Origin of the sequence: Comamonas sp. Z1, assembly GCF_008121555.1 — a bacterium.
Taxonomy (GTDB): domain Bacteria; phylum Pseudomonadota; class Gammaproteobacteria; order Burkholderiales; family Burkholderiaceae_C; genus Comamonas; species Comamonas thiooxydans.
The window spans coordinates 1-113,136 of record NZ_VOQT01000015.1 but is presented as its reverse complement, the minus strand read 5'-3'; the positions used below and the strand labels follow the sequence as shown (position 1 = coordinate 113,136).

The window sequence follows — 113,136 nt, the reverse complement described above, 5'->3', positions numbered from 1 at the left end:
TATTCACGTTCAGCAGCCAGGGAGCTGTACCGATCAGCTGCTGGGCCTGCATCTCCTGAACCATCTGACGGGCTGTTGCAGCCGCCGCTTCCAGCTCGGCCCAGCCCTTGTCCACCTGCGAGAAGGCAATCGAGGGAATGCCGAATAGATAGCCTTCCATGGCCGCGCCCACGGTGCCCGAGTAAATCGTGTCGTCGCCCATGTTGGCGCCGTTGTTGATGCCCGAGACCACCAGATCGGGCCGGTAGCCAAGCAGGCCGGTCAACGCGATATGCACACAGTCTGCAGGCGTGCCGTTCACATAGCGAAAGCCGTTATAGGCCTGGTGCACATACAGCGGTGCATTCAGCGTCAAGGCATTGGACTTGGCGCTGTTGTTGTGCTCGGGCGCCACCACTTCGACGTCTGCCACGGTGCGCAGCGCATCGTGCAGGGCCACGATGCCTGGGGCCTGGAAGCCATCGTCATTGCAAATAAGAATCTTCATGGATGAGGCGGATTGTAGGCGGCTCCAAGGTCACGACAGAGACACGCGGCATTCGCACCACACTTCTATCATCTGCGAGCCGATTCCCCCAATCTCACCTCAAGAAGATCAGGAGACAAGATATGCACGCATGGCTTTGCACCACACCCACCGGCGTCGAGACCCTGAAGTGGACCGAGCAGCCCACGCCACAGCCCGGCCCCGGCCAGGTGCTGCTGGAAGTCAAGGCCGCCAGCCTGAACTTTCCCGATCTGCTGATCGTGCAGAACAAATACCAGATCAAGCCTCCCCTGCCCTTTGTGCCGGGCTCGGAATATGCCGGCGTGGTGCAGGCCGTGGGCGAAGGGGTCAAACATCTCAAGCCAGGCCAGCATGTGGCCTGTCTTTCGGGTACGGGCGGGTTCGCCACGCATACGCTGGCACCCGCTGCCATGTGCATGCCGCTGCCGGCCGACTTCCCCTTTGTCGATGCCGCCGCCTTCATCATGACCTATGCCACCTCCCACCATGCGCTGATCGACCGAGGTCAGCTCAAGGCCGGCGAGACCGTACTCGTGCTGGGCGCGGCGGGCGGCGTGGGCACTGCAGCCATACAGATTGCCAAGGCGGCCGGCGCCCGGGTGATTGCCGCTGCCTCCACCGACGAGAAATGTGCGCTGTGCAAGGCCCAGGGCGCAGACCTCACCATCAACTACAGCCAGGGCGATCTGCGTGAAGCCGTCAAGGCAGCGACAGACGGCAAGGGCCCCGACGTGATCTACGATCCCGTGGGCGGCGATTTTGCCGAACCTGCCTTCCGCTCCATTGCCTGGCGCGGCCGCTATCTGATCATCGGATTTGCCTCCGGACCCATCCCCTCGCTGCCGCTGAACCTTCCTCTGCTCAAGGGCGCTTCCCTGGTCGGCGTGTTCTGGGGCGATTTCGCCAAGCGCGAGCCTCAAAACAATGCCGCCATGATGCAGGAGCTGTCTCAGTGGTGGGCCCAAGGCAGGATCAAGCCCGTAATCGACCGCACCATGCCCATGAGCGAGCTCTTCACCGCCTATGAGCGCATGGGCTCGCGCCAGGTACAGGGCAAGCTGGTGCTGGTCAACGCGTAAAGCTGCGGTAAACCGCGGCGATGCCTGTGGGGTCGGGGAGATACTTCCAGCCACGGGCTACAAAACCCCAACACCGCAGCATCGCCATGTTTTCTCCTCTTCACGCGCCTGCGCCGGATCGCCGGCGCTTTCTGATTGCCTCCAGCCTTGCCACGGCCGTAGGCGCCCTGCCCGCCTGGGTCCGTGCCACGGAATCACTGGCCCACAACCCGTTCACCCTGGGAGTGGCCAGCGGCGACCCGGAGCCCGACAACATCCTGATCTGGACGCGGCTGACAGCACCTCTGGCCTATCTGGGCACAGCGGTCGCGCCAGACCTGGCAGCACAGACCGTGCATTGGGAAGTGGCGCACGATGCCCAGTTCCGCCAGGCCGTGGCCCATGGGCAGACCCAGGCCAGGGCTGAATGGGGCCATGCCGTCCATGTGCAGGTCAACGGCCTGAGTCCGGACCGCTGGTATTTCTACCGCTTCCGCTGTGGCGACGCCTTCAGCACCACGGCACGCTGCCGTACCGCCCCGGCGCCCGGAGCCGATGTGCGCAAGCTGCGCCTGGCCGTAGCCTCCTGCCAGCGCTGGGAACACGGCTTCTACAGTGCCTGGGCCGACGCCGCGCAGGCCTCGCCCGATCTGGTGCTGTTTCTCGGCGACTACATCTATGAATATGCGCAGCCGGCCAAGCCCGATGGACTGGCGCGTGCGCAGCCGCTGCGTACCGCCCAGACCTTGCAGGACTACCGCGACCGCTATGCGCTGCACAAAAGCGATGCTCATCTGCAGGCCGCCCATGCCGCGTGCAACTGGTCCGTCATCTGGGACGATCATGAGGTTGAAAACGACTATGTAGCCCAGTACGGGCGAGGGGACAGTGCTCACTTTCTGGCAAGACGCATGGCGGCCTGGCAGGCTTTCTACGAAAACATGCCGCTGCGTGACAGTGCATTGCAGCGCAACTTTCAAGGCCTGGCGCTGTACCGCTGCCTGCAGTGGGGCAAGCTCGCCAGACTGCATCTGCTGGACGGCCGCCAGTACCGCGATCTGCAGGCCTGCCGCCCGGAGGGCAAGGCCAGCACCGGCACCGTGGACCCGGCCGAATGTCCCGCCCTGCAAGATCCGGCGCGCAGCTTTCTGGGCTGGGATCAGGAGCGCTGGCTGGCCCGGCAGTTGCAGGACGATGCACGCGAGAGGGTCGACGCCACCCGCTGGAGCACCGTGGTGCAGACCACCTTGTTCTCGGCCCGCAAGCATCCCAATGGCAGGCAGTCGACCGACAGCTGGGACGGCTACCCTCAGGCCCGCCAGCGCCTGGTACGCCAGATTGCAGAAAGCCAGCCGCGCAACAGCGTGCTGCTCGGCGGGGACATTCACCAGAACTATGTCTGCGCCATTGCGGCCCAGGCCGATCAGGCTCCGGACAGAGTCAATCCGGTGATTGCCAGCGAGTTCTGCGGCACCTCCATCAGCTCGCACAGCGGCACCACACAAGCCAGGGTCGATGCCATCGTGGCCCACAACCCTCAGGTGCTTTTCGCGCGCTGCGAGGAGCGCGGCTACAGCCTCGTGGATATCACGCCGCAGTCCATGACCACGGAGCTGCGCGCCGTGAGCAACCCGCTCCACGCCGACAGCAGCCTCTATACGCTGGCACGCTTTGTGGTCGAGGACCGCCGCCCCGGTCCTGTGAAGATCGCCTGATGCGCTGCGGCATACTCGGGTCATGCAAAACACACAGGCCTCGAGACCCGAACTTCCCCTGTGGCGCGGTACGGCGGCCGCCCTTCTGATCGCGGGGCTGCTCACAGGCTGCGGCCTGCCTCCCCTGCCGGATCGCATGGCCAGCGAGGCCCTGAGCGCCGAGCAGGCCCTGCAAACCCGGCTCGGCCAGGCGCTGGCGCCGCTGCAGCAGGCACATCCTGGGCAGAGCGGCATCCATATGCTGGCCGATGCCCATGACGCCTATGCCGCCCGCGCCCTGCTGGCCCGAGCCGCGCAGCGCACGCTCGATGTGCAGTACTACATCTGGCGCAACGACACCACCGGCCATTTGCTGCTCGATGAGCTGCTGCTTGCGGCAGACCGCGGCGTGCGCGTGCGCCTGCTCTTGGACGATGGCGGCACCGGCGGCATGGACGCCACCCTGGCCGCCCTGGACCAGCACCCTCTAATCGAGGTGCGGCTATTCAACCCCTTCGCCCTGCGCACGCCCAAGGCGATTGGCTATGTGACGGACTTCGCACGCACCCAGCGGCGCATGCACAACAAGAGCTACACGGCCGACTCCTCCGCCACCATCGTGGGCGGGCGCAATATCGGCGACGAGTACTTTGCCGCATCCGACGGCGTGCTGTTCGCCGACCTCGATGTGGTGGCCACAGGCTCGGTGGTGGGCGAGGTGGCAGCGGAATTCGACCGTTACTGGAACAGTCCCTCCGCCTACCCTGCAGCCAGCCTGCTGCCCGCCATGCCACAGCAGGCCGTGGACAAGGTCTATGCAGGCCTGCACGCCGATGTGAATCGCCCCGAATCACAGGCCTATGCGCAGGCCGTCAGCCGCAGCCGCTTCAGCACCGATTTGCTGGCAGGTCAACTGCCGCTGCAATGGGCCGAGACCACCCTGGTCAGCGACGACCCGGCCAAGGTCCTGCGCGAAGCCGCGCCCGAGGACTTGCTGCTGTCCCAGCTCCAGCCTGTGATTGGCCAGCCACAGCAGTTGCTGGAAGTGGTGTCGCCCTATTTCGTGCCCACCCAGGCTGGAGTCGACGCCTTTGGCCATCTGCGCCAGCAAGGTGTGCGGGTGCGCATTCTGACCAATAGCCTGGAAGCGACCGATGTGGCCGTGGTGCATGCCGGCTACGAGAAATACCGCAAGCCGCTGCTGAAAATGGGCGTGGAACTCTACGAGATGCGCCGCCAGATCGATCTGCGCAACCAGCCCGCAGCCAACGAGCCGGACAAGACACCAAGGAGCGAGCCTGCCGAAAAGACTCCCAAGCGCGAAGCCCCCTCACCTGCAGCGCTGAGCGGCAGCTCCGCCACCACGGGCAGTTCGGGCGCCAGCCTGCATGCCAAGACCTTCGCGGTCGACGGCAAGCAGCTCTTTGTCGGCTCCTTCAACTTCGATCCGCGCTCGGCCATGCTCAACACCGAAATGGGCGTGGTCATCAAAGACCCGGCCTTGAGCCAGCAGGTCAGCACCTCGCTGGATCAACATCTGCCGTACATGGCCTACAAGGTGCAACTGGACGCGCAGGGCGGGCTGAGCTGGACGGGCCAGAGTCCGCAGCCGCCCCATGAAGCCCAGACCTTCAGTGCCGACCCCGGCACCAGTTGGTGGCAGCGCTTCATGGTGCGGGTGCTGAGCTGGCTGCCCATCGAAGGATTTTTGTAACTCAGTCCAGGCGGATGGAGGGCCTCAGCCGCGCGTTCATCAGGTCAATCAGCCACAGCAGGCCGCCGCGCCAGAAGCCGTAAAGCCGCGCCTGGTGCGAGCGGTACAGCATGATGTGGCTGAGCATGGCCATGCGGCCGCGGATCACGCCGCCGTTAAACAGGCCGAACTTGCCCAGCGAGCCATAGGCGTCGTAATGCGCAAGCGACACCAGGGCTCCAAAGTCACGATAGGCAAAGCCTACGGGTTTGGCACCGGGACGCTCCAGCACATGAGGCAGAGTCTCGATCAGATAGCGGGCTTGCTGGTGGGCAACCTGGGCCGTGGGAGGCAAAGCCTCCTGCTTGCCCGGCAAGGTATAGCTGGCGCAGTCGCCCAGGGCATAGATATCGGGGTCGCTGGTCTGCATCTCGTCATTGACCAGCAGTTGATTGCTGCGCGTGGTCTGCAAACCCAGCTGCATCAAGAATTCCGGGGCCTTTACCCCCGCAGCCCAGACACGCAGGCTGGCAGGAATCAGCTCGCCATTGGCCAGCTCGAAGCCTTGCTCGGTCGCACGGCTGACGCGGCCGCCGACGATCACGGAAACGCCCAGGGCCTGCAGCCGCACACGCGTAGCTTCGGAGATCTCCTCGGGAAAACTGGGCAGCAGGCGCGAGCCGGCCTCGATCAGCACGATGCGGAACTTGGCGGCCTCGCCCAAGGCGCCGTAGGCCGTGGCACTCTCTGCAAGCTGAACCAGCTCCGCCGCAAGCTCTACCCCGGTGGCGCCGCCGCCCACGATGGCGACCTGCAACTGCTCGCCACTGGTCATGCAGCGCACCATGCGCAGCCGGATTTCCTGGTTGAAGGCATCGGCCTTGCGGCGCGAATCGATCATGAAGCAATGCTCATGCACGCCGGGCGTGCCGAAGTCGTTGGCACCGCTGCCCACCGCAATCACCAGCTTGTCATAGGCAAGACGCCGCCCCGCCACCAGCTCGCGACCATCGGGGGCATAAATAGGGGCCAGCAGAATCTCGCGTGCCTCACGGTCCAGGCCGCACATCTCGCCGGGCTGGTAGGCAAAGTCGGCATCGGTAGCCTGGGCGAGATAAGTGGTCTGCTGCTGGGCCAGGTCACGGGTGCCGGCAGCAATCGTGTGCAGCATGGGCTTCCAGACATGGGCGGAGTCGCTGTCCACCAGCGTCACCGTGTCAATGCTCTCGCTCTTGAGCTTGCCCAGGGCTGTGGCCACCTCCAGCCCCGCCACGCCACCGCCCACGACCACGATGCGGGCCGCATGCCCATCACGTGGATGCGGTGGCTTGCGGGCTTGCTGCCCCTGAGACTCGATGATGGGCTGCTCGCCCTGCTCTGCTTGACTGACTGCGTTTTCCATGAACGACCCTGACTCTGCGTCTGTTGTGACCGAACGCCAGAACATCCCAAGATGTCTGGCACGCATTAATTGTTCTTCAATTTTTATAGCAGGAAACTCAATATGGACAAGGCAAATACTGATGATATATATCTTTTATAAGACTTGAACGGCACGAATACCAGGCTTGCCTCAAAAGCTTTCAGTTTTCTGAATGACCCTGGCTGCAAGCAATGCCAATCAAGCGTAGCGCGCTATCAACTTCTTGAGCGCCATGTCGTACGACATGGCCTTAAAACCCCATTCGACGAACAGCGCTTGTCAAGCAGCGGCAAAACCGCGGCTTCAACCATGCAATTTTCTTTTGTCAATATACGAAACGTATACAGACCTTATGATGCTCGGCCATGGGAATCGTCAAAGTTTCAGACCAGTTGCACGACCAGATTCGTGTCTCCAGCGCGGCCCTCGGCCGCTCCATCAATGCCCAGGCCGAGCACTGGCTGCGTGTAGGCCAGCTGGCCGAGCATCACCCCCAGCTCAATTACGAAGGCATCTGCGCCCTGCTGCTGCAACAAGCCGAGCGTGAGCTGCAGCCTGCCAGCGCCCATGAAGCCGACACAGTCGTGCGCCGCCCCCGTCCTGTGCGCCTGGTAGGAGGCATGCAATGAAGCGCGGCAAACAGAAAGTCGTACCCATTCATGACGCCACCGACATCTACCTCTCGCGCAAGGCCGGCGGCCTGGCCGCCAAGGTGCTGGCCATGCTCACCCCTCATGTGCAGCCCGGCGTAAGCACAGAGGAACTGGACAAGATCTGTCACGACTACATCGTCAACGAGCTGAAATGCACTCCCACCAATGTGGGCTACTATGGTTTTCCCAAAACCGTGTGCACCTCCGTCAACCATGTGGTCTGCCACGGCATCCCCGATACCAAGCAGGTCCTCAAGGATGGCGACATCATCAATGTCGACGTCGCAGTAACCACGCCCGAGGGCTGGATCGGCGACACCAGCCGCATGTACTACGTGGGCCAGCCCAGCAATCTGGCCAAGCGCCTGGTCAACACCACCTATGAAGCGCTGGTGGCCGGCATCCGCGCCGTCAAGCCCGGGGCCACGCTGGGCGATGTAGGCCATGCCATCCAGACCGTGGCCCAGCGCGAACGCTTTTCCATCGTGCGCGAGTACTGCGGCCATGGCATCGGCAAGGTCTATCACGACGAGCCCCAGGTGCTGCACTACGGCACGCCCGGTCAGGGCCTGACGCTGCAGCCCGGCATGATCTTCACCATCGAGCCCATGCTCAACGCCGGCAAGGCCGCCACGCGCGAACTGGCGGACGGTTGGACCGTGATCACCAATGACAAATCGCTCTCCGCCCAGTGGGAGCATATGGTGCTGGTGACGGAGACCGGATTTGAGGTGCTGACCCCCTGGCCCGAAGGCACAGGCGACTACCCTGCCATCTGATCAAGCGCGGCGAACCGCGCGTATTGCCCTGGGCGAGGTGCGCACAGCCGCTGGATTTTGGCAATAACGGCCAGAAGCGGTCCGGGGTCTTGAAACCAGCCTGGAAACAGCCAGGCCCCAGCCGCACTACAGTGCCCGGCATGACAAATTACCTGTATCTGGGTCTAGCCATCATCTGCGAGGTGATTGCCACCTCCTTCCTCGCCAGGTCGGAGGGCTTCTCCAGGCTCGGCCCCACCGCTGTTGCCCTGGTCGGCTATGCGATTTCGTTCTATCTGCTGTCGCTGACGCTGCGCACCGTTCCCACGGGCGTGGCTTATGCGATCTGGTCCGGCGTGGGCATCGTGCTGGTCTCGGCCGTCGCCTATTTCTGGCAGGGCCAGAAGCTCGATGCCCCCGCTCTGGCCGGCATGGCCATGATTGTCGGCGGCGTGCTGGTAATCAATCTGTTTTCAAAGACCGCCGGTCACTGATCGCCATCGCTGCTGAAGTCATCTGCTGACTGCGTCAGATCCTGCAGCCACTGCATGCTGGCGCGCAGTTCCTCGGGCCGGATCTCATGGGCGCCCGGATATTCGTGATAGCTCAGTTGCAAGGGCAAGGAGGCCAGACGGTCACGCACGGCATGGGCGCTGGTCAGCGGAATCACATTGTCATAAGTCCCGTGGCTGACCCAGGCCGACTTGCCCTCGAATGCGGCAGCGGGCGCGTGCAGCGACGCGATCTCGGGCAATAGACGGCTGTGCCAGACCAGTGCGGCACGCAAGGTCTGGGGCTGGGTCAGCAACTGGCTCAGGCTCATGATGCCGCCCTGGCTGAAGCCTCCCAGCACCACCCGCTCGGGCGGAATGTCCAGCTGCTGCGCGGCCTGCTCCACGGTCTGCTGCAGCAAGATGCGCGCCTGCTGCTCCTGCGGCACATTGATATGGCGCGTACCATCGGCATCCACAGTGAACTGAAACCAGGCATAAGCCCCCATGCCCATGGCAAAGGGCGCACGCAGACTGAGCACATGAAATTGCGGCGGCACATAGGGCACCAGGCCGAACAGGTCCTGCTCATTGCTGCCCACGCCATGCATGAGCACCAGCAGCCAGGCAGGCCGGCCGGCGTCAAGCTGCGCGGGCCGCTCCAGATAAGTCAAAGGCAATGTGCTCATGGACAACTCCCGAAGGCAGCACGGAATTTGATGGGAAACAGGCTGTAGCGCTTTTGCATTCTGCGACTGCAGCTATCAAAACAATATAGCGCAGACCCGCAGCCGGCTGACCGATCCGCACCCGGCCCGACAGGGTACGCGCATGCCTTTTGATACAGTTGACTGGCCTAAGCGTGGCGTTGCCGCTACACAAGCTCAGTCATGCACCCGCCCGCGCAATGCCTTGATGCCGGAGCGCAGGCTTTTGCCCTGCAGGCGTCTTTGCTGTGAGCCCCAGGTCGGCTTGGTGGGCTTGCGCGGGCGTGGCGGCCTGGCAACCGTGGCCACCAACGCATTGAGGCGCTGCAGCCCATCCCACAGGTTGTGCTCCTGAGTACGGTATTTTTGCGCCTTGATGACCACCACTCCATCGGTGGTGATGCGCGAGTCGCCCAAAGCCAGCAAGCGCTGCTGCACATCGACCGGCAGACGCGAGGCTCGAACGTCAAAGCGCAGATGCACGGCGCTGGCCACCTTGTTCACATTCTGGCCGCCCGGGCCTTGAGCGCGCACGGCGCTCCATTGCACATCGGCTTCGGTCAGCTCGAAGGCGGCCGCATTGCTCACGATAGAGCCTCCTGCAGCGTAGCGCAGAAGGTGGCCGGATCCTCGTGCTGTACCCAATGGCCGACGTTCCGCATCACCTGCCAGTCCAGCGCCCCCCGGCACTGACGCTGCATCAGCAGTTGCAGCTCGGCCAGGCAGCCCGCATACAGAGGGTCATGCTCGCCATAGATCGCCGCCACCGGCACTTTGATACGGGTCAGAGCCCGGGCCAGCACATCGGTGCGCGACAGCCGTCTGCGCGGCAGCCGGTCACGCGCCACATTGAGTGCATGCAGAGCCAGCGTCTCTTCATCAATCAGCGCCGCGTCATGCAGCATGAGGGCCGCGATATTGTGGCGATGGGCCTGCATCTGGGCCTCCAGCCCCTGCAGGTGGCGCCAGCCCAGCAGGCGCACGCTGCGTCCTTCGGTCATTCCCATGCCGGGAGCGCCGACCACCACCAGCCTCCGTGCCAGTTCCGGATGCTCGGCGGCCAGCAGACCGGCAGTCATGCCGCCAAAGGAAAAACCGACCAGATCGCAGACCGGACCCGAATCGGCATTGCCCAGCAGTTGCCGGATGCCATAGGCCAGGGGCTCCAGCATGGTGTCCACATCCATGCCCCCGGGCACGCCATCGGATTCGCCAAAACCCGGCAGATCGGCCAGCCACAGGCTGTAGCCCGCCTCGGTCAGCGGCTGAATCACGCGCAACCAATGCGTCCAGCTACCGCTGCCGCCATGCAGCAGCACCAGCGGCAGGCCGCGCTGCGCCACCCCGGCCGGGGGCTGCCAGCCATGCCAGATCATCGCGCCGCTGTCGGCAGCTTCTCCAAGCCGGGTCTGCACGCGCTGCGCCGTGGCCTGCAACCGGGCAATCGCTGGTGGCACGTCGACACCCTGCTCCTGCGAGACCTGCTCCAGCGAACAGGCTGCTTCAACCGCCGATGTCACCACTGCGCCACCGCATCGATGGCCAGACCGTAGCCTGCCACGCCGAAGCCGCACATCACGGCGCGCGCCGTGGCCGACAGATAGGAATGGTGGCGAAAGCTCTCACGCGCATGGACATTGCTGATGTGCAACTCCACCAGCGGCACGGCCGTGCCCTTGACGGCATCGAGAATTGCCACACTGGTATGGGTGTAGGCCGCCGCATTCATGATCAGCGCCTGCAACTCCCCCTTGGCGTGCAACCGGCCTGCCTCGTGAATCCAGTCCACCAGCTCGCCCTCATGGTTGCTCTGGCGGAATTCCAGCTTCAGGCCATGGCACAGGCAAGCTTCCTCGCAGAGCTTCTGGACATCGGCCAACGTGGCCGATCCATAGATGCCGGGTTCGCGCATGCCCAGCAGATTGAGATTGGGGCCATTGAGGACATAGACGGTTTTCACGGAAGCACTCTCCTGATTTTTGAGGACTGCCCGGATTATGCGAGCGCTGCAACCGACCCGCAGGCATAAAAAAAAACGGCTGCCTGGGCAGCCGTCCGCGGTGCAGAGTCTTTCAGGGCTCTGTCATCGATGCCATCAACGATAGTGATGATGATGGCGATGACCACGCCAGCGCGGGCCGCCACCGTAATAGACCGGGCCGGGCACGACCATCACGGGTGCGGGACGATACACGGGCGGCGGCGGCGCGTAGTAGACCGGTGCCGGAGGCGCATAGTAGACAGGGCGCGGCGGCATATAGACCGGGGCCGGCGCCATATAGGGTGTGGCGTAAACGGGAGCGCCGACGCCCACGGCCACGCCGGGCACGCCGATGCCGACCGACAGGCTGACGCCGCCATGCGCCTGGGCGCCTGCGGCAGCCATCAGGCCAGCAATAGCGATAGAGCCAGCGGCAAGCAGCTTGGCCATGCGGGGGGAAGTTGTTCTGGACATCACAATCTCTCCTCTGTTTATGTGTCACCGAGGGCAAGCCTGCAGATCTGTGCAGCGCCTTCGGCCCTTGGGGATATAACGTTTCAGAGTCCCGTCAGGATGGCACGGTTCCTCCAAAACATTGTGTCCAAATGCACACGAGGCAAAGCTGCAGTGTCCGCTGATCAACATGAGGTCATGACAGCCGGCCTAAAATGGTGCAATGAGCTCTGCTGACGCCTCCAAATCCAACAACTCCGCCCCTGAAGCGGTCAAGCCAACCAATTTCCTGCGCCAGATTATCGAATCGGATCTGGACAAGGGCACTTATGCCACCCGTCACTGGGGCGGCGCGCCCGGCGATGCCCAGCATCACCAAAGCGGCCAGGTCGACGAAGCCAAGATCCGCACCCGCTTTCCGCCAGAGCCCAACGGCTATCTGCACGTAGGTCATGCCAAGTCCATCTGCCTGAACTTCGGTCTGGCCCGCGACTTCGGCGGCGTCTGCCATCTGCGCTTCGACGACACCAATCCCGAAAAGGAAGACCAGGAATATGTGGACGGCATCATCGATGCCGTGCGCTGGCTGGGCTTTGACTGGAAGGATGTCGACGGACACGAGAACCTCTACTTCGCCAGCAATTACTTCGACTTCATGTACCGCTGTGCGGTCTACCTGATCGAGCAAGGCCTGGCCTACGTGGACGAGCAGTCGGCCGACGAGATGAAGGCCAACCGCGGCGACTTCACCCGTCCCGGCGTGAACAGCCCTTTCCGCGACCGCTCCGCGGCCGAAAACCTGCAGCGCTTTGCCGACATGAAGGACGGCAAGCTGGCCGATGGCGCCGCCGTGCTGCGCGCCAAGATCGACATGGCCGCGCCCAATATCAATCTGCGCGACCCGGCCATCTATCGCGTGCGCCATGCCGAACACCACAACACCGGCAACCAGTGGTGCATCTACCCGATGTATACCTTTGCGCACCCCATCGAGGATGCCTACGAGCACATCACCCACTCCATATGCACACTGGAGTTCGAGGATCAGCGCCCCTTCTATGACTGGCTGCTGAACCATCTGCGCGAAGGCGGTCTGATCGACGCCCCCCAGCCCCGCCAGTACGAGTTCTCGCGCCTGAACCTGACCTATGTGATCACCAGCAAGCGCAAGCTCAAGCATCTGGTGGACAACCAGTTCGTCACCGGCTGGGACGACCCGCGCATGCCCACCGTGGTCGGCCTGCGCCGCCGCGGCTACACGCCTGAGTCCATCCGTAACTTCTGCGAACGCATCGGCGTGACCAAGGACTACGCCTGGATCGACTACGGCACGCTGGACGGCTGCCTGCGCGAAGACCTGGAAAACAAGGCCCACCGCGCCATGGTCGTGCTGGACCCTGTCAAGCTCGAACTCAGCAACTGGGCCGAGGTGTTTGGCAATGCCGAACATCTGGAGGACTGCCACCTGCCCGCCCTGCCCCACGCTGCAGAAGGTGAAACCGTGCCCGAGCGCCGTTTTACCCTTGGCCGTGAAGTGTGGATCGAGCGCGAAGACTTTGCCGAAGTGCCGCCCAAGGGCTACAAGCGCCTGTTCCCCGGTAACAAGGTCCGCCTCAAGGGCGGCTATGTGATCGAATGTACGGGCGCCGAAAAGGATGCCGACGGTAATGTGACCAAGGTGCTGGCCACCGTGGTACCCGACACCAAGAGCGGCACACCGGGCGCCGACAGTGTCAAGGTCAAGGCTGCCATCACCTGGGTGGGCGTGATCGACGGCCTGCAGGCCGAAGTGCGCATGTACGACCGTCTGTTCACCGACCCGCAACCCGATGCCGGCGGCAAGGATTTCCTGAGCCTGCTGAACCCCGACAGCCTGAAGGTGGTCACCGCTTATGTGGAGCCTTCGCTCAAGGCTGCACAGGCTGATGACAAGTTCCAGTTCGAGCGTTTTGGCTATTTTGTGGCCGACCGCAAGGATCACCGGAGCGACAAGCCCGTGTTCAACAAGATAACCGGACTCAAGGACAGCTGGGGCAAGTAAACGCTCCAGCCAGTTTCAGCAAGGCTGCCAGGATTCACTGGCGGCCTTTTTTTATTGCGCAAGCCACTGCGGCATTTATCCCGAGAACAGCCATTCGGTTCTCCGATCGAGAAATGGATGGCGCCCCTAAATCATGGTTACATATTGAAATAAATACCGCCGGTATTGATTTTCAATACTTGATAAGCATTTACACAAAATGTTCTGAAATTCAGAGCATTCCATTATTTTCTTTCTAGAATCCTGCTCACCACAACATTACCCAATCCGCAATTCATTCGCGGATTTTTTATTTTCATCAAAGGTCAAGAATGAACAAAAAAGCAGGGGCAGGCATTGCAGCGGCCATCGCCGTGATCGTGGCGGGAACACTGGGCACCAGCTATTACATGGGCGGCAAGTTGCAGCAGAGCTTTACCGAAGGCCTGGACAAGTGGAACGAGCATGGCGTGAAGATTCAGGTCACCAGCTATGACCGCGGCGCTTTTTCTTCCATCGCCAAAACGGTATGGACCCTGGACAGCGGCGACGAGCCTGTCCAGTTCACCGCCGAGCACAAGATCAGCCACGGACCGCTCCCCCTGGGCCATGCCGCAGAGATTCATACCAGCTTCAATCTGCCAGAGAATGCAGACCCGGAGCTGAAGACCGCGCTCAATGGACGCTCTCCACTGGAAGTTGACACCAAGGTCGGCTGGGGCCGCAGCAGCTCCAACGTCATGACATCGCCGGCCGTGAGCAGCAAGATCAAGGACAGCGAAATGAACTGGGGCGGCATGAAGCTCGTCTGGGACATGCCAGCCGACATGAAGGCCGCCAAGGGCACGGGCAGCTTCGCCGGCCTGCAGTTCAAGGACGAGGAAGGCAGCGTGACGCTGGACAAGGCCGATATGCGCTTCGACATGAAGCAGCCCGCGGGCCAGCAGTTCTGGACCGGCCCGTTTGCCATGACGATTGCCAAGATTGCCGCCACCAAGCAGGAAGAGGAAGGCAAGAGCTCTGCCAGCCACTTTGAAGGCATCACCATGGATTCGGACACCATCCTCAAGGGCGAGGTCGTGGAAATGACGCTCAAGACAGGCATCAAGACCGCCAAACTCGAAGACAAACAGGCTGATGACCTGGTCCTGGACATGGCGTTCAACAATGTCGATGCCAACTGGATCAACCAGGTCGTGGAAATGAGCAAGCGCAAGAACCCGCTGCTCGGTGCTTCTGGCGAAGCCGGGGACGATGAAGACGCTGACGATCAGCAAAGCGGCGATCTGCGCGAGAAAATGCTCAAGTCGCTGACACAGGCGCTGGCACGCCAGCCCGTGATCGAACTCAAACGCCTGTCCATGCGCACCCCCGACGGCGTAAGCGAGTTCGCGGCTGCCATTCAGTACCTGGGCGATGGCGAGAAGATGGGCAATCTGCTGCAGGATCTGAAGGTCAGCCTCAAGGCCGATATGCCCAAGCCCTTCATGGAAAACATGATGCTCTCGCGCAGACGCTCCAGCCTGCTGGCCGTGTTTGAAGGCGAGAGCGAGTACAAGCCCGAAGATATCGAGGAGGCAGCCAAAGCCCAGACTCAAGCCAGCCTGGACATGCTCAAGGAGCAAGGCATCTTCGAAGACAAGGACGGCAAGATGCGCACCGAGATCGTCTATGCCAAGGGTGAATTCCAGGTCAACGGCAAGCCGCTGGACGCCATGGGCACGAGCACACTCATGGGCACCATGACCGAATGACGTGACCGGCGTGCTGCGTCGCGGATCGCTCCAGGGCCTGCCTCGTGCAGGCCTTTTTCATGGAAAAAATCGCCCCGAGCGTGGAGATACAGGCGAGAAACCTCCCTCTACATGCCTTGCCCAAAATTTTTGTTATTTTCGGCCCTTAAGCCTTACCCATAATAGGAAGGAAGCTATCAAAATTTATATGCTTTCGTGGAGCATGACTGCAGCCACACGCTTTATTTGCTTACAACACTCTGTCAACAACGGCTCAACACTGGCGTTAAAACAGCATCCGCCATAGCACCGTGACTTGCACTGTGCGGCGCAAGGAGCGTTAGATGTCGCATTTCCCTCAGACCCGGCCTGAGCAGCCGGAACAGCAGCCAAGCACGGTCGCCCGCCTCTGGCACCCAGGCATGATTGCTCTGGCCGCCGCCATGGCACTGAGCGCCTGCAACGACAAGGATTCGCCGATCAAGGCGGACAGTGCGCCGTCGGCCTCGGCACCGGCCGCCATGTCGGATGCCCCACAGCCTCAGCCCGCAGCCTATGTGCCACCCGGTGCAGACGCGCTCTACCGGATGGTGGCGCCGATTGCGCTGTACCCGGACAAGCTGGTGGCCCAGATCCTGGCCGGTGCCACCTATCCAGACCAGATCAGCGCTGCCGAAACCTGGCTGGGGCAGAACCCTGGACTGCAGAAGACAGCGCTGAGCAATGCCGTCAATGCCCAGAACTGGGACCCGTCCGTCAAGTCATTGACCCAGTTTCCCAACGTGCTGGAACAACTGGCCTCCAACCTGCCCTGGACCACGGCGCTCGGCAAAGCCTATTACAACGATCCCTCGGATGTGATGAACGCCATACAGGTCATGCGCAACCGGGCCTACAAGGCCGGCACGCTCAAGACCTCCAGCCAGCTCAAGGTCAACCTGGCGTCCGCGCCTGCCGCCGTGGCCTATACGCCTGGAGCCGTGGTCACACCCCTGCCCGACCCAGTCATAGAGCCACCGGAGCAGTTCATTGAAATCAGCCCCTCCCAGCTGGATACGGTCTACGTTCCTCAGTACGACCCGGCTGCGGTCTATGGTCAGCCGCTGCCCGTATATGGCGGCTACCGCTATGTGGAAGTGCCGCCTCCGACTCCCGTGGCCGGCGTGCCAGTGATGGCCGGCCTGCTGGGCTTTGGCACCGCCATCGTGCTAGCCGGGTCCATGGACAGGCATCCGTCCTGGGGCTGGAATGCCTGGAATATGCACTGGGGCGACCCCGAAAGGCCCTGGCGCCACGGCGAGCGCCCCCCGCCCCCGCAGGCCCGCCCGGCCGTGGTTTATAACAACACCACCTATATATCGCAGTCGCGAACCGTGGTGCAGAACATCCATCGCACGGACAACACCTACATCAACAACATCCATGCAAATGCCGCAGGCGAGCGCCAGGTACAAGCCGGACAGCCTCAGACTGCAGGCGTCTTCGCTGCACAGCATGGACTGCAGTCGGACGCGATTGCTGGCGGCGCAACAGCAGCAGCCGTCGGTGCCGCGGCACTGGCAGCCGGTGGCCATGCCCTGAGCCAGCGCCAGCCAGCACAGAGTCCTCTGGCTACACAGCTACAGGGCAGGCCGGGCTTTGCCCAGGGACCCAACCAGGTTCCAGGCGGGCCACGCGCGTCCAATGGCAATACTTTGATGCCGCCGCAAGACCCGCATGATCGCCATCCACCGCAGGCGCCGCAGATGCAGGCTGCCACGGCGGAGAAAGCCATGCAGCAACGCCCACAGGAGCCAACCCAGCGCCAGCAAGCAATGCAGCAGCAGACTCCTGTGCAGGTGCAACAGCAGCACGCCCAGGAGCAGGCCCAGCGTCAGCAGCCAATGCAGCAAGTCCGCGAGCAGCAGGAGCTCCAGCGACAAGCCCAGATGCAGCAGCAACAGCAACAGCAGCGTGCCCAGGAGAAGGCTCAACGCCAACAGCAAATGCAGCAAGCCCGTGATCAGCAAGAGCATCGGCAACAGGCACAGCTGCAGCAGATGCAACAGCAGCGCGCCCAGGAGCAGGCTCAGCGCCAGCAACAAATGCAGCAACAAGCCCTTGAACAGCAAGAGCGTCGGCAACAGGCACAGATGCAGCAGATGCAACAGCAGCGCGCCCAGGAACAGGCTCAGCGCCAGCAACAAATGCAGCAGCAACAAGCCCGTGAACAACAGCAGCGCCAGCAGCAGGCCCAGATGCAGCAGATGCAGCAGCAGCACGCCCAGGAGCAAGCTCAGCGCCAGCAGCAAATGCAGCAGCAACAGGCTCGTGAACAACAGCAGCGCCAGCAGCAGGCCCAGATGCAGCAACAACGGGCACAGGAACAGGCCCAACGCCAGCAGCACCAGGCCGAGCAACAGGCTCGCATGCAAGCGGCGCGCTCAGAGGGCCGCTCGCGCGGGGATCGCGAGCACCGTTGAAACGCCACTCGCCTTCATACCAAGCCGCCTGCCATGCAGGCGGCTTGTCAGCGCGCAACCTGCATGACGGTATAAACAAGCTCATAAAAGCTCATTCGTTTTGCTCCACTCATTGCCGCAGCCTTCATGTACAACCCCAGCCATTTCAAGATCGATGATTCGGCCTCCCTGCATGCCCTGATCCAGGCTCACCCGCTGGGTTGTCTGGTCACCCAGTCCGACGCGGGACTGGACGCCAATCACCTGCCGTTCGAGTTGCTGCAGGACGAGGATGGCATGCTGCGACTGATCGCCCATGTGGCGCGCGCCAATCCTGTGTGGCAGCAGATCCGGGACGACAGCCCCGTGCTGGTGATCTTCCGTGCCGAGCAGGCCTATATCTCTCCCAACTGGTATCCCAGCAAGCACGAGACCCACGAGCAGGTGCCGACCTGGAACTACCGTGTGGTCCACGCGCACGGCCGCATCAGCGTGCGCGACGATGAAAAGTTCGTGCGCGGCGTGGTGGGCCGGCTCACCCGCCGCCACGAGGCCAGCAACAATGCCGAGGCCCCATGGAAGATGAGCGACGCTCCGCCCGACTACCTGCAACGCATGCTCGGCGCCATCGTGGGCCTGGAAATTACCGTCGACCGCCTTGAAGCCAAGTTCAAGCTGAGCCAGAACAAGCAGCAGCGCGACCGGCTCGGTGCAGTGCAGGCTCTGGAGCAGTTGGGACAGCTGGACCTGGCCCAGAGCATGCGCCAGCCCTGATCGCGCGGCCGGCCTTCAAGGCATAGCCAGCGTAAAGCTCACATGCCTGTATCGCCTTTAGCTCCGCTATCGATAGCAATACAGCACAATGCCTGCACAATCCGATAAGCACCATGCCGACCGAAAAACTTACCAGCCCCTCTTTCCCGCCCGCACGCCGTCACCTGCTGCAATGGATGGCGCAAACAGCGCTGTTTGCCGCAGCACCGGCCTGGGCGGCACGCAGCGCCAACTCGGACAGCGCGCTCTGGCCGCAGGACAGCAGGGTTCCCGGCGGCGTCGCACGCCTGTCGCTGGGCCCGGCTTCCGCACGCCCCCTGGTCACGGCAGCGGAGGCCGAGGTTCTGGTGGTGGGCGACATGATCGAATGGACCGCACTCGTGGGCATACCGCTTGCCAGCACACCGGGTGAGCAAAGCATTGGCGTGAAGGCCGACGGCCGTTTGCGCACCATGAGCTATACGGTGCACGACAAACAGTATGTGGAGCAGCGCCTCAAGGTCTCGCCCAAGACGGTGGACCTGTCTGCCGAAGACAATGCCCGCTACGAACGCGAGGCCGCCCACCTGAAGACCGTGATGGCCACCTTCACCGAGCCGCAGCCTTCCGGCAGCCTGCACATGCGCGTGCCGGTGCCGGGCCGTCGCTCCAGCAGCTTCGGCCTGCGCCGTGTCTTCAACGGCCAGTCGCGCAATCCGCACAGCGGCATGGACATTGCCGCCCCCACGGGCACGCCGGTGCCCGCACCGCTGCCCGGCAAGGTGATCGACGTGGGTGACTATTTCTTCAACGGCGGCACGGTCTGGCTGGACCATGGCGGCGGCCTGCTCACCATGTACTGCCACCTGAGCCAGGTGGACTGCAAGCCGGGCGACCAGTTGCAGACGGGCGATGCCTTTTGCAAGGTCGGAGCCACAGGCCGCGTGACCGGTCCCCACCTGCACTGGAGCGTGATGCTGAACCGCGCCATGGTGGACCCGGCGCTGTTCATCTGAACGGATCTCGCAGACTAAAAAGCGGCTCCGCGAGCCGCTTTTTAGTTCTTGCTACCAGATCAGAATCACAAGCTCCCGACCTACCAAGCGCTGCAGACCGGTTTGCTCGAAACTATGGCGCATCCTGATCCTGCTTCAGATAGTTCTCCACCAGTTCGAAAAAACTGTCGTAGAAGCTGCGTTTGGAAATGGTCTCGCTGCCCACCTTGACCAGCGAATCGTTGCTGGAAGAAAACGGCAGAGACAGCGAACCCAGAGCGCTCACGCCCACGCTGGCCGAGGTTGCGCTTTTCTTGAGCGAATAGCGATCCTGCAACGCTGTCGCAAAACCCAGACTGACCAGGCCGTCGCTGGTCTGCGGCACGCAGACCACACGGAAATTGATTTCCAGATTGGTCTCCGTATTGGGCTGGAAGTTCTTGCGCCCTTCTATCAGCTCCTGCGTCCTGGCCGTGGCGATATAACCCTGGCTCAACAAGGCACGGCGCGCGGCCTCGCAAGTCTGTGCCGGTGTCGCATCAAAGCCGCGGGAAAACGTGGAACTGGAGTCGAAAGTCTCCTGTACCGGCATATGCTGAGGTGCGGTTGCCGAGCATGCCCCCAGCAAACCTGCCAATATGCCCACAGAACCCAGCCGCCCCCAATTCAGCCCAAACAAAGCAACACCACCTAAGCGCACAGAAACTCCTTGATGCCTGGGCCGTAGTTTCTTCATAGCCCGAACCTTTGAAGCGTAGCAGCTTGGCAAAGACTAATTTGACGAAGCGCTGTCTAGACGTACGGATTTTTTCGCTCTTTACAGGGGCTTCACGCCCGAGCGGCACATCTGATTTCTCCGCCCGTCAGCGTGCAGCATTTGTTGACACTCTGAGGTTGTCGAAGCGCAAAACAACAGCAACGTTGGGTTAAGGTCAGATAAAACCCGCAGGGAACTGATATGGTCAACAGAGACTCTGTTTCTGCTGACACGGTTTGCCGTATTCCTCTATTCGACCTTAAGGAAACCCTATGAAATTTCGCTGGACCTGGTGCCTTCCCCTTGTTGCTTCCATGACGCTTGCCGCCTGCGGTACGACAGGCGGCGGCGGTGCAAGCAAGCCCGGCCCTACAGGCCCCGCAGGCGATGCCACGTCGCTGACTGCCTACCACTGGAAATTGCAAGAGGCCTTCACGCCGGCGGGCAATGAGGACCAGAGCTGGTTCCTGGGCTCCAGCCAGGCACCTATCGAGCTGGACTTCGTGGACCAGCGCGTCGTCGTCAAGAATCTGTGCAACGTCATCTCGTCGGCTTACACCGTTGAAGGCCAGCGCATCAATCTGCAGCGAGGCATGAGCACCCTGCGTGCCTGCAATGACAACCAGCTGATGATGCTGGAGCAGAAGGTTGCGCGCATTCTGCCTACGGCCAAGCAGTGGAACGTGCAGCTCGGCGGCGCCACTACTGAACAGCCTCGCCTGACGCTGCAGTTCATTGATGGCACGCGCTGGCAGCTCAACGGCAAGCCCACCGCCCAGACCCAATACGGCAGCGCGCCCGAGCGCATATTTCTCGAGGTCGGTCCCGAGCGTAAGGCCTGCAGTGCAGGCGCAGGCCGCCATCAGTGTCTGCAGGTGCGCGAGATCCGCTACGGCGACAACGGCGTCAAGACCTATACCGGCCAGTGGGAAAACTTCTACAGCGAGATTGAAGGCTACAAGCACGAAGCCGGTGTGAGCAACGTGCTGCGCATCAACCGCTTCAAGCGCCAAAATGTTCCCGCCGATGCTTCAAGCTATGTCTATGTGCTGGACATGGTGGTGTCCTCGGCCATCGCCGACAAGCGCAAGTAAGCCACGTTCAGGCATTGAAAAAGCCGGCCCAGGTGCCGGCTTTTCTATTTTCATGCGTACATTCAACGCCGATGTTTCACGCACCACACTCCATCAATCGAAGCCGGTGTCAGAGGACGATTTTCTTTTGGCAATAACTACTTAGGGAATGTTTTCTGAACGTAGCAGTTCGGAAAACAGGATTGCAGGTTATGCCCAGCGTCTGTGGAGCTGCCTGTGGACAAGCCTCGGAAAAACAGGGCGAGGCCGCACAGGCATTGACTTCGGGCACTGCGATCAAAAAATACGCAGGGATGGTTGGGCCTGCGATGTTTCACGGAGAAAAAAGCCGACACCTTTCGGATGTCGGCAAGAGAGGAAAGTCACTGACCTCACACACACAAATCATTGAACTGGCTTCTGCCTCGGCTCCATGCCCCGGACAAGAGCTGACAGATTCAACGCAGACGGAAACGGCCTTCCACAAACATGGAGGAACGATGGCCGCTTTCGCACTGGTTGTCAGCGTAGGACCAGAAAGCCTGCACCGTGCCCTTGGCCGAGTCTATGACCTGGCTGACCGTGAAGCCGGTCTTCTCGATCCAGTTCAAAAAATGCAGGTGGTCGCTCAGTTGCAGATAGCTGAGGTTCTCGCAGCCCTCGGAAATATGCCCTTGCGAGTCCACCACGCGCCAGCGCATCTGACCGCTGGCGGTGTAGCGGACTTGGGCCTGGCTGTCCGGGAATTCAATGACTGCTTCGCGGCCCAGAAGAGTTCCTGCGTATTGCATCGAAAGCATGGACATGATGTGACTCCTTGAGAGAAAGCTTCGCTATTCATAACGCCAAACCATTTGTGTGAAGCTATGATGAATCGCCGCCGTTTCCTTGCGTGTGGGAAAGTGACTCATGCCTTCGTCGGTAAACATTTTTTGACAAACAAGGCTTCTCTCCTGCATGGCATGAAGGTCAATCCGCAGCCTGCTTGCCGGATATGAACCGCAGGAGAAGTGAATGCTCATAACGGCCACAGGCACTGCAGAGAACAAGGCGATCGCGCATACTCGGCCCTCTGACATTTCAGGTCGCCAAGGCAGGAAGTCGGCCCAGGCCCACTCCCGCCTCCCCAGCCGCACTCACGGATCTCACCTTGTCCACCCCCGTCACCTCTACAGCGCCTCAGGCCCCCTCCATCCCGCCATTGCGCGATCCCGCTTTTGTCAATTTCGTGCTGGCACGCATGCTTGCCATGTTTGCCCAGCAGATGCAGGCCGTGGTGGTGGCCTGGCAGGTATACGACATCACGCGCGAGCCTCTGTCTCTGGCCTATGTCGGGCTGGCGCAGTTCCTGCCCATGGCGGGTCTGCTGATTCCCGCTGGCGATCTCAGCGACCGCATGAGCCGCAAGCGCCTGCTTGGCATCAGCTGGCTGGTGGCCGCGGTCTGCTCGGGCCTGCTCTGGCTGCTGGCCGAGAGCGGTGCTCACAATGTGCACTGGATTTATGCAGTGCTGGTGCTGTTTGGCTGCAGTCGCGCCTTCAGCGGTCCGGCGCTGCAAAGCCTGTTGCCGCAGATCGTTGCCCGCGAGCAGCTGGCCCAGGCACTGGCCACCAACAGCATGCTGATGCGTATCTCAGCGATTGCTGCTCCCGTGCTGGGCGGCCTGCTGTACGCGCTCGGCGGCGGCGTGCTGACCTATGCAGTCTGTGGCGTCGCTCTGCTTCTGGGCGCAGGCCTGCTGAGCCAGGTCCCCGTGCACTTTGCCAGCCCCAGGATCGTCACTGACGTTCAAACCACCATGTGGCAACGCTTTGCCGAAGGCCTGCATTTCATGCGCACCCGCCCCATCATCCTTGGCACCATCTCGCTCGATCTGTTTGCTGTGCTGCTGGGCGGCGTTGTGGCCCTGCTGCCCGTCTATGCGCATGAGGTGCTGCAGGTCGGTCCGCAAGGCCTGGGCCTGCTGCGCTCCTCCATGGCCGCAGGCGAGGTCTGCATGGGCCTGTGGCTGGCCTCGCGCCCCATCAACCGCCGCGTGGGCAAGGTGATGTTTGCCGCCGTAGCAGTGTTCGGACTGGCCAATCTGGTGTTTGCGCTCTCGCACTGGTTTGTACTGTCCATGCTGGCACTGGCCGTGGCCGGTGCGGCCGATATGGTTAGCGTCTATATTCGCGGCGCATTGGTGCAGTTTTCCACGCCCGACCATATGCGCGGCCGCGTGAATGCGGTGAACATGCTGTTCATCGGCTCCTCCAACGAGCTGGGCGAGTTCCGCGCAGGCAGCAGCGCGTCCTGGTTTGGCGCAGTTCCCGCCGCCATTCTGGGCAGCCTATGCACGCTGGGCGTGGTGGGTGGCTGGATGACACTGTTCAAGCCGCTGCGCGATGTGGACAGGCTCGAAGATGCGGCGCGCGTAAGCGGCCTCGAGCCCCCCGCAAGCACTTGAAAATCAATAGCTGCCAACCATCGGGCAATTGGCGCTGCAACCCGTTTCGACACAAAAAAGCCTCGCAGACCCTGCGAGGCTTTTTGCTGATCGCGGCGGCTGATTTACAGCAGCTCGGCACGCAGTTGTGCGGCGCTCTTGGGCGACAGCAGGCCAGGGGCCACGTCAAATACGGTCTTGCAGCCATGTTGGCCAGCCTGGGCCAGGCGATGCACGGCGCGGGCATAGGCCACAAGCACACTGGAGGTGAACTCGGGGTTGCTATCCAATTGCAGGCGGTATTCGATGACCTGCTTGTTTTCGGCACTGGTGTTGCCGCTGCGGATCACAAAGCCGCCATGGGGCATGGAAGAGTGATCGCGAGCCAGCTCTTCGGCACTGATGAAGTGGACCGTGGTGTCGTACTGGTCGAAGTAGTGAGGCATTTCCACAATGGTCTTGCGCACGGCTTCGGCGTCGGCGCCATCCTTGAGCACCACATGGCATTCACGCTGGTGCTTCTCGCGGGTGGACAGCTCGGGGCGCACGCCGGAACGCACCTTGTTGACGGCCTCTTCCACAGGAATGGTGTACTGCACGCCGCCGGCCACGCCTTCCACGCGGCGGATGGCGTCGGAATGGCCCTGGCTCAGGCCCTTGCCCCAGAAGGTGTAGGTAGCGCCGTCAGGCAGCAGGGCTTCACCCAGCACGCGGTTGATGGAGAACATGCCGGGGTCCCAGCCGGCCGAGATCAGGGCCGTGCACTGCCCCCCCTGAGCGGCCTTGTCCACATTGGCAAAGTGTTCGGGGATGCGGGCATGGGTGTCAAAGCTGTCGACCAGATTGAAATGGGCCGCCAGCTCGGGCGCCTGCCTGGGCAAATCGTCCTTGGAGCCGCCGCAGAGAATCAGCACATCGACCTGACCTTTGTGCGACAGCAAAACATCCATGGAATGCACAGGCGTACCTGCATTCAGGGGCTGGAGCTGGGAAGGGTCGCGACGGGTGTAAATCCCCTTGAGCTGCATATCGGGGTTCTTGGCGACAGCAGCTTCCACGCCGCGGCCCAGATTGCCGTAACCGACGATAGCAACGCGGATAGGGGATGGGGTCGATGCCATGACGAGCTATTCCTTCAAACAAAACAAAACTTCAATTATTGCCCTGTGATGCACCAACTTGGGGCTGGAACTGCTGCAATCTCAGTCCGATGTGTGTGAACGCCCACGCCATGAATGCCGCAAGCCATCGCCGATCAGCAGGCCCACGGCGGCGAAGATCAGCGCATAGCTCAGTTGCTGCTGCGGCTCCATGCTCTCGCCCAGCAGCCAGGCCACCACGACCAGCAGGGCCGGCTCCACGTAGGACAGCAGACCGAACAGACCCAGCGGCAGCCAGCGACTGGCAATCATGTACAGCGCCAGCGCCACTGCGCTGACGATGCCCAGCAAGGGCAGCAGGCCCCATAACGTCGGATGACCCGCGACCAGCGGCCAACTGTCGGGCGTGCGCAGCGTGAAGGCAATGGCCACCGGAACCAGCAGCGCCATGTCTATCCAGTGACCGGCCAGGGTATCGGTCTGCAGCCAGCGGCGCAGCGAGAAATACACCGTGTAGCCCAGCGCCACCACCCAGGTCTCCCAGGACATGCCGCCGGCCTGCCAGAACTCATGTGCCACGCCCGCAGCCGCCAGGAGCGTAGCCAGGCTCTGGCCCAGAGTCAGACGCTCGGCAAACAGCACACGCCCAGCCACGACCATCACCAGCGGCAGCAGAAAATAGCCCAGCGACACTGGCAACGCACGCCCGTTCATGGGTGCCCACATGAAAATCCATAGCTGCACGCCCAGCAGCGCCGCGCTCAGCACCAGCAGCATTCCAAACCGGGGCTGGGCCAGAGCTCGCGCCAGCAAGTCGCGTACCGCCGCCACCTCCTTGAGAGCGAACAGCAGGGCAGTGGTAAAGGGCAACGTCACCAGCACGCGCCAGCCAAAGATCTGCTCGCCATCGAGCGGGGCAAGAAAAGGCGAGAGGTAATACAGCGAGGCGAACAGCACGGACGCCAGGACCGAAACCACCACCCCCTTGAACATCACAGACACAAGATCAAGCCTCCAAATGGCGGCCAGCATTGATCCGTCAAGCGCTGGCAGCTACTTCAAAAAATGAGCCGACGTCGAGCCCGCACCGATTCTCGGCCACGAAGCGGCCTGTCGGCAGGCAGACCCTGGTCAGCAAAGCTTTGCACTGTGCGCTAGAGTGCGGCTCGCCCTCTTCTGTCTGCCTTCCACATGCCCGATACCGCCCTGCCCGACGGCTCTGCCAATCCGCCTTTGCACATACTCTGGCAGGACGAGCATATGGTCGTGGTCTACAAACCCGCCGGCTGGCTGGTACATCGCACGGGCCTGGATGCTCACGAGACCCGCTTTGTCATGCAGACGCTGCGCGACCAGCTGGGCCACCATGTCTGGCCCGTGCACCGGCTGGACAAGGGCACTTGCGGCGTGCTGCTCATGGCACTGCACAAGCAAGCGGCCCAGGCTCTGGCTGCCAGCTTTGCAGCCCATGAAACCCGCAAGGAATATCGGGCCCTGGTGCGCGGCTGGCTGCCCGAAACGTTGGAAGTCGATCATCCCCTCAAGCCCGACGATGCACCCGAGGATGCCCCGGTGCAGGACGCGCACACGCACTTGCGCTGTCTGGCGCGCCTGTCCTGGCCCGAAAGCTATGACGGCCGACACCCCGAAACCCGCATCAGCCTGGTCGAAGCCCTGCCGACCACGGGCCGCAGACACCAGATACGCCGCCATCTCAAGCATGTGGCCCACCCCATCATCGGCGACGCCACCCATGGCAAGGGGCCGCTGAATCGCTGGTGGGCCGAACGCCTGGGTCAACAGCGGCTATGGCTGCATGCCAGGGCACTGGAGATTGCCCACCCCGTGAGCGGGCAGCTCATGCGCTTCGAGGCCGACTGGTCCAGCCTGACTCAGCTGCAGGAAGCGCGGGACTGGCAAAAGCTGCTGGCACTGCCGGGCTGGCAATCCATAGCATAAGAAACAGCTGTCAGCGCTTGTATCTCAAGCGTTGGCAGCTATGCTTTTCTGCAACTACGCAGACTTGGGCGTTGCGCGAATCCACTTGCCCTCTTCGTCGAACTGCAGGCCTGGTGCGGCCGCAAACTCGTATTGTGCTTCGGGTTCGGCCTTGAGCTCACCCTGCAGCAACTCCACCAGACGCTCGTTGCCCATCTTGAAGCCACAGGCCTGGGCATGGCCGCCGCCGCCAAAGCTCTCCGCCAGAGGAATGCAGTTGAACTCCGAGCGCGAGCGCAGGCCCACCTTGGTGCCCTTGTGATTGGCATGCCACATCAGGGCAAAGCTGCCGCTCTGGCGCGCCAGCAAATCGCCCACCTGGCTGTGGAACATGCCCGGGCAGTTGACCATCAGGCCCTGCCTGCCGTTGAAGACCAGCACCTGGGCGCCGTCGGCAATATCGGCACAAAGCTTCTGGAATTTCTCGTCCATGGCGCCGCCACGCGCCATGTAGACGGTTTCCTGCTCGGGCGTGAAGGCCGCAATCTCGGCCCAGCGCTCAAAGCTGCGCACGGGCTCCATGTCCAGAGCCGCGAGAAACGCCGCACTTTCGGGGAATTCCCATTTCCAGATATCGCGGTCCTCAATGTAGCGAATCAGACCAGGCACTGGCTTGTCGGCCTGGAAAAACTCCCAGGCCAGACGCGCGCCGGACTTGCTCATATCGAAATGCACCACGCCGCATTGGCATTGGTAGCCGCTGAGTTTCTCGGCCGCACTCTTGTGATGGTCCAGCACCACGAGCTTGGCCACGCGCGACTCGATCTCGGCCATCAACGTGGGCTCGAAGGCAAAGTCCAGCACATAGACGGCGCGACCGGCCAGATCGCCCAAGTCGTCGGCCGTCTGAATCTCGCCGTGATCCAGACCGCGAAACTCGGCCTGGCCTTCATAGAACAGCCAGGCCGCCAGCGCCGCGCCAAAGCCGTCGGGGCAGCGACGGCCATGATAGAGGATGAGGGGCTTGGGATCGTTGCGATCGGGGCGTACCAGCAACTGCTGGAACAGGGAAATTTTGGCGTTCTGTGCGGTCATAACCGGGCATTTTCGCCGTTTGCGCCGGAACGAGGCGACGCACGGGCATTGCGGGTTCACGGCTGACGGCTTCGTCGGGTGCTTCGCCCTGCCAGACACGACCGGCAGGGCTCATCCGGCTACCCACAAGAGGCTTCACGCCTGGTAAGTCACCGCTTGCTTTTTCCTCGGTTAGCACAAGCGCTGAAATCCCTGATTTCGGTATCTACCTAAGCCCCCACTCTTCGCATACGCCTATGATGGGGGTCTTGCTATTGAAATGCTGCGGTCACCGGCAGGCCCGCAACGCTTGCCTGCCACGACAGTTACAGCGCTGGGTGCTCCGCGGCCCCTGTATGCGATCTACACCCGATATCACTCCTCACCTCGGTACGCTGCTCAGTTTTCGCCGCGACCTGCACGCCAATCCTGAGCTCAAATACGAAGAGCACCGCACCGGCGACAAGGTCGCCGCATACCTCACGGCCCTGGGCCTGACCGTGCATCGTGGCCTGGGCCAGACTGGCATCGTCGCCAGCATCTACGGCAAGGGCCGCAGCAAGGACAACCCCGGCCGCAGCATCGGCATCCGCGCCGACATGGATGCCCTGCCCGTCACGGAAATCAACACCTTCGGGCACATCAGCCAGAACAAGGGCCGCATGCATGCCTGCGGCCACGACGGCCACACCACCATGCTGCTGGGCGCTGCCACCACCCTGGCTCAGCAACCCGACTTTGACGGCACGGTGCACCTGATCTTCCAGCCAGCCGAAGAAGGAGGCGCTGGCGCCAAGGCCATGATGGATGACGGCCTGTTCGACAAATTCCCCTGCGAAGCCGTGTTTGCGCTGCACAACTGGCCATCACTGCCGGCGGGTCAAATGGCAGTGCGCGTTGGCCCCATCATGGCCTCCACCCTGCGCTTTCAGATCAGGGTCCACGGCAAGGGCGGCCATGCGGCCATGCCCCACACCACGCTGGACCCGATTCCCGTGGCCTGCGCCATCGTCAGCCAGTTGCAGACCCTGGTCTCGCGCAGCACCGATCCGCTGGACTCGGCCGTGCTCACCGTGGGCAAGATCACCAGCGGCACCGTGGAAAACATCATTCCCGATGACGCCATCATCGCCGGCACCGTGCGCACCCTGAAGAAGGAAACGCGCGAGATGTTTGTCGAAGGCCTCAAACGCATCAGCAGCCACGTGGCAGCCGCCCATCTGTGCACGGCCGAGTTCACGCTGCGCCCCGGCGCCTACCCCAACACCACCAACCACGCCCGCGAAGCCAAGTTCATGGCCGCAGTGATGCGTGAAGTGGTCGGTGACGACAACGCCTTTGACGATGTGCTGCCCGCCATGACCTCCGAAGACTTCGGCTTCATGCTGGAGGCCGTCCCCGGAGCCTATGGCTGGATTGGCAATGCCAAGGGCGACCAGCCCGGCGTGAGCCTGCACAATCCGGCCTACGACTTCAACGATGACAACATCGGTCGCGGCTCCAGATTCTGGGATCTGCTGGCACGTCGCTATTTTGAGCAGCCGGCCGCCTGACGACAGCCAAGAACTACGCTATTCATAGCTGACAGCCCTCAACCAGCAACGGTTGTGGGCTTTTTTATATCTTGGCAGCGGCATCGGGCTCGCCCAACACCTCGACCAGCCAACGCTGCTGCGGCATGGGCATGCCGAGCAGCATGCCCTGAAGCACGATGTCCGGGTTCCACTGCGTCAACTGCAGCGCCTGCTCGGACAGTTCCACGCCTTCGGCCACCACGCGCAGTTGCAAGCGGCGCGCCACCAGCAACATCGCCTCCACCAGAGCCGCATCTTTTTCGGAGCGATGGCTGCCGCTGACAAAGCTTCTGTCGATCTTGAGCTCCTGAATCGGCAGGTGCTGCAGGCTGTACATACTGGAATAGCCGGTCCCGAAGTCATCGAGAGAAATCTCTATGCCCAGGCCACGCAGTGCCAGCATGCGCCGACGTGCCTGATCCAGATCCCGCAGCAAGGTGCCTTCAGTGATCTCCAGTGTCAGCTGGCGAGCATTGGCACCGGTTTCCCTCAAGACCTTGTCCAGCGTCGCCATGAAGTCGTCATGCGCAAATTGCTGAGCGCTGACGTTGACCGACAGACGCAGTCCACGCTCTGCCATTACCGGCCTGGCCAGCAGCATGCAAGCCTGACGCAGCACCCAGTCGCCCAGACGCACGATGAGCTCGGACTCCTCGGCCACCGGAATGAACTCTCCCGGGCTTACCAGCCCCCATTCGGGATGCTGCCAGCGTACCAGCGCCTCGGCACCCACGCAGCGACCGCGCGCATCGGTCTGGCTCTGCAGATACAGACGCAACTCCCCGTCGGAGATGCCGTGGTACAAATCCCGGGCAATGCGCACGCGCCGATATACATCCTGGGCCATGCGCGGCTCGAACAGCACCACGCTGCCCGGGCCGCCCAGCTTGGCCTCATGCAAGGCCACGCTGGCAAAGCGCAGCACGTCATGGCTGTTGCCGCCTTTGATGGCCGGCTCCAGCACGGCACCGCCAATGCAGCAGCTGACAAACTCGGTTTCGACCCAGCTGTTGAGAGAAAACGGCTTTTGCAAGGCCTTCTTCAAGGTCTGCGCATACAGCAGCAGTTGCTCCTCCACACCTTCGGCATGCTTGTGCAGGCCATCAAAAACAATAGCAAACTCCGCAGCCGCAACACGCGCAATCCAGGCATCGTCAGGCAGCACCTCGACCAGCCTGGCCCCCATGGCCTGCACCAGCTCGTCGCTGTGCTGCATGCCATGCACATCGTTGAAGACGGAAAAGCGATCTACGTCCAGCAGCAGCAAGCCATGGCTGGCATCCTGCCGAACCAGGGCCAGCTCGCGCAGATGCAAGGTCAGCGAATGGCGGTTGGGCAGCCCTGTGAGCGAGTCCAGGTAGACCAGGTCGTGGATACGGCGCTCGGCCAGAACGCGCTCGGAGAGATCGCGCTTGAGCTCCACATAATTGACGACCTCTCCCTGAGGCGTGCGAATCGGCGTCACCAGCACCGACTCCCGCAAGGCCTCACCCTTGCTCGTGCGATTGGTCATCTCGCCACGCCATAGCGTGCCCTTGGCCAGTTGCTTGAGCGCGCGCTGGCGGTGACTGCGATCCATGCCCATGGTGGATACCAGCTCGGTAGACTGGCCGATCACCTGCTCGCGCGCATAGCCCGAGCGCAGCAGAAAGGCCTCGTTGACATAGATGACCTTCAGCTCGGGATCGGTGATGACGATGCTCTCGGGGTTCTGTTCGACCGCCCGATAGAACTTGCGCAGCTCGTTCTGGCTAGCCTCCAGTGCGGCCAGCATTTCCTGGCTTTTCTGCACGCGCCGCCCCAGGCTGGCTCTTGCTTGCAAGCAAATGATGAGCACCAGCATCATCATGCCCAGCAAATGAACCATCGCCAGCAGATGCTCGGCTGCCGATAGAGCTGCAAATGGCGTGCCGATATGCGGCGCCAGCCACCATAGAGCGGCAACGACGATGGAGGACAGCCCCAGCATCGTCAGGGCGGCACGCGTGCCCTGCACCCAGAGCGCAACAGCCAGCCAGGCAGGAAATGCCATCACGGCCGGCCCATAAAGCCCTCCCATGTGCCAAACCCAGAGCAAGCTCAACAGCCAGTTGCCCCAGACAAAGCAGGACACGGCCCAGACCCACTGCCTGGCCTTGGCCAGGCCCATGCACAACAGCGACAGCAGCATGACGCCGCCGGACAGCGCCAGATCCATGTCGTCCATCGCCGGCATCAGCAACCAGACCAGACTCATTGCAGCGCCCAGGACCCACATCCAGAGACAGCCCAGCCACACCATGCGGCGCATGGGCAACCGGTATCTGGCCTCAACGAAGTGACGCTGCATGCAAGCCCTTTGGCATTCAGACTGAATGATGAATGCTAGGGGCAGTTGCCAATTAGTTCAATCGTCCGGCGAGCCAGGTCTTGAAAGCCCAGACGCGCGGCCTGCCCGGCTTGAGTGCATGCAAGCCCTGGCCGCATCGGGCTTGTCGCCTGCAGCCTAACGCTGCTGCTGCCGCCGCGCGCTTCGGCGTGCCTTGGTCTGCGCATCTTTCCTGGCCTGGCGCTCCGCATCTTTTTGCTGGCCCTCGGCAAGCCAGACCTCGAATTCGGCCGGAGTCTCCAGCGTGATGCGGCCAATGCTCACATCACGGAAGTCGGTCAGCACCAGCTCGGCCGCCTTTTGCAGGTTCACGCGGCCGCCGCTCATCACGGCGCCACGCTTTTTGCCGATCATTGTCAGCAACTCGTCGTCGTGCAACGCTGCAATTTCATCGGCCGAAATGCCCAGCTTGTAGCGCGCCTCCAGCATGGAGGCATAGTGCTTTTGCAGATACAAAAGCAACTCCAGCGCCACCAGGTCTTCGTCGTAGGCATTGCGTCCCACGGCGCCGCTGGCCGCCAGGTTGTAGCCGCTTTTCTCCACGATGATGCGCGGCCACAGCATGCCGGGCGTGTCCCAGAGGTAGAAGTCATCGGCCAGCACGATGCGCTGCTCCAGCTTGGTCACACCGGCCTCATTACCGGTCTTGGCCTGGGTCTTGCCGCTCATGGAGTTGATCAGCGTGGACTTGCCCACATTGGGCACGCCGCAGATCAGCACGCGCATGGGCTTGGCCAGACCGCCGCGCGAGGGCGCCAGCAGCTTGCACTGCTCGATCAGACGCTTGGTGGGAGCAGGTTCCGAGGCGTCCAGCGCAATGGCGCGCGTCTCGCTCTGGGCGTTGTACCAGTCCATCCATGCCTTGGTCTGGACCGGATCGGCCATATCCTGCTTGTTGAGTATCTTCAGGCGCGGCTTGTGGCCCGTCATCTCCTGCAGCAAGGGGTTGGCGCTGGAGCCGGGCAAGCGCGCATCCAGAACCTCGATGACCACATCGATTTCCTTGACGCGCTCCGTGATGGCCTGACGCGTCAGATGCATGTGACCGGGAAACCATTGGATGGCCATAAGCGGAGATCTTTCTTTTTTGCAGGGTGCGAGCACGCAATGGGCGCAAACACCCTTTTATGTCAGTGAATTCAGGCGCGCAAGGATAATCTCCCTCTGCTTTTCTGACCTGCCAGCTCGCTTATGCCCTTGCCCTCCGCCCCCCAAAAGTCCAAAGCCCGCAACGAAATTCTGATCAAGGGCCTGACGATTGCACTGATCGGCATCATCATCTTGCTGGCCCCTGTGTTCAAGCCTGAAAGCGGTATTGCCCAGCTGTTTGCCCAGTCCCATATCGTGGGCTGGTTTGCTCTGGTGCTGGGTCTGGCCTTCATCGCCCAGTTTCTCTGGGTTCGCTTCAAGAAATGAGCGACACAGCCCTGCTGCAGCCGCTGACACAGGCGCGCAGCCAGATTGCGCTATGGCAGCAGCGCGCCGCAGCAGCGGCGGTGACGCTGCGCCAGCCGCCGCCCGAGCCCACGAGTTGTTGCGGGCGCGGCTGCAACGGCTGCGTCTGGGAAGGTTATTACGATGCGCTGGCTTTCTGGCTGGAGGATGCAGCCCAAGCCATGACCGAGGCCTGACCGAGACCCGAAACCCGCTACTCGGGACTCATGCCATTTCGGCTTCCAGCGCAGCCAGGCGGGGCACATGGACTTCTCTTTCCATGACGTCCACCTCGATATCGGCGATCTCGTTATCCAGCGCTTGATAGTCGATACGGAAGCGCCCCGCCCCTGCCTCCAGCCTTTGCGCCTGATGAAATAGCTCGCGCGCTGCTGCACTGGATTCGGCCACCAGACCAGCGTTCTGGCTGGTCATGTGGTCAAGCGCCTGCACCGCCTCGCTGATCTGGGCGATACCCTGGTTCTGCGCCTGGGCAGCCTCGGTGATCGAGGCGATCAGACCGCTGACCGTACGCACATCGCGCACGATATGTTCCATGCGCTGGCCGGCCTGCAGCGCCAATGTCTGTCCCGACTTCATCTGTTTGGTGGAGTGCTCCATGAGCTGGCGGATCTGCTTGGCCGCTTCGGCACTGCGCTGGGCCAGCTCGCGTACCTCGGCCGCCACCACGGCAAAGCCACGGCCCTGAGTGCCTGCCCGCGCCGCTTCCACGGCGGCATTCAGCGCCAGGATATTGGTCTGGAAGGCAATGCCGTCAATCACCCCCACAATGGCAGCCACCTGCTGGCTGCTTTGCGCCATGTGCTCCATATTGCGAACCACCTCCTGCACCACGCTGCCTCCGCTGGCCGCCGCCTCGGCGGCGCTGCGCGCGCTCTGGTCGGCATGGCGCGCACTGTCGGCCGAATGGGTGACCAGGGTGACCATGTTTTCTATGCTGCTGACCGTGGCCTTGAGTTGCTCTGCAGCATGGGCCGTGCGATCGGAGAGATCGCTGTTGTCCTGCGCCATCTGGCTGGATGCGGCAGCCACGGCCTCCACACCACCCTGCACCTCGCCTACCAGGCCGCGCAACTGCCTAGTCATCAGCGCCAGCGACTGCATAAGCCGACCCAGCTCGTCGCCGCGCTCAGCCGCCGGCGGTGCATAGCTGAGATCGCCCGCCGCAATGGTCTGCGCCAGCTGCACCGCCTCGCTCAAGGGCGTGGTGATGGAGCGAATCGTCGTCAACGACAGCAACGCCCCCACCAGGCCCATGAACAGGCCCACACCCATGGCCATGCGCTTGGCGATGGCGGTTTGCTCGCGCCCATGCTGCTCGGCGTCCAGACGCTGCTGCTGCTGAGCCTCGATAAAGGCATCCTGCGCCTGGACATAGCGCCTCGAGGCGGGAATCAGTTGTTCGTCCACCAGCTTCTGCGCCTCCCAGGCCTTGCCCAGATCACGCGCCTGATAGGCCTGCTCGTAGATATCGAGCACTGCCTTGCGTTCCTGCTCCACCCTGGCCAGGCCGCTTCGATCGACTTCGCTCTGAGCATCGGCCTGCACCTGTTGCTGCAGACCACCGGCCTGTTGCATCAGCCCGCGAGCTTTCTGCGAGAGCTGAGCAATCAGATGCTCTTCCGAAGAGAGCACGCTGGCCAGCGCAGCCTCCACGCTCTGCAGCGTCAGCGCCTGCCAGCGCAGCGCAAGATTGATGCGCTTGTCCGTGGCCTGAACAGCGGCGCTGACCCGCTGCTCCACATTCTGCAGATAGCTGAACAGGCCGCCTGCCACCAGCACATTGCACAGCAACAGCCCCAGGAACAAGGCCCACATCTTGCGAGCCACCGAAAGGTTCTGGAATTTCTTCAACAACATGAGCACACCGCCGATCAAGCGCGGAGCGCAGTGCTCCGCTGATCGTTACGATATGAAACACAGATGACAATGACGTGACAGCCGCAGCACCGAATGCAATAAAAAAGCGCCTGCAACCCAGAGATTGCAAGCGCTCCCAGCTATCAAATTCCAAGAATTACAGCAGGCTGGCCGGATCCATATAACGCTGGCGCCACTCTTCGAACGTCATGGTGTCGGCAGCCTCGATGGCTTGCTGTGCGGTCACCGACTCCTGGCTCATCCGCTCGTAGCGCGTCTGCTGCTCGGCCGTCCAGGGCATGGCCAGCAAGGCATCGCGCGCCTTGGCGGACTGCATGGTCATGAAGTCGATGAAACGGTTGTCATAGGCGCCGGTGAGTTCCTGCAGCACATGGGCCGAGGGCGTGGACTGCGCGTCCTGCACGCGGGCCAGGGCCTGATCCAGCGCAGCGCTGTAGTCGCTTGTGCCATGAGCAGCATCCAGCGCCTGGGCATAGGGACGACATTGCTCGAGCACTTCCTGTGCCCAGTCGGTCAGCAGCACCTGCTGGCCGTTGCGCACCAGCTTCAGGCCCGGCTCGCGGCCCTGTTCCGCAGCCAGATGCTGGTTGTGCTTGAGGTCGGCAATTTCCTGGGGCGTGTCGTCGGGGCTGTCGCTGTGCAGGCAGTGCAGCAGGAAGACGTCGATCATGCGCATGGTGGCCGGCGCAATGCCCACGGTTTCATAGGGATCGATATCCATGAGCCGCACTTCCACATATTCCACACCGCGCTCGCGCAGCGCGTGCAGCGGGCGCTCGCCGCTCTTGACGGTGCGCTTGGGGCGGATGGTGCCGTAGAACTCGTTCTCAATCTGCAGCAGGCCCGTGCCCAGCTGGTTGTAGTCGCCACCGGGGTTGCGCACGCCCAGTTGCTCGTAGGCCGGATAGGGACGGGTCAGCGCCTCGTGCAGCGAGTCCGCATAGCCGTCGAGTCCGTTGTAGCTGACATTGATGCTGGACTGCGCGTCGCTCTGATACCCCAGGCGCCCCATGCGCAGCGATGTGGCATAAGGCAGGTACAGCGCATGCCTGCCGTCGCCCAGCGGCTGCAGGCGATGCTCGCGCCCTTCCACAAAGCAGGGGCACAGCGCGGGAGAGGCGCCATACAGATACAGCAGCACAAAGGCGTTGCGGCGAAAGTTGCGGATCAGCGCAAAGTACTGGTCGCTGCTCACTCCGGGCAGCGACCAGTTGTAATGAATCCCCGAGATGGTCTGCATGCGGCGGCCATAGCGGTGGCCCAGACCCATGCGGTACACACTCTTGGAACGGCCCGAGTGCGAGCTGCCATAGCGGCCCAGCGGAATCGTCTCGTCGGTGGGTAGGCGGCAGGGCATGCTGGAATTCCACATCAGCTCGCCGCTTTCGCTGAGGTTGCGCAGCACGAACTGATGGACTTCGGTCAGCTCGTCCAGGCATTCCTCGACACCCAGGCGTGCGCCGGTGATGAGTTCCAGCTGGGACTCGCTGTAATCGGTGGTGATGTGCGGGTGCGTGAGAGCCGAGCCCAGTTCCGCCGGGTGCGGCGTCAGGGCCAGCGAGCCCGTGGCCAATGCCCGCAGTCCCTCTTTCTCGATGCCGCGACGAATGCCCAGCAGCCTTTCGGCGGTGGGCATGTTCACGGCGGCCTGCGATGTCTTCATTGTTCTTACCTTCTTAGTGAAGACGCTGACGACAAACTTCGTCTGCCCAATCGCGCCCAGACGGCGAATGATAGAGAAACAAGACGCAACGCGATGGCGGCTGGCCGCTTAACCACGTTTTTCGGCCTGTTGAGCCGCCAAGAGCCAGGGCCTCTGCCAGAAATTTGTCAGATTAACAGCAACCAAAACATGAGCACATGCTCACTCCAAAATAGAAAAAACCCTCGCGAGAGGGCTTTTTTCAGCTGTGCTAATCGCAATCGCCTGCCGCTCTTGCCACTCTCACAGGGCAGAAAATTCAGCGACTTTGGCCTTGATCAATGTCCATGCGCTTTCATGGCCTTGCCCACTTCCACCTGTCCCTGGACGGCGCCACTGGCCGGCACCTGCTGGCCTTCGCTGGCCGTGACTTCAGCCAGACGCGCGGCCAACTCTTCGGGAACGGTCTCACCCATGCCCAGATAAACGCCTTCGGTCATGGTGATATGAGCGGCCTCGAAACCGCCGGCGCCGGCGCAGACAATGGTGCGCGTGGGCGCGCTCTCGTGCGCCAGCACCAGCATGGCAGGCACCACGGCCTCCGGCTTCAAGGCTTCCAGCACCGGCTCGGGCAGCAGACCCGCCGTCATGCGTGTGGCCGCCGTGGGGGCCAGCGCGTTGACCCGGATATTGTGTTTGGCCCCTTCGATGGCCAGCGTCTGCATCAGACCCACCTGGGCCAGCTTGGCCGCGCCATAGTTGGCCTGGCCGAAATTGCCGTAGAGGCCCGTGGACGAAGTCGTCATCACGATGCGGCCATAGTTCTGCTCCTGCATATAGGGCCAGACCGCCTTGCAGCAATTGGCCGCGCCCATCAGGTGCACGTCGACGACCAGGCGGAAGTCCGCCATATCCATCTTGGCAAAGCTCTTGTCGCGCAGAATGCCTGCGTTATTGACCAGAATGTCCACGCGCCCCCAGGCCGTGATGGCCTGCTTGACCATGGCCTGCACGGCGTCGAAGTCGGTCACGGAGGCCGCGTTGGCAATCGCCTCGCCGCCCGCCGCGCGGATTTCATCCACTACCTGCTGCGCCGCCGTGGCCGAACCGCCCGAGCCGTCCACCGCGCCGCCCAGATCGTTGACAACCACCTTGGCACCGCGCCTGGCCAGGGCCAGCGCATGCAGACGCCCCAGACCGCCGCCCGCTCCCGTCACGATGGCCACACGACCTTGAAAATCCATTGCCATGATGTGCTGCTCCTTGCTTGTGCATTGATGCAGCCACTTTAAGCGCCCATGCTGCAGCGCAGCGTAGCGTTTGCGACTGCCTGCGGGTAAGTCTGGAGAATGCTATCAATCCGGGAGCATTTACCGTAAAAAATCACTTGGTTTCAATATTAAAATTATTCAAATTTCAATATCTGTATTCGCTACAAGCTCTTCTTTCAATAGCAAAAATCAGTCATCCACAAGCGACGGGCTTTTCCCCAATTTTTCTCAACAAGCCTGTGGACAAGCCTGAATAGCTTTTGCAGCAATGGCTCAAGCACTTGATTTATATTGAATTTTTCAAACTGCCTGTTTTTTAATCAGATCCTATCCGACAACCAGCCACTTATCCCGTCCTACGCTGGACATCCTTGTGAACAACTGCACTCGCCCCATGAATAAGTCAGGCAAGTCATTGATTTCAAAAGGTTAATTTTTCAACGCTGAAAAAACAGGCAATCCGCACCGGGCCCACGGCCTTGGCAAACCGGCTAAAACAACGGGTTTTGCAAAGAATCACTACAGCGCCTCATGTCCAACGACTCTGCTTTTGCCCCTCCCTTCTTCATCGCCAAGTGCGAGCCCAGCGGCCAGCAGGTCGACGCCTGGGCCGACCAGTCCCTGCTGGACTCGCTGGAGAGCGGCGGCGTGAACTGGCCCAGCTCCTGCCGCAACGGCACCTGCCGCACCTGCATGGGGCAGCTGGTGTCGGGCAGCGTGCACTACAACATCGAGTGGCCGGGTGTGACTACCGAAGAGCAGGCCGAAGGCTATGTGCTGCCCTGCTGTGCCTATCCCGACAGCGATGTGGTGCTCAAGGATCATGAGTATTTGTAAGCCCCCTGAGCGGCGGGGCGGCTCTTGCCGGATGCCACGCCTTGGAACAGCATCCGGTTCTTGCACTGCATCATGGTTTCAGGGTCGGCTTGCGCGCTCAAAGCCCGCTCTGCAATAGAATGAGCGCTTTCCGCAAGGCCTTGTCCTGCAGAAAGCGGCTCCGCCCAGGCGGCCTCCCGCCTCACACGTTCTTTGGAAGTCCTGCCTGCGCCCATGGCGGCGTCGGCAATGCCTCACTGGTGCGTGTCATGCGCCAGCCGCCGACTGCAGTGCATCGCATCCAGTTCACGTCCAAGAAGGCATTCCATGAACAGCTCCCTCCAACCTGTGCCCATCTCGCCCGTCGAAGAAATCGTGGCGGAAATGCGTGCCGGCCGCATGGTCGTTCTCGTTGACGAAGAAGACCGTGAGAACGAAGGCGATCTGGTTCTGGCATCCGACCATGTCACAGCGGAGGCCATCAACTTCATGGCCCGCTTCGGCCGTGGCCTGATCTGCCTGACGCTGACCCGCGAGCGCTGCGAATTCCTCAAGCTGCCGCCCATGGCCGCGCGCAACGGTACCGTGTACAGCACGGCCTTCACCATTTCCATCGAAGCCGCCGAAGGCGTGACCACCGGCATCTCGGCCGCCGACCGTGCACGCACCATCCAGGTGGCCGTGAACAAGAACAGCCAGCCCAGCGATCTGGTACAGCCCGGCCATATCTTCCCGCTGCAGGCCGTGGACGGCGGCGTGCTCATGCGCGCCGGCCATACCGAGGCTGGTTGCGATCTGGCCGCGCTGGCAGGCTGCACGCCCTCGGCCGTGATCTGCGAGATCATGAAGGACGACGGCACCATGGCCCGCCTGCCCGATCTGCAGCTGTTCTGCGCCGAGCATGGCATCAAGATCGGCACGATTGCCGACCTCATCGAATACCGCAGCCGCAACGAATCCCTGCTGCAGAAAGTGGGCAGCCGCCCCATGCAGACGGCCCATGGCGAATTCATCGCCCATGCCTTCCGCGACGTGCCCAGCGGCTCCGTGCATCTGGCACTGGTCAAGGGCGAATGGCAGCCCGACACCACCGTGCCCGTGCGCGTGCACGAGCCGCTATCGGTGCTCGATGCGCTCGAAACCGGCCGCAACCAGCATTCCTGGTGCCTGGACGAAAGCCTCAAGTACATCAACGGCAATGGCCAGGGCGTGGCCGTGCTGCTCAACTGCAGCGAGTCCGGCGAGCAGTTGCTGACCCAGTTCGAAGGCAAGGCCCGTTCGGCCCAGGCGCCGGAGCGTGGCCGCATGGACCTGCGCACCTATGGCGTGGGCGCGCAAATCCTGCGCGAGTTGGGCGTGAGCAAGATGCACCTCATGGGCCAGCCCCGCCGCATGCCCAGCATGGCAGGCTACGGCCTGGAAATCACGGGTTACATCCCCAAAGAATAAGAGACGGAACACCAGATGCAAAACGCAGAAAAAGGCCAAGGCCAGAACCTCAACGGCGCCGAACTGAAGATCGGCATCGTGCAAGCACGCTTCAACGAAAGCATTACCAACACCCTGTTTGCCTCCTGCCGCGACGAGCTGCTGGCACTGGGTGTGAAGAGCGAGAACATCGACCATGTCACCGTCCCCGGCGCACTCGAAGTGCCCGTGGCGCTGCAGACACTGGCCGACACCGATCAGTACGACGCCCTGGTGGCGCTGGGCTGCATCATCCGTGGGGAGACATACCACTTCGAGCTGGTAGCCAACGAATCGGGCGCAGGCGTGACACGCCTGTCCCTGGACTACCGCCTGCCGATCGCCAACGCGATCATCACCACTGAAAACATGGAGCAAGCCATTGCCCGCCAGGTAGACAAGGGCCGCGACGCCGCCCAGGTCGCCGTGGAAATGGCCAATCTGCTCAACTCCTACGACGATCATGAGTGAAGAACAATCCAGCGAGTCCGGCTCGCGCCGCCCTCCCCAGAAGCGCACCGGCCTGACCAGCACCGGCGCACGCAAGGCGGGCTCCAAATCCAATCGCAGCCGCGCACGCGAGTTCGCACTGCAAGGCCTGTATCAGCACATCGTGGGCCGCAATGCGGTGCTCGACATCGACCGCTTCACGCGTGATCTGGCCGGCTTTCACAAGGCCGACGTGGTGCACTACGATGCACTGCTGCGCGGCTGCGTGGAAAACGAAGCTGCACTGGACGCACTGATCACGCCCAAGCTCGATCGCGGCCTGACCGAGATCTCGCCCATCGAACATGCCTGCATGTGGATTGGTGTGTACGAGTTCCAGAACTGCCCCGACGTGCCCTGGCGCGTGGTGCTCAACGAGTGCATCGAGCTGGCCAAGGAATTCGGCGGCACCGACGGTCACAAGTATGTCAACGCCGTGCTCAACGGACTGGCTCCCGAGCTGCGCGCCACCGAAGTGGCGCATGACCGCGCCAACAAGTCCGCCAGCTGAACCGCTTGAGCTGCAGCGCCGTGCCTGCGCGGCCCTGCTGGCGCCACATGCATAGTCAATGCAAATACTGCAACAGGGCCGCAGGTGCTATCGTGCACCGGCTGGCTGGTTGCAGTTTTTTTATGGGCGCAAGGCTGATGCACCGGCTGCATACTCCGGCACCAGACTGCACCCAAACGCTGATTGATTGAAAGAATAACGTCGTCCATGTCCGTCATCGAGCTTTCCCGCCGCGCCCAACGCATCGAGCCTTTCTACGTCATGGAAATGGCCAAGCACGCGCAGGAAGTGGCCCGCCAGTCCAGCGCCAGCGGCACGCCCATGATCTATCTGAACATCGGCGAGCCGGACTTCAGCGCCCCGCCTCTGGTGCAGCAAGCGGCAGAGCGCGCCATCCGCGACGGCCGCACGCAATATACCCAGGCACCGGGCCTGCCCGAGCTGCGCGAGCGCATCAGCGCCTGGTATGCCAGCCGCTTCGGCGTGGACGTGCCGGCGCGCCGCATCATCATCACGGCCGGCGCCTCGGCCGCGCTGCAGCTGGCCTGTCTGGCTCTGATCGACGAGGGCGACGAGGTGCTGATGCCCGATCCCAGCTACCCCTGCAACCGCCACTTTGTCTCGGCGGCCGAGGGCAAGCCGGTGCTCATCCCCTCCTCGGCGGCGGAGCGCTTCCAGCTCAGCGCCGCCAAGGTCGAAGCAGCCTGGGGCGAGCGCACGCGCGGCGTGATGCTGGCCTCGCCGTCCAACCCCACGGGCACTTCGATTGCTCCCCATGAGCTGCGCCGCATCCACGACGTCGTGCGCGCCAAAGGCGGGTTGACCATCGTCGACGAAATCTACCTGGGCCTGTCCTACGACGAAGCCTTTGGCCAATCGGCCCTGAAGCTGGGCGATGACATCATCTCCATCAACAGCTTCAGCAAATATTTCAATATGACGGGCTGGCGCCTGGGCTGGATGGTCGTGCCCGAGTCGCTGGTCGCGCCCATCGAGATGCTGGCCCAGCATCTGTTCATCTGTGCCAGCACCGTATCGCAGTATGCGGCCCTCGCCTGCTTCGAGCCCGAGAGCATTGCCGAATACGAACGCCGCCGCGCCGAGTTCAAGGCCCGCCGCGACTACTTCATCCCGGCTCTCGAAGCGATAGGCCTGCCCGTGCCCGTCAAGCCCGACGGCGCTTTCTACGCCTGGGCCGACTGCCGCGCTGCCGCCGAGAAGCTCGGCGTCAAGGGCAGCTGGGATTTTGCCTATGCGCTGATGAACCAGGCTCACCTGGCCATCACCCCCGGCCGCGACTTCGGTCAGGCCGAGACGGCGAACTATGTGCGCTTTTCCACCGCCAACTCCATGGAGCAGCTGCAGGAAGCCATTGCTCGCATGAAAAAGCTCTTCTGCTGAATCCGTGATGATGCAGAGCCAACCAGCGCCTTTGCCTGACAGGGCCGATGCCTTGCAAGCCGCCGCAGCCGGGGTGTTCACATTCCCGATACGCGTTTACTGGGAAGACACCGATGCCGGCGGCGCCGTGTTCTATGCCAACTACCTCAAGTTCTTCGAGCGTGCCCGTACCGAGTGGTTGCGCTCGCTGGGCATCGCCCAGCAAAAGCTGCGGGAACAAACCGGCGGCATCTTTGTCGTAACGTCTGCGCAGCTTGAATATCTGCACCCGGCGCGACTCGATGACCAACTCTTTGTTACCGCTAGCTTGAAAAGTGCCGGCCGCGCTTCGCTCACAATCGAGCAGCAGGCGCTGCTGGTCCATTCCGACAGTCACGCCCAAGAGCCCACGCCGCTGTGCACGGGCTCCATCCGAATTGGGTGGGTGGATGGCAAGACCATGCGCCCCGCGAGAATTCCGAACCATATCCTGGAGCAACTTTCATGAACTCCCAAGACATGTCCATCCTCAGCCTCATCATGCAGGCCAGTTGGGTGGTACAACTGGTCATGCTGATCCTGGTGATCGCATCCATAGCGAGCTGGGCCACCATTTTTCGCAAGGCCCAGACCTTGAAGCGAGTGCGCTCGCTCAACGACAACTTCGAGCAGGACTTCTGGTCGGGCACCAGCCTCAACGACCTCTATGCCTCTGCCGCGCAGAACGCCAAGACCGGCGGCCCCATGGAGCGCATCTTTGCCAGCGGCATGCGTGAGTACCAGAAGCTGCGCGAGCGCCGCATCGGCGATGTCGCCACGCTGATGGACGGCACGCGCCGTGCCATGCGCGCAAGCTTTCAGCGCGAACTCGACGAGATCGAATCCGGCCTGTCCTTCCTGGGCACCGTGGCCTCGGTCTCGCCCTATGTCGGCCTGTTCGGTACCGTGTGGGGCGTGATGCACGCCTTCACCGGCTTTGCCAATATGGAGCAGATCACGCTGGCCACCGTGGCCCCCGGCATTGCCGAGGCCCTGGTCGCCACCGCCATGGGCCTGTTTGCAGCCATCCCCGCCGTGACGGCCTACAACCGTTACGCCCACCATATCGACCGTATCGCCAGCCAGGAAGAGACCTTCATCGAGGAGTTCTCCAATATCCTGCAGCGCAATGTCGGTGCCACTGCCAGCGGCTCCGCCTCCGGCCATTGAGATGAAACGGTTCCCGAGTCGCTTCAGGCATCTGGCCTTGACAGGACACAAGGCCCGCGGGCCTTTGCACTGCGCCTCTGGATTGAGCCTCGCGCGAGCAGGACGGCTGCGCGCCAAGCAGCCTATTTGTAAGGAGTGTGATCCATGCCAGCCATGAGTTCACGCGGTCGCAATCGCCGCACCGTCAACGAAATCAATATGGTGCCCTTCATCGACGTGATGCTGGTGCTGCTCATCATCTTCATGGTGACGGCGCCCATGCTCACGCCGGGCTCCATCAACGTCCCCAGCGCGGGCAAGTCCTCGCGCCCGCCGACCAAGAACATTGCCTATGTGCTGCTCGACAAGGATGGCAGCATCCAGTTCAAGAACGGCAGCAACACCCAGACCATCAAGCTCGACGACCTCAAGGGTCTGGCCCAGTCCTGGCAGCAAGGCCAGGGCGAGGACAGCGCCATCCAGATCATCGCCGACAAGGGTCTGCCTTTTGACGACGTCATGAAGGCGCACACCACGCTGTCCAAGGCCGGCGTCAAGCGCATTGCCTTCGGCGTCGTTTCCTCTTCCAGCAATTGATCCCCTACAGGAAGCTCTGCCGCCGGCCGCGACTTTGATCCCTTGAAGCCGCAGCCCGCGCAGACCACCAATTCACCATGCCTAACCAGCAAGATCGCGATCAGTTTGCCCCGCCCCGCCCCAAAGGCCGGGCGCGCTCATGGTCGCTCGCCCTGGCCGCGCACGGGTTGCTGATCGCGGCCCTGCTGTGGACGGTGCGCCCCCCCAAAGAAGCCGACGAGGCCATGGTCGAAGCCGAGGTCTGGAGCAGTTCCGCCCCGGCTTCCGCAGCCGCCGTGACACCGCCGCCTCCCGCTCCGGAGCCCACGCCGGAGCCGGCTCCCGAGCCACCACCTCCTCCGCCGGAACCCGTGGTGGCACCGCTGCCTCCTCCTGCGCCTGCCCCCAAGGCTCAGACCCATGACGACGATCATGAGGCCGAGATTGCCCTGGCCAAAAAGAAAAAGCAGGAGCAGCTGAAGAAGGAAAAGGCCGAGCAGGAAGCCCGCGAACAGCGCGAAAAAGAGCGCAAGGAAAAAGCCGAAAAGGACAAGGCCGAGAAGGAAAAGGCCGAAAAGGCGCAGCTGGAAAAACAAAAGGCCGAGAAGGCTGAAAAAGCGGAGAAGGAACGCAAGGAAAAGCTCGAGCACGAGAAAAAGGAAAAGGCCGAAAAGGCGGCCAAGGACAAGGCCGAGAAGGAAAAAGCGGAAAAGGCTGAGAAAGAGAAAGCCGAGAAAGCCGCCAAGGACAAAGCTGCCAGGGAAAAAGCCGAGAAGGACAAGGCCGACAAGGAAAAAGCCGCCAAGGAAGCCAAGGAGAAGGCGGCCAGGGACGCCAGGGATGCCAAGGCAGCCGATGACCGCCGCAAGGCCGAGCTGGCACGCCTGCAAGGGCTGGCCGGCGGGTCCGGCGGCAGCGATCAGGCCGGCAGCGGCGGCAGCCGCACGGGCGGCGCGGGCAGCAGTGCCAGCGGCGGACCATCGGCCGGCTATGCCGCCAAGGTGGCCGCGCGCGTCAAGCCCAACATCGTCTACCCCGATGCGGTCAGCGGCAATCCGCGTGCCGAGGTCCGCGTGCGCACGGCACCGGACGGCACCATCACCAGTGCCACGATCTCCAAGTCCAGCGGCAACGCGGCCTGGGATGAAGCCGTGGTGCGCGCCCTGCACAAGACCGACAAGCTGCCGCGCGATATCGACGGCAAGGTGCCGTCGGACTTGGTCATAGGCTTCAGACCCCAGGACTGACGCGGGACTGCTCCCCGCGCTGTCCCCCAAGCCCCGCAGGCACGGCCTGCGGGGCTTTTCTCTATCTGTGGCCAATCCGCAACGCACCGAGCTGCATGGCTTGCGCCGCCGCTCGCCAGTCCATAGCATGCCTTTCTTTGCCGCACTCCATGCAGGATTGCGCGCTTCACCCACTCACGCAAAGGAGAGAGCCATGTCCCAGACGACAAATCCCTTTGCAGTCGTGCCCGCCTAAAGCCTTCTAGCGCTTCCCGCCACGCTGCAGACCTCGCCCGGCCCATGGAACGACATGGAGCCAGGCCTTGTGCTGCGCGTGAATTCCCGGATGCCCTCGGCCGAGCATGTCGCGACTGCCCCATCGCTGATTTCATGCATTCGACCAAGGGCCATTCATGGGCAATTCTTTTTCGGACACCTACGTCAAGGTGTTCGCCAACCGCAGCGTCTGGATCGAGGACGCTGCCATCCAGCAACTTCACACCACCGCCGCCAATCTGGACGGCATCCGCGCTGCCGTGGGTCTTCCCGACCTGCATCCGGGCCAGGGCTATCCCGTGGGCGCGGCATTTTTCTCGACAGAACGCTTCTACCCGGCCCTGGTCGGCGGCGACATAGGCTGCGGCATGTCCCTGTACGCAACCGACCTGGCCGTGCACAAGACCTCGGCCGCCAGGCTCGAAAAAGCTGTGGGCAATATCGACGGCCCTCTGCCTCTGGAGCTGCTGGAGACCGTGGACATGGGGCAGCTGCAGCAGATTGCGCAGACCAGCGGCGTCGCCGATCCGGCCTATCTGCTGCAGAGTCTGGGCACCATAGGCGGCGGCAACCACTTTGCCGAACTGCAGCAGGTCGAGACCCTCTACGAGGAAGGCGCGCTCGACAAAAAGCGCGTGCACCTCATGGTGCACAGCGGCTCGCGGGGCCTGGGCGGCGCCATACTGCGCGAGCATGTGCAGCGTTTCAGCCACGACGGCCTGGCCGCCGGCACCGACGCCGCAAGGCAATACCTGCTGCAGCACGATGCCGCAATCGACTATGCGCGGCTCAACCGCAGCAGCATCGCCCAGCGCCTGCTGCGCGCGATCCGCAGCCAGGGCGAAGCCCTGCTCGACATCACGCACAACCATGTGCTTGCCCACCGCTGGCAGGGCCAGGACGGCTTTCTGCATCGCAAGGGCGCCACACCGGCAGACCGGGGTCTGGTCGTCATTCCGGGCTCGCGCGGCGACTACAGCTATCTGGTGCGGCCCGTCACCGGGCGGCACGAGGCCCTGGATTCGCTGGCCCACGGCGCCGGCCGCAAATGGGCGCGCACGGACTGCGCAGGCCGGCTGCGGCCCCGCTTCACGCTGGACGAGCTGCTGCGCACGCGCTTCGGCAGCGCCGTGGTCTGCGCCGACCGCGAGCTGGTCTACGAGGAGGCCCCCCAGGCCTACAAGGATGTGGACTCCGTGGTCGCCAGCCTGCAGCAAGCCGGCCTGGTGGAGCTGGTCGCGCGTCTCAGGCCCCTGCTGACCTACAAGAAGGGAGCCATGCAATGCTGCTGATGCAACTGAGCTCGGCCCACGGCCCCGCCGAGTGCGAATACGCGCTGCAGCTGACGCTACGCAAGCTGCTGCAGGCCTGCGCGGCCGAGGATTTGGCCGTCGAGGTGCTGGAGGAGTCCCGCACCCCGGCCGGCTGCAGGTCGGTGCTGCTGCGCTGCGAGCGCGAGACGCCCGCGCTGCGCGAATGGCTGGGCACCATCCAGTGGATCTTCGCCAGCCCCTTCCGGCCCCGGCATCCGCGCAAGAACTGGTTCGTCGCCGTGCAGCGCTGCGAGCCGCCGCGCCAGCTGGCCATGGACGGCGAGATACAGTTCCAGTCCTGCAAGGCTTCGGGCAAGGGCGGCCAGCATGTCAACACCACGGACTCGGCCGTCCACGCCCTGCATGTGCCCAGCGGGATTGCCGTCAAGGTCATGAGCGAACGCAGCCAGCATGCCAACAAGCGGCTGGCGCGCGAGCTGCTGGCCATCAAGCTGGCGCAGCACAATGCGCGCAGCGAGGGGCAGGCGCAGCGCCTGCGCAACCAGCAGCACTGGGAAGTCGAGCGGGGTCAGGCCGTCAAGGTCTTCCGCCTGTAAGCGCCCGGTGAGGACATTGCCGCCCGCCTCCCGAACGCAGAGGCGGCGGCAATGTCGCTGCGGCCCCGGCCACTTAGAAGCACAGGTAGACACCCAGGGCCAGCAGACTGAGCATCAGCAGCTTCCGGAAAAGCTCGGGCGAGAGTTTCTCGCGCAGCAACTCGCCCCAGTGCATGCCGGCCAGAGCCGGAATCAGCATCAGGGCCGAAGTCAGCAGTCCCAGTCCCATCTCCTGCGCCTGAGCACCCAGGCCTTGCCCCTTCCAGAACAAACCGGTCCCCAGGGCCAGCGTGGAAGTGGTAAAGCACAGGCCCATGGCCTGCATGAGTGCGGGACGGGCCAGGCCCAGCGACTGCAAAAAGGCCACGGCTGGCACGACAAAGACACCGGTAACCGCCGTGATGGCGCCCGTCAGCAGGCCGCATGCCGCGCCCAGCCAGGCCTGGTGCGGCACCGGCGTCTGCCAGCGCAGGCCCGACAGCCCCCACAGGGCGTACATCACCAGCGCCAGGCCCAGAGCCGGCCTGGCTGCGGGCAGGCTGCCGACTCCGCCCCAGAGGGCCACACCTCCCAGCGTGCCCAGCACAATGCCCAGCTGCATCCAGCCCAGACGCTGCAACAAGGCCCGCAAACCCGCCACAGGCCGCATCTGCACCAGATTCGTCACCAGCGAAGGCAAAAGCAGCAAGGCCGCCGCCTGCGCAGGCGGCATGAACACCGCCAGCAAGGCCATGGAAACCGTGGGCAGACCCAGACCCACCACGCCTTTGACACAACCCGCCAGGCCAAACACGGCAATGGCTGCCGCAGCCATCCAGCCTTCGTTCCACATCATCAATCCTTCGTATTATCCGAATCTTTAAACACCGGCAAGATCTATCTTTCTCTTGCTTAGCGCTGATAATCCTTCGACACAAGACTCTTTACCAACGGGATTATTCAAATCCAGACTTCGTATAAACCTTAGGCTTGAATCCCATGCGCTTTGACCTGACCGACCTCCAGCTGTTTGTGCACATCCTCGACAGCGGCACGCTGACGGCAGCGGCACAGTGCAGCCATCTCACGCTGGCCTCGGCCAGCGAGCGCGTGCGCGGCATGGAGGCGCTTCTGGGCACGGCGCTGCTCATTCGCCAGGCACGCGGCGTGCAGCCCACGGCTGCGGGTCACACCCTGGGCCAGCATGCGCGCCAGGTGCTCAGCCAGATGCAGCTGCTACGCGGGGCCATGGGCGAGTTCGGCGCCGGCCTGGCCGGGCAGATACGTTTGCGAGGCAATACCTCGGCCGTGCGCGAGCATCTGCCGCTGGCCGTCAGCGGCTTTCTGCGCCAGCACCCGCAGATTGCACTGGAGCTGCAGGAATGCCCGAGCAGCGAAGTGCTGGCCGGACTGCGCCAGGGCCTGTGCGATATCGGCGTGGCGGCCTGGGATGCCGAAGACGCGGCGGCGCTGGCAGGCCTGCACTGCCAGCCCTGGAGACAGGACCCGCTGGCCGCCGCCTTGCCGCTGGGCCATGCGCTGGCCGGACGCTCGCAACTGAAACTGGCCGAGCTGCTGCACGAGAACTGGGTCGGCCTGCCACGCGAATCCGCCCTGCAGCAGCTGCTGCAGAAACAGGCCTTGCAGATCAATGACCGGCTTCTGCGCATCCAGGTCCAGCTGCAGCATTTCGAAGGTCTGTGCCAGCTCGTTGGCCAGGGCGTCGGCATTGCCGTGCTGCCGCTGGCTGCCGTGCAGCGTCACGGCGCCGCCACCGGCGTGGCGGCCGTGCCGCTGTCCGACGCCTGGGCGCAGCGCCAGCTGCTGCTGTGCACGCCGGCTGGGTCGGCATCGCTGTCCTTACCCGCGCGGCAGCTGCACGCACAGCTGCTACAGACTGCGTAGCCTTAGCAAGCCACGGTGAAAAGCGCTATGCGGGACAATAGCGCCATCATGACCCTCAAAGCCCCCGAACTGCTGCTGCCTGCCGGCTCTCTCGACAAGATGCGCGCCGCCTACGACTTTGGTGCCGACGCCGTCTACGCCGGCCAGCCGCGCTACAGCTTGCGCGCGCGCAACAACGAATTCCGCCTGGAGCAGATCGGCCAGGGCATTGCCGAGGCGCATGCACGCGGCAAGAAGTTCTTCCTGACCAGCAATCTGATTGCGCACAACGACAAGGTCCGCACCTATCTGCGCGACATCGAACCCATCATCGCCATGAAGCCCGACGCCATGATCATGGCCGACCCCGGGCTCATCATGATGGTCAAGGAAAAGTGGCCCGAGCAGGAAATCCATCTGTCCGTGCAGGCCAACACCACCAACCACGCCACCGTGAAGTTCTGGCAGAAGATGGGCGTCTCGCGCATCATCCTGTCGCGCGAGCTGAGCCTGGACGAGATCGAGAAGATCCGCCAGGAATGCCCCGACATGGAGCTGGAAGTGTTTGTGCACGGCGCGCTGTGCATTGCCTACTCGGGCCGCTGCCTGCTGTCGGGCTACTTCAACCGCCGCGACCCCAACCAGGGCACCTGCACCAACGCCTGCCGCTGGGACTACAAGACGCATGACGCGGCCGTGGACCCCAACACCGGCGAGGCGCTGGGCCAGACCATGGAAACCGGCTTCAACTTCGAAGAAGCCAAGAACGATCTGGACAACCAGTTCACCAGCACCTGCGGTGACCAGCAGCGCCATCCCAAGGCAGATGCCATCTATCTGCTCGAGGAAAAAGGCCGCCCCGGCGAGATGATGCCCATCATGGAAGATGAGCATGGCACCTACATCATGAACTCCAAGGACCTGCGCGCCGTGGAGCATGTGGAGCGCCTGACCAAGATCGGCGTGGACTCGCTCAAGATCGAAGGCCGCACCAAGAGCCTGTACTACGTGGCCCGCACAGCCCAGACCTACCGCCGCGCCATCGACGACGCCGTGGCCGGCCGTCCGTTCAACCCGCATCTGATCACCGAACTCGAAGGTCTGGCCAACCGCGGCTATACCGGCGGCCTGCTGGAGCGCCGCCCTGCCAACGACTACCAGAACTACGAAACCGGCCACAGCGTGCTGCAGCGCAGCCACTTCGTGGGCGCGGTGCGCGGCTATGCCGACGGCATGGCCGAGATTGAAACCATGAACCGTTTCGCCGTGGGCGACACCATCGAAGTGATTCATCCCCAGGGCAACCGCCAAGTCAAGCTGGAGAAGATGTTCAACCTCGAAGGCCAGCCCGTGGAAGTCGCACAAGGCAACCCCGTGCGCGTGCGCATTCCGCTGGAAGGCCCTGTGGAAGGTGCGCTGATTTCGCGTCTGCTGTAAGCTCGACCGGCTTTGCTTTTCCAACGCCCCATACGCTGGGGCGTTGCTCTTTTCTCTATAGCTGCTTTCGCTCGTCCTCTCTTGGATTCAAATTGAATTCATGTTGAGAACCAACGACAACAAGCGCAAGCAGCTCCTCAATTTGAAGAACACACATGGAACTGAAGATTGACGAAGGCCTGAAGGCCTATATCGACCCTCTGACCCCGGACGAGCACGAATCGCTGGAGCGCAGCATCCTTTCCGAAGGCTGCCGCGACTCCCTGGTGGTCTGGGGCGATCTGCTCATCGACGGCCACAACCGCTACGGCATCTGCCGCAAGCACGGCCTGCCCTTCAACACCGTGCAGGCCACGCAGTTCAAGAACATGGACGACGTGCATCTGTGGATGATCGACCAGCATCTGGGCCGCCGCTCGGTCTCGGACTTCCAGCGCGGCGTGCTGGCGCTGCGCAAGCGCGAGATCATTGCCGAGCGACGCGCTGCCGCTGCCGCTGCCGTGAACGCCGCCAAGGCCGCCCAGCCGGCCAGCGAGGAAGCCCCCTGGGAAGGCGAGACCGACCCCGTGGTGGCCCAGGCTCTGGCCAGCGTGGCCAAGGTGCCCGACGAAGCGCTGGACACGCGTGAAGCCCTGGCACGCGCCGCCCGACTGTCGGCCGGTCAGGTCAAGATGATCGAGACCATCCAGGAAAAGGCTGCGCCCGAAGTCGTGGCCGCGGTCAAGGCCGGCGAACTCTCGCTCAATGCCGCTGCCGTGGTCGCCACCCTGCCCGAGGAAGAGCAGCAAGCCGTGGCCGCCGAAGGTGCCGACGCCCTCAAGCAGGCCGCCAAGCGCGTGCGCGATGCCAAGAAAAAGCCCAAGGCCGCCAAGCCCGAAGCCGAAGAATCGGCAGAAGCCGTGCCAGCCGCCAGCCCCGAAGAGCTGCAGACCCGCGTCACCGAGCTGGAAGCCGAGAACGAGCGCCTGCGCCTGCAGGTCAAGACCTTGCAGGACCTGCTGGCCGAACAGGGTTAAGCCGCTCTCTTGCCCGGCTCCCGCACGCAGCCTCCCCGAACGGCCAGATTGCCGGGCAGGGAGGCTGTTTTTTTGTGTCTCAACATAACCACATACAGCCAAATGACAGCAATTCTCATTAATATCTGCGCCTGCCAATAAACGCCACATAGTCCCCTCCGGCCCCGACTGAAGACAAGAGATGCCGCCAGCGCAAGGCTGGGGCAGCGCGCTGTTCATGCCAGCCAGGTGCTGTGTGCACTCCCCTACAACACCCATGGCTAACCTCCATCTTTCCGACTCCCCCGCTTTTCGCCTGAGCAGCGCCGCCGCTGCCGTTGCCGCAGCCCTTGGCGTGCTCGCCAGCCCCGTTCATGCACAGACGGCCAACGCCGCCACTGCCGAAGCCGCCCTGGACTCGGTCACCGTCACCGGCAACTGGCTGGATGGCGATATGTCCAGCGCCGAGAAGGTGCTGGAGCATCCAGGCGCCCGCACCATCGTCGAGCGCGAGCGCATCCAGGAAAGCGGCGCGGCCACCTTGCGCGAAGCGCTGCGCCTGGTGCCCGGTGTGCAGGTTCAGGACAGCAACGGCACGGGCGGCAGCGATATCTCTCTGAACCTGAGCGTGCGCGGTCTGACCGCACGCCTGTCGCCACGCTCCTATGTGCTGCAGGACGGCGTGCCCGTCTCCTACGCTCCCTACGGTCAGCCCCAGCTGTCGCTGGCGCCCGTGGCGCTGGGCAATCTGGACTCCATCGACGTGGTGCGCGGCGCAGGCTCGGTGCGCTACGGCCCGCAGAACGTGGGCGGCATCATCAACTTCACGACGCGCGCCATTCCCAAGACTTTTGCGGCAGAAGCCTCCATCGGCACCGAGATCTACATCCACGGCGGCAACGTGAAGACCACGCCCAGCTTCTTTGTGGGCGGCACCAACGAGTCGGGCCTGGGCCTGGCCGTGCTGTATTCGGGCACGCACGGCAAGGGCTGGCGCAGCAGCAACGACAAGACCGACATCGACGATCTGCTGGTCAAGGGCAGCTACAAGCTCAGCAACAACAGCAGCATTTCCGCTTCGCTGCACCACTTCGAGGGCAAGGGCCAGATGCCCGGCGGCCTGACCACGGCCCAGTACGCCGCCGACCCGTTCCAGAGCACGCGCAACTATGACCAGTTCACGGGCCGCCGCACCGACGGCTCGCTCAAGTACAGCTACAAGGACGGTCGCAACAACTTCGAAGTGCTCAGCTACTACGTGGACTCCTTCCGCGGCAGCTATATCGAACGCGACGCCACCGGCGCCAATGCCGGCAAGCGCAGCCTCACGGCCGCACCGCGCGACTACAGCTACTACGGCGTGGAGCCGCGCTACTCGCGCATTTTCGAGACCGGCTCCGTGGTGCAGGAAGTCAGCGTTGGCTATCGCTACCTGAAGGAAAAGAGCTCAGAAACGGCGCTGGCCACTTCGGGCTTCTATGTGCCCGGCCAGGTCGATGCCATGGCCCTGCCGCTGAACACCACCCAGACCAGCCAGGGCGGCACCACGGCCAATGCCTTCTATATCGACAACCGCATCGATGTGGGCAACTGGACCATCACGCCCGGCGTGCGCTACGAGCGCATCCGCTCCTTCAACAATGTGGTGGACTACAAGGGCGCGACCGCAGCGGCCATCTACCCGACGGCTGCCGCCAACGAATGGCTGCCCACGCTGTCGGTGCTCTACCGCGTCGACAGCCACTGGGCGGTGTTCGCCAATGCCGGCAAGTCCTTCGGGCCCCAGCAGTACGCACAGTTGGCCCAGTCGTCCAACAACCAGCTCTATCCCGAATCGGCCAAGACCTATGAGCTGGGCACGCACTACAAGAGTGACACCTGGAATGGCGAGCTGACGCTGTTCAACATCGACTTCAACAAGGAGCTGTTCCTGGACCGCCCGGGTGACGGCACCGGCAACGGCATCTGGACCGATCTGGGTGCCACGCGCCACCGTGGTCTGGAATCGGCGCTGCGCTATGACTTCGGCAAGAACTACCCGGCACTCAAGGGCCTGTCGCTGGGGATGAGCTATACCTTCACCCAGGCCACCAGCCAGGCCGGCCCCTTCGCAGGCCGCGACCTGCCGCTTTATTCGCGCCACACGGCCGGCCTGTCGGCACGTTATGCGATGGAGCGCTGGACCTTCAATGCCGATCTGAACGCCCAGTCCAAGCAACGCTCGCCCGGCACGCCCGGCACCAGCGCCAAGCCCAATCCCTACATCACGCAGGAAGACGCCAATGGCAATCTGGGCGATATCCCGGGCTTTGCCATCCTGGGCCTGCGCACCAGCTACCAGGCCGGCAAGGAGCTGAACAATCTGCGCCTGACCGTGGGCATGAAGAACGTGTTTGACCGCCGCTACTTCACCCGCTCCACCGACAACAACGGCGGCGGCAAATACGTGGGCATGCCACGCACCCTGTACGTCCAGGCCACCCTGCCGTTCTAAGCGGCGGCCCCGCGAGTCCACCTCAGGACCGGTCACGCGGGGCATCACACCATTACGCGCAATGACTTCGCTACGTTCTCTGTGGCTGCGGCTGCATCGCTGGTTTGCCCTGGGCCTGGGCTGGATTCTGATTCTGGCCGGGCTCACCGGCACCCTGCTCATCATCGGCCAGCCACTGGACCGCATGGCGCACCCCGAGCTGTTCCAGGCCCGCACGACGCATGCGCAGCAGGCCGCAGCACTGACGCCGATACTGGCAAGAGCCCATGAGGAGTTCGGCAGCAAAGCCACTCTGCGCTTCCGGCTGCCTCAGGAGACGCAGGACAGCCTGTGGCTGCGCGTTCAGGCTGCGGACTGGCGCGGCACCATTTACCTGGACCCTGTCACCGGACAGGAGCAGGGCCGTCGTGGCGAGACCGAGGGCTTTGTCAACACGCTGTTCAAGCTGCACAGCACCTTGCTGCTCGACGCCAATGGCAAGGCCATACTGGCCTGGACCACGCTGGCCTATGTGCTGCTGCTGCTGACGGGCGTCATTCTCTGGTGGCCCAAGCGCTGGCCGGGCAACTGGCACATAGAACTCAACAAAAGCCTGGTGCGCGCCCTGTTCGACATGCACCGCATCGGCGGCGTGATCATGGGCCTGCTGATCGCGGTGTCGGTCATCACCGGTGCCTATATGGCATGGCGACCGCTGGGCGACTGGCTCAATGTGCTCAGCAGCAGCACGGCAGTCAAGCCACCCAAGCTGCCCGCACTGGCTGCGCAAGGCACCGCCCAAGCGCTGCCAGCCGATGTAGATGCCATGCTGGCCTCGGCCCGCGCGGCCATGCCCGATGCCCAGGCCAGCTTCGTGCAGCTGCCGCCCAATGCCAAGCAGGCCGTACGCATCCGCTTTCGCGCCCCGGGCGAGCCGCACCCCAACGGCATCAGCTCGGTATGGCTGGACCCGCGCAATGGTGCCGTGCTGGACGTCAGGCGCTGGAATGAACTCGACCCCGGCGCTGCGGCGGTGGCCGTGGCCTATCCGCTGCACACGGGCGAGCTGGGTGGCGTGCTGATGGAAATCCTGGCCGGCCTCAACGGCCTGGTGCTGAGCGGCTTGGGCATCAGCGGAATCTGGCTCTGGTGGCACCGCCGCAAGGCCAGAAAGCTTGCCGCCCAGAGAAAGCCCTGAGAGCGCGGGCCGGCGCCCTGCAACCTGCGCCCGGCCCTTGCCCCATGTTCCAGGTTCGAAGCCCCTGTTAAGGGCCGGGTCTGCTTGCATCACAGCCTCTGCGGCCTCAGCATCTGTACTTCCACCGATGAGCAGACAAGGAGCTGAAGATGGCTATGAATCCCGTTGGCTGGTTCGAGATCTACGTGCAGGACATGTCGCGCGCCAGGAGCTTCTACGAAGCCGTGCTGGGCTGTCAGCTGCAAGCGCTGGCCATGCCGGAAGGCGGCGAGCACCCCGATATGGAGATGTGGGCCTTCCCAGGGCAGCCGGATAACGCTGGAGCCACCGGAGCGCTGGTCCGCATGCCGGAATGCCCCTCTGGCGGCGGCGGCACGCTGGTCTATTTCGTCTGTGAAGACTGCGCCGAGCAGGCCGCCCGCGTTGCACGCAACGGCGGCAGCCTGCACCGCGACAAAGTCTCCATAGGCCCCTATGGATTTATTGCCCTGGCCATCGATACCGAAGGCAATATGTTTGGCCTGCACTCGATGAAATAGGGCTCGCGCCAGCCCACGAAAAAGGCCTGCCTCCGAGGAGGACAGGCCTTTTTGCCTGGCAAGCGGGCGCAATCAGGCCAGCAACTGCCTCAGCACATAGGGCAGGATGCCGCCATGGCGGTAGTAGTCCACCTCGATGGGGGTATCGATGCGCAGCTTCACGGTCACGGTTTTCTTGCTGCCATCGGGCCTGGTGATCACCAGCTGGGCATCGCTTTGCGGCGCGAGGTCGGCGGCCGGGATCACATCGATGAACTCCTCGCCCGTCAGACCCAAGGTTTGCCAGCTGTCATTGCCCTTGAACTGCAGCGGCAACACGCCCATGCCCACCAGATTGGAGCGGTGAATGCGCTCGAAGCTGCGCGCCACCACGGCCTTGATGCCCAGCAGTTGCGTGCCCTTGGCCGCCCAGTCGCGGCTGGAGCCCGTGCCGTACTCCTCGCCGGCCAGCACCACCGTGGCACGGCCCGCGGCCTGGTATTTCATGGCCGCGTCGTAAATGGCCATCTTCTCGGCCCGGCCATGGTCGTCGCGGAACAGGGTGACACCGCCCTCCTCGCGCGAGCCGTCGCCTGCGGCGGGGATCATCAGGTTCTTGATACGCACATTGGCAAAAGTGCCGCGCATCATCACCTCGTGGTTGCCCCGGCGCGAGCCATAGCTGTTGAAGTCGGCCTTTTGCACGCCATGCTCGAGCAACCACTTGCCTGCGGGCGAAGACTCCTTGATGGAGCCTGCGGGCGAGATATGGTCGGTGGTGATGGAATCACCGAACAAGGCCATGATGCGAGCACCGTGCACCGCGCTGGAGTTGGAGCCTTTCTGACCTGCAGCGCTGCCCCCGTCTTCGGGTGGTGCTTTCAAATCCAGAGCAAAGTCGGCAAAGAACGGCGGCTCGGCGATATAGGTGCTCTCGGGCCAGGTATAGGTGGCGCCCGTCACACCCCGAATCTTTTCCCAGAGCTTGCCCGGCTCGCTGGCCACCTGCTCGTAATTGCTGCGGAAGGCCTTGCCATTCATGGCGAACTTGAGCAGCTCCTGAATCTCCTCGCTGCTGGGCCAGATGTCGCCCAGATACACATCCTTGCCGCCCTTGCCCTTGCCCACGGGCTCGGTCATCAGGTCTTTGCGCACCGTGCCGGCAATCGCGTAAGCCACCACCAGCGGAGGGCTGGCCAGGAAGTTGGCCTTGATATTGGGGTGAATGCGGGCCTCGAAATTGCGGTTGCCCGAGAGCACGGCCGAGCAGACCAGATTGTTCTGCGTGATGACGGCATTGATCTCGGGGGTGAGATCACCGGCATTGCCGATGCAGGTGGTGCAGCCGTAGCCAGCCAGCGCAAAGCCCAGTTTTTCCAGGTAGGGCAGCAAGCCCGCCTCGGTCAGATAGCGGGTGACCAGGCGAGAGCCCGGGGCCAGCGAGGTCTTGATATGCGGCTTGACCTTGAGGCCTGCCTGCACCGCCTTCTTGGCCAGCAGGCCCGCCGCCAGCATGACGCTGGGGTTGGAGGTATTGGTGCAGCTGGTGATGGCTGCAATCAGCACATCGCCGCTGCCGATATCGAAGCTCTTTTCCGGCGCTGCAACCGCATGACTGGCATCAACAGCAATCGCACTGGCCTCGACCTTGCCGGTCTCGGGCGTGTTGCTCACCATCTCGGCCTTGTTGCGCTCCGCACCAGCCGACAGGGGTTTGCTCTCGGGCTGCAAGGCCTCGGGACCATCGGGGCTCACCACGTGGCGACGCGCCAGCTGATCGGCAGGGAGATTGAAGCCATTCTGGGCCACGGGAGCGCTGAACAGCTCGTCGAACTGCCCGGCCACATGGCCGATCTCGATGCGGTCCTGCGGGCGCTTGGGCCCGGCCAGACTCGGTGCCACCTTGCCCAGATCCAGCTTGACCACATGCGAGTAGTCGATTTCGCCGGCCTTGGGCACGCCAAACAGCTGCTGGGCCTTGAAGTAGGCTTCGAAGGCCTGAATCTCGCTCTTGGTACGTCCCGTTCCCTTGAAGTACTCGATGGTCTTTTCATCGACTGGGAAGAAACCCATGGTCGCCCCATACTCAGGAGCCATATTGCCGATGGTGGCGCGATCCGGCAGCGACAGGCTGCGCGTTCCTTCGCCAAAGAACTCGACGAACTTCCCGACCACTTTTTCCTTGCGCAGCAGCTCCGTGACGGTGAGCACCAGATCGGTGGCCGTCACGCCTTCGCGCAACTGGCCGGTCAGCTCGAAGCCCACCACATCGGGCGTGAGGAAGTACACGGGCTGGCCCAGCATGGCCGCCTCGGCCTCGATGCCGCCCACACCCCAGGCCACCACGCCTATGCCGTTGATCATGGTGGTATGGCTGTCGGTGCCGACCAGGGTGTCGGGGTAGTACACCGCATCACCCTTGCCGCTCCTCGCCTTGTGCACGCCGCGCGCCAGGTATTCCAGATTGACCTGGTGCACGATGCCGAAGCCCGGCGGCACGACACCGAAGGTGTCGAAGGCCTGCATGCCCCATTTCATGAACTGGTAGCGCTCCTGGTTGCGCTGGAACTCCAGCTTCATGTTCAGGTCCAGCGCCTTCTTGGTGCCGAAGTAGTCCACCATGATGGAGTGGTCCACCACCAGGTCCACGGGTACCAGCGGCTCGATGGACTTGGGCTTCTTGCCCAGCTTGGCAGCGGTGCTGCGCATGGCGGCCAGGTCGGCCAGCAAGGGCACGCCGGTGAAGTCCTGCAGCACCACGCGCGCGACGACAAACGGAATCTCGTCGACCCGCTCGGCCTTGGATTGCCAGCGCGCCAGCTGCGCCACATGCTCCTCGGTGATCTTGTTGCCGTCACAGTTGCGCAGCACCGATTCGAGCACGATACGAATCGAGACCGGCAGGCGCTTGATCTCCGGGAACTGCTTGGCCAGGGCCGGCAAGGAATAGAACTTGCCCTTCTTGCCCTCGGCCAGTTCAAAGGACTTCAGGGTTTTGGCAAAAGCATGCGACATCGTGAGACTCTCCATGGACAGAACACAGGGAAAACGCTTTTGCATTCCATTGTGCACACAATGCCCATGAAAAGGGTGGGACAGGGCGCCGGCAACGCAAACCGGCTCACATGGCGCAAGAAAAGAAAGCCCGCGCGGGGCGGGCTGGAGTCGCGCCGAAGCAATCTCAGGCGCCGGCGTCCGGCAGAAACTCCTCTCCTTCGCTCAAGGGCGCAAAGCGGTAGCTGGCCGGCGTGCGGCTGAGCTTGACTGGAGCGCCCAGCCCCTGGTATTGGCCCATCGTCACCACCATCTCGCGGTGTACGGTATGCGGATGCTCAAGCGCCTGAGCTACATCGAGCACCGGCGCGGCAGGCACGCCGATGGCCATCAGCTCGTCGGCAAGCTTCAGGCCATCTAAGGGCGCAAACGCCTGCTCCAGCAAGGGCTTGAGCTCGGCTCTATGGACGGAGCGCTGGCCTGCGCTGGCAAAGCGCTCGTCCTGCGCCAGTCTCTCCTGCCCGACATGCTGGCACAGCAACCGGAACTGCCTGTCGTTGCCCACGGCCAGAAAAATGGGAGCACCGCCTGTGCTGAGAACGTCATAGGGATAGATATTGGGATGTGCATTGCCCGAGCGCTGCGGCAGCTTGCGCCCCATGAACCAGTTGGCCGCATGGGGATGGAGCAGCGACAGCCCGGAGTCGTAGAGCGAGGCATCCACCAGTTGCCCCTGTCCGCTGCGCCCCCGCTCGTGCAGGGCCAGCAGCACGCCTATGGTGGCATTCAACCCCGTCACCATGTCCACCACCGGCAGTCCCACGCGCAGCGGGTCGCCGTCGGCTTCGCCATTGATGCTCATGATGCCGGCCATGGCCTGGATGGCGGCGTCGTAGCCGGGCAGGCTTCCCAAAGGGCCGTCGGCGCCGAAGCCCGTGACGCGGCACCAGATCAGATGCGGCAGCTCTTCGCGCATCTGCTCATAGCCTATGCCCCATTTCTCCATGGTGCCGACCTTGAAGTTCTCCACCACCACATCGGCCTCGGCCATCAAGGCGCGCACGCGCTGCTGGCCTTCGGGCGCGGACAGGTCGAGAAACTGGAGGCGCTTGTTGCGGTTCAAGCCGAAGTAATAGGAGGCCACGCCGTCGCGAAACGGAGGCCCCCAGGTGCGGGTGTCATCGCCCTGCGGCGGCTCCACCTTGAGCACATCGGCGCCATGGTCGCCCAGTATCTGGCCGCAGAACGGCCCGCCGAGAATGCGTGACAGATCAAGCACCTTGACGCCCTGCAGGGCTCCGGCACCAATCGTGGCTGGATTGTGCATGTTTCACTTTCCGACAGAATGCGGGCCCATGGCCTGCGTGTTGATCAAAGATTGCTCGTGGGCTTGCACCGCCAGTCGCGGCAGCCCATGTCTCAGGCCAGAGGCTTTCGGCCCACGCTGCGCACCAGCGCGCTCAGGCGCTGATGGATGGCATGGAAGCTCTGGTCCGCCTCTGCCTGCGAGGCAACGGGCTGGCGCAGGTGCTTGCCCTCCAGCTCCAGCTTGGCGCGGATTTCCGGATTCACCAGCGCCTGCCCTATGGCGCTGCGCAGCGCGGCCACGCGGTCGGCGGGAGTGCCCTTCTTCACGAAGTAGCCCGCACTGACCGTGTATTCGAAATCCGGGCTGAGGCGGCTTTGCGATATCAGCGGCACATGGGTTAGCTCCTTGGGTAAGACCTTGGAAAAGCTGGTCAGAATCTTCAGTCGCCCCTGCTTGGCCATGCCTTCGAAGCTTGCCTGATAAGGCAGGATGGCGAAGTCCACCTGCCCTCCTGCCAGGTCCTGCAGGGCCGGCGCTCCGCCCTTGTAGGGCACATGCAGAAACGGCAGCTTCAGTCTGGCTGCCAGAGCATCGCCCATGAGGTTGTACATGGAGTCCACGCCCACCGTTCCATAGGTCAGCGGGCCGCTTTTGCTGGCGCGTGCATATTCGATGAACTCGTCATAGCTTTCGACAGGCAGCCCGCTCTTGACCATGAGCACGATGGGCGACTCCGTCGTGGGAGCCGCCAGCGTGAAGTCGCCTGGCTTGTAGCGCGCTGCCGTATTGAGCATGGGCGCCAGGAAGATCTCGTTGGCCGAACCATGGAAGAACATATAGCCGTCTGCAGGCGCGTTGAGCACCTTGGCTGCGGCAATCAGGCCCGTGCCGCCGCCCAGGTTCTCCACCACCACCTGCTGCCTGATGCTGCGGCCTATGGATTCGGCAAAGATGCGCGCCGCCACATCGCTGGCCCCGCCTGCGGGAAAAGGCACCATAAGGACCAGAGGCTTGGCCGGAAAGCTTTCTGCAGCCCGGACCCAGCTCGAACCTGCCGCCAAGGCAGCGGCCTGCCACAGCGTGTGCCGCATAAAGCCGCGGCGGTTCCATGTGTTCATCTTTTCTCTCCCGTTCAGGGTGCGACCGCTCAGGCCAGATAGCTTTGCACCAAGTGCGTCCAGAAGGCCGCACCTATGGGCAGGGCCTTGTCGTTGAAGTCGTACAGCGGGTTGTGCACCATGCAGCCTCCGTCCTCGCCCACGCCATTGCCCAGCCGGATATAGGCGCCGGGGCGCTTTTGCAGCATGTAGGCAAAGTCTTCGCTGCCCATGGTCGGCGTGCGCTCGCCCACCTTGTCCTCGCCCAGCAGGCTGATTGCCACCTGGCGCGCGTATTCGGTCTGGGCTGCACAGTTCACGAGCACCGGGTATTTGTGCACGTAGTCGATGTCGCAGCTGAGCTGATAGCTCTCGGCCTGGGCCTGCACAAAGGCCTTGATGCGCGTCTCCACCCAGCTGCGCACGTCCGGGTGCAGGGCGCGCACGCCGATCTTGAGCACTGCGCTTTCAGGCACGATGTTGAAGACCTCGCCGGCCTGGATGGAGCCCACCGTGATCACGGCCGCCTGCTGGGCGTCGATCTCGCGCGTGATGATGGACTGCAGCCCCAGCACGATGCTGGCCGCGCACTGCATGCTGTCTATGCCGTGGTGCGGCATGGCGCCATGGGCGCTGCGCCCGCGCAGCGTAACGGTCACGCGGTCGAACGAGGCCATGGCCGGTCCCTGGCTGATGGCCATCCGGCCCACGGGCAGGCCCGGTGCGTTGTGAAGCGCATAGATCTCGTCGCAGGGAAACAGCTCGAACAGGCCCTCGTCCACCATGCGCATGGCGCCGCCTTCGTTCTCCTCGGCCGGCTGGAAGATCAGGTTCAGCGTACCGTTGAAATCGAGCTTCTCGGCAACGTACTTTGCCGCGCACAGCAGGATGGCGGTATGTCCGTCATGACCGCAGGCGTGCATTTTCCCGGGCAGGCGGCTGGCGTAGTCCAGGCCTGTTCTTTCATGGATAGGCAAGGCATCCATGTCCGCGCGTATGCCCAGCGACTTGCTTCCCGAGCCCTTTTTGAGCACGCCGACCACACCGGTGACACCCAGGCCGCGGTGCACGGCATAGCCCCAGCGAGCCAGGGATTCGGCCACCATGTCGCTGGTGCGCGTCTCTTCGAAGGCCAGTTCGGGATGCGCATGAATGCTGCGGCGGATCTCCACGAACTCGGCAGCAACGGACTGCAGTTGGGCGAGCAGAAGGGAAGTTGAAGAAGTCATGGCTATGGATGGTTGAAATACCCCGGCTCATGTCTTGCATGGGCTCTCGGGCAGTGGCAGGAAGTGGCAGGTAGTGCGAAACAGTGTCCTCCTCACGGCCGAGGCGAGGAGTTTCGAAAAGTTCTAACACGTCCACCCTTCGATGGCATGCCTGCGCTTGCGCCCAAGCGACAGCGCCATCAGTCAAGCTTCACGCCGGCCTTTTGCACCACCTCGCTCCATTTGTCGAGCTCGCTCTTCACGAAGCCGGCCAGATAGGCGGGCTGGGTATCCGCGCCGCGCTCCAGGCCCTGGGCCGCAAAGGCTTTCTTCACATTCTCGGAATCCAGCGCCTTGGCATAGGCCTGATTGAGCAACTCCACCCGCTCCACCGGCATGCTCTTGGGGCCGACCACGCCGAAGAACACGCTCACGTCGTAGCCGGCCAGACCCTGCTCGGCGATCGTGGGGATCTGGGGCATGGCGCTGGAGCGTTTGGCCGTGGCCACGCCAAGGGCCTTGACCTTGCCGGCCTTGATATAGGGCATGGCCGTGAGGATGTCGGTGAAACTCATGTCCACCTGACCGGCCAGCAGGTCGTTAAGCGCCGGCCCGGTGCCCCTGTAGGGCACATGCTGCAGCTGGGTGCCGGCCAGGCCGTTGAACAGCACACCCGCCAGATGGGATGAAGCGCCATTGCCCGAAGACGCGAAATTGAGCTTGCCGGGCTTGCTCTTGTCCAGCGCGATCAGCTCCTTGACGTTGCCGACGCCCAAATCCGGCCGAACCACCAGCACATTGGGCAGATAGCCCACGTAGATGATGGGCGTGAAGCTGGTGCGCGGGTCGTAGCTGATGGACTTGTACAGCGGTTTGTTGATGGCCAGCGGACCCGAAGTACCGAACATCAGCGTATAGCCGTCAGGCTTGGCACGTGCCACGAAGTCCGCTCCGATATTGCCGCCGGCGCCGGCCTTGTTCTCCACGATCACGCTCTGGCCCAGCTCCTTGGTCAGCTCGGCAGCCAGAATACGTGCCATGGCGTCGGTTGGGCCGCCAGGCGGAAACGGCACGAGGAACGTGATGGGGCGTGTCGGGTATTTTTCCTGGGCAAGTGCGGGCAGTGCTGCCGACAGGGCGGCGGATGCCATCAGGCCCAGCGCTGCGCGTCTGGCTTTATGCATGTCTGTCTCCTTGGAAGGGGGTTGCCGATGAACTGGGAAAATCACTGCGGGGTGCCGCTGGCAACGGCCTTGAAGCGCTCCATGCGCGTCTTCTCGCGTGCGTAGGCGCTCCTCGCGTACTGCTCGAACTCTTGCGGACTGCGGTAGTTCAGCGGCTGATTGAGTTGTTCGAGGATCTTGCGCCCCTGCGCCGACTCCAGCCCCGCCTTGAAGGCGTCATGAATGATGCGCAGCCGCGCCGGTGCCAGGCCGGCAGGGGCGGCAATGCCATAGGGCGACTCGATCACCGCGTCCACGCCCTGCTCCCTCAAAGTGGGCACCTGAGGGAACTGCGGAACACGGCTGGACGTGAACATCGCCAGGTAGCGCAATCGGCCCGACTGGATATGCTGGGAGGCTACGCCGGAGAGCACGCCCGCATCGATGTGGCCGCCCAGCAGGTCGCTGGCCTGCTCCGAGTCTCCCTTGTAGGGCACGCGATTGAGCTGCAGGCCCGTGGACTGCACCAGCTCGCTGAGTACGATGCTGGGCGTTTGCACCGGACCAGCCGCACCGACGGAGATCTGGCCGGGACGCCTGCTCGCATCTTCGGCAAACTCCTTCCAGCTCTTCCACGGTGCTTCCCGACGCACAGCCAGCCCGAAGGTGTAGTCGGTCATGCCGATCACGTAGCTCAACTTCAGGGGGTCGAAGCTCACCCGGTTCAGATACGGTTCGCGATAGACACTGGCAGGCAGCACCGCCAGGGTGTAGCCATCCGGCTGAGCCCGCGCCAGCTCCACCGCACCAAACGTGCCGTTGGCGCCTGGCTTGTTCTCTATGACCACCAGTTGTCCCAACAGCTGCGAGGCTTGCTGTGCCACCACCCGCAAATGCGCGTCCGTCGGTCCGCCAGCGCCATAGGGCACCACCAGGCGTATCGGCCGAGCCGGATAGGAGTCGCCCTGAGCCTGTGCGGCAGAATGGGCTGCCGCCAGCAGCACTGCTCCCGAGGCTGCAGCCAGCAGCCTTCGGCGCTCTCTTGCGTGATTGCGCATATTTGTCTCCTTGCAGAAATAATCCGAGAGCCAATAACGCCTTTTCACGAAGCGTTTCAGCGGTTTCTTCTACTTATTTCAAGGCCGCCGGCAATCACTCCAGCCACTGCGCCGGCACGGCAGCCACATCGTCCAGCGGATCGCGTGGCAGCACACGGTGCAGCAGCACCAGTTGCGACAGGCGCAGGCGCTCGTTTGATCCGGTCTGTGCTGCTTCCCAGGCCATGGCGATGGCCGTGGTGCAGTTGTAGAGCGCTGTGGCGGCCTGGCGGGCCAGCACTTCGCCGCCGTCCCGAGCGGCCCTGTCAGCCAGGATGCTGGCGCGGGCCAATGCATCTTCCAGCGCCTGGCGGTAACCGGGCACCAGGCGGGCATGATCGAGCAAGCCATGCAGATACTGCTGCAGCACAGGTAACGAGCCTTCGCGCTTGATGGCGCGGATCACGTCCAGCGCCACGATGTTGCTCGTGCCTTCCCAGATCGAGCCTAGGTGGGCATCGCGCACCAGGCGCGGATCGCTCCACTCCTCGATATAGCCGCAGCCGCCGCGCACTTCCATCGCATCGCCGGTGACCTTGCGTGCATCGCGGCAGGCGCGGAACTTGATCAGCGGCGTCAGAATGCGCAACAGCGCATAGGCATCCGGCTGGCCCGCATCGGAGCGCATCAGCGTCTGCGCGGTCTGGAACACCATGGTACGCGCCTGCTCGGCGGGAACGCGCAGCTTGTCCAGTTGGCGCTGCATCAGCGGCATCTGCTCCAGGCGCTTGCCAAAGGCAATGCGTTCATGGGCGATGAATTCGGCCTCGGCCACAGCGCGGCGCATCATGCCGGCGGAGCGCACACCGTTGGACAAACGCGAGTTGTTGACCATGTCGGCCATCTGCACAAAGCCTCGGCCCTGCTCGCCCACGAGATAGGCCACGGCGCCGTCCATGCGGATCTCGCCGCTGGCCATGGACTTGGTGCCCAGCTTGTCTTTGAGGCGGATGATGCGGTAGCGATTGGTGCTGCCATCGTCCAGGGAACGCGGCAGCAGAAACAGCGAGATGCCCTTCATGCCCGGCGCCCCGCCCTCCACACGAGCCAGCACCATGGCGAACTCGGCATCGGGGTTGGAACAGAACCACTTGTCGCCGGTGAGAAGCCAGGAGCCGTCGGCCTGAGGGGCGGCCATAGTCAGCGTGCCCGCGATGTCCGAGCCTGCGGCCTGCTCGGTCATGAACATCGCGCCCTGGGCCTGCTTCTCCCAATCCAGCGAGAGCAGCTGAGGCAAATACTTGCCCACCAGCTCGGGGGTACCGTACTTCTTGAGCGTGCGCGTCAGCGAATCGGTCATGGACAACGGGCAGCACAGGCCGAACTCGGACTGCACGAACAGAAAGGTCAGTGCGTACTTGACGATGGGCGGCATCTTGCCGCTCCAGCCCAGCATGTCTTCCCGGTGCGAAATGGCTTGCAGACCGAACTCACCGTAGGCGATGCGCTCAAGCTCTTCATAGGCTGGATGCTTGATGATGCGCTGGCTGTCCTGGCCCGCGCGGCTGCGATGCTCAAGCGTGGGCGGATTCCTGTCGGCAACGCCGGCCAGCTCGTCGATGCGCCCACCGGCCAGCTCACCCATGCGCTGCAGATAGGGCTGCAGATGGGCCAGCAGATCGGCTGGCAGATAAAGCGCCAGCAGCGACTGCAACTCAGGATCGGTGGCGTAGAAATTGGCACCGTGGCGATCAGGCACGGGATGGGCTGCAGCGCGGACAGCCTGGGCCATGGCATGCACCTGGCTCTTATCGTTGGCGGACATGAACGTCTCCTGCTGAATTCGAATATCCCTGAGGAGCTGAGCCCCCTCTCATCGGAAAGAGGACGACAACCTCGCTACAGGGCTTACCTTGCTTGCCGTCTCTGAGTTCGGCCATGACGAATTCAGGCGATATGTACCGCACACAAATCCGGCAATTGAGGCAAGGACTGCCACGAATTTCAGCACCCTCATATATTCACGTCAAATATTATTAAAATCTTTCTCAATACTTTTTAAATATCAATAAATCATGGAACTGAGGTTGCTGCACTACTTCGTCACCCTCGCCGAAGAACTTCATTTCAGCCGTGCGGCGCAGCGGCTGTCGATCTCCCAGCCCCCGCTGTCCGTGGCCATCAAGCAGCTGGAGCAGGAACTGCAGGCCCAGTTGTTCGAGCGCAGCAGCAAGGGCGTACGGCTGACTGCGGCCGGTGAACATTTGCTGGACAAGGCACGCCAGCTATTGGCTCTGAGTCAGCAGGCCGCACAGGAAACGCGCGACGTGGCCCAGGGCACGCGCGGCCATCTGCGCCTGGGCTTCGTGGGGTCGAGCCTGTACCGCGGTTTGCCACAGGCGCTGGAGCGGTTCCAGCACGACCACCCCCTGGTGCGCGTGGACATGCTTGAGGCCAACAGCGCAGAGCAAATCCTGGACCTGCAGCAAATGCGGCTGGACATGGCCCTGGTCCACTCCATACAGCCGCCCGAAGGAATTGCCAGCCGGCTGCTGATGGAAGAGCCTTTCGTGGTCTGCCTGCCCGATCGCCACCCGCTGCAGGCCAGCGCCGCCATCGATCTGGCCGAACTCAAAAACGACCGTCTGATCCTGTTCTCCAGCCTGGTCTCGCCTACCTATCACCAGCGCATCTACGAGATGTGCCTGGCCCATGGCTTTGCACCCGAAGTACGCCACGAGGTACGGCACTGGCTGTCGGTGATCTCGCTGGTTTCGCTGGGTCAGGGCGTGGCACTGGTACCCCAGGCGCTGACACGCGTGGGCATGCCGCGCCTGATGTTCCGCCCGCTCAAAGGATCGCACCCATCATCAGAGATGCTCGCCATGTGGCGGCGTACACCGGCCAATCCGCTGGTGCAGGCATTGCTGGCCTGCCTGCAGCAGGCCGTGACGGAACTATGAGGCCAAGTCAGGACTCATCATCGCTGACCGGCAGGCCTGCCCGGATCTGCTTCAACGCTTCACCGCCGAATTCTTCGAGATAGCATTGGCTGCTCACAAGGAACGCTTATTTGCATGGAAATAAGGGGCCGGGACAATTTACACAACTCCGGGCAATTCATCCTGCCACTTGGCTAGTGAATGGGAAGCCAGTTACGCGCTTGGCTCGGGGGGGAGCGTAGGTACGGACCTTGGAAGTGCTCAGGCCCAGGCGCACGAGCGACTCGGCAATGGTCACGGCTGCGGCTACTCCATCGACCACTGGTACACCTGTCAGTTCACGAATCCTGGCATCCAGTTCAGCCATGCCTCCACAGCCGAGGCAAATGACTTCAGCATGGTCTTCGCTGACGGCAAGGCTGGCTTGACGAACAATCGCTTCAACCGCGCGCTCGGGTTGGGTTTCCAACTCCAGCACAGCCATGCCGCTGGCGCGAACCGATGCACAGCGCTCGTCCAGGCCGGCAAGCTTGAGTCGATCCTCGATCAATGGCACAGCCCGATCCAGCGTCGTGACCACCGAGTATTTGTGGCCCAGGAACATGGCCGCGGTGGCCGCTGCCTCGGTGATGTCCACCACGGGAACGTCCAGCAACTCCTGCAGGCCCTCGCGGCCATGTTCACCGTAGCCGGCTTGAATGACTGCATCAAAGGGTTGTCCATAGCTCATCACGGCATCCATCACACCTACCGCGGCAAGATAGCTCTCAAAATTCCCCTCGACCGATTCGGCACCAAAGCGCGGGGTCAGCGCGACTATCTCTGTTCCAGGCGCAGCAACCTTCCGAGCTTGCATGCCAATGGCATGGGTCATCGACTCGGTGGTGTTCACGTTCACGATCAAAATGCGCATGATTTTCAACTTTCCTTCTCAGTGTTTGGCGGAGGCTACGGAAATGGCTTCGCCATCCTGGTCTTCGTAGGTGAGACCTTTCGGTGCAACCATCCAATAGAACAAGGCACCCAGTCCGGCTGCGATGAACCAGGAGAACTGGGACAGCGATTGCAGCGTCGGCAGGAATGCAAAGAGCAGCGAGATCAGGGATGAAGGAATCAGGGCCTGAATTGCCTTGGGGTTGATGCCATTGCGGTAGTGATAAGGGCCTGCAGGGTCGTGTGTATAGAGAGCCGGAACGTTCACGCGCTGTTTGCGGATCAGCCAGTAGTCAGCCATCACGATGCCGAACAGCGGTCCCAGAAATGAACCCAGCCCTCCCAGGAAGTAGACGATGACCAGCGGAGAGTTGTAGAGATTCCAGGGCAGGATCACGAAACCGAGAACCGCACTGACAAGCGCTGCCCGGCGGAAGTTCAGATGCCGGGGCATGAGGTTTGCCAACGCCAGGGCAGGAGCCACGAAATTGGCCATCAGGTTCACGGCGATGGTCAAAATCAGCAGCGAAAGACTGGCCAACATCAACAGCGGCTTATTGGGAATGTTCTGGACGATGTCGGTCGGGCTTTGAATCAGCGTGCCATCGATGGCAAGCTGGCCGCCTGTCAGGATGACCACGATCAAGCCGAAGATCAGCATATTGATCGGAATACCCCAGAAATTGCCTTTCACCACGGCGCTGCTTGAGGTGGCTGCGCGTGTGAAATCACAGAAGTTCAGCACGAAGGTGCCGTAGATCGCCACCCATAGCGAAGCAGCGCCCAGGATCTGCAGCCACATGGCTCCGCCACTGCTTGCAAATGGGGCAGACCAATGCAGAGTCCATTTGGCGCTGTAGAAGATCCATCCTGCCAGGGAAATGAAAGTCAACAGAATTACAGGTCCGGCAAAGGCTTCGTACTTTCGGATGCTCTCCATGCCCCAGCAGGCAATGAGAACCTGCACAACCCACAGGATGGAAAAGCTGATCCAGCCCAGCAATGGCAGGCCCAGCACGACTTGCTCTTTGAGCGACTGCAAGCCGGGAAACAGCGTGATCAGCATCACGTCGAGGACCATGGATGCCAGGTAGGTTTGAATGCCGAACCACGCAATGGCGACTCCGCCGCGGATCAATGCTGGAATCTGCGCACCGCGTGTACCAAAGCTGATGCGGCTCATCACCGGAAAGGGAATCCCTGTACGGGTCCCCATAAAGCCCGAGAGGGACAGCAGCACGAACAGAAATGCCGCACCCAGCAGAAGCGCCATCAGAATCTGGTGTCCTCCCAGCCCAAGCGTGAAAAGACCGATGGCAAACGCGTAGTTGCCGAGGCTGTGTACATCGTTGGCCCAAAGAGTGAACAGGCTGTAGCTCCCCCAGGTACGCCCCTCTTTCGAGGTAGGTGCCAGATCGTGGTTGTACAGCGCCGGAGAAACTCCGGCCGGCAAGCCTTTATCTCGCTTTGGGCTGGTGGTGTTGGCCCCCGAGGTTAATGACTCGCCATGGGTGTCCAGTACTAGGTTGTTCATATGCCGCCTTCCATCAGGGTGCTCCGTGGAGCCCCTTTGCCATGACCTCATTTCGGCTGAGCAGGTCATGCTTGTCTACCGTTATTAGCGGCTACGGGCGACGCAGGCCTGCAGCCATGTTTTCGCTGCTGAAGAGCTGTGATGCTTATGAAGCGAATCGAATCTGCCTCATGTCCACTGCTTCAGCAAGCTTGTCCAGAAATGCTTTGAACACATCGCTGACATGCATGCAATGTATACAAGACATGAATTCAAGATGCTAGTAGGAACCCTGGTTCTATCGGCCAGAGACATTGATTCGATGGAGTCCTCAGATGGGAGGACGAACGGTCAGTAGCAGGCGCAGCAAGCCCTGGCGTGCATTTCTTCCCTGGGCGAGGTGCTGAAACCTACACTTTGATCATGGCTGTTTTGCGTAGATACCCATCTATGAACCTCTCCATGATCCGCGCTGAGCAAAGCCAGGTTGCTGTGCGTATCAAGAGGCCATAGAAAATACTCTCGAAGTCACACATCGGAATGAGTACCAGTAGTCACTGCTCAGTTGTTGCAAAGCCGGCATTCAGCCCGCATTCATCGCAGCAATATCGCCCGCCAATGAGCAATCGGCGCCGATGCTCCCATGGCTTCGAAATCAGTTGCGATGCCGGGCAGGACAATGACAGCTGCATTCACCAAGGGCGGCAGCAGTCGAGATAGATGGATAGTCCATTCGGCGGGCAATGCGGAGACCAGCGCTTTGTTGCGATCGGTGGCGTTGGCAATTCTTGCTGGAAGACCATTCCACGATGCAATGGCTATCCATGTGGTTTCATGGCCCTGATTGAAACCGTTCCGGCGTCTATCCGCAACGCGAGCCATTCCAGGTCCTGGTCGAGGAACTGGCATAGCGCCGGAGCCATGATCACCATGGGCCGAGGCGGCTCCTTGATAAATGCTGCCGGGCATGATCAGCGAACGCGTAAGTCATCACCGGCACAGATGGCGAGCTCAATCGCCCCCTGGTAGGGACAAGCGCTTCAAGCCTCCATATTGGCTCGCCGCAAAGTGTTGGGAGCTCGAGATCGGCAAAGCGGCCGAGCGGCTCAACCAGGCCGGATCTCGCCAAGGACTCCCATCGACTTTGAAACGCCTATTTGGCTGAAGACGAATCTTCAGGAGCCAGAATGGAGCGGAGTCGGTTGCGTGCTCCGCGACGACCAATCAAGCTTTCATCAAGGCGCGATGCCAATGCATCGATGTGAGCAATCATTAATTGTTCAGCCCGCAGATTGTCTCCAGCCGCCAGCGCCTCAACAATGGCGGCGTGATCGTCATTGAAGACTCTGGCCTCGGTCTTCGACTGGTATAGATCTGAAATCAGAGTTGTTCGTGCCGAGAGATCGACCATCATAGAAGTCAGGAACCGATTGCCCAGACACTCTGCCAAGCAAATATGAAAGTCGGCCAGCAGCCAGCTGCGGGCTTCTGCGTCCCCACAGGCAATGGCTTTGCGCTCTTCGGCGATGTGCTTGCGCAGGCGTTTCAGTGTTGCCTGCAAGGGTTGACCAGCATCACGCAGCATGCCCGGCTCAACGACGCGCCTCGCTGCATAGGTTTCCTGAGCCTCCTCAAACGAAGGCTCTGCAACATACCAGCCAACCCTGGAGCGGACCTCCACAAATCCCCGGGTCTGAAGGTGCATCAAGGCCTCGCGGACCAGGGTGCGGCTGACCTGAAACAAGTCCGCAATGTCTTGTTCACCCAGTTTCTCTCCCGGACGAAGCTTGGCTGTCAGGATCGACTCTATGAGACGCTCGGCGATCTTGGTTTTGGTGATGACTGGAGTACTCATTAAATTGATTTTATGCGACCGAGCTGTTACGAAGTTGAGGATAGGAAGCGTCAATAAATTCGACCATGCCCGCAATGGCAGGTGATAAATCTTGCGCTCCAGAGAGCATGTTGCGGAGCTGGCTGAAGGAAGAGCGTAAGTTAAATATGCCTGGCGGGCTATTCGTCTTTCTTCTCCTGCGATTGCCTCAAGAAACGTCCGATATACCTTAAGGGAGAATACCTAGCTTTTCTACAATCAACCTTGTATACAAGTGTTGAGTTCAAGATTTATGATGAAGCAATGGAAACCTCACTCACCTGGTCCATTGCAGAAAGTCTGACCAAAGCAATTGTTGAACATCGACTGATGCCCGGCACCAAGTTGCCGGAACAGAAGCTGGCCAATCATTTTGGTGTTTCCCGCACTCTGGTTCGCCAGGCTTTGTTTCAGGCATCACAGAACCGGCTGATCACGCTCGAGCCCACGCGCGGAGCCTTTGTGGCCACGCCCTCGGTGGATGAGGCGCGCCAGGTCTTTGCTGTGCGTCGCATGCTCGAAGCCGAAATGGTGCGCAATTTCGCCGCGCAGCAGACACCCTCCCGCTTGTTGGAGCTCAAAGCGCATGTGGCGGCCGAAAGGAAGGCCATGGAAGCCAATGACGTGGGCCAGTGCACCGAGCTGCTGGGCGACTTCCATGTGCGCATGGCCGAGCTCATGGGCAACGAGGTGCTGGCTCAACTGCTGGGCGAGCTGATTTCCCGCTGCGCATTGATCACCCTGATGTACCAGTCTGCATCGGCGGCCGAACATTCGCACGAAGAACATGCCGACATCGTGACCGCACTGGCTGCGGGCGATGCCGAACATGCGGTGCAGCTGATGCAGCTGCACCTCGATCACATGGAAGAAGGTCTGTCCTTTAACCGTACTTTGCCAACGCACGATTTGTCGATGGCACTTTCATCCGTATCCCTATGACTTACGATTCCACCGCCTCCTACCCACGCGACCTGATTGGCTACGGCCGCAACACGCCCCATCCCGAATGGCCCGGCAAAGCCCGCGTGGCCGTTCAGTTCGTGCTGAACTACGAAGAAGGCGGTGAGAACCATATCCTGCATGGCGACCCCGGCAGCGAGCAGTTTCTGTCGGAGATGTTCAATCCCGCCAGCTACCCGGCCCGTCACATGAGCATGGACGGCATCTATGAATACGGCTCGCGCGCCGGCGTCTGGCGCATTCTGAAAGAGTTCGAGAAGCGCGGTCTGCCGCTGACCGTGTTCGGCGTGGCCACCGCCCTGCAAAAGCATCGCGAGCTGGCCCAGGCCTTTGACGAACTCGGCCACGAAGTGGCCTGCCACGGCCTGAAGTGGATTCACTACCAGAACGTGCCCGAGGAGATCGAGCGCGCCCACATGCAGCAATGCGTGGACATTTTTGGAGAGATCTACGGCGCGGGCGGCGACCACGGCCTGGGCTGGTACACCGGCCGCGACAGCCCCAACAGCCACCGCATCGTGGCCGATGCCGGTCGCTTTACCTACGACAGCGATTACTACGGCGACGACCTGCCTTTCTGGATGAAGGTCGCCAAGAGCGACGGCACGACGCACAAGCAGCTCATCGTTCCCTACACACTGGACGTGAACGATATGCGCTTTGCCCTGCCCCAGGGTTACTCGCATGCCGATCCGTTCTTCCAGTACATGAAGGACACATTCGATGTCCTGTACGCCGAGGGCAATGCCAGCGGCGACAACGCCCCCAAGATGATGAGCATCGGCATGCACTGCCGACTGCTGGGCCGTCCCGGCCGGATTACAGCGCTGCAGCGCTTCCTCGACCACATCCAGAAGCACGACAAGGTGTGGGTGTGCCGCCGTATTGATTTGGCTCGTCACTGGGCCGAGCGTTTCCCCTGCAAGGAAGCAGTCTCGGCCTGACCGCACGATCCGAGAACCCCAGGAGATTGAGGAAGGCAAGCTAGGCACTCGATTTTTCGAGACATCATCGCAGCCAGTTGCAACTAGTGCGGCCCTGCATCCCTGCCCTGCGGGCAGGAGTAGCCTCTGTGGAGGCTTGCCAAGTGCGCCAAGTGCTGTCCCTGCTTTGCCGTTGATCGGTCCATGCTGACCAAAAGTGCTGGGTGCTATCGCCATCCCTTGCGAGGAATCGGACGAACGCGATCAGCCTCGATACGCACCAAGCAATGCGAATGCATCTGCTTACAGCCCGCATCCAGAGCGCGTGCGCTCGGGAATTGATAGCTGCCTTTGATTCCCGAAGCCGGTCGCGAGATACTTCAGGCTTCGAAAACTCACCGAGAACAACAACTATGCAAGGCCATCCCGAAGTCGTCGACTACCTCAAGGACCTGCTTCGCGGCGAGCTCGCGGCGCGCGACCAGTATTTCGCCCACTCGCGCATCTATGAAGACCAGGGGTTCGCCAAGCTCTTCACGCGCCTGGACCACGAGATGCAGGAAGAAACCCAGCACGCCGACGCACTGCTGCGCCGCATTCTGATGCTGGGCGGCCGCCCCGACATGCGTCCCAAGGAATTCACGCCCGGCGAGACCGTTCCCGAGATGTTGCGCAAGGACCTGGACACCGAATACGAAGTCCGTGCCGGCCTGCAACAAGGCGTGGCGCTGTGCGAGCAGCACCGCGACTATGTGAGCCGCGACATCCTGCTGGCCCAGTTGCACGATACCGAGGAAGACCACGCCTACTGGCTGGAAAAGCAGCTGGGACTGATCGACAAGATCGGACTGCAGAACTATCTGCAAAGCCAGACCTGAGCCCAGCAACGCAGCGCGGAAAAATACCGAGGCCGTCCTTGATAGACGGCCTTTTTCATGGACTCGAGGCGGGCTCAAAAACCATAGTCATCACCCGTGGCGGCATAGCGGCCTTCGCCGGATTGTCGATCTTGCAAGGCTCGCCTGCCCCCATCTTCTGGAACGAGGCTCCACCAAGATTCACGCCCTTGTGACATCCCATTGACTCGTTGACAAACGACAAGTCAGAGCCCCCGGGCGACTCGGCCATCACCGGATGTCATACGGGACTGCCGCTCTTCGTCTCCAACCAGGCACAAGCTGCGGCTGCCAGCAGGACCTGGCGAAGCAAATGCACATGTCGGACAGGCCCCTGCACCCGGGCCTGCCCTGCACGCCCATCCTCAGCGGATTGCCGTTGCGGGCGTGACCTGCACCTTCATGCTGCGCACGATGGCCGCCAGCACCACGCCATAGGCGGGAACAAACAGCAGCAGACTCACCCCCAGCTTGATGACATAGTCGACCATGGCGATTTCCACCCAGTTGGCCGCCATGAAGGCATCGGAGCTACGCCAGAAGGCAATCGAGAAAAAGGCCGCGGTGTCCAGCACCTGGCCGAACACCGACGCGGCCGCCGGAGCCAGCCACCAGGAATGGCTTTTCTGGCGGATGCGGTCAAAAACCTGAATATCCAGCAACTGGCCCAGCACATAGGCGGCAAAACTGGCCAGTGCAATGCGGAACACAAAGCCGTTGAAGCTTTGCAGCGCTTCCCAGCCATTGAAGCGGCCCTCGTGGAACAGCACGCCCACCACATAGGACACCACCAACGCGGGCAACATGGCACGCATGATGACGCGTCGCGCCGCAGTCTTGCCGATCAGGCGTACGGTCAGATCGGTGGCCAGAAAGATGAACGGAAAGCTGAAGGCGCCCCAGGTGCTGTGAAAGCCCAGCAGCGTGATGGGCAGTTGCACCAGGTAGTTGCTGGCGATGACCAGCGCGATATGGAACGCGACGAGAACGGAGAGGTAAAACGGCACGCGCGACGCTTGCGTCTGCACGGCATGAGCGGATGTCATGACAGTCCTTTTTGGTCGATGGGGGCGAGGGAACCCATGGTTGCGAAGAGTGCGCCAGCGCGGCGCAACCGTGAATTTTATGCTGTACGGAATTATCTCTGCCTCCCCCGGCCCGCTTATCCGCTCGGACACATGGCGGATATAAGAAAAAGCATAGCTTGTAGCGCCTGCCAATCCATGTTTTCAGCAGTGAATCAGCCTGCTTTCAATGAATGACAGACGCTAGCCGCTATCTTTTTTGCTTCATTCAAAGCGCGAGATGCGCCTCCTGACGGGACTCATGGCGCGTGGCACGCAGCCCTGCCCACTGCAGATCGGCCAGGACCAGCACCACGACGGCCTGCGCCGCCACCCAGGCCAGACCCCAGGCACTGAGCGCCAGGCCGGAGCCAAACACCAGGACCGCGCAGCCCAGCGCCCAGCCCAGATTGCCAAGAGCCACCAGACCGATCAGCGTGCGCGGCAGGGGCTCGCGACGCGCCATCCAGGCTGCGGCCGATGCATAGGCCAGCAAGAAAAGACCTGTTGCTGCCAGCAGGAAAGGCGGCAGCCCCGTCAGATCGGCCAGCGGCCGCTGCAAGGCCAGTTGCAGCGCGCCCGTGGCGGCGCAGGAGGCCGCATCGGCCCACATCACAAGACGCAGAAATCGGGGAGAAGCAAAGAGGGACATGGAAGACTCCTGTTCTGAGAGCAAGTTCTTGCGGCCGGCCCTGTGCCGGCTGCTGGGGCCCATGATTGTCATCCGCTCGCACAGCGTCGATAACCTCGCAGGTCATGGCCTGCTGTCCGGCCTGCCACTACGATGCGGGCATGAACTCCAGCACCGCCCCCTCTTCTTTTCATGCCGCTCATATGCCGCCCGGCGCACGCTCACCATTCGGCGAGCACCTGCGCCACTGGCGCCAGCACCGTCGGCTGAGCCAGCAAGGGCTGGCGCTGGAAGCCGAGATATCGACGCGTCACCTGAGCTATGTGGAAACAGGCCGTGCACAGCCCAGCCGCGAGATGGTGTTGCGGCTGGCCGAGCGCCTGTCGGTGCCGCTGCGCGAGCGCAATGCATTGCTGGTGGCTGCGGGCTTTGCCCCCATGTACCAGGCCCGTCCCCTGGACCACCCCGATCTGGCGGCCGCGCGCCAGGCAGTAGAGCTGGTACTCAAGGGCCACGAGCCCAGCCCAGCCCTGGCCGTGGATAGACACTGGAACCTGGTGGCTGCCAATGCCGTCGTGCCGCTGCTGCTGGACGGCGTGGCACCCTGGCTGCTGGAGCCACCCGTGAATGTGCTGCGCCTGAGTCTGCACCCCGAGGGACTGGGCCCACGCCTGGCCAACTCCGCGCAGTGGCGTGCCCATTTGCTGCACCGCCTGCAGCAGCAGATCGCCGCCACGGCAGACAGCGAGCTACAGGCACTGCATGACGAAATCGCAGCCTATCCGTTCGCCGAGGACAAGGACTCCCCTCTGCCCAGCCCCATCGCCGTGCCCTTCGAATTGCACACCCATCTGGGCACACTGAGCTTCATCAGCACCATCACCATCTTCGGCACGCCCGTGGACGTGACGCTGCAGGAGCTGGCCGTCGAATCGTTCTTCCCGGCAGATGCCGAGACACAGCGGGCGCTGCAACGGCTGCAGGCCAGGCGCAGGGCCTGAAAAGCAAAAAGCCCGCAGGACTTGCATCCTGCGGGCTTTGGGGCCGGGCCCTTGAAGGCCCTGTCATCTGGCGCCTGAGCGCTTAGATCTTGGCCGCCACTTCAGCGTACTCGGCGATTTCGTTGAAGTTCATGTAGCGATAGACGGAAGCCTTGTCGGCATCGATCACGCCCATTTCCTTCAGGTACTCTTCCTTGGAAGGCAGGTAACCCAGACGCGAAGCGATGGCTGCCAGTTCGGCCGAGCCCAGATACACGTTGGTGTTCTTGCCCAGACGGTTGGGGAAGTTACGAGTGGAAGTCGAGATGACAGTCGCACCTTCACGCACTTGAGCCTGGTTACCCATGCACAGCGAGCAGCCGGGCATTTCTGTACGGGCACCGGCAGTGCCGAAGGCAGAGTAGTGACCTTCCTTGATCAGCTCGTCCTGGTCCATCTTGGTGGGAGGAGCCACCCACAGCTTGACGGGGATGTCGCGCTGGCCGCCCAGCAGCTTGGCTGCAGCGCGGAAGTGACCGATGTTGGTCATGCAGGAACCGATGAAGGCTTCGTCGATCTTGGCACCGGCCACGTCAGACAGGGTCTTGGCATCATCAGGATCGTTGGGGCAGCAAACGATGGGTTCCTTGATGTCGGACATGTCGATTTCGATGACGTGAGCGTACTCAGCGTTCTTGTCGGCTTCCAGCAGATCGGGCTTGGCCAGCCAGGCTTCGACCTTTTCGATACGGCGCTGCAGAGTCTTGGCGTCGGCGTAACCGTCAGCGATCATGTTCTTCATCAGAACGATGTTCGATGTCAGGTATTCCTTGATGGGCTCGGGGTTGAGCTTGATCGTGCAACCGGCGGCAGAGCGCTCGGCAGAAGCGTCGGACAGCTCAAACGCTTGTTCAACCTTCAGATCTGGCAGGCCTTCGATTTCCAGGATGCGACCCGAGAATTCGTTGATCTTGCCGGCCTTGGCAACCGTCAGCAGACCTTGCTTGATGGCGTACAAGGGAATCGCGTGCACCAGATCGCGCAGAGTCACGCCAGGCTGCATTTCGCCCTTGAAGCGCACCAGCACCGATTCGGGCATGTCCAGAGGCATCACGCCGGTCGCGGCACCGAAGGCCACCAGACCGGAGCCTGCGGGGAAGGAGATGCCGATGGGGAAACGGGTGTGCGAGTCACCACCGGTACCCACGGTGTCGGGCAGCAGCAGGCGGTTGAGCCAGCTGTGGATCACGCCGTCACCAGGACGCAGGGCCACGCCGCCGCGGTTGCTGATGAAGTTGGGCAGTTCGCGATGGGTCTTCACGTCCACGGGCTTGGGGTAAGCCGCTGTGTGGCAGAAGGACTGCATCACCATATCGGCGGAGAAGCCCAGGCAGGCCAGATCCTTGAGCTCGTCGCGAGTCATGGGGCCGGTGGTGTCCTGCGAACCGACGGTGGTCATGCGAGGTTCGCAGTAGGTACCAGGGCGCACGCCCTGACCTTCGGGCAGACCGCAGGCGCGGCCGACCATCTTCTGGGCCAGTGTGAAGCCAGCCGTGGAAGCGGCAGGCGCCTGGGGCAGGCGGAACTCGGTGGATGCGGGCAGACCCAGGGCTTCGCGAGCCTTGGCGGTCAGCGAACGGCCGATGATCAGGTTGATACGACCGCCTGCTTGCACTTCGTCCAGCAGCACGTCGGACTTGAGCTGGAAGTCAGCCACGGTTTCGCCGTTCTTGACGATCTTGCCGGCGTAGGGCAGCACGTCGATCACGTCGCCCATTTCCAGCTTGGAAACATCGACTTCGATGGGCAGGGCGCCGGAGTCTTCTTGCGTGTTGAAGAAGATGGGAGCGATCTTGCCGCCCAGCGTCACGCCGCCAAAGCGCTTGTTGGGAACAAAGGGAATGTCCACGCCCGTGCCCCAGATGATGGAGTTGGTGGCGGACTTGCGCGAAGAACCGGTACCGACCACGTCGCCCACATAGGCAACCAGGTGGCCCTTCTTCTTCAGGTCTTCGATGAACTGCATGGGGCCACGCTTGCCGTCTTCTTCGGGCTTGAACGCCGCGTCGGGACGCGTGTTCTTGAGCATGGCCAGGTAGTGCAGAGGAATGTCGGGACGGCTCCAGGCATCGGGAGCGGGCGACAGGTCGTCGGTATTGGTCTCGCCGGGCACCTTGAAGACGGTGACGGTGATCTTTTCCTCGACCTTGGGACGCGAAGTGAACCACTCGGCATCGGCCCAGCTTTGCATCACTTCCTTGGCCTTGGCATTGCCGGCCTTGGCCTTGTCGGCCACGTCGTTGAAGAAGTCGAACATCAGCAATGTCTTCTTCAGCGCGTCGGCAGCCACGCCAGCCACTTCGGCATCGTCCAGCAGCTCGATCAGAGGGTGAACGTTGTAGCCACCCACCATGGTGCCCAGCAGCTCGGTGGCCTTGGCCTTGGAGATGAGACCCACCTTCAGGTCGCCGTGAGCCACGGCAGCCAGGAAGGAAGCCTTGACCTTGGCTGCATCATCCACACCGGGCGGCACGCGATGGGTCAGCAGATCCATCAGGAATGCATCTTCACCGGCGGGTGGATTCTTGATCAGCTCGATCAGGTCTGCGACCTGCTTGGCATCCAGAGGCAGCGGGGGGATGCCCAGTGCGGCGCGTTCTGCCACATGGTCACGGTAGGCTTTCAACATGGGTTCTCTCCAATGGTTTTTTGAAAAAGGCTGCGCGTGGAGCGCGAATTACAGGACTGGCGCATGTGCGATACGCCAGTCCTCAGCCTCGCCAGACTTATTTGCTGTCCAGCAGGCTGGGAGGTGGGTTCTTGCGGATGGCTTCGGCCACTTGCTGCTGCTCGGGGCTCATGCACTCATCCGCCAGACGCTGGCCGGCCTTCTGGTTCATCAGCATGGACTTGTTGGCGATCTGCAGCCACACGGCGCCAGCTGCCTTGTCCTCCAGGCGCACGGTGCCGGTGGAAGTCTTGACGGGAGACATGTGGTACTTGAAGCCACGGCCGTCCACGATGAAGTAACCGGGGTTGGCTGCGTCGGCGTTCACGTTCACATAGGCGCCCAGCTCGCAGGCAATGCGGCCCTTGTGCACGCGCTCGGCCACGGCCAGCTCTTCCGTGCCCAGTGCGGCGGAAGCCGGGCCGGCGGCCACGACGGCGGCAGCACCCGCGCCACCTGCAGCTACGGCAGCGGCAGCCTTGCCCTTCTTGGAAGTAGTGGTGGCCTTCTTGGCGGCGGGAGCCTTCTTGGCGGCGGCCGCCTTGGCCTTGGGAGCGGTTTCTGCTACGGCAGAGTGGCTGATTGCGACCAGGGGAGCGGCAATCATCAAAGTGGCGATCAGGGTCTTCATAGGAATTAGCTCCTGCAGACTTGTTATGAGTTCAACGGATTGAGGCCGGGGCAAACCAGGGTTGAACTTCAACCGGCAAGACCTGCCCCGTCTGGTGAGCGCGCTCCAGCAACTGCCAAAAATAGCGGTAGCTCGCGCGGTCGTGTAGTACACCACCAAAACTGATGGGCGCCCAATTCTGCACCGCTGCAGAGGTAAGTATTTGTGCCGCCTGTAGAACTTCGTCCTCTGCTGGCGCAAATGCACGCAGAATCGGGCGAATCTGGTCAGGATGGATGCTCCACATGCGTGTGTAGCCAAGCTCACGCGAGGCTTTTTGCGCGCAAGCCTGCAAAGCTTCAGGATTCTTGAATTCCGTGACCACGCAGTGCGAGGGCACCTTGCCGTGGGCATGGCAGGCTGCCGCGATCTCGAGCTTGGCACGAACGACCAAGGGATGCTCGAACTGGCCCTGCGCCGTCATGGCGGAAGCCGGGATGGCGCCGCCATGGGCCGAGACAAAATCCATCAGCCCGAAGGAGATGCTTTGCACGGCCGGGTGCGCGGCAATGTCGAAGGCCTGCTGCACGGCAGCAGGAGACTCAATCAAGACATGTAGCGGCACACGCTTGTCTGTCGCACGCTGCAGGGCTGCTTCGGCCTTGATGACGTCATCCACCGACTCCACCTTGGGAATCATGATGTGGCAGAGCTTGTCTGCCGCGCCGCCGGCAATGATGTCCATGTCTGCCTGGAAATGAGCATGCTCCACCGCATGCACCCGGGCCGCCACGCGCGCGCCTTGAGCCGCTCCATTCGCCAGCTCGACCACCAGACGCGCGTGCTCGGCCTCCTGGCCGACAGGAGCGCCATCCTCGCAGTCCAGCGTCACGTCGAACACGCAGGTGCCGAACTCCTGCATCATCTCTGCCTGCAGCTGCAGGCTTTTGCGCATGCGCGCTTCCACGCCACTGTAGTGATCGCAGACGGGCAGACGCTGAGCGCCACCCTGAGCATCGAGAAGCACGGTGGCGGGATGAACCAGTTCTTTCGTCATGACTTGCGCTGAGCCACCATGAAAAGTCGGGGAAAAGCCAGCAGACGCTTGCCGTCAGCTCGCTCCGGATACGCCGCATCGATGCGGCTTTGATACTCGGTCAGGTACTCGGCTTGCAGCTCCCGGGGCAAACCTTCCACGAAAGGCTTGAGGCCCGTGCTGCTGAGCCACTGCACAATCGCTGCGGCCGAGTCCATGGGATGCTGATAGACGGTGTGCCACACATCGACGCTCGCAGCCTCATTGGCGGGAGACGCCGGCTGAGGCGCTGCCAGCAGGTCGTAATACACCCCTATGGGCAAAATCTCGGTACGCACCTTGCTCGCGTCCCCGATATGCGCCGCAAACCGGGGCAGTTGGGCGACTTCGCGCATGTTTCGGTGCGAGGGTTCCTGACGGTTGTCAGGCATCTGCACGGCCAGCACGCCACCGGGCGCCAGCAAGGAAAACAGACGGGGAATCAGGCTCTCATGCCCGCCCACCCACTGGATGGAGGCATTCGCATAGATCAAATCAGGTGCTGACTCACCTTCAGCAGGTGCCCAGGAGGCAATATCACCGGCCTCGAACCTGGCCTGCGGCAACTGCTTGCGCGCAGTCTCCAGCATGGCTTCGGAATTGTCGACACCGAGCACATCGGCGCCGGGGAAACGCTCCACCAGAAGTTCGGTGGAGTTGCCCGGCCCGCAGCCCAGATCCACGATGCGGAGGCTGCGAGCGGGTGAATGCAAGCTGGAAGGTACTCTTGCCAGCAGTTCTGCCGCAGGGCGCGTGCGCTCATTGGCAAAGCGCAGATACAGCGCGGGGTTCCAGTCTTGCATAGGTTTTGCGCTGATTACAGCAGGTGCTTGACGCCGTCCTGCTCGCCTTGCAGCTCAGCCAGAGTCTTGTTGATGCACTCTTGCGAGAAGGCATCGATTTCCAGACCTTCGACGATCTTGTATTCGCCGTCAGCCGTGGTGGTCACGGGGAAACCGAACACGATACCGGCGGGGATGCCGTACTCGCCGTTGGAAGGCACGCCCATGGTGACCCATTCGCCGTTGGAGCCCAGGGCCCAGTCACGCATGTGATCGATGGCAGCGTTGGCAGCCGAAGCAGCCGACGACAGACCGCGAGCAGCGATGATGGCGGCGCCGCGCTTGCCCACGGTGGGCAGGAACACGTTGGCATTCCATTCCTGGTCGTTGATGGCTTCCTTCACGGACTTGCCGTCCACGGTGGCGAAGCGGTAGTCGGCGTACATGGTGGGCGAGTGGTTGCCCCACACGGTCAGCTTCTTGATGTCGCCGACCTTGAAGCCGCCCTTGGCAGCCAGCTGGGAAGCAGCGCGGTTGTGGTCCAGGCGCAGCATGGCGGTGAAGTTCTTGGCGGGCAGATCGGGAGCCGACTTCATGGCGATGTAGGCGTTGGTGTTGGCGGGGTTGCCGACCACCAGAACCTTGACATTGCGCGAAGCCACGGCGTTCAGAGCCTTGCCCTGGGCGGTGAAGATCTGGGCGTTGGCAGCCAGCAGGTCAGCACGTTCCATGCCGGGGCCACGAGGACGGGCGCCCACCAGCAGAGCGTAGTCGGTGTCCTTGAAGGCGGTCATGGGGTCGGCGTGGGCTTCGATGCCGGCCAGCAGGGGGAAGGCGCAGTCTTCCAGCTCCATGATCACGCCCTTCAGAGCGTTTTGAGCCTTTTCGTCGGGGATTTCCAGCAGTTGCAGAATAACGGGCTGATCTTTACCCAGCATTTCGCCGGAGGCGATGCGGAACAACAGGGCGTAACCGATTTGGCCAGCTGCGCCGGTAACGGCGACACGGACGGGCTTCTTGCTCATGGTGAAACTCCAAGATTGGAAAAAAGTGAGATGTTATGGGCGCCAGGTTGCACCAGCGTAACCACCAGTAGCGCAAGCTCCGCAAACATGCGGCAAGTGTACTGCCGAAATCAAAGCCCGGTCAATTTGTCTTATGTCTTATATAAGATATGATCTTCACTTAGCGACCAGAGTCAAATCGACTGTTTTTTGTGCATCGCATCGCGGAGGCGATACCTTCAAAACCAACTATGCCCAGCCCCCACAACACAGCCCCGGACAACAACGCCAGCCATAGCGGTGGTGCCGGCGTCTCCACCCCAGCCTTCAGCCCTCTGTACCAGCAGATCAAGGGCCTGATCCTGCAAAGTCTGGAAGCTGGCGAATGGCGCCCCGGAGAACTGATCCCCAGTGAAATGGAGCTGGCAGCCCGCTTCAAGGTCAGCCAGGGCACGGTGCGCAAGGCAATCGATGAACTGGCTGCCGAAAACCTGGTCATGCGCCGCCAGGGCAAAGGCACGTTTGTGGCCACTCACGCTGCCCAGCAGGTGCAGTACCGCTTTCTGAATCTGCGCCCCGATGCTGGCGACCTGCAGGGCGAAGGCCGCGCAGAGCGCCACATCCTTGAGTGCCGCCGCCTGCGCGCGCCTGCCGAAGTGGCCCGCGCCCTGGCCCTGCGCACCGGCGACGCCGTGATGCATGTACGCCGCACCCTGTCCTTTGCCGCAATCCCGACTATTTTGGAGGACATCTGGCTGCCTGGCAACGCCTTCAAGGGGCTGACGACCGAACAGATGTCCAACTACCAGGGCCCGACTTACGCCATGTTCGAACTCGACTATGGCGTGCGCATGGTGCGGGCCGACGAGAAAATTCGCGCCGTTCTGCCGGATGCCGAGCAAGCCCAGTTGCTGAACATTCCCAGCACCACGCCGCTGCTCAGCGTGGAGCGAACTGCTTACACATACAACGATGTTCCCATGGAGTTACGACGCGGCCTGTACCGCACCGACACCCATCATTACCGCAATGCATTGAACTGAATCCCCCCGTAAAAGCGTTGATTGCAACAGAGCCCAATCATCTGCTATGCAAATTCGGCTAACGGATTCTGCTGCATTGCAATAGAATTTTGTGTCGCTTCGCACTAGCGATTACAACGCAGTTACATCCACGAAAGTACCCTGCCATGACAGAGCAAAAAGCAAAACAGCGGCCAGAGTTCCGCAATATCAACTTCTTCTCGGACCTACCGACCTATCGCCTGCCCCTGGCAGGCATTGTGTCCATTCTGCACCGCGTCAGCGGCCTGCTGATGGCGATCCTGCTGCCGTTCATCATCTGGATGTTCGACAACTCGATCTCGTCGGAAATTTCGTTTGATTCCTTCACGTCGGTATTCGCAGGTCCCTTTGGCTGGTTTGCCAAGCTCGTCTGCCTGGCACTGATCTGGGCCTATCTGCACCACTTCTGCGCAGGTGTCCGCCATCTGGTGATGGACGTGAACCACCACGCCGTGAACAAGCAGACCGGCAAGTCCACCGCCGCCGTCGTTCTGTGCATCAGCGTTGCCCTGACCGTGGTGCTTGGCGCCAAGCTGTTCGGCCTGTACTGATCAGCGCCCAGTCAATAACACCTCACGATAAGGAAACAACCATGTCCGTGAATTACGGCTCCAAGCGCACCGTTGTCGGTGCGCACTATGGCACCCGCGACTTTCTGGCTCAACGCTCTACCGCCGTCCTGATGGCGCTGTACACCGTTGTGCTGCTGGTGCGCTTTCTGACGGTCGGCGGCCCCGTGGGCTACGAGCAGTGGGCCGGCATTTTTGCTCCCCAGTGGATGAAGTTTCTGACCCTGGCCCTCTTCGTGGCTCTGGGCTGGCATGCCTGGATCGGCGTGCGTGACATCTGGATGGACTACGTCAAGCCCGTGGGCCTGCGCCTTGCACTGCAAGTGGTCACCATTGTCTGGCTGGTCGGCTGCATCGGCTGGGGCATCCAGGTTCTGTGGCGTCTCTGATTGAGACACAGTCTCCACGATTGAAGGTTAAGAATGAGCTACTCCAAAGCAAATATCACCAAGCGCAAGTTTGACGTCGTGATCGTCGGTGCCGGCGGCTCCGGCCTGCGCGCTGCGCTGGAACTGTCGCGCGCCGGTCTGTCCGTCGCCTCGCTGTCCAAGGTTTTCCCCACTCGCTCGCACACTGTGGCTGCCCAGGGCGGCGTGTCCGCTTCGCTGGGCAATATGAGCGAAGACAACTGGCACTATCACTTCTACGACACCATCAAGGGCTCCGACTGGCTGGGCGACCAGGACGCCATCGAGTTCATGTGCCGTGAAGCGCCGAACGTCGTGATCGAGCTCGAGCACTTCGGCATGCCTTTCGACCGCAATGCCGACGGCACCATCTACCAGCGCCCTTTCGGCGGCCACACCGCCAACTACGGCGAAAAGCCCGTGCAACGCGCCTGCGCCGCTGCTGACCGTACCGGTCACGCCATGCTGCACACGCTGTACCAGCAGAACGTCAAGTCCAAGACCAACTTCTTCGTGGAGTGGATGGCGCTGGACCTGATCCGCAACACCCAGGGCGATGTGGTCGGCGTGACCGCACTGGAACTGGAAACCGGCGATCTGTACGAGCTGCACGCCAAGGCCGTGCTGCTGGCCACCGGCGGTGCCGGTCGCATCTTCCAGGCTTCGACCAATGCCTTCATCAACACCGGTGACGGCCTGGGCATGGCTGCTCGCGCCGGCATTCCTCTGCAGGACATGGAGTTCTGGCAGTTCCACCCCACCGGCGTGGCCGGTGCCGGCGTGCTGCTGACCGAAGGCTGCCGCGGCGAAGGCGCTATTCTCTTGAATAGCGAAGGCGAGCGCTTCATGGAGCGCTACGCTCCCACGCTGAAGGATCTGGCACCGCGTGACTTCGTGTCGCGTTCGATGGACCAGGAAATCAAGGAAGGTCGCGGCTGCGGTCCCAACAAGGACTACATCCTGATGAAGCTGGACCACCTGGGTGCAGAAACCATCCGCAAGCGTCTGCCTTCCGTGGAAGAAATCGGCCACAACTTCGCCAACGTGGACATCACCAAGGAACCCATTCCCGTGGTTCCCACCATCCACTACCAGATGGGCGGCATCCCGACCAACATCAACGGTCAGGTCGTGGTCTGGGACGGTCAGCAGAACAATGTGGTCAACGGCCTCTACGCCGTGGGCGAATGCTCGTGCGTGTCCGTGCACGGTGCCAACCGCCTGGGCACCAACTCGCTGCTGGACCTGCTGGTCTTCGGCAAGTCTGCCGGCAAGCACATCGTGGAATTCGTCAACGGCTTCGGCGCTCACCACGAAGTGCCTGCCGACGGCGCCGAGCGCACCCTGGCCCGCCTCAACCAGCTGCAAGACTCCAAGGACGGCACTTACGCCCAGGACGTCGCCGGCGAGATCCGTCAATCCATGCAGACTCATGCTGGCGTGTTCCGCACGCAAAAGAGCATGGACGAAGGCGTGGAAAAGATCAACGCGATCCGCGAGAAGGTCGGCTCCGTGACCCTGAAGGACAAGTCCATGGTGTGGAACACCGCTCGCATGGAAGCCCTGGAAGTGGACAACCTGATCGAAGTGGCACAAGCCACCATGACCTCGGCCGCAGCCCGCAAGGAATGCCGTGGCGCACACACCGTGTACGACTACGAGCACCCTGCCGACCACGCCGAATTCCCCCTGGGCCGCAACGACAAGGAATGGCTCAAGCACACACTGTGGGACAGCGCGACCAACAGCCTGACCTACAAGCCTGTGAACCTCAAGCCCCTGACCGTTGCCAGCGTTCCTCCCAAGGTCCGCACGTTCTAATTCAGCAGCCCACGAGAGAAGATCAAAATGAAGCGCACATTCAAAATCTACCGCTACGATCCGGATAAAGACGCCAAGCCCTACATGCAAACCGTGCAAGTGGAGCTGGACGGTCACGAGCGCATGCTGCTGGACGCCCTGGTCAAGCTCAAGGCCATGGACCCCTCCATTGCCTTCCGTCGCTCCTGCCGTGAAGGCGTGTGCGGCTCCGACGCCATGAACATCAACGGCAAGAACGGTCTGGCCTGCCTGACGAACATGAACACCCTCAAGGGCGACATCGTTCTCAAGCCCCTGCCCGGCCTGCCCGTCATCCGCGATCTGATCGTGGACATGACCCAGTTCTTCAAGCAGTACCACTCGATCAAGCCCTACCTGCAAAGCGATGTCTACGCATCGCCCAGCAAGGAGCGCCTGCAGTCACCCGAAGAGCGCGAAGAGCTCAACGGCCTGTACGAGTGCATTCTGTGCGCCAGCTGCTCCACCAGCTGCCCCTCGTTCTGGTGGAACCCCGACAAATTCGTGGGCCCGGCCGGTCTGCTGCAGGCTTACCGCTTCATCGCGGACAGCCGCGACACAGCCACGGGCGAGCGCCTTGACAATCTGGAAGATCCTTACCGCCTCTTCCGCTGCCACACCATCATGAACTGCGTGGACGTGTGCCCCAAGCACCTGAACCCCACAGCAGCCATTGGCAAGATCAAGGAGCTGATGGTTCGTCGAACCATCTGATGCTGATGACGAATACTCTGCTCGACGAACGTGAGCGCGACCTGCTGAGGTGGCGCAGCCGCCGTGGTCTGGTTGAGAACGATCTGTTCATCGAGCAGTTCTTCGCCACCTACGGAAGCCAGCTCACGCGGAGACACGCGACTGGCCTGTCTGCCTTGATGGATCTGGCAGACAACGACCTGATGGATCTTTTCTTGCGTCGCAAGGAACCTGAAGGACAACTCGATACCCAAGAAGTCAGGGAAGTGCTGGAGATGGTGCGCAAGCGCCAGCCCGGTAACTGTCCCCAGTAGGCTAGGCAAACTAGAGAAGGAAGTTTGGAAATGAAACTCGCTGACAACAAAGCAACGCTGTCTTTCAGCAATGGCGCTCCCAGTGTGGAAATGCCGGTGTACCAGGGCAATATCGGCCCGGATGTGATCGACATCCGCAAGCTCTATGCCCAGACTGGCATGTTCACGTATGACCCGGGCTTCCTCTCTACCGCCGCCTGCCAATCCGCCATCACCTACATCGATGGCGACAAGGGCGAGCTGCTGTACCGCGGCTACCCCATCGAACAACTGGCCAAGAACTGCAACTTCCTGGAAACCTGCTACCTGCTGCTGTACGGGGAACTGCCCAACGAGAAGGAAAAGGCCAACTTCGAAGAGCTGGTGACCAAGCACACCATGGTCAACGAGCAGATGCAGTTCTTCCTGCGCGGCTTCCGTCGTGACGCTCACCCCATGGCCGTGCTGACCGGTCTGGTGGGCGGCATGTCGGCCTTCTACCACGACAGCACCGACATCACCAACCCAGAGCACCGCAACATCGCTGCGATCCGCCTGATCGCCAAGATGCCTACGCTGGTCGCCATGGCATACAAGTACGGTATGGGCCAGCCCTACATGTACCCCAAGAACGACCTGTCGTATGCCGGCAACTTCATGCGCATGATGTTCGGCAACCCTTGCGAAGAGTACAAGGTCAACCCCGTGGTTGAGCGCGCTCTGGACCGCATCTTCATCCTGCACGCCGACCACGAGCAAAATGCCTCGACCTCCACCGTGCGTCTGTGCGGCTCTTCGGGCACCAACCCCTTCGCCGCCATCTCCGCTGGCGTGGCCTGTCTGTGGGGCCCTGCCCACGGCGGCGCCAACGAAGCCTGCCTGAACATGCTGGAAGGCATCCAGGCCAATGGCGGCATCGAAAAGGTCGGCGAGTTCATGGAGCAGGTCAAGGACAAGACCAGCGGCGTGAAGCTGATGGGCTTTGGCCACCGCGTCTACAAGAACTACGACCCCCGCGCCAAGCTGATGCAGGAAACCTGCAACGAAATCCTGGCCGAACTGGGTCTGGAAAACGATCCCCTGTTCGCCCTGGCCAAGAAGCTGGAAAAGATTGCCCTGGAAGACGACTACTTCGTCCAGCGCAAGCTCTACCCCAACGTGGACTTCTACTCCGGCATCGTGCAGCGCGCCATCGGCATCCCCGTCAACCTGTTCACCGGCATCTTCGCTCTGGCCCGCACCGTGGGCTGGATCGCTCAGCTCAACGAACAAATGGCCGACCCCGAGTACAAGATCGGCCGTCCCCGCCAGCTGTTCACCGGCTCCGTGTCGCGCGACGTCAAGCCTATCGCTCAGCGTTGATCGGCACATTCAGGCCCGGCTTGCCGGGTCTGACGCTGACCAAAAGCCCGCAGACTGCAAAGCCTGCGGGCTTTTTTGCGTGAGCTTGCAATCTCGGCATTTGCCAAGAAAAGCATAGCTGCTTACGCATTATTTATAATGATTTCAGATTGATATCACCATGAAATCCTTTGATAGCATTCGCTATCTGCTATAAAAATTCACGAATCAATCCGAGTCAGAAATGCCGAGCAGACCCGGAATTGGCTCTTCTATACTGCTCTTCATGCATGCAAAACGACAACGCAATCTGGAGCTGGCCCATTCCGTGCTGGACTGGAACCAGCGCCACCTGAACCGCCACAGCACACTGAGCCGCGAGCAGGTCGCCGAATGCTTTGCCGAGCAATTCGTGGTCGAGCCCAACGGCCGCCACTATGCGGCCGACCTCGAGAGCTATCGCGAGTTTCTCGAAGGCATGAAGCAGGACATGGAAGGCATTCGCTACGACATCCGGCACGCCACAGCCGACGAGGACTCCGTGGTCTTTTCCATGGATGTCTGCATCACCAAGACCGATGGCAGCGCCCAGCACTTTGTCGCCATGCTGCTCATGCGCTTTGACGCACACGAAAAAGTCAGCCTGTGGCGCGAGGTCTATCTGCCACGCCCGCAAGCAGGCGCGCAATAAGACCTCCAACTCTGGCGCGGCCAGCCCCGGTCAGGGCACAAGCAAGATGGGCTGCTGGGCGCCGTGTGCCTCCAGTTGCCGGTGGGCCTGCGCGGCATCGGCCAGCGCAAACTCCTGCGGCTCGCCCATGCGGAAATGCTTTTTGCGCAGCGCCTCGAACAGGCGCGCGGCCATGGCATCGCGCTCTCTGGGCTTTTTGACGAAGTGAAACACCATGGGCCGGCACACGCTGTTCGACTTCGCGGCTAGACGCGCAATCTCCAGCGGCGGCACCGGACCGGAAGACTGCCCGTACATCACCAGCTGGCCGCCGATGCCCAGACTGGCCAGCGAGGCATCGAAACTGTCCTTGCCCACGCCGTCATAAGCCACATCCACGCCTTCGCCGCCGGTCAGCTGCTGCACACGCACAGCCACATCCTGGGCGCCCACGCCGCGATAGCGGATCACCTCCACACAACCGGCCTGATCGGCCTTTTTTGCCGTGGCATCGCTGCCCGCCGTGCCGATCACCATGGCCCCCAGCTGCGTGGCCCACTGGCTCAGGATCTGCCCCATGCCGCCACCGGCGGCCTGGACCAGGATCCGCGATCCCTGGCCTACCCGGGCCACCCGGTGCAGCAGCACATCGGCCGTCAGCCCGCGCAGCAGGCTGGATGCGACCAGCGCGTCGCTGAGGTCATCGGGCACGGCAATCAGCTCGTCGCCCGCAATCACGCGCTCGGCGGCGTAGATGGCATAGGCGCCAGAGACATAGCAGACCCGGTCGCCGGGTCTGAAGCGAGTCACGCCCTCCCCCACTTCGGCCACTACTCCCACGGCTTCGATGCCGGGCGTTCCCGGCAGCGCCAGCGTCTTGTACAGCCCGGAGCGCACATAGATATCGTGAAAGTTCACACCAATGCGCGTGTGTCGCACGCGCACCTGTCCAGCCGTCAGCGGCAGCGAAGCGACCGAGGCGATCTGCAGAACCTCAGGGCCTCCGTATTCCGTCATGACAATGGCTTGATGCGTGATCTGACTCATGGCTAGTGCTCCTTGCGGGTTGTAATCCTGCGAATGTAGCCTGCACCGTGCTTGTCCCTGCGCCTCGCTGCGACGCGGCAATTCCCGCACAATGCGCCTCCTGCACACCGCTATTGATTCTTCTATGTCTTTTGCCCCCCTAGGCCTGCGCGCCGAGCTTCTGGATGCCACACTCGATCTGGGTCTGCGCGACGCGACGCCGATTCAGACCGAGGCCATCCCCGCCGTGCTGGCCGGACGCGATCTCTGGGCCTGCGCGCCCACGGGCTCGGGCAAGACCATGGCCTATCTGCTGCCCCTGCTGCAGGCCTGGCTGGCGCAAAAGCGCAGCCACACCGGCTTTGTGCGGCCTCTGGCCACCCTGATTCTGGTGCCCACGCGCGAGCTGGCCCTGCAGGTTCATGAAAACCTGAGCGACATCACGCGCCAGTTGCGTGAGCAACCACGCAGCCGCGTGGTCTATGGCGGTGTCTCCATCAACCCGCAGATGATGCAGCTGCGTGGCAGCGCCGACTTTCTGGTCGCCACGCCGGGCCGCCTGCTGGATCTGGTGGAGAACAACGCCGTGCGCCTGAACGCGGTGCAGCATCTGGTGCTGGACGAAGCCGACCGCCTGCTGGACCAGGGCTTTGCCGAAGAACTCAACCGCGTGCTGGCCCTGCTGCCCGCCAAACGGCAGACCCTGCTGCTCTCGGCCACCTTCCCACAGAACGTGGAAGCGCTGGCGGCCCGTCTGCTGCACGACCCCGTTCGGGTGCAGGTCGATGCCGACCAGGCCGCCGAGCATTCGACCAGCCCCGAGAACATCAGCCAGCGCGCCATTGCCGTGGACGGCCCCCGCCGCACCCAGTTGCTGCGTCAGCTCGTTAAACAAGGCGAGAACCAGCCCGAATGGGAGCGAGCCCTGGTCTTTGTCGCCAAGCGCCACACCGCCGAAATGCTGGCCGACAAGCTCTACAAGGCGGGCATCTACGCCACCACCTTCCACGGCGATATGAGCCAGGGTGCGCGCAAGGACGTGCTCGACCAGTTCAAGGCCAAGCGCTGGCAACTGCTCATCACCACCGACCTGGCCGCGCGCGGCATCGATATCGCACAGCTGCCCACGGTCATCAACTACGACCTGCCCCGCTCGCCCGCCGACTATATTCATAGAATTGGCCGCACGGGCCGTGCAGGGCATGCCGGTTGCGCCATCACTTTTGTAAGCCCCGCCGACACCGCACACTGGAAACTGATCTGCAAGCGCAATCAGCTGGAAATCGATCTGGAGCAAATCCAGGGCTTCGAGCCTACCGAAGCCGTCCCGCCACCGCCGGTCGCGCAGGACGGCAACGGCGGCATCAAGGGCCGCAGACCCAGCAAGAAGGACAAGCTGCGCGCTGCTGCTGCAGCCGCAAAGCAGCAGCCAGCCGATTAAGCTGCCGCGCAAGGCCGAGAACTCCCTCGCCTCAGCTCATCAAAAAGGCCGCCCCTGCGGCCTTTTTTGCGTCTGACAGAGACCGCCTTCAACCTGGCCGGACGCAGCCGCACCCTCTTCCTGCCGCTTTTTCGACAGAGAAATCTCCAAATCCTCATAAGTCCAATTGAAGTTCAATCACCGATAGATAAGAACTATTCTTACATCAACCACATCGATAGTCATAGACATTAGGAAACATGGTTTACATGAATTTTTTAAATAAAAATTGGTAAGCCAGGTCCCTTGGCAGCACTGCGAACGCGAGCCAAGGATGTCACTGACCTGTCTGCATGCGCCTGTGAAGCGATGCGGGGGGAACGGCAATGAAATCGTTGAAAGCACTGGCAGGGTTGACCATCGTCATTGCCTGCTCCGCAGTCCAGGCCGACGAAGCCGATCAGTCTGCCGAGACCACTCAGCCCGTCGAGGTCAATCAGTCTGCCCAGGTCAGCCAGGCAGCGGGCGCATGGCATATCAATCTGCACACGGTCAGCCACCATTTCAGCGAACGGAAACATGGCAAAACATGGAACGAGGAAAACCTGGGCCTGGGCATCAGACGAGAGTTTTCCAGCAATTTCTCCGTGCAGGCCGGCTTCTATCGCAACAGCATCGACCGCTGGAGTACCTACGCCATAGGCGAGTACACGCCGCTGACTTTTGGCAATCTGCACTCTGGCGTTTATGCCGGCTTGCGCACCAACTACACAAGCCCCGTCATGGCGGCCGCCGGAGCCCTGGTGCGCTGGCAGGGTGAGCGCTACAGCGTTACGGTCCGCGCTGCACCCAAGACCTGCGGCCAATGCTCGGCTTTCATTGCGCTCGAGTTCGGCTGGAAACTGTGATCAATTTGTAAAACGGGTACGGAACCGCAGTGCGCACATTGCCAATCAGCATCATCAGCACCAGGGAGCGCGCTAAAGTGCCAGCTCACTGTGCTTTTTGATGCCCCATGCACGCAGACTCGAATTCCGCCCTCATCACCCGCCAGCTCGAAAAAAGCCGCCAGGCGCTGCTGGACCTCTCCACACGCAACCGGCTGCTGAGCCTGCCTCAGGCCGCCACGGCACGCGTGCTGCATTTTGCAGATGAACGCACGGACGAGGTCTATCGCCTGCTGGCGGGCGAAAGCAAAGCCATGAGCTTTGCGCCGGCAAAGGCCGAGGAGGAGCAAGCGGCCGCAGACCCTGCAGAGGCCCAGGAGACACAGGCCACCCTCGCCCTGCCCCAGCCCGAAGAAAGCGTCGACGAGCAGCTCGATGCGCGCGGTGTGGCCCAGCGCCATCGTGACTTGAAATTGCAGACGCGCCTGTCCAGCGAGAAGCTGCAGCGCCGGCTGCTGGACATGTATTCCGATGCCCGCACCTTTATCGAGGAACAGGGCGTCAACATCTTGTTTCTGGCGCTGGGTCAGCTGCAATGGTTCGACCGCAATGCCCCCGACAAGCCTCGTTTTGCACCGCTGATTCTGCTGCCCGTGGCACTGGAGCGCAAAAGCGCGGCCGAGCGCTTCACCCTGTCCTGGTTGCAGGAAGATGCGGCGGAGAACCTGTCGCTGGCGGCCAAGCTCAAGGCCGACTTTGGCCTCGAACTGCCCGAATTCAATGCCGGCGACGACTTCGACCCCCGCGCCTATCTGGCCGCGGTCGCCGCCATGGCTGCGGCCCAGCCCGGCTGGCAAGTGCTGCCCGACGCCATGACGCTGGGCTTCTTCAGCTTTGCCAAGTTCCTGATGTACCGCGATCTGGACACTGCGACCTGGCCGCCGGAAAAGCGGCTCGACCAGCAGGCGCTAATTGCCGCCGCGCTGCAGGACGGCTTCGAGGCACGCGAACATCTGTTCCCCGAAGACGCCGATGTGGACCAACTGATCCCCGTGGACAGCCAGCGCCATGTGGTCGATGCGGACAGCTCGCAGTCACTGGCCATCGAAGCCGTGCGCCGCGGCGAGAACCTGGTCATTCAAGGTCCGCCGGGCACGGGCAAGTCCCAGACCATCACCAACGTGATTGCAGCGGCGATTGCCGACGGCAAGAAAGTGCTGTTCATCTCAGAGAAGATGGCCGCACTGGAGGTGGTCAACCGCCGCCTCAAATCCGTGGGCCTTGGGCCTGCCTGTCTGGAACTGCACAGCCACCATGCCAACAAGCGCAAGGTGCTGGAGGAACTCAAGGCCACGCGCGATCTGGGCAAACCGCGTGTGGAGCACCGCGAGCAAATCATCCATGAGCTGAGCAACGTGCAGCAGCAGCTCAACGCACACAGCCGGACCATGCATCAGGCGCTGGCGCCCTGCACACTCACGCCCTATCAGATCCTGGGCCAGCTGGCGCGTCTGGATGCAGTGCAGATTGCGCATCTGCCCGATCTGCTGCAAGGCACACAGAACTGGTCACCCGAGGACTTTCATTCACGCCAGCAGATTGTCGAAGCACTGCGCCAGGCGGTGTCCAAGGTGAGCCCGGTGGCCAGGCACCCGTGGCGCGGCGTATGCCATCCGGCGCTGCTCAAGCTGGATGCGCAACGCTTCGCCCAGCAACTGCCGAAGCTGCAAGCAATGCTGGCCCGGTTGCAGCAGGATGCTGAGCTGCTGGCGCAATCCCTGAGCGCGCCGGCGGCACAGACTCTGCAGACTCTGCATGAGCAGATCACTCTGGCGCAGCAGCTCGCCAGTGCCCCGTCCATAGACCGGCAGGCCGTCGCCAACAGTATCTGGGATCAGGGCCTGGGCCAGCTGCACAAGCTGGTGGAATGCGGCACACGGTTCAGCCTGAAGGCACAGAACCTGGGCAGCAGCTTTGCCGAATCCGCCTGGACGGCGGACTGGAGTGCCCCACGCCAGAGCATCGCAGCATATGGCGACTCGCTGTTTCGCATTTTCAACAGCGGCTACCGCGCGGCGATTGCCAACCTCAAGGGCCAGCTGAAAACGACATTGCCGAGCTCACGGGCAGAGCGTCTGAACCTGCTCGACAGCCTGATCGAAGCCCAGCAACTGCGCCAGAACCTGGGCCAGCAGCAGACCCTGGGGGCAGATGCCTTTGGCAGCCTGTGGCTGGACGAGCAAAGCGACTGGGCGCAACTGCAGGCCGTGCTGGGCTGGATGGCCGGCCCCGACGGACAGGGCCGCAGTGCCGCCTTTCGCCAGCTCTATGCCCAGCTGCCATCGCCCGCACATTGCGCGGACCTGGCCGCCCGGGCCAGTGCCTCGCTGCAGGCATTCGAGGATGCTGCGCAAAGCTTGCTGGACGGCTACCGGCTCGAGACGCAGGAAGCCTTTGGCGCCGCCGATCTGGCCCGCATCCCGCTGGCCGACTTTGGCGAGCGCCTTGCACAATGGGTCGCCGAGCCCAACGCCTTGCTGGACTGGACCTCGTACCACGCCACCCGTGAGCAGGCGCGTGCGGCCGGCATGGCCGTCCTGGTGCAGCAGCTCGAGAATGAATCCATTGCACAAGGAGCCCTGCCCGCCATCTTCGAGCGCGCTTATTACGAAGCGCTGCTGCGTCAGGCCACCCAGGCTCACCCCGAGCTGGTCGCCTTCAACGGCGATCAGCACAGCCAGAAGGTGCGCCAGTTCCGGGCGCTGGATCTGGAGCGCATCGAACTCGCGCGCGCCCAGTCGGCACTCTCGCATTACGAGCAGGTGCCACGCAGCGCATCCGGCATGGGCCCGCTTGGCGTGCTCAATGGCGAGATTGCGCGCAAGCGCGGCCATATGCCGCTGCGCAAGCTGTTCAAGCTCGCAGGCGAAGCCGTCCAGGCCATCAAGCCCGTGTTCATGATGAGCCCGCTGTCCGTGGCCCAGTTTCTGGAACCTGCTGCGGTCGAGTTCGATCTGCTGGTGATTGACGAAGCCAGCCAGATTGAGCCCGTGGATGCGCTGGGCGCCATCGCCCGCTGCAAGCAGCTGGTGGTGGTGGGCGACGACCGCCAGCTGCCGCCCACGCGTTTTTTCTCGCGCATGACCAGCGAGCAGGACGAGTTCGACGACGAGGACGAAGACCAGCTCATCGCCGGAGCCGCCGATGTGGAGAGCATTCTGAGCCTGTGCCTGGCCAAGGGCATGCCCCAGCTCATGCTGCGCTGGCATTACCGCAGCCGCCACCAGTCGCTGATTGCGGTGTCCAACCAGCAGTTCTACAACAGCAGCCTTTACGTCGTGCCCAGCCCCTACACGGCCCGCTCGGGCATGGGGCTGCGCTTTCACCATCTGCCCGAAGGCCGCTTTGACAGCGGCGCCAGCCGCATCAACCGCATCGAGGCCCAGACCATTGCACGCGCCATCATGCAGCACGCACAGCAGTCGCCGCAGCTCAGCCTGGGCGTGGCCGCTTTCTCGCTGCAGCAAAAAGTCGCCATCCAGGACGAGCTGGAACTGCTGCGTCGCCAGCAGCCCGAGGCAGAGTCCTTTTTTGTCGCCCATCCCAACGAACCCTTCTTCATCAAGAACCTGGAAAACGTGCAGGGCGACGAGCGCGATGTGATCTTCATCTCGGTGGCCTATGCGCGCAACGCGCAAGGCTATCTGCCCATGCGCTTCGGCCCGGTGAGCGCCGATGGCGGCGAGCGCCGCCTGAACGTGCTGATCTCGCGCGCCAAGCAACGCTGCGAGGTGTTTTCGTCCATCACCGCCGACGATATCGATCTGGAACGCGGCAAGGGCAAAGGCGTGGCTGCGCTCAAGGTATTCCTGCAATACGCGGCCACCGGTCAGTTGGCCCTGGCCGGCATCAGCGGACGCGATCTGGAGTCGCCGCTCGAAGAAGATGTGTACGAAGCGCTGACGGCCCAGGGTCTGCAGGTGCAGACGCAGATCGGCATTGCGGGCTTCTTCATCGATCTGGCCGTGGTCGATTCAGAGCAGCCGGGCCGCTATCTGCTGGGCATCGAGTGCGACGGCATGAGCTATCACCACAGCCGCTCTGCGCGCGACCGCGACCGCCTGCGCCAGTCCGTGCTGGAGAGCCAGGGCTGGACGCTGCTGCGCATCTGGGGCTGCGACTGGTTCCGCCAGCCGCGTGCCCAGACCGAGCGCGTCCTGGCCGCCGTCGAAGCTGCCAGGCAGCGCAAACAGGCCGAACCAGTTCAGCCGGTAATGGCCACCCATCAGTCACAGACAGCCACAGAAGTCATAGAACGCGCAGCACGGTCCGATGCAGGAAGCGCCGAGACGGAATCGGCCGCCGGCCCTGACGACAGCCTCTACCAGGAAGCCCGCTTTGCCGTTCCCGCCGGAGAACTGCACAGCCAATCCACCGCAAAGCTGGCCCAGCTGATGCACCAGGCAGTGGAGCTGGAAGGACCGATTCATTTCGACGAACTGGTCACCCGCATGCGTACGCTTTGGGGCCTGCAACGCGCCGGCAGCCGCGTGCGCGATGCGCTGGAGCAGGCACGCCAATCGCTGCTGGCCGATGAGGCACTGGCCGCAGAGGGAGAGTTTCTCGACCTGCCGGGACGAGCGGTGCGGGTACGCAATCGCGCAGAGGTAGGCTCGGCCAATCTGCGCCGCATCGATTGCCTGCCGCCAGCCGAGATCCGTGCAGCGATTGCTCTGGCCCTCAGGAGCAGCCTGGGCGGCCAGCGCGAGGAACTGCCCGTTGCTGTGGCCCGGCTGCTGGGCCTGAGCGCTGTCACCGCGCCGGTACGCGAGCTGGTGCTGACGCAGCTCGATGCGCTGCATGGCAGCGGCGCCGTGGCATTCAACGGGACGCTGTATCGACTGCCGACCTGAGTCCTGAGTCAGTGGTAGTTGCTGACCTTGCGGTCCTCGCTCTTGGCCTCCTCCATGGCCTCGGGCTCCAGTTCCTCCGCCGAACGATTCAGGTGCACAAACACCCCCCAGCCGACCATGAGCATGCCGACGGCAATGACCAAGGCGGCGGAATACAGCAGCTTCTCGGGCTGCTCCTGGGCCTTGAAGGTGGCGACCAATCCCTCGACGGCCAGGGCGACCACCAGCACCACCATAAAGCGTGAGAGAAAGCGACGCACTCTTGTCGGGCCGCTGATATGGGCGTCGCGCACCACCTCTTCTTCAATCACGGTCTGGGAAATCTGCAGAGCCACCACGCCTGAGGCCAGAATGCCCAGCGCCTCCACCACATGCAGCGTGGCCTCCGGCTCCAGACCGGCAGCAATTACGGCCCAGGCCTTGGTGACCGCCATCCAGATCAGGCACAACGCCGCCAGGCCGAACAGCAGGGCAATCAGCGAATGGGTCAGGGTGTAGAGCCAGTGAACAAACTTCATGAGCAACTCCAGGACCGTGTTGACGATCCATCGCCGCCCATGCTTGCAGACTTGATCTGGCCGCTTCGTAGGACAGTCAAGAAAACTGCTGACTCAATGCAAAGAGTGCCCTGTTTGCCCTGAGCACTCCCCAAATCTGCCTACTATTGGCATATGCCTCGCCAGAACACCAGTCCCGCAGAGTTTCCGCCCGCCATTCTTTTGCAGATAACGCAGCTGGCCCAGCACATCGTGGCCCTGCGCAAGAGTCGGTGCGAAACACAGACGCAGTGGGCAGAGCGGCTGGGTATTTCCCAGCCCACCATGGCACGCATAGAGCGCGGCGACCCGGCCGTGGCCATGGCGACCTATGTGTCCTGCCTGTGGCAGCTCAATCCCGAGCTGGACCTGACCCGGTTGCTCGCACCCAAGGTTCCAGCACTGGCACCCGCATCCCGCTCGGATGCCCCCTGCCTAGACAGGAAAAGAACTGCGGCGCCAAAGAGGACCAAGTCCGCTGCCGAACCTGCCGTCGAGACCGCGAACCACGATGAGCAACAGGCGCAGATCGAGCGCAATTTTGCTGCCGCCAAGGCCGCTCTGGATTTCTTCAAGAGCCCTCTGTTCTGATCGGCTGGCCGAAAGCCGGCTGCTTCCGACAGAACGCCGCAAGCCCATCAGTCTCCGAACCGCTCCCGGTAAGCCACAGGCGTGATACCCAGCTTGCGCACGAACAGATGTCGCAGCGCTTGCTCCGAGCCCAACCCGACCTTGGCGGCCACGGTCTTGAGGGGCACAGAGCCCAGATTCTCCAACAGCTGCTTGGCCCGCTCCAGGCGAGCGTTTTCCACAAAGCTGCTGGGACTGCAGCCGGTCTCCTGCTGAAAGACGCGGCGAAAATTGCGCTCGCTCATCGCCGCCTTGCCCGCCAGCAGCGCCAGCGGCATGGGCTGGTCCAGGTGCTCCAGCACCCACTGCTGAGCGGCCTGCACTGCGCTGTGCTGCGTGGCCTGTGCGGCCAAGGATACGCTGAACTGCGACTGGCCGCCGGGGCGTTTGAGATACATGACCAGGTCGCGCGCCACCTGCAGTGCCAGCGCATGGCCGAAATCATGCTCCACCACCGCCAGTGCCAGATCAATGCCGGCAGTGACACCGGCCGAAGTCCAGAGCTGACGCATGCCGTCGCTGTCCTTGATTTCGTCGCACACATAGATTGCATCGGCATCCACCTGCACCCGCGGATAACGCTGGGCAAGCGCCCCGGCCACACTCCAGTGCGTGGCCGCGCGGCGATCATTGAGCAAACCGGCTGCTGCCAGAAAAAAACTGCCGCTGCACAGCGCGATCATGCGCCCGACCCCGGGAGCCACTCGCGCCACCCAGTCCACCAGCTCGGGCGAAGCCGCCAGCACCTGCTCGATATGGCGCGCACCCACCAGCAGCACCGTGCACCCCGTGCCCTCGGCCTCGACCTGCGCCAGGGTATGGCTGGCCTGCAAGCCCATCAAGGTGTCCGAGGGCACCAGACCGGCCTGTGACGCCACCACCCGCACCACATATCCGTCAGGCAGGCCTTTGTGCCGCAGATGCACATTGGCATAGTCAAACACGGACATGGGGCCTATGGCCTCCAGCGCCTTGAAGCCGGGGTAGACAACCAGATCGACGCGGTGGGCGCCAGCGTGATGGTGTTCCATACAAAAATCAGAGCAATTCGAGCATATACAACCAGCGCTGCAGGCACTTGCAGCGCACAAGCCTCGACTATACGCAAGCCCTCTCGGCAGCTAGTGCAGGCAGTCGCATCCACTGCTAAAGTCCGGGGCTTCTGCCCCTTTTTCCGCCCATGATTCCCGGACCTCTTTTTACCCTGCCCATGCTGTTGCTGCTGCTCGCCCCCCTGGTGGCAGCCGGCCTGAGCCTGTGGCTGCTGCTGCGCGGGCTGTTCTGGTGGCTGCGCCATAGACACACGCCCGCCTCCGAGCGCCCGCCGTTCTGGCACTGGCCCGTCGTGGTGGTGGCCATATTGGCCCTGGCCGGCGATCTCTGGGGCCTGGTGCTGGCGCGCAAGCTAGTGCAGATTGAAGAGGCCGTGACGCTGCGGGCCCACTATCGCGAAAGCCGACAGCGCTTCGTGCTGCCCGAGGACTTCCGCTATGGGGAGCAGCTATTCCCCAAAGGCACCTTGATCAACCGCTACGACGCCTTTGACAACGGCGAGCGCCAGCGACCGCTTGGCCTGCGAGGACTGAGTGCGGCGCGCTTTACGCAACCGGTGCAAATTGCAGGTGCCTGGGTCAGCGCCATCGGCAACGGCGTGTTGGAGCTTGCCCGCGACCAGCGCCTCGGTCCGGTGTTCCACTTCGATCCCGACGTCAACCCGGGTTATGGCGCCTGGGTGGTCGACCCGAAGCGCTCCTATCTGGAATGCCGCAAGGGCGATATCGCCAGCCTGCATGTGCCCTTGATCGACTATGACATTCAGGCCGAGTTTCTGGTCGGCACCCCCGACGGCCCCGAGGCGCGCTACCGTCCCAGTCAATGGGGCTTCATCGATTGCCAGGAGGGCAAGCCCGCCATTGAGGTGCAGCCGGCCTATGACGGCCCGGCGCCACCAGACGCACACCTGCCGGTATGGGGGACGCTGATACCGAATGAGGATTGAGCTGGAGACGCTAGGCGCGCCAATACTCCGTGCTGCCCGCGATGATCCGACTCGGGTGTGACGACCAGGTCCTCCCCGATCAATGCTGCAACGCATGCTGCCCGAACCGCCAGCAAGAACGCGGTCAAGTTGCTGATGATGTTCAAGGGCCCGCCAGCGGCAGGATGGACGCCGACCATGCCGTCCCTATGATGGCGGCCTCAGCCGGAGTGCAAAGCGGCTGATCAGGATTCATGGCATCGCCAGCCGACAGAAGACGATCCCGCGAACCATGTGACATTCGGCCAAAGAGCCGCCATCTGCGGCCACGAATTTCCATAGGGCGACGGGATCGCCTACATTCACACTTCACAACCGGTGCGCCCAGTCAGGCCTCGGCCCTGCCCCGGGCAGCCACCGCATCCTCAGCCTTCCAAGAAAGACCTGCCCATGAAATCCCGCGCCGCCGTAGCCTTCAAAGCTGGAGAACCCCTGCAAATCGTCGAGATCGACGTCGCGCCGCCCAAGGCTGGCGAGGTGCTGGTCAAGATCACCCATACCGGCGTCTGTCACACCGACGCCTTCACCCTGAGCGGTGACGACCCCGAAGGCATCTTCCCCGCCGTGCTGGGTCACGAAGGCGCAGGCATTGTGGTGGAAGTGGGCGAAGGCGTAACCAGCGTCAAGCCCGGCGATCATGTGATTCCGCTGTACACCGCCGAATGCGGCGAATGCCTGTTCTGCAAGAGCGGCAAGACCAATCTGTGCGTGGCCGTGCGCGCCACCCAGGGCAAGGGCGTGATGCCCGACGGCACGACGCGCTTCAGCTACAAGGGCGAGCCCATCTATCACTACATGGGCTGCTCGACCTTCAGCGAATACACCGTGGTTGCTGCCGTCTCGCTGGCCAAGGTCAACCCCGATGCCAACCCCGAGCAGGTCTGCCTCTTGGGCTGCGGCGTGACCACCGGTCTGGGCGCGGTCAAGAACACTGCCAAGGTGCAGGAAGGCGACACCGTGGCCGTGTTCGGCCTGGGCGGCATCGGCCTGGCCGTGATCCAGGGCGCCAAGCTGGCCAAGGCCGGCCGCATCATCGCCGTCGACACCAACCCCGGCAAGTTCGAGTTGGCCAGGACCTTTGGCGCCACCGACTGCGTGAACCCCAAGGACTTCGACAAGCCCATCCAGCAAGTGATCGTCGAGATGACGGGCTGGGGCGTGGACCACAGCTTTGAATGCATAGGCAATGTGGACGTGATGCGCGCGGCGCTGGAATGCGCCCACCGCGGCTGGGGCCAGTCGGTCATCATCGGCGTGGCCGGTGCCGGTCAGGAGATCAAGACCCGCCCCTTCCAGCTGGTGACCGGCCGCAAGTGGCTGGGCACGGCCTTTGGCGGCGTCAAGGGCCGCAGCGAGCTGCCCGGCATGGTGGAAGACGCCATGGCTGGCAAGATTCAGCTCGAACCCTTCGTCACCCACACCATGGGCCTGGCCAAGATCAACGAAGCCTTCGACCTGATGCACGAAGGCAAGTCGATCCGCTCGGTGGTGAACTACGCTGACGCTTCGTAACCCCCTGAGGCGCTTCGCCTGGGCGGCCCCGCGCCTTCCCCCTTTCTCGCTTCGCGGAAGGGGGACGACACCCTCGGTGCGCGGCGGCGCTTCCTCGGTGTCTCATCGATGGGCCGTGCTAGTTTTGAAGAACCACCCAGCGCTTTTAATTTCATAGCTGCTTGCGCATGCTTTGATTCATATTTATATATAAAACAGCTGCAAACGCCTGATTGACGAGCGCAAGCAGCTTTTCTTTTAGGAGTGACTGCCATGGAACTCAAGAACGCCCACGCCTGCTTTGGCGGCGCTCAGCGCTATTACGAACACCATAGTTCCGAGATCGGCCTCGCCATGAAGTTCTCGGTCTATCTGCCGCCCAAGGCCGTGATGGGCGAGAAAGTGCCGGCCCTGCTCTATCTGGCGGGTCTGACCTGTACCGAGGAAACCTTCATGATCAAGGCCGGCGCCCAGCGCCTGGCCTCCGAACTCAATATCGCCCTGATCTGCCCCGATACCAGCCCGCGCGGCGCGGGTCTGGCGGGCGAGGCCGACAGCTGGGACTTTGGCGTGGGCGCCGGTTTCTACCTGGACGCAACCACCAAGCCCTGGGCGCTGCACTGGCGCATGGAGAGCTACATCCTCAATGACCTGCTGCCCCTGGTCGGCAGCAAGCTGCCCGTGGACCTGCAGCGTCTGGGCATCTTCGGCCACAGCATGGGCGGCCACGGCGCGCTGACCCTGGCATTGCGCCACCCCGGCCGGTTCAAGTCGGTCTCGGCCTTTGCACCGATTGCCAACCCGCTCAACTGCCCCTGGGGCCACAAGGCTTTCAGCGGCTATCTGGGCGAAGACAAGGCCGAATGGGCCAGGCATGACGCCAGCGAGCTGATGGGCGCGCAAGCCTCTGCCCCCTATCCCGCAGGCATCCTCATCGACCAGGGCCTGGCCGACAAGTTCCTGATCGAAAAGCAATTGCTGCCCGAAGCCTTCGAAGCCGCCTGCGCCAAGGCCGGTCAGCCGCTCACGCTGCGCCGGCATGCGGGCTACGACCATGGCTACTATTTCATCCAGAGCTTTGTCGACGACCATCTGCGCCACCATGCGCAGCAACTGGGCGCCTGATTCTTTGGAACGGGTTCGCGCAGCCGAGACTGCCCAGCCATAGCTGTCACCCCACACGGGCAAAAGCCGCCTGACTGCGGTTTCTTCTTGATGCGGTCCGGCGCCGGATCAGTCCTCGGAGCGCTCCGATCTTCTCGCGCGCCGCTGCTGCTCGCGCTCATCGGCACGCTGGGTCTGTACATACAGCTGCTCCACCTGTTCGCGCGCCCAGGGCGTCTTGCGCAGAAATTTCAGGCTCGAAGAGATGCTGGGATCCAGATTGAAGCAACGCACGGGCACCCGGCGCCCCAGCTCGCGCCAGCCGTAGTAATCCACCAGATCGGTAACGATGCGCTCAAGCGTCAGCCCATGCAGCGGGTTGCGCGGTTGTTCTTGGGAAGTCATGGGCGCATTGTCAGGGAATCACCCTCCAGGCGTCTGCTCCGGGGACAAGTGCCAGGCCGTGCAGGCCGCAGCGCCTCTCCCCGCCCAGCAATGGACATGGAAAATGCGCCACGCCAATGACATGGGTTTGGCTTTGCTGTGCGCCAGCAAGAGATCACACTTTTGGCAACCGGCCTGAGCGAAGACAGGTTCGCTTCAACGGCCATGACGAGGCGCGAAGGAGCAAAGAATGTCCAAGCAACAGCAAGTCCCCCAGACCAGGGGGGTGGCCGTGCAAATGCTGGCCACGCTCGACCTGGGCCCCGAGATCGAAGGCATGTCGGGGCGCCAGCTTCGCATGCGCCTGGTGACCATGGCGCCGGGCGGCGTGTTCGGCCCGCTTCACGACCACAGGGACCGACCCGGCATGGTCTACATCCTCGAAGGTTGCATCACCGACCACAGAGATGGCGTGGCCACCGACTACGGCCCGGGCGTGGGCTGGCCCGAAGACAGGAACACCACGCACTGGCTTGAAAACCGTTGCGCCGTGACGGCAGTGGAAATATCGGTAGACATCATCAGGCTGCAGCAGGCTTCAAACTAGGCGCTCTCACGCCAAGCATCTTCATGCAAGCCTCTGCCGTAGCTCAGGTGGCGCGTGACGCCTGGACCTCGTAGAGCCGCAAATCCCGCTGTCCGATTCCCAGCTCCGGCCAGGCGGCGCGCCAGGCCTGGATATGCGTGGAAGCGAAATGTGCATCCAGCGCCGCCTGATCCGCCCACAGCTCCTTCACATGGATCAGCCCCGGCACCAGCACATCCTCGGCATAGCCGTATTCGAGACAGCCCGGCTCGGCACGCGAGGCCTCCACCATGGCACGCATGGCAGGTCGGGCAAGGGCCAGGTTTTCGGATGGCAAACGCACGGTACCCACGATCAACAGCATGTCTTCTCCTCTTGAGCACAAGCAAACATCGTAGCAAGCAGCGCCAGCTCGCACCGCCCCGGACGCAAAAAGGGAGGGCCATGCCCTCCCTGAAACACCTTCCAGGCATTGATGCTGCTCAGTAGCCCTTAGGTCACGGGCTCTCAGGCCCGCATGAAAGACTCGAAATAGGCGCTCAGTGCAGCGTGATCGCCCAAGGGCAGAACCTGGGCCACATACTGGTCGGGACGCACCACCACCAGAGCGCCCTGCTGGCGGTCGATGCCACGCAGCTCGAAGATGTCCTGGCCGGCATTCTTCAGATCGGGGCTGAACACCTTTTCATAGTCGATCATTCCCAGCTGGCCCTTGGACGGCAGCAACAGGGCCGGCAATGTCTCCAGCGCCACCTCGGTATAGGCCTGCGGGAGGATGGCACGCAGATCGAAGATGCTGTCGATATCCTGGCCGGCCGGCGTGAAACGGCGCAGCGGCGATGCCGCATCGCCCTCCAGGAAGCGGCACAGCGCCAGCAGGCCGGACTCAGGCTGCGCCAGGTCGTTCTGGCCGGCGAACGCATACAGGCGCCAGCGGCCATCGGCCTTGCCGCAGTGGCCCAACTGCACGGGCTTGGCGTCGGAGACGCGCACCACCGGTGCGGAATGGAAACGCATGCCCACCGTGAAGCCGCTGGCCAGTGCCTGATGCGTGGCCTGCCCCGTCAGCACGGATGGCGCATAGTGCGTGCCCACGCCAGCCGTGAAGCGGCCATGCTGTTCGAAGTACTTCTGGAATTCCTTGGGGTCCACACCGCCCTGGCCGCCTTCCTTGGCTGGGTCGCTGAACATCTTGGCCCATTCGCGGTCGAAGTCGATCAGTTGCTGGGCCACGACCTGGCGCTCAGACGAATAGGTGTGCAGCAGCTCGGGCGCACATTGCTTGCGCAGCACGGCGGCCAGCTTCCAGCCCAGGTTGAAGCTGTCCTGCATGGAGAAATTCATGCCCTGCCCGGCCTTGGGGCTGTGGGTGTGGCAGGCATCGCCGGCGATGAAGACGCGCGGCAGGGGCGAGTCCGGCGTGGCCACGGCATCGGCCACATCGTCATATTTGGCGCAGATGCGCTGGCCGATCTCATACACCGACCACCACGGCACATTCTTGACGTCAAGCTTGTAGGGATGGAGCACGCGCTGGGCGGTTGCTATCAGTTGCTCCACCGTGATGTTGCGGCTGGCCACACGCTCGTCGGCATCGAGCTTGTCCATCTCCACATAAAAGCGCACCAGGTGGCCGCCTTCGCGCGGGATGATGAGCACATTGCCCTGCTCGGACTGAATGGCCACCTTGTAGCGCACATCGGGGAAGTCCGTCACGGCCAGCACATCCATCACGCCCCAGGCCTGGTTGGCCGAATCGCCGACCAACTGGCGGCCAATGGCCCGGCGCACATTGCTGCGCGCGCCGTCGCAGCCCACCACATAGCGGGCCTGCACGGTTTCGATCTGACCGGCATGGGCGGCGTCGCATCGCTCCAGCGTCACGGTGACCGGATAGTCGGCAGCGCCGTGGTCGACCTTCACATCCAGCACTCGGTGGGCGTAGTGCGGCTGCAGACGGCTGGGCGAGTTGCGCATGCGCTCCAGATAGTGGTCGTGCACGCGCGCCTGGTTCAGGATGACGTGAGGGAACTCGGACAGACCGTCTTCCGTGTCCTGCACGCGGCCATGGCGGGCGATCCGACCGGGCTGGCCGGGGTCGGGCTTCCAGAAAGTAACGTCGTTGATCCAGCAGGCCTCCTTGAGGATGGAGTCAGCGAACTCGAAGGCCTCGAACATCTCCATGGTGCGGCAGGCAATGCCATCGGCCTGGCCCAGCTCCATGGGGCCTTCCTTTTGTTCCACGATGCAGGTTCGGATATCGGGAAAGGCCGCCAGTTGCGCGGCCAGCGTCAGGCCGGCAGGACCGCAGCCCACAATCAGCACATCGACCTGCGAGGGCACGGTCTCGGTATGGGCAGGGGCCAGCGGCGAAGCTGGAGCGATCAAGGGGTTGCCGGGACGAAAACCGTTCAAATGAAACTGCATGGAGGCCTCAAGTTCTTCAAGTGCGCAGACGCCAGTGTCTGCCCAATCAGTCCGCACACAAATAGTATGTATGCATACCAAATGCATGCATCGTATTATTCGAAACTTGAAATGCCAACCCCACCTAGGGAAAACCATGATTAACTCTGCACTGCCAAACGCTGCCTCAGACAGCGCCAGCAGCCACACCGTCTTTCCACGCCTGGAGGTGGAAACCTTTCCCGGCCACGGCATACGCCGCCTGCAGCAGGTGGCCGTGGCTGTGTTCAGCCAGGCCACCGAAGCCTGGGGCGTGACGCCGCTGCAATTTGCCGTGCTACAGAAACTGGTGCATCTGCCGGGCATAGACCAGCGCACGCTGAGCATGGAAGTGGGCTTTGACAAATCCACCATCGGCGGCGTGATCGACCGCCTGGAAGCACGCGGTCTGCTGTTGCGCCAGCACACGGCCAAGGATAGACGCGTGCGTCTGCTGTCCCTGACGCCCGAGGGCCAGGCCCTGCTGGCGGATGCCGGCCCCTCCGTGCTGCAAGCCCAGCAGCAGATGCTGGACCCGCTGAGCGAGACCGAGCGCGAACTCTTCACACAGCTGATGCGCAAGGTCATCGAGCACCACGAGCAGCTCGATCCCGAGGCGCAGACACCCGCAGGCTGAGCCCCAACTGCATAAAAAAGCCCCGGGCCGTCAGGCCTGGGGCTTGGCTTTTCAGGGCCGGACTCGCAACCGGGTCTGCAAGCTCCAGAACCGAGTCCTAGAACGGCATTTTTCCCGCACGCATCTCGGCCGCGATCTGCGCCAGCACGGCCGGCAGATCGGCCACGCTGCGCACCACGTAATGGGCACCGGCCTTTTTGAGCTTGGCTTCGGCCACGGCGACACGAGCCTCGACCTCTTGCTCGGGCGCCCTGGCAAACTCCTCCACGCTATAGCCGACCTCGTTGCCCGACAGGCTCAGGCCCACGGTCCACATGCCTGCGCGCAGACCCTCCTCGATGCCGGGCACGGTGTCGTCCACCTTCACGCAGGCACGCACATCGCCAATGCCCAGCGCCAGCACATTGGCCAGTGCCATGAAGGGCCCGGGGCGGCCACCGGCCTCCAGCTCGTCGCCCGCCACCACATAGTCGGGCTTGAGGCCTGCGCCCTCGGCCTGCGGCAGCAACTGGTTGAGCACCTCACGCGGGTAACCCGAGCATGAGCCGACCTTGAGACCATGGGCGCGCAACCATTGCAGCGTCTGCACCGCGCCTGCTATGGGGGCCGAGAACTCGCCCACCTTGGCAATCTGCAGCGGCATGAAGCGCGCGTAGATGGCATCCACATCCTCGTTGGTCGGCGTCCGGCCAAAAACGGTCTGCCATTGCGCGGCAATGCTTTCATCCTGCAGCAACTGGTGGATATGGTCCCATTTGGACAGGCCCATGGGGCCGCGTGCCTGCACCAGCGTGATGCTGATGCCGAAGCTGGCAAAGGCTTCGACAAAGATTTGCGTGGGTGCGAGCGAACCAAAGTCCACCAGCGTGCCGGCCCAGTCGAAGATGACGGCTTGCAGCGGTGACAGGTCGACAGAGGGCTGGGACAGGACCAGGGTTTCGGCTTGAGCGATGGAGTTCATGATTTTTTCAGTGGTGACTTCAACAGGATGGAAAGCGGGAGCGTGATCGGGTTGCAGGACTCAGCTCAGAGAGCGTATGAAGTTGCGACCGCGCGGTCCGCTGGCAGCTTTTTGCAGCATGGCGCTACAGGCCTGGGGCTGCACACCGTAGTGGGCCGGATCAGTGGCAACGCCCAGCCCTTGCAGAATGCTGCGCAGACGCTCGATAGCCACAGCAGGCGTGCTGGCATCGAAGATGGAGAGCAAGGCGGCATCGGCCACCGCATCTGCGCCCAGCGCCATCTCCAGCACCAGGGGCAAGCTGAACGAGCAGGCCAGGCCGTGCGGCACGCCATGCTGCAGCGTGATGTCGTAGGACAGCGAATGCGCGAGTGCGGTCTTGGTGTTAGAAAAAGCCAGGCCGGCCATCAGCGCGGCTTCGGCCATCTCGCTGCGCAGCTGCGCGTTATCCAGATCCTGCATCAGGGCGGGCAACGTGGCCAGGGTGCGGCGCGCCGACTGCACGGCCAGCGCCATGGAGACCGGGTTGCGGTTCACGTTCCAGATAGATTCCAGCGCATGCGACAGCGCATCCAGCCCCGAGGCCAGCGTGGCGCCGGCCGGCAGGCTGGTCATCAGCTCGGCATCGATGACCGCGGCCTCGGGCCAGGTGCAGGACTGGTGCAGCGAATACTTCTGGCCGGCGGCCTGATCCCAGATCGTGGCCCAGGGCGTGACTTCGCTGCCCGTGCCAGCAGTGGTGGGGATGGCGATCAGGGCCTTGTGCCCTCCCGCCCCCAACTGGCCACCCTGCTTGAGCAGCGCCAGCAGATCGGCAAAGCGGCCGCCGGGCGTATGGCAGATCAAGGCCTTGGCCGAGTCGATGGCGCTGCCGCCCCCCAGGGCCACGATCACGGGCACCTCGGCATGGTCACGCTGCACCTGCTCGTACAGCGGCGCCAGCCACTGCACATCGGGATTGGGGGCAATGCTGTCGATCACGCCGCGAAGCTGCGCTCCCAGCAGTTGGCGCATGCGCTGCACCAGGCCCAGGCTTTGGGCCTCGGGAAAGGTGACCAGCAGGCAGCTGCGCCCGGCCAGCAGGGCCGGCAGCTGATCGAGACTGTTGCGACCCACGCTGATATGCACGGGGTTGTGATAGGTCCACACGAGAAAGCCTTTTGACATTTTTTGAGCGAAATCAGCCCTTGGCGCTTATGTACCAAGCGCTGATAGCTCATATTTTTGATGGTTCAAGCACTGCGGCACACACCGGCACCGCAGCGAGATCAGTGGCGAGTGCCCTGCTGTATGCGGCTGCGCAGCCAGTTCGATGCCATGTCGGCTGCAATCACCATCACCGTGATGACGATGATGCAGGTCGCGGTCTCCTGGTAGCGGAACAGCTTGAGGCTGCTGACCAGCTCGAAGCCCAGACCGCCCGCTCCGACCATGCCCAGCACGGTGGCCGAACGCAGATTGACTTCGAAGCGGTAGAGCACCACGGCAATCCAGGCGGTGATGACCTGGGGCACCACACCGAAGGCGATGATCTGCAGCTGGCTGGCACCAGCGCTGCGCAAGGCCTGCAGCGGGCCGTCGTCGATTTCCTCGATGGCTTCGGCAAAGAACTTGGCCAGCATGCCCATGCCGTGCAGGGCCAGCACGCCGGGGAAGGGGCCCAGGCCCACGGCCGAGACAAATACCAGCGCCAGAATCAGCTCGTTGATGCTGCGGATCACATTGAGAAACTGGCGCGTGATGCGACGCAGCCAGTGCCAGCCGTGCAGATTGCTGGCAGCAATGAAAGACAAAGGCAGGGCCAGAATCACGCTCAGCAAAGTCCCCCAGATGGCGATCTGTATCGTCTCCAGCGCCGGTGCCCACAGGCGTGGCAGCATGCTCCAGTCCGGCGGCACCGAGCGTGAGAGAAAGTCGCCAATCTGCGGCATGCCGCCCGCCAGCTCGCTCCAGCTCATCTGCGCGCCCGCAGCACTCCAGTGCAGCACCCAGCCGATGGCCAAGGCCATTGCGGCATAGCCCAGCCAGCCGCCAGTGCTTTCGGGGCGCCCCGCCGTCCATTGCCAACGATCGGTCTGTTTCAAGCTCTGGCTGTTCATTGCAGACCTCCTGCGGCAGTGGCTGGCGACATCGCCCCGGGCAGCCAGTTGCCGACTGCGGTGCTGCTGAGATGCAGCGCAGCGCCCTGCTCTGGGGCATGTCCGGCGGGCTGAGGCTCACCGCTGTAGATGGCGTTGAGCGCAGCCTCGTCAAGCATGGCCGGCACGCCATCAAACACCATGCGCCCTTGCGACAGACCGACGATGCGATCGCCAAACTCCCGGGCGTAATCGACCTGGTGCAGATTGCAGACCACGGCAATGCCCAACTCGCGCGTGGCATCGCGCAGATACTGCAGCACGCTGCGCGCAGTCTTGGGGTCCAGGCTGGCCACGGGCTCGTCGGCCAGAATCACCTGCGGCTGCTGTGCCAGTGCACGGGCAATGCCCACGCGCTGCATCTGCCCGCCCGAGAGCGCTTCGGTGCGCTCATCGGCCTTGTGGGCCAGGCCCACGCGCTGCAGGCATGCGTCGGCCAGTGCGATATCGCTTTGCTTGAACAGCTGCAGCACCGAGGCCAGCGTGCCGACCTGGCCCAGCCGCCCCGTGAGCACGTTCTTGCGCACCGACAGGCGCTGCACCAGGTTGTGGTGCTGAAAGACCATGGCCACATGGCGGGCCAGCTCGCGGCGCGAGTGCCTGCGCATCAGGTCGATGCCGCCCACCTGCAGCTGGCCGCTGTCGGGCTGATTCAGCCCGTTCATGCAGCGCAGCAAGGTGGACTTGCCGGCACCCGACAGACCTAACATCACCACGAACTCGCCGGCCTTCACATCCATGTCTATGCCATTCAGCACATGGTTGCTGCCATAGCTTTTGCGCAGATTGCGGATGCTGATCATTTCATCTTCCCGAGGTCCAGATTCAGCGCCTTGGCAGTCTGGCGCACCACGTCGTAGGCCTGATCGCTGGTGGGCGCAAAACCGTTGAGCTCGCCACGGTCGCCCCAGGGCAGGCCCTTGATCTCGGCCAGTGCCGCAGCCACTTTCTTCTTGGTGGCTTCGTCCAGATTCTTGCGCCAGGCCATGGGCGACTCGGGGATGTCCTTGGGTAATACCCCCTGAAATCCACCGCTGGGAGAAGTAGAATTTTCTCGTTAAGAGGGAGTTCTGCAGATGAAGAAGTCGAGATTCACAGATAGCCAGATATTGGAGGCGCTCAAGCGCGCGGAGGCTG

General features: G+C 62.5%; 102 protein-coding genes and 1 pseudogene (1 of these 103 only partly in view). 56 read left to right on the top strand and 47 right to left on the bottom strand.

The features are described from left to right. On the bottom strand, positions 1-487 hold the 5' portion of the coding sequence (gene surE / locus FSY45_RS21605) for a 5'/3'-nucleotidase SurE (RefSeq protein ID WP_003063843.1). The gene continues 299 nt to the left of window position 1, outside the view; only the first 487 of its 786 coding nucleotides appear in the window; it begins with the start codon at positions 485-487; the stop codon falls past the left edge of the window. 122 nt (positions 488-609) lie between these two features. Here surE and FSY45_RS21600 point away from each other — a divergent pair, with 122 nt between their 5' ends. The 3 genes from FSY45_RS21600 (at position 610) to FSY45_RS21590 (ending at position 4,974) form a co-directional block, all read left to right on the top strand. Then, complete coding sequence (locus FSY45_RS21600; protein ID WP_046461976.1) at positions 610-1,587, top strand: NADPH:quinone oxidoreductase family protein; 978 nt, start codon at positions 610-612, stop codon at positions 1,585-1,587. Positions 1,588-1,673: 86 nt separating this feature from the next. Then, positions 1,674-3,281 (top strand): alkaline phosphatase, encoded by a 1,608-nt coding sequence (locus FSY45_RS21595; protein WP_046461977.1) that lies wholly within the window; start codon positions 1,674-1,676, stop codon positions 3,279-3,281. 22 nt (positions 3,282-3,303) lie between these two features. Then, positions 3,304-4,974, top strand: coding sequence for a phospholipase D family protein (locus FSY45_RS21590; RefSeq protein WP_046461978.1), 1,671 nt, complete (start codon positions 3,304-3,306; stop codon positions 4,972-4,974). Position 4,975: 1 nt separating this feature from the next. Here the strand turns inward: FSY45_RS21590 and FSY45_RS21585 are convergent, their stop codons facing one another. Beyond that, positions 4,976-6,355 carry an NAD(P)/FAD-dependent oxidoreductase gene (locus FSY45_RS21585; RefSeq protein WP_046461979.1) on the bottom strand — a complete coding sequence of 460 codons (1,380 nt, stop codon included), beginning with the start codon at positions 6,353-6,355 and terminating at the stop codon, positions 4,976-4,978. Positions 6,356-6,741: 386 nt separating this feature from the next. Between FSY45_RS21585 and FSY45_RS21580 the strand changes: the two genes are divergently transcribed. The 3 genes from FSY45_RS21580 (at position 6,742) to FSY45_RS21570 (ending at position 8,281) form a co-directional block, all read left to right on the top strand. Next, positions 6,742-7,005 (top strand): ParD-like family protein, encoded by a 264-nt coding sequence (locus FSY45_RS21580; RefSeq protein ID WP_046461980.1) that lies wholly within the window; start codon positions 6,742-6,744, stop codon positions 7,003-7,005. Further along, the gene (map, locus tag FSY45_RS21575) at positions 7,002-7,808 is read left to right on the top strand and encodes a type I methionyl aminopeptidase (protein ID WP_003063857.1); all 807 of its coding nucleotides are present in this window, start codon (positions 7,002-7,004) and stop codon (positions 7,806-7,808) included. Before FSY45_RS21580 ends, map begins: the two co-directional genes overlap by 4 nt. 140 nt (positions 7,809-7,948) lie before the next feature. Next, complete coding sequence (locus FSY45_RS21570; RefSeq protein ID WP_003063858.1) at positions 7,949-8,281, top strand: SMR family transporter; 333 nt, start codon at positions 7,949-7,951, stop codon at positions 8,279-8,281. Here FSY45_RS21570 and FSY45_RS21565 read toward each other — a convergent pair. The 5 genes from FSY45_RS21565 to FSY45_RS21545 all read right to left on the bottom strand — a co-directional run bounded on the left by FSY45_RS21565 (position 8,275) and on the right by FSY45_RS21545 (position 11,416). Next, positions 8,275-8,967 carry an alpha/beta hydrolase gene (locus tag FSY45_RS21565; RefSeq protein ID WP_012839187.1) on the bottom strand — a complete coding sequence of 231 codons (693 nt, stop codon included), beginning with the start codon at positions 8,965-8,967 and terminating at the stop codon, positions 8,275-8,277. The genes FSY45_RS21570 and FSY45_RS21565 overlap by 7 nt on opposite strands. Positions 8,968-9,162: 195 nt before the next feature. Further along, on the bottom strand, positions 9,163-9,573 hold the full coding sequence (gene arfB / locus FSY45_RS21560; RefSeq protein ID WP_003063861.1) for an alternative ribosome rescue aminoacyl-tRNA hydrolase ArfB: 411 nt from the start codon (positions 9,571-9,573) through the stop codon (positions 9,163-9,165). Continuing rightward, complete coding sequence (locus tag FSY45_RS21555) at positions 9,570-10,508, bottom strand: alpha/beta fold hydrolase (protein WP_003063862.1); 939 nt, start codon at positions 10,506-10,508, stop codon at positions 9,570-9,572. Before FSY45_RS21555 ends, arfB begins: the two co-directional genes overlap by 4 nt. Continuing rightward, positions 10,502-10,945 (bottom strand): type II 3-dehydroquinate dehydratase, encoded by a 444-nt coding sequence (aroQ, locus tag FSY45_RS21550; RefSeq protein WP_046461981.1) that lies wholly within the window; start codon positions 10,943-10,945, stop codon positions 10,502-10,504. The genes FSY45_RS21555 and aroQ overlap by 7 nt, the downstream gene beginning before the upstream one ends. Positions 10,946-11,080: 135 nt before the next feature. Further along, positions 11,081-11,416 carry a hypothetical protein gene (locus tag FSY45_RS21545; RefSeq protein ID WP_003063865.1) on the bottom strand — a complete coding sequence of 112 codons (336 nt, stop codon included), beginning with the start codon at positions 11,414-11,416 and terminating at the stop codon, positions 11,081-11,083. A gap of 226 nt (positions 11,417-11,642) precedes the next feature. Here FSY45_RS21545 and FSY45_RS21540 point away from each other — a divergent pair, with 226 nt between their 5' ends. From FSY45_RS21540 to FSY45_RS21520, 5 genes are all read left to right on the top strand, one after another. Then, positions 11,643-13,460, top strand: coding sequence for a glutamine--tRNA ligase/YqeY domain fusion protein (locus FSY45_RS21540; protein WP_046461982.1), 1,818 nt, complete (start codon positions 11,643-11,645; stop codon positions 13,458-13,460). Positions 13,461-13,771: 311 nt separating this feature from the next. Beyond that, the gene (locus FSY45_RS21535) at positions 13,772-15,193 is read left to right on the top strand and encodes a YdgA family protein (protein ID WP_046461983.1); all 1,422 of its coding nucleotides are present in this window, start codon (positions 13,772-13,774) and stop codon (positions 15,191-15,193) included. Positions 15,194-15,516: 323 nt separating this feature from the next. Next, positions 15,517-17,634 (top strand): DUF3300 domain-containing protein, encoded by a 2,118-nt coding sequence (locus tag FSY45_RS21530; RefSeq protein WP_046461984.1) that lies wholly within the window; start codon positions 15,517-15,519, stop codon positions 17,632-17,634. A gap of 126 nt (positions 17,635-17,760) precedes the next feature. Next, positions 17,761-18,387, top strand: a complete 627-nt coding sequence (locus FSY45_RS21525; protein ID WP_046461985.1) for an FMN-binding negative transcriptional regulator — start codon at positions 17,761-17,763, stop codon at positions 18,385-18,387. Positions 18,388-18,500: 113 nt separating this feature from the next. Continuing rightward, complete coding sequence (locus FSY45_RS21520) at positions 18,501-19,382, top strand: M23 family metallopeptidase (RefSeq protein ID WP_148748378.1); 882 nt, start codon at positions 18,501-18,503, stop codon at positions 19,380-19,382. Positions 19,383-19,494: 112 nt separating this feature from the next. On the opposite strand, the gene FSY45_RS21515 is transcribed toward FSY45_RS21520, so the two are convergent. Beyond that, complete coding sequence (locus FSY45_RS21515) at positions 19,495-19,953, bottom strand: DUF2242 domain-containing protein (RefSeq protein WP_003063876.1); 459 nt, start codon at positions 19,951-19,953, stop codon at positions 19,495-19,497. Between the two features lie 437 nt (positions 19,954-20,390). On the opposite strand from FSY45_RS21515, the gene FSY45_RS21510 reads away from it, so the two are divergent. Further along, entirely contained in the window at positions 20,391-21,212 is an 822-nt protein-coding gene (locus tag FSY45_RS21510) for an META and DUF4377 domain-containing protein (protein ID WP_003063879.1), read from the top strand. A 437-nt stretch (positions 21,213-21,649) separates the two neighbouring features. Here FSY45_RS21510 and FSY45_RS21505 read toward each other — a convergent pair whose 3' ends face one another. Next, positions 21,650-21,997 (bottom strand): hypothetical protein, encoded by a 348-nt coding sequence (locus tag FSY45_RS21505; RefSeq protein WP_003053278.1) that lies wholly within the window; start codon positions 21,995-21,997, stop codon positions 21,650-21,652. A 434-nt stretch (positions 21,998-22,431) separates the two neighbouring features. Between FSY45_RS21505 and FSY45_RS21500 the strand changes: the two genes are divergently transcribed. Further along, a complete protein-coding gene (locus tag FSY45_RS21500; RefSeq protein WP_370456503.1) occupies positions 22,432-23,637 on the top strand; it encodes an MFS transporter in 1,206 nt (401 codons plus the stop codon). Between the two features lie 104 nt (positions 23,638-23,741). Here the strand turns inward: FSY45_RS21500 and FSY45_RS21495 are convergent, their stop codons facing one another. Beyond that, the gene (locus tag FSY45_RS21495) at positions 23,742-24,737 is read right to left on the bottom strand and encodes a diaminopimelate dehydrogenase (RefSeq protein WP_046461987.1); all 996 of its coding nucleotides are present in this window, start codon (positions 24,735-24,737) and stop codon (positions 23,742-23,744) included. Between the two features lie 81 nt (positions 24,738-24,818). After that, on the bottom strand, positions 24,819-25,709 hold the full coding sequence (gene rarD, locus FSY45_RS21490; RefSeq protein WP_003063886.1) for an EamA family transporter RarD: 891 nt from the start codon (positions 25,707-25,709) through the stop codon (positions 24,819-24,821). Positions 25,710-25,907: 198 nt separating this feature from the next. On the opposite strand from rarD, the gene FSY45_RS21485 reads away from it, so the two are divergent. Then, entirely contained in the window at positions 25,908-26,675 is a 768-nt protein-coding gene (locus FSY45_RS21485) for a pseudouridine synthase (protein WP_003063888.1), read from the top strand. A gap of 54 nt (positions 26,676-26,729) precedes the next feature. On the opposite strand, the gene FSY45_RS21480 is transcribed toward FSY45_RS21485, so the two are convergent. After that, positions 26,730-27,749: a DHH family phosphoesterase gene (locus FSY45_RS21480; protein ID WP_003063891.1), complete on the bottom strand. Its 1,020-nt coding sequence runs from the start codon at positions 27,747-27,749 to the stop codon at positions 26,730-26,732. A gap of 335 nt (positions 27,750-28,084) precedes the next feature. On the opposite strand from FSY45_RS21480, the gene FSY45_RS21475 reads away from it, so the two are divergent. Further along, positions 28,085-29,281 (top strand): M20 aminoacylase family protein, encoded by a 1,197-nt coding sequence (locus tag FSY45_RS21475; protein WP_046461988.1) that lies wholly within the window; start codon positions 28,085-28,087, stop codon positions 29,279-29,281. A gap of 64 nt (positions 29,282-29,345) precedes the next feature. On the opposite strand, the gene FSY45_RS21470 is transcribed toward FSY45_RS21475, so the two are convergent. Beyond that, on the bottom strand, positions 29,346-31,631 hold the full coding sequence (locus FSY45_RS21470) for a bifunctional diguanylate cyclase/phosphodiesterase (RefSeq protein ID WP_046461989.1): 2,286 nt from the start codon (positions 31,629-31,631) through the stop codon (positions 29,346-29,348). Between the two features lie 156 nt (positions 31,632-31,787). Next, complete coding sequence (gene ylqF / locus FSY45_RS21465) at positions 31,788-32,738, bottom strand: ribosome biogenesis GTPase YlqF (RefSeq protein WP_003063896.1); 951 nt, start codon at positions 32,736-32,738, stop codon at positions 31,788-31,790. A 123-nt stretch (positions 32,739-32,861) separates the two neighbouring features. Here ylqF and FSY45_RS21460 point away from each other — a divergent pair, with 123 nt between their 5' ends. Together FSY45_RS21460 and FSY45_RS21455 are read left to right on the top strand one after the other, a co-directional pair. After that, entirely contained in the window at positions 32,862-33,086 is a 225-nt protein-coding gene (locus FSY45_RS21460) for a hypothetical protein (protein WP_003063898.1), read from the top strand. Then, on the top strand, positions 33,083-33,301 hold the full coding sequence (locus FSY45_RS21455) for an oxidoreductase-like domain-containing protein (RefSeq protein ID WP_003063900.1): 219 nt from the start codon (positions 33,083-33,085) through the stop codon (positions 33,299-33,301). Before FSY45_RS21460 ends, FSY45_RS21455 begins: the two co-directional genes overlap by 4 nt. 28 nt (positions 33,302-33,329) lie before the next feature. On the opposite strand, the gene FSY45_RS21450 is transcribed toward FSY45_RS21455, so the two are convergent. From FSY45_RS21450 to FSY45_RS21440, 3 genes are all read right to left on the bottom strand, one after another. After that, entirely contained in the window at positions 33,330-34,985 is a 1,656-nt protein-coding gene (locus tag FSY45_RS21450; RefSeq protein WP_034361768.1) for a methyl-accepting chemotaxis protein, read from the bottom strand. A 157-nt stretch (positions 34,986-35,142) separates the two neighbouring features. Further along, positions 35,143-36,669 (bottom strand): glutamate--cysteine ligase, encoded by a 1,527-nt coding sequence (gene gshA / locus FSY45_RS21445; RefSeq protein ID WP_003063904.1) that lies wholly within the window; start codon positions 36,667-36,669, stop codon positions 35,143-35,145. A gap of 317 nt (positions 36,670-36,986) precedes the next feature. Then, the gene (locus tag FSY45_RS21440; RefSeq protein WP_003063906.1) at positions 36,987-37,898 is read right to left on the bottom strand and encodes an SDR family NAD(P)-dependent oxidoreductase; all 912 of its coding nucleotides are present in this window, start codon (positions 37,896-37,898) and stop codon (positions 36,987-36,989) included. Positions 37,899-38,450: 552 nt separating this feature from the next. Here FSY45_RS21440 and FSY45_RS21435 point away from each other — a divergent pair. The 11 genes from FSY45_RS21435 (at position 38,451) to prfH (ending at position 47,718) form a co-directional block, all read left to right on the top strand. Next, a complete protein-coding gene (locus FSY45_RS21435) occupies positions 38,451-38,756 on the top strand; it encodes a 2Fe-2S iron-sulfur cluster-binding protein (RefSeq protein ID WP_003063909.1) in 306 nt (101 codons plus the stop codon). Between the two features lie 306 nt (positions 38,757-39,062). Beyond that, a complete protein-coding gene (gene ribBA, locus FSY45_RS21430; protein WP_003063911.1) occupies positions 39,063-40,184 on the top strand; it encodes a bifunctional 3,4-dihydroxy-2-butanone-4-phosphate synthase/GTP cyclohydrolase II in 1,122 nt (373 codons plus the stop codon). Positions 40,185-40,199: 15 nt separating this feature from the next. Continuing rightward, positions 40,200-40,673 carry a 6,7-dimethyl-8-ribityllumazine synthase gene (gene ribH, locus FSY45_RS21425; protein WP_003063913.1) on the top strand — a complete coding sequence of 158 codons (474 nt, stop codon included), beginning with the start codon at positions 40,200-40,202 and terminating at the stop codon, positions 40,671-40,673. Beyond that, complete coding sequence (gene nusB, locus FSY45_RS21420; RefSeq protein WP_003063915.1) at positions 40,666-41,202, top strand: transcription antitermination factor NusB; 537 nt, start codon at positions 40,666-40,668, stop codon at positions 41,200-41,202. Before ribH ends, nusB begins: the two co-directional genes overlap by 8 nt. Before the next feature lie 207 nt (positions 41,203-41,409). After that, the gene (locus FSY45_RS21415) at positions 41,410-42,603 is read left to right on the top strand and encodes a pyridoxal phosphate-dependent aminotransferase (protein ID WP_187427588.1); all 1,194 of its coding nucleotides are present in this window, start codon (positions 41,410-41,412) and stop codon (positions 42,601-42,603) included. 7 nt (positions 42,604-42,610) lie between these two features. After that, complete coding sequence (gene ybgC, locus FSY45_RS21410) at positions 42,611-43,090, top strand: tol-pal system-associated acyl-CoA thioesterase (protein ID WP_223305719.1); 480 nt, start codon at positions 42,611-42,613, stop codon at positions 43,088-43,090. Then, on the top strand, positions 43,087-43,791 hold the full coding sequence (tolQ, locus tag FSY45_RS21405; protein ID WP_003063920.1) for a protein TolQ: 705 nt from the start codon (positions 43,087-43,089) through the stop codon (positions 43,789-43,791). The genes ybgC and tolQ overlap by 4 nt, the downstream gene beginning before the upstream one ends. Positions 43,792-43,935: 144 nt before the next feature. Further along, positions 43,936-44,367 (top strand): biopolymer transporter ExbD, encoded by a 432-nt coding sequence (locus FSY45_RS21400; protein WP_012839211.1) that lies wholly within the window; start codon positions 43,936-43,938, stop codon positions 44,365-44,367. A 77-nt stretch (positions 44,368-44,444) separates the two neighbouring features. Further along, positions 44,445-45,593, top strand: coding sequence for a cell envelope integrity protein TolA (tolA, locus tag FSY45_RS21395; protein WP_148748377.1), 1,149 nt, complete (start codon positions 44,445-44,447; stop codon positions 45,591-45,593). A 392-nt stretch (positions 45,594-45,985) separates the two neighbouring features. After that, complete coding sequence (locus FSY45_RS21390; protein ID WP_046461992.1) at positions 45,986-47,140, top strand: RNA ligase RtcB family protein; 1,155 nt, start codon at positions 45,986-45,988, stop codon at positions 47,138-47,140. Further along, complete coding sequence (gene prfH / locus FSY45_RS21385; RefSeq protein WP_046461993.1) at positions 47,131-47,718, top strand: peptide chain release factor H; 588 nt, start codon at positions 47,131-47,133, stop codon at positions 47,716-47,718. Before FSY45_RS21390 ends, prfH begins: the two co-directional genes overlap by 10 nt. Before the next feature lie 73 nt (positions 47,719-47,791). Here the strand turns inward: prfH and FSY45_RS21380 are convergent, their stop codons facing one another. Next, on the bottom strand, positions 47,792-48,550 hold the full coding sequence (locus FSY45_RS21380; protein ID WP_046461994.1) for a sulfite exporter TauE/SafE family protein: 759 nt from the start codon (positions 48,548-48,550) through the stop codon (positions 47,792-47,794). 146 nt (positions 48,551-48,696) lie between these two features. On the opposite strand from FSY45_RS21380, the gene FSY45_RS21375 reads away from it, so the two are divergent. From FSY45_RS21375 to FSY45_RS21350, 6 genes are all read left to right on the top strand, one after another. Beyond that, positions 48,697-49,602 carry a LysR substrate-binding domain-containing protein gene (locus FSY45_RS21375; protein ID WP_046461995.1) on the top strand — a complete coding sequence of 302 codons (906 nt, stop codon included), beginning with the start codon at positions 48,697-48,699 and terminating at the stop codon, positions 49,600-49,602. Positions 49,603-49,629: 27 nt separating this feature from the next. Next, positions 49,630-51,018: a tRNA 5-hydroxyuridine modification protein YegQ gene (gene yegQ, locus FSY45_RS21370; RefSeq protein ID WP_046461996.1), complete on the top strand. Its 1,389-nt coding sequence runs from the start codon at positions 49,630-49,632 to the stop codon at positions 51,016-51,018. A 155-nt stretch (positions 51,019-51,173) separates the two neighbouring features. After that, on the top strand, positions 51,174-52,034 hold the full coding sequence (locus FSY45_RS21365; RefSeq protein WP_046461997.1) for a plasmid replication/partition related protein: 861 nt from the start codon (positions 51,174-51,176) through the stop codon (positions 52,032-52,034). Between the two features lie 256 nt (positions 52,035-52,290). Continuing rightward, positions 52,291-54,507, top strand: coding sequence for a TonB-dependent siderophore receptor (locus FSY45_RS21360; protein WP_046461998.1), 2,217 nt, complete (start codon positions 52,291-52,293; stop codon positions 54,505-54,507). 61 nt (positions 54,508-54,568) lie between these two features. Next, the gene (locus FSY45_RS21355) at positions 54,569-55,684 is read left to right on the top strand and encodes a PepSY domain-containing protein (RefSeq protein ID WP_046461999.1); all 1,116 of its coding nucleotides are present in this window, start codon (positions 54,569-54,571) and stop codon (positions 55,682-55,684) included. A 149-nt stretch (positions 55,685-55,833) separates the two neighbouring features. Next, positions 55,834-56,223, top strand: a complete 390-nt coding sequence (locus FSY45_RS21350) for a VOC family protein (protein ID WP_012839226.1) — start codon at positions 55,834-55,836, stop codon at positions 56,221-56,223. Positions 56,224-56,295: 72 nt separating this feature from the next. On the opposite strand, the gene FSY45_RS21345 is transcribed toward FSY45_RS21350, so the two are convergent. The 7 genes from FSY45_RS21345 to FSY45_RS21315 all read right to left on the bottom strand — a co-directional run bounded on the left by FSY45_RS21345 (position 56,296) and on the right by FSY45_RS21315 (position 66,835). Next, a complete protein-coding gene (locus FSY45_RS21345; RefSeq protein WP_046462008.1) occupies positions 56,296-59,217 on the bottom strand; it encodes an aconitate hydratase in 2,922 nt (973 codons plus the stop codon). A 166-nt stretch (positions 59,218-59,383) separates the two neighbouring features. Further along, the gene (locus FSY45_RS21340) at positions 59,384-60,523 is read right to left on the bottom strand and encodes a CaiB/BaiF CoA-transferase family protein (RefSeq protein ID WP_003063951.1); all 1,140 of its coding nucleotides are present in this window, start codon (positions 60,521-60,523) and stop codon (positions 59,384-59,386) included. A 92-nt stretch (positions 60,524-60,615) separates the two neighbouring features. Then, positions 60,616-61,623: a tripartite tricarboxylate transporter substrate binding protein gene (locus tag FSY45_RS21335; RefSeq protein WP_046462000.1), complete on the bottom strand. Its 1,008-nt coding sequence runs from the start codon at positions 61,621-61,623 to the stop codon at positions 60,616-60,618. Between the two features lie 29 nt (positions 61,624-61,652). Continuing rightward, on the bottom strand, positions 61,653-62,831 hold the full coding sequence (locus tag FSY45_RS21330; protein ID WP_046462001.1) for a M20 aminoacylase family protein: 1,179 nt from the start codon (positions 62,829-62,831) through the stop codon (positions 61,653-61,655). 179 nt (positions 62,832-63,010) lie between these two features. Continuing rightward, positions 63,011-63,994, bottom strand: a complete 984-nt coding sequence (locus FSY45_RS21325) for a tripartite tricarboxylate transporter substrate binding protein (protein WP_046462002.1) — start codon at positions 63,992-63,994, stop codon at positions 63,011-63,013. A 41-nt stretch (positions 63,995-64,035) separates the two neighbouring features. After that, positions 64,036-65,031 carry a tripartite tricarboxylate transporter substrate binding protein gene (locus FSY45_RS21320; protein WP_046462003.1) on the bottom strand — a complete coding sequence of 332 codons (996 nt, stop codon included), beginning with the start codon at positions 65,029-65,031 and terminating at the stop codon, positions 64,036-64,038. A 94-nt stretch (positions 65,032-65,125) separates the two neighbouring features. Beyond that, entirely contained in the window at positions 65,126-66,835 is a 1,710-nt protein-coding gene (locus tag FSY45_RS21315) for an acyl-CoA dehydrogenase family protein (protein WP_046462004.1), read from the bottom strand. 250 nt (positions 66,836-67,085) lie between these two features. Between FSY45_RS21315 and FSY45_RS21310 the strand changes: the two genes are divergently transcribed. After that, a complete protein-coding gene (locus tag FSY45_RS21310; protein WP_046462005.1) occupies positions 67,086-67,973 on the top strand; it encodes a LysR family transcriptional regulator in 888 nt (295 codons plus the stop codon). Positions 67,974-68,130: 157 nt separating this feature from the next. On the opposite strand, the gene FSY45_RS21305 is transcribed toward FSY45_RS21310, so the two are convergent. The 4 genes from FSY45_RS21305 to FSY45_RS21295 form a co-directional block, all read right to left on the bottom strand. Next, positions 68,131-68,865, bottom strand: a complete 735-nt coding sequence (locus tag FSY45_RS21305; RefSeq protein ID WP_003063973.1) for an aspartate/glutamate racemase family protein — start codon at positions 68,863-68,865, stop codon at positions 68,131-68,133. Between the two features lie 18 nt (positions 68,866-68,883). After that, positions 68,884-70,419 (bottom strand): NCS1 family nucleobase:cation symporter-1, encoded by a 1,536-nt coding sequence (locus FSY45_RS21300; protein ID WP_034361755.1) that lies wholly within the window; start codon positions 70,417-70,419, stop codon positions 68,884-68,886. 573 nt (positions 70,420-70,992) lie between these two features. Continuing rightward, on the bottom strand, positions 70,993-71,280 hold the full coding sequence (locus tag FSY45_RS27895) for a hypothetical protein (RefSeq protein WP_187427587.1): 288 nt from the start codon (positions 71,278-71,280) through the stop codon (positions 70,993-70,995). Positions 71,281-71,551: 271 nt separating this feature from the next. Further along, a complete protein-coding gene (locus FSY45_RS21295) occupies positions 71,552-72,253 on the bottom strand; it encodes a GntR family transcriptional regulator (RefSeq protein ID WP_003063980.1) in 702 nt (233 codons plus the stop codon). Positions 72,254-72,535: 282 nt separating this feature from the next. On the opposite strand from FSY45_RS21295, the gene FSY45_RS21290 reads away from it, so the two are divergent. The 3 genes from FSY45_RS21290 (at position 72,536) to bfr (ending at position 75,035) form a co-directional block, all read left to right on the top strand. Continuing rightward, positions 72,536-73,213: a GntR family transcriptional regulator gene (locus FSY45_RS21290; protein WP_148748376.1), complete on the top strand. Its 678-nt coding sequence runs from the start codon at positions 72,536-72,538 to the stop codon at positions 73,211-73,213. Further along, positions 73,210-74,178, top strand: a complete 969-nt coding sequence (gene puuE / locus FSY45_RS21285; protein ID WP_148748375.1) for an allantoinase PuuE — start codon at positions 73,210-73,212, stop codon at positions 74,176-74,178. Before FSY45_RS21290 ends, puuE begins: the two co-directional genes overlap by 4 nt. A 392-nt stretch (positions 74,179-74,570) precedes the next feature. After that, on the top strand, positions 74,571-75,035 hold the full coding sequence (bfr, locus tag FSY45_RS21280; RefSeq protein ID WP_003063542.1) for a bacterioferritin: 465 nt from the start codon (positions 74,571-74,573) through the stop codon (positions 75,033-75,035). 383 nt (positions 75,036-75,418) lie between these two features. Here the strand turns inward: bfr and FSY45_RS21270 are convergent, their stop codons facing one another. Then, positions 75,419-76,099, bottom strand: a complete 681-nt coding sequence (locus FSY45_RS21270) for a 7-cyano-7-deazaguanine/7-aminomethyl-7-deazaguanine transporter (RefSeq protein WP_046462706.1) — start codon at positions 76,097-76,099, stop codon at positions 75,419-75,421. A 247-nt stretch (positions 76,100-76,346) separates the two neighbouring features. Continuing rightward, positions 76,347-76,769, bottom strand: a complete 423-nt coding sequence (locus FSY45_RS21265) for a hypothetical protein (RefSeq protein WP_046462712.1) — start codon at positions 76,767-76,769, stop codon at positions 76,347-76,349. Between the two features lie 140 nt (positions 76,770-76,909). Between FSY45_RS21265 and FSY45_RS21260 the strand changes: the two genes are divergently transcribed. Then, a complete protein-coding gene (locus tag FSY45_RS21260) occupies positions 76,910-77,749 on the top strand; it encodes a helix-turn-helix domain-containing protein (RefSeq protein ID WP_046462711.1) in 840 nt (279 codons plus the stop codon). An 82-nt stretch (positions 77,750-77,831) separates the two neighbouring features. Here FSY45_RS21260 and acnB read toward each other — a convergent pair whose 3' ends face one another. From acnB to FSY45_RS21235, 5 genes are all read right to left on the bottom strand, one after another. Beyond that, positions 77,832-80,417: a bifunctional aconitate hydratase 2/2-methylisocitrate dehydratase gene (gene acnB, locus FSY45_RS21255; RefSeq protein WP_003063559.1), complete on the bottom strand. Its 2,586-nt coding sequence runs from the start codon at positions 80,415-80,417 to the stop codon at positions 77,832-77,834. Positions 80,418-80,514: 97 nt separating this feature from the next. Next, complete coding sequence (locus FSY45_RS21250) at positions 80,515-81,087, bottom strand: hypothetical protein (RefSeq protein WP_003063562.1); 573 nt, start codon at positions 81,085-81,087, stop codon at positions 80,515-80,517. Between the two features lie 31 nt (positions 81,088-81,118). Beyond that, positions 81,119-82,123, bottom strand: a complete 1,005-nt coding sequence (locus FSY45_RS21245; protein WP_034356844.1) for a CoA ester lyase — start codon at positions 82,121-82,123, stop codon at positions 81,119-81,121. After that, positions 82,120-82,944 carry a trans-aconitate 2-methyltransferase gene (gene tam, locus FSY45_RS21240; protein WP_003063566.1) on the bottom strand — a complete coding sequence of 275 codons (825 nt, stop codon included), beginning with the start codon at positions 82,942-82,944 and terminating at the stop codon, positions 82,120-82,122. Before tam ends, FSY45_RS21245 begins: the two co-directional genes overlap by 4 nt. A 14-nt stretch (positions 82,945-82,958) precedes the next feature. Next, on the bottom strand, positions 82,959-83,948 hold the full coding sequence (locus tag FSY45_RS21235) for a malate dehydrogenase (RefSeq protein ID WP_003063568.1): 990 nt from the start codon (positions 83,946-83,948) through the stop codon (positions 82,959-82,961). Positions 83,949-84,178: 230 nt separating this feature from the next. On the opposite strand from FSY45_RS21235, the gene FSY45_RS21230 reads away from it, so the two are divergent. The 8 genes from FSY45_RS21230 (at position 84,179) to FSY45_RS21195 (ending at position 90,824) form a co-directional block, all read left to right on the top strand. Beyond that, a complete protein-coding gene (locus tag FSY45_RS21230) occupies positions 84,179-84,970 on the top strand; it encodes a GntR family transcriptional regulator (protein ID WP_003063570.1) in 792 nt (263 codons plus the stop codon). 146 nt (positions 84,971-85,116) lie between these two features. Continuing rightward, complete coding sequence (gene sdhC / locus FSY45_RS21225; RefSeq protein ID WP_003063573.1) at positions 85,117-85,542, top strand: succinate dehydrogenase, cytochrome b556 subunit; 426 nt, start codon at positions 85,117-85,119, stop codon at positions 85,540-85,542. A gap of 41 nt (positions 85,543-85,583) precedes the next feature. Further along, complete coding sequence (sdhD, locus tag FSY45_RS21220) at positions 85,584-85,949, top strand: succinate dehydrogenase, hydrophobic membrane anchor protein (protein WP_003063575.1); 366 nt, start codon at positions 85,584-85,586, stop codon at positions 85,947-85,949. 33 nt (positions 85,950-85,982) lie between these two features. Beyond that, on the top strand, positions 85,983-87,788 hold the full coding sequence (sdhA, locus tag FSY45_RS21215) for a succinate dehydrogenase flavoprotein subunit (RefSeq protein WP_003063577.1): 1,806 nt from the start codon (positions 85,983-85,985) through the stop codon (positions 87,786-87,788). A gap of 27 nt (positions 87,789-87,815) precedes the next feature. Further along, on the top strand, positions 87,816-88,520 hold the full coding sequence (locus tag FSY45_RS21210; RefSeq protein ID WP_046462705.1) for a succinate dehydrogenase iron-sulfur subunit: 705 nt from the start codon (positions 87,816-87,818) through the stop codon (positions 88,518-88,520). Next, entirely contained in the window at positions 88,520-88,813 is a 294-nt protein-coding gene (locus FSY45_RS21205) for a succinate dehydrogenase assembly factor 2 (RefSeq protein WP_003053208.1), read from the top strand. The genes FSY45_RS21210 and FSY45_RS21205 overlap by 1 nt, the downstream gene beginning before the upstream one ends. 30 nt (positions 88,814-88,843) lie before the next feature. Further along, positions 88,844-90,154 carry a citrate synthase gene (locus FSY45_RS21200; protein ID WP_003063579.1) on the top strand — a complete coding sequence of 437 codons (1,311 nt, stop codon included), beginning with the start codon at positions 88,844-88,846 and terminating at the stop codon, positions 90,152-90,154. 265 nt (positions 90,155-90,419) lie between these two features. Further along, positions 90,420-90,824 carry a nuclear transport factor 2 family protein gene (locus FSY45_RS21195; RefSeq protein WP_223305779.1) on the top strand — a complete coding sequence of 135 codons (405 nt, stop codon included), beginning with the start codon at positions 90,420-90,422 and terminating at the stop codon, positions 90,822-90,824. A gap of 30 nt (positions 90,825-90,854) precedes the next feature. On the opposite strand, the gene FSY45_RS21190 is transcribed toward FSY45_RS21195, so the two are convergent. Beyond that, positions 90,855-91,850, bottom strand: coding sequence for a quinone oxidoreductase (locus FSY45_RS21190; RefSeq protein WP_046462703.1), 996 nt, complete (start codon positions 91,848-91,850; stop codon positions 90,855-90,857). A gap of 124 nt (positions 91,851-91,974) precedes the next feature. Between FSY45_RS21190 and FSY45_RS21185 the strand changes: the two genes are divergently transcribed. The 3 genes from FSY45_RS21185 (at position 91,975) to FSY45_RS21175 (ending at position 99,049) form a co-directional block, all read left to right on the top strand. After that, positions 91,975-93,270, top strand: coding sequence for a DEAD/DEAH box helicase (locus tag FSY45_RS21185; RefSeq protein WP_046462702.1), 1,296 nt, complete (start codon positions 91,975-91,977; stop codon positions 93,268-93,270). A gap of 365 nt (positions 93,271-93,635) precedes the next feature. Beyond that, a complete protein-coding gene (locus FSY45_RS21180) occupies positions 93,636-94,157 on the top strand; it encodes a hypothetical protein (RefSeq protein WP_046462701.1) in 522 nt (173 codons plus the stop codon). A gap of 107 nt (positions 94,158-94,264) precedes the next feature. Next, the gene (locus tag FSY45_RS21175; protein WP_046462700.1) at positions 94,265-99,049 is read left to right on the top strand and encodes a DUF3320 domain-containing protein; all 4,785 of its coding nucleotides are present in this window, start codon (positions 94,265-94,267) and stop codon (positions 99,047-99,049) included. Between the two features lie 8 nt (positions 99,050-99,057). Here FSY45_RS21175 and FSY45_RS21170 read toward each other — a convergent pair whose 3' ends face one another. Beyond that, positions 99,058-99,567 (bottom strand): hypothetical protein, encoded by a 510-nt coding sequence (locus FSY45_RS21170; RefSeq protein WP_046462699.1) that lies wholly within the window; start codon positions 99,565-99,567, stop codon positions 99,058-99,060. Between the two features lie 153 nt (positions 99,568-99,720). Between FSY45_RS21170 and FSY45_RS21165 the strand changes: the two genes are divergently transcribed. After that, positions 99,721-100,176, top strand: coding sequence for a helix-turn-helix domain-containing protein (locus FSY45_RS21165; protein ID WP_046462698.1), 456 nt, complete (start codon positions 99,721-99,723; stop codon positions 100,174-100,176). Between the two features lie 47 nt (positions 100,177-100,223). Here FSY45_RS21165 and FSY45_RS21160 read toward each other — a convergent pair whose 3' ends face one another. Then, positions 100,224-101,246, bottom strand: coding sequence for a GlxA family transcriptional regulator (locus FSY45_RS21160; RefSeq protein ID WP_003063594.1), 1,023 nt, complete (start codon positions 101,244-101,246; stop codon positions 100,224-100,226). A gap of 149 nt (positions 101,247-101,395) precedes the next feature. On the opposite strand from FSY45_RS21160, the gene FSY45_RS21155 reads away from it, so the two are divergent. The 3 genes from FSY45_RS21155 to fghA all read left to right on the top strand — a co-directional run bounded on the left by FSY45_RS21155 (position 101,396) and on the right by fghA (position 104,869). Further along, positions 101,396-102,214 carry a hypothetical protein gene (locus tag FSY45_RS21155; RefSeq protein ID WP_223305778.1) on the top strand — a complete coding sequence of 273 codons (819 nt, stop codon included), beginning with the start codon at positions 101,396-101,398 and terminating at the stop codon, positions 102,212-102,214. 429 nt (positions 102,215-102,643) lie between these two features. Next, entirely contained in the window at positions 102,644-103,765 is a 1,122-nt protein-coding gene (locus FSY45_RS21150) for an S-(hydroxymethyl)glutathione dehydrogenase/class III alcohol dehydrogenase (protein WP_003063597.1), read from the top strand. Between the two features lie 252 nt (positions 103,766-104,017). Continuing rightward, positions 104,018-104,869 carry an S-formylglutathione hydrolase gene (fghA, locus tag FSY45_RS21145; RefSeq protein ID WP_003063600.1) on the top strand — a complete coding sequence of 284 codons (852 nt, stop codon included), beginning with the start codon at positions 104,018-104,020 and terminating at the stop codon, positions 104,867-104,869. 108 nt (positions 104,870-104,977) lie between these two features. Here the strand turns inward: fghA and FSY45_RS21140 are convergent, their stop codons facing one another. Further along, on the bottom strand, positions 104,978-105,253 hold the full coding sequence (locus tag FSY45_RS21140; protein WP_003063602.1) for a VF530 family DNA-binding protein: 276 nt from the start codon (positions 105,251-105,253) through the stop codon (positions 104,978-104,980). Positions 105,254-105,482: 229 nt separating this feature from the next. Between FSY45_RS21140 and FSY45_RS21135 the strand changes: the two genes are divergently transcribed. Continuing rightward, complete coding sequence (locus tag FSY45_RS21135) at positions 105,483-105,839, top strand: cupin domain-containing protein (RefSeq protein WP_034356876.1); 357 nt, start codon at positions 105,483-105,485, stop codon at positions 105,837-105,839. A gap of 43 nt (positions 105,840-105,882) precedes the next feature. On the opposite strand, the gene FSY45_RS21130 is transcribed toward FSY45_RS21135, so the two are convergent. Together FSY45_RS21130 and FSY45_RS21125 are read right to left on the bottom strand one after the other, a co-directional pair. Next, positions 105,883-106,182, bottom strand: a complete 300-nt coding sequence (locus FSY45_RS21130; RefSeq protein WP_046462696.1) for a putative quinol monooxygenase — start codon at positions 106,180-106,182, stop codon at positions 105,883-105,885. A 143-nt stretch (positions 106,183-106,325) separates the two neighbouring features. Next, the gene (locus FSY45_RS21125) at positions 106,326-108,245 is read right to left on the bottom strand and encodes an FAD-binding monooxygenase (RefSeq protein WP_046462695.1); all 1,920 of its coding nucleotides are present in this window, start codon (positions 108,243-108,245) and stop codon (positions 106,326-106,328) included. Between the two features lie 136 nt (positions 108,246-108,381). On the opposite strand from FSY45_RS21125, the gene FSY45_RS21120 reads away from it, so the two are divergent. Beyond that, positions 108,382-108,900: a MarR family winged helix-turn-helix transcriptional regulator gene (locus FSY45_RS21120; RefSeq protein ID WP_046462694.1), complete on the top strand. Its 519-nt coding sequence runs from the start codon at positions 108,382-108,384 to the stop codon at positions 108,898-108,900. A gap of 97 nt (positions 108,901-108,997) precedes the next feature. On the opposite strand, the gene phnX is transcribed toward FSY45_RS21120, so the two are convergent. The 5 genes and pseudogenes from phnX to FSY45_RS21095 all read right to left on the bottom strand — a co-directional run. Then, positions 108,998-109,861, bottom strand: a complete 864-nt coding sequence (phnX, locus tag FSY45_RS21115; RefSeq protein WP_046462693.1) for a phosphonoacetaldehyde hydrolase — start codon at positions 109,859-109,861, stop codon at positions 108,998-109,000. 60 nt (positions 109,862-109,921) lie between these two features. Then, complete coding sequence (psrA, locus tag FSY45_RS21110) at positions 109,922-111,010, bottom strand: iron-containing alcohol dehydrogenase PsrA (RefSeq protein ID WP_046462692.1); 1,089 nt, start codon at positions 111,008-111,010, stop codon at positions 109,922-109,924. Between the two features lie 119 nt (positions 111,011-111,129). Further along, positions 111,130-111,960: a phosphonate ABC transporter, permease protein PhnE gene (phnE, locus tag FSY45_RS21105; RefSeq protein ID WP_148748374.1), complete on the bottom strand. Its 831-nt coding sequence runs from the start codon at positions 111,958-111,960 to the stop codon at positions 111,130-111,132. Beyond that, positions 111,957-112,802, bottom strand: coding sequence for a phosphonate ABC transporter ATP-binding protein (gene phnC / locus FSY45_RS21100; protein ID WP_046462691.1), 846 nt, complete (start codon positions 112,800-112,802; stop codon positions 111,957-111,959). The genes phnE and phnC overlap by 4 nt, the downstream gene beginning before the upstream one ends. Further along, a pseudogene (locus FSY45_RS21095) lies at positions 112,799-113,008 on the bottom strand (phosphonate ABC transporter substrate-binding protein); the annotation flags it as partial. The pseudogene FSY45_RS21095 and the gene phnC, both read right to left, overlap by 4 nt. Positions 113,009-113,136: the final 128 nt, after the last annotated feature.

What these genes read in the sequence shown, in the direction of transcription:
- nusB (WP_003063915.1), top strand. Translation starts at nt 40,666, where the DNA reads ATGAGTGAAGAACAATCCAGCGAGTCCGGCTCGCGCCGCCCTCCCCAG.
- FSY45_RS21530 (WP_046461984.1), top strand. Translation starts at nt 15,517, where the DNA reads ATGTCGCATTTCCCTCAGACCCGGCCTGAGCAGCCGGAACAGCAGCCA.
- FSY45_RS21510 (WP_003063879.1), top strand. Translation starts at nt 20,391, where the DNA reads ATGAAATTTCGCTGGACCTGGTGCCTTCCCCTTGTTGCTTCCATGACG.
- FSY45_RS21585 (WP_046461979.1), bottom strand. Translation starts at nt 6,355, where the DNA reads ATGGAAAACGCAGTCAGTCAAGCAGAGCAGGGCGAGCAGCCCATCATC.
- FSY45_RS21320 (WP_046462003.1), bottom strand. Translation starts at nt 65,031, where the DNA reads ATGCGCAATCACGCAAGAGAGCGCCGAAGGCTGCTGGCTGCAGCCTCG.
- FSY45_RS21565 (WP_012839187.1), bottom strand. Translation starts at nt 8,967, where the DNA reads ATGAGCACATTGCCTTTGACTTATCTGGAGCGGCCCGCGCAGCTTGAC.
- FSY45_RS21440 (WP_003063906.1), bottom strand. Translation starts at nt 37,898, where the DNA reads ATGGCAATGGATTTTCAAGGTCGTGTGGCCATCGTGACGGGAGCGGGC.
- FSY45_RS21205 (WP_003053208.1), top strand. Translation starts at nt 88,520, where the DNA reads ATGCTGATGACGAATACTCTGCTCGACGAACGTGAGCGCGACCTGCTG.
- FSY45_RS21480 (WP_003063891.1), bottom strand. Translation starts at nt 27,749, where the DNA reads ATGACCGCACAGAACGCCAAAATTTCCCTGTTCCAGCAGTTGCTGGTA.
- ylqF (WP_003063896.1), bottom strand. Translation starts at nt 32,738, where the DNA reads ATGGCCATCCAATGGTTTCCCGGTCACATGCATCTGACGCGTCAGGCC.
- FSY45_RS21515 (WP_003063876.1), bottom strand. Translation starts at nt 19,953, where the DNA reads ATGCCGGTACAGGAGACTTTCGACTCCAGTTCCACGTTTTCCCGCGGC.
- FSY45_RS21235 (WP_003063568.1), bottom strand. Translation starts at nt 83,948, where the DNA reads ATGAGCAAGAAGCCCGTCCGTGTCGCCGTTACCGGCGCAGCTGGCCAA.
- FSY45_RS21260 (WP_046462711.1), top strand. Translation starts at nt 76,910, where the DNA reads ATGAACTCCAGCACCGCCCCCTCTTCTTTTCATGCCGCTCATATGCCG.
- FSY45_RS21390 (WP_046461992.1), top strand. Translation starts at nt 45,986, where the DNA reads ATGGGCAATTCTTTTTCGGACACCTACGTCAAGGTGTTCGCCAACCGC.
- FSY45_RS21595 (WP_046461977.1), top strand. Translation starts at nt 1,674, where the DNA reads ATGTTTTCTCCTCTTCACGCGCCTGCGCCGGATCGCCGGCGCTTTCTG.
- FSY45_RS21600 (WP_046461976.1), top strand. Translation starts at nt 610, where the DNA reads ATGCACGCATGGCTTTGCACCACACCCACCGGCGTCGAGACCCTGAAG.
- FSY45_RS21335 (WP_046462000.1), bottom strand. Translation starts at nt 61,623, where the DNA reads ATGAACACATGGAACCGCCGCGGCTTTATGCGGCACACGCTGTGGCAG.
- ribH (WP_003063913.1), top strand. Translation starts at nt 40,200, where the DNA reads ATGCAAAACGCAGAAAAAGGCCAAGGCCAGAACCTCAACGGCGCCGAA.
- FSY45_RS21340 (WP_003063951.1), bottom strand. Translation starts at nt 60,523, where the DNA reads ATGCACAATCCAGCCACGATTGGTGCCGGAGCCCTGCAGGGCGTCAAG.
- FSY45_RS21485 (WP_003063888.1), top strand. Translation starts at nt 25,908, where the DNA reads ATGCCCGATACCGCCCTGCCCGACGGCTCTGCCAATCCGCCTTTGCAC.
- tam (WP_003063566.1), bottom strand. Translation starts at nt 82,944, where the DNA reads ATGCAAGACTGGAACCCCGCGCTGTATCTGCGCTTTGCCAATGAGCGC.
- FSY45_RS21400 (WP_012839211.1), top strand. Translation starts at nt 43,936, where the DNA reads ATGCCAGCCATGAGTTCACGCGGTCGCAATCGCCGCACCGTCAACGAA.
- FSY45_RS21265 (WP_046462712.1), bottom strand. Translation starts at nt 76,769, where the DNA reads ATGTCCCTCTTTGCTTCTCCCCGATTTCTGCGTCTTGTGATGTGGGCC.
- FSY45_RS21120 (WP_046462694.1), top strand. Translation starts at nt 108,382, where the DNA reads ATGATTAACTCTGCACTGCCAAACGCTGCCTCAGACAGCGCCAGCAGC.
- FSY45_RS21380 (WP_046461994.1), bottom strand. Translation starts at nt 48,550, where the DNA reads ATGTGGAACGAAGGCTGGATGGCTGCGGCAGCCATTGCCGTGTTTGGC.
- FSY45_RS21130 (WP_046462696.1), bottom strand. Translation starts at nt 106,182, where the DNA reads ATGCTGTTGATCGTGGGTACCGTGCGTTTGCCATCCGAAAACCTGGCC.
- FSY45_RS21460 (WP_003063898.1), top strand. Translation starts at nt 32,862, where the DNA reads ATGCCCTTGCCCTCCGCCCCCCAAAAGTCCAAAGCCCGCAACGAAATT.
- puuE (WP_148748375.1), top strand. Translation starts at nt 73,210, where the DNA reads ATGACTTACGATTCCACCGCCTCCTACCCACGCGACCTGATTGGCTAC.
- tolA (WP_148748377.1), top strand. Translation starts at nt 44,445, where the DNA reads ATGCCTAACCAGCAAGATCGCGATCAGTTTGCCCCGCCCCGCCCCAAA.
- map (WP_003063857.1), top strand. Translation starts at nt 7,002, where the DNA reads ATGAAGCGCGGCAAACAGAAAGTCGTACCCATTCATGACGCCACCGAC.
- sdhD (WP_003063575.1), top strand. Translation starts at nt 85,584, where the DNA reads ATGTCCGTGAATTACGGCTCCAAGCGCACCGTTGTCGGTGCGCACTAT.
- FSY45_RS21310 (WP_046462005.1), top strand. Translation starts at nt 67,086, where the DNA reads ATGGAACTGAGGTTGCTGCACTACTTCGTCACCCTCGCCGAAGAACTT.
- FSY45_RS21155 (WP_223305778.1), top strand. Translation starts at nt 101,396, where the DNA reads ATGATTCCCGGACCTCTTTTTACCCTGCCCATGCTGTTGCTGCTGCTC.
- FSY45_RS27895 (WP_187427587.1), bottom strand. Translation starts at nt 71,280, where the DNA reads ATGGCTCGCGTTGCGGATAGACGCCGGAACGGTTTCAATCAGGGCCAT.
- FSY45_RS21360 (WP_046461998.1), top strand. Translation starts at nt 52,291, where the DNA reads ATGGCTAACCTCCATCTTTCCGACTCCCCCGCTTTTCGCCTGAGCAGC.
- FSY45_RS21195 (WP_223305779.1), top strand. Translation starts at nt 90,420, where the DNA reads ATGCATGCAAAACGACAACGCAATCTGGAGCTGGCCCATTCCGTGCTG.
- FSY45_RS21140 (WP_003063602.1), bottom strand. Translation starts at nt 105,253, where the DNA reads ATGACTTCCCAAGAACAACCGCGCAACCCGCTGCATGGGCTGACGCTT.
- gshA (WP_003063904.1), bottom strand. Translation starts at nt 36,669, where the DNA reads ATGAAGACATCGCAGGCCGCCGTGAACATGCCCACCGCCGAAAGGCTG.
- FSY45_RS21520 (WP_148748378.1), top strand. Translation starts at nt 18,501, where the DNA reads ATGCCGACCGAAAAACTTACCAGCCCCTCTTTCCCGCCCGCACGCCGT.
- phnX (WP_046462693.1), bottom strand. Translation starts at nt 109,861, where the DNA reads ATGAACTCCATCGCTCAAGCCGAAACCCTGGTCCTGTCCCAGCCCTCT.
- FSY45_RS21570 (WP_003063858.1), top strand. Translation starts at nt 7,949, where the DNA reads ATGACAAATTACCTGTATCTGGGTCTAGCCATCATCTGCGAGGTGATT.
- FSY45_RS21150 (WP_003063597.1), top strand. Translation starts at nt 102,644, where the DNA reads ATGAAATCCCGCGCCGCCGTAGCCTTCAAAGCTGGAGAACCCCTGCAA.
- yegQ (WP_046461996.1), top strand. Translation starts at nt 49,630, where the DNA reads ATGCGGGACAATAGCGCCATCATGACCCTCAAAGCCCCCGAACTGCTG.
- FSY45_RS21200 (WP_003063579.1), top strand. Translation starts at nt 88,844, where the DNA reads ATGAAACTCGCTGACAACAAAGCAACGCTGTCTTTCAGCAATGGCGCT.
- FSY45_RS21250 (WP_003063562.1), bottom strand. Translation starts at nt 81,087, where the DNA reads ATGAAGACCCTGATCGCCACTTTGATGATTGCCGCTCCCCTGGTCGCA.
- sdhC (WP_003063573.1), top strand. Translation starts at nt 85,117, where the DNA reads ATGACAGAGCAAAAAGCAAAACAGCGGCCAGAGTTCCGCAATATCAAC.
- acnB (WP_003063559.1), bottom strand. Translation starts at nt 80,417, where the DNA reads ATGTTGAAAGCCTACCGTGACCATGTGGCAGAACGCGCCGCACTGGGC.
- FSY45_RS21185 (WP_046462702.1), top strand. Translation starts at nt 91,975, where the DNA reads ATGTCTTTTGCCCCCCTAGGCCTGCGCGCCGAGCTTCTGGATGCCACA.
- bfr (WP_003063542.1), top strand. Translation starts at nt 74,571, where the DNA reads ATGCAAGGCCATCCCGAAGTCGTCGACTACCTCAAGGACCTGCTTCGC.
- FSY45_RS21245 (WP_034356844.1), bottom strand. Translation starts at nt 82,123, where the DNA reads ATGACGAAAGAACTGGTTCATCCCGCCACCGTGCTTCTCGATGCTCAG.
- FSY45_RS21500 (WP_370456503.1), top strand. Translation starts at nt 22,432, where the DNA reads ATGCTTGCCATGTTTGCCCAGCAGATGCAGGCCGTGGTGGTGGCCTGG.
- FSY45_RS21345 (WP_046462008.1), bottom strand. Translation starts at nt 59,217, where the DNA reads ATGTCGCATGCTTTTGCCAAAACCCTGAAGTCCTTTGAACTGGCCGAG.
- FSY45_RS21125 (WP_046462695.1), bottom strand. Translation starts at nt 108,245, where the DNA reads ATGCAGTTTCATTTGAACGGTTTTCGTCCCGGCAACCCCTTGATCGCT.
- FSY45_RS21305 (WP_003063973.1), bottom strand. Translation starts at nt 68,865, where the DNA reads ATGCGCATTTTGATCGTGAACGTGAACACCACCGAGTCGATGACCCAT.
- FSY45_RS21475 (WP_046461988.1), top strand. Translation starts at nt 28,085, where the DNA reads ATGCGATCTACACCCGATATCACTCCTCACCTCGGTACGCTGCTCAGT.
- FSY45_RS21590 (WP_046461978.1), top strand. Translation starts at nt 3,304, where the DNA reads ATGCAAAACACACAGGCCTCGAGACCCGAACTTCCCCTGTGGCGCGGT.
- fghA (WP_003063600.1), top strand. Translation starts at nt 104,018, where the DNA reads ATGGAACTCAAGAACGCCCACGCCTGCTTTGGCGGCGCTCAGCGCTAT.
- FSY45_RS21580 (WP_046461980.1), top strand. Translation starts at nt 6,742, where the DNA reads ATGGGAATCGTCAAAGTTTCAGACCAGTTGCACGACCAGATTCGTGTC.
- phnC (WP_046462691.1), bottom strand. Translation starts at nt 112,802, where the DNA reads ATGATCAGCATCCGCAATCTGCGCAAAAGCTATGGCAGCAACCATGTG.
- sdhA (WP_003063577.1), top strand. Translation starts at nt 85,983, where the DNA reads ATGAGCTACTCCAAAGCAAATATCACCAAGCGCAAGTTTGACGTCGTG.
- phnE (WP_148748374.1), bottom strand. Translation starts at nt 111,960, where the DNA reads ATGAACAGCCAGAGCTTGAAACAGACCGATCGTTGGCAATGGACGGCG.
- FSY45_RS21505 (WP_003053278.1), bottom strand. Translation starts at nt 21,997, where the DNA reads ATGTCCATGCTTTCGATGCAATACGCAGGAACTCTTCTGGGCCGCGAA.
- FSY45_RS21450 (WP_034361768.1), bottom strand. Translation starts at nt 34,985, where the DNA reads ATGTTGTTGAAGAAATTCCAGAACCTTTCGGTGGCTCGCAAGATGTGG.
- rarD (WP_003063886.1), bottom strand. Translation starts at nt 25,709, where the DNA reads ATGTTCAAGGGGGTGGTGGTTTCGGTCCTGGCGTCCGTGCTGTTCGCC.
- FSY45_RS21525 (WP_046461985.1), top strand. Translation starts at nt 17,761, where the DNA reads ATGTACAACCCCAGCCATTTCAAGATCGATGATTCGGCCTCCCTGCAT.
- FSY45_RS21470 (WP_046461989.1), bottom strand. Translation starts at nt 31,631, where the DNA reads ATGCAGCGTCACTTCGTTGAGGCCAGATACCGGTTGCCCATGCGCCGC.
- FSY45_RS21365 (WP_046461997.1), top strand. Translation starts at nt 51,174, where the DNA reads ATGGAACTGAAGATTGACGAAGGCCTGAAGGCCTATATCGACCCTCTG.
- FSY45_RS21295 (WP_003063980.1), bottom strand. Translation starts at nt 72,253, where the DNA reads ATGAGTACTCCAGTCATCACCAAAACCAAGATCGCCGAGCGTCTCATA.
- tolQ (WP_003063920.1), top strand. Translation starts at nt 43,087, where the DNA reads ATGAACTCCCAAGACATGTCCATCCTCAGCCTCATCATGCAGGCCAGT.
- FSY45_RS21535 (WP_046461983.1), top strand. Translation starts at nt 13,772, where the DNA reads ATGAACAAAAAAGCAGGGGCAGGCATTGCAGCGGCCATCGCCGTGATC.
- FSY45_RS21210 (WP_046462705.1), top strand. Translation starts at nt 87,816, where the DNA reads ATGAAGCGCACATTCAAAATCTACCGCTACGATCCGGATAAAGACGCC.
- FSY45_RS21540 (WP_046461982.1), top strand. Translation starts at nt 11,643, where the DNA reads ATGAGCTCTGCTGACGCCTCCAAATCCAACAACTCCGCCCCTGAAGCG.
- FSY45_RS21180 (WP_046462701.1), top strand. Translation starts at nt 93,636, where the DNA reads ATGAAATCGTTGAAAGCACTGGCAGGGTTGACCATCGTCATTGCCTGC.
- FSY45_RS21270 (WP_046462706.1), bottom strand. Translation starts at nt 76,099, where the DNA reads ATGACATCCGCTCATGCCGTGCAGACGCAAGCGTCGCGCGTGCCGTTT.
- prfH (WP_046461993.1), top strand. Translation starts at nt 47,131, where the DNA reads ATGCTGCTGATGCAACTGAGCTCGGCCCACGGCCCCGCCGAGTGCGAA.
- FSY45_RS21230 (WP_003063570.1), top strand. Translation starts at nt 84,179, where the DNA reads ATGCCCAGCCCCCACAACACAGCCCCGGACAACAACGCCAGCCATAGC.
- FSY45_RS21495 (WP_046461987.1), bottom strand. Translation starts at nt 24,737, where the DNA reads ATGGCATCGACCCCATCCCCTATCCGCGTTGCTATCGTCGGTTACGGC.
- FSY45_RS21325 (WP_046462002.1), bottom strand. Translation starts at nt 63,994, where the DNA reads ATGCATAAAGCCAGACGCGCAGCGCTGGGCCTGATGGCATCCGCCGCC.
- FSY45_RS21355 (WP_046461999.1), top strand. Translation starts at nt 54,569, where the DNA reads ATGACTTCGCTACGTTCTCTGTGGCTGCGGCTGCATCGCTGGTTTGCC.
- FSY45_RS21435 (WP_003063909.1), top strand. Translation starts at nt 38,451, where the DNA reads ATGTCCAACGACTCTGCTTTTGCCCCTCCCTTCTTCATCGCCAAGTGC.
- FSY45_RS21190 (WP_046462703.1), bottom strand. Translation starts at nt 91,850, where the DNA reads ATGAGTCAGATCACGCATCAAGCCATTGTCATGACGGAATACGGAGGC.
- FSY45_RS21135 (WP_034356876.1), top strand. Translation starts at nt 105,483, where the DNA reads ATGTCCAAGCAACAGCAAGTCCCCCAGACCAGGGGGGTGGCCGTGCAA.
- ribBA (WP_003063911.1), top strand. Translation starts at nt 39,063, where the DNA reads ATGAACAGCTCCCTCCAACCTGTGCCCATCTCGCCCGTCGAAGAAATC.
- FSY45_RS21160 (WP_003063594.1), bottom strand. Translation starts at nt 101,246, where the DNA reads ATGGAACACCATCACGCTGGCGCCCACCGCGTCGATCTGGTTGTCTAC.
- ybgC (WP_223305719.1), top strand. Translation starts at nt 42,611, where the DNA reads ATGATGCAGAGCCAACCAGCGCCTTTGCCTGACAGGGCCGATGCCTTG.
- FSY45_RS21415 (WP_187427588.1), top strand. Translation starts at nt 41,410, where the DNA reads ATGTCCGTCATCGAGCTTTCCCGCCGCGCCCAACGCATCGAGCCTTTC.
- FSY45_RS21455 (WP_003063900.1), top strand. Translation starts at nt 33,083, where the DNA reads ATGAGCGACACAGCCCTGCTGCAGCCGCTGACACAGGCGCGCAGCCAG.
- FSY45_RS21545 (WP_003063865.1), bottom strand. Translation starts at nt 11,416, where the DNA reads ATGGCCAAGCTGCTTGCCGCTGGCTCTATCGCTATTGCTGGCCTGATG.
- FSY45_RS21170 (WP_046462699.1), bottom strand. Translation starts at nt 99,567, where the DNA reads ATGAAGTTTGTTCACTGGCTCTACACCCTGACCCATTCGCTGATTGCC.
- FSY45_RS21175 (WP_046462700.1), top strand. Translation starts at nt 94,265, where the DNA reads ATGCACGCAGACTCGAATTCCGCCCTCATCACCCGCCAGCTCGAAAAA.
- FSY45_RS21330 (WP_046462001.1), bottom strand. Translation starts at nt 62,831, where the DNA reads ATGACTTCTTCAACTTCCCTTCTGCTCGCCCAACTGCAGTCCGTTGCT.
- FSY45_RS21290 (WP_148748376.1), top strand. Translation starts at nt 72,536, where the DNA reads ATGGAAACCTCACTCACCTGGTCCATTGCAGAAAGTCTGACCAAAGCA.
- FSY45_RS21350 (WP_012839226.1), top strand. Translation starts at nt 55,834, where the DNA reads ATGGCTATGAATCCCGTTGGCTGGTTCGAGATCTACGTGCAGGACATG.
- FSY45_RS21315 (WP_046462004.1), bottom strand. Translation starts at nt 66,835, where the DNA reads ATGTCCGCCAACGATAAGAGCCAGGTGCATGCCATGGCCCAGGCTGTC.
- FSY45_RS21300 (WP_034361755.1), bottom strand. Translation starts at nt 70,419, where the DNA reads ATGAACAACCTAGTACTGGACACCCATGGCGAGTCATTAACCTCGGGG.
- FSY45_RS21375 (WP_046461995.1), top strand. Translation starts at nt 48,697, where the DNA reads ATGCGCTTTGACCTGACCGACCTCCAGCTGTTTGTGCACATCCTCGAC.
- FSY45_RS21165 (WP_046462698.1), top strand. Translation starts at nt 99,721, where the DNA reads ATGCCTCGCCAGAACACCAGTCCCGCAGAGTTTCCGCCCGCCATTCTT.